Annotated in this window: 120 protein-coding genes, 3 tRNA genes and 1 pseudogene (2 of these 124 cut by a window edge); 93 read left to right on the forward strand and 31 right to left on the reverse strand. The window is 66.7% G+C overall.

Going from position 1 to position 111,388, the window contains the following annotated elements:
- Positions 1-786, forward strand: the 3' portion of a protein-coding gene (locus H9634_RS00840; RefSeq protein ID WP_318244956.1) for an adenosine deaminase. The gene continues 327 nt to the left of window position 1, outside the view; 786 of the gene's 1,113 nt are visible here — the last part of the coding sequence; its start codon lies beyond the left edge, outside the window; the stop codon is at positions 784-786.
- A gap of 4 nt (positions 787-790) precedes the next feature.
- Complete coding sequence (locus tag H9634_RS00845) at positions 791-1,345, forward strand: hypothetical protein (RefSeq protein WP_191724939.1); 555 nt, start codon at positions 791-793, stop codon at positions 1,343-1,345.
- A gap of 20 nt (positions 1,346-1,365) precedes the next feature.
- On the opposite strand, the gene H9634_RS00850 is transcribed toward H9634_RS00845, so the two are convergent.
- Genes H9634_RS00850 through H9634_RS00860 form a run of 3 tightly spaced genes read right to left on the reverse strand, consistent with a single transcriptional unit; the run spans position 1,366 to position 3,481 of the window.
- Positions 1,366-2,199, reverse strand: coding sequence for a hypothetical protein (locus H9634_RS00850; RefSeq protein WP_191724940.1), 834 nt, complete (start codon positions 2,197-2,199; stop codon positions 1,366-1,368).
- Between the two features lie 17 nt (positions 2,200-2,216).
- Positions 2,217-2,966 carry a tyrosine-protein phosphatase gene (locus H9634_RS00855; RefSeq protein ID WP_191724941.1) on the reverse strand — a complete coding sequence of 250 codons (750 nt, stop codon included), beginning with the start codon at positions 2,964-2,966 and terminating at the stop codon, positions 2,217-2,219.
- On the reverse strand, positions 2,963-3,481 hold the full coding sequence (locus tag H9634_RS00860; RefSeq protein ID WP_191724942.1) for a MarR family winged helix-turn-helix transcriptional regulator: 519 nt from the start codon (positions 3,479-3,481) through the stop codon (positions 2,963-2,965). The genes H9634_RS00855 and H9634_RS00860 overlap by 4 nt, the downstream gene beginning before the upstream one ends.
- A 330-nt stretch (positions 3,482-3,811) precedes the next feature.
- Between H9634_RS00860 and sucC the strand changes: the two genes are divergently transcribed.
- From sucC to H9634_RS00875, 3 genes are all read left to right on the forward strand, one after another.
- Positions 3,812-4,981, forward strand: a complete 1,170-nt coding sequence (gene sucC / locus H9634_RS00865) for an ADP-forming succinate--CoA ligase subunit beta (protein ID WP_191724943.1) — start codon at positions 3,812-3,814, stop codon at positions 4,979-4,981.
- A gap of 24 nt (positions 4,982-5,005) precedes the next feature.
- Positions 5,006-5,902, forward strand: coding sequence for a succinate--CoA ligase subunit alpha (sucD, locus tag H9634_RS00870; RefSeq protein WP_191724944.1), 897 nt, complete (start codon positions 5,006-5,008; stop codon positions 5,900-5,902).
- Between the two features lie 716 nt (positions 5,903-6,618).
- On the forward strand, positions 6,619-7,416 hold the full coding sequence (locus tag H9634_RS00875; RefSeq protein ID WP_191724945.1) for a hypothetical protein: 798 nt from the start codon (positions 6,619-6,621) through the stop codon (positions 7,414-7,416).
- Here the strand turns inward: H9634_RS00875 and H9634_RS00880 are convergent.
- On the reverse strand, positions 7,382-7,798 hold the full coding sequence (locus tag H9634_RS00880; RefSeq protein ID WP_191724946.1) for a universal stress protein: 417 nt from the start codon (positions 7,796-7,798) through the stop codon (positions 7,382-7,384). The genes H9634_RS00875 and H9634_RS00880 overlap by 35 nt on opposite strands.
- 189 nt (positions 7,799-7,987) lie before the next feature.
- Here H9634_RS00880 and H9634_RS00885 point away from each other — a divergent pair, with 189 nt between their 5' ends.
- From H9634_RS00885 to H9634_RS00900, 4 genes are all read left to right on the forward strand, one after another.
- Positions 7,988-9,313 (forward strand): class I SAM-dependent methyltransferase, encoded by a 1,326-nt coding sequence (locus H9634_RS00885; RefSeq protein ID WP_191724947.1) that lies wholly within the window; start codon positions 7,988-7,990, stop codon positions 9,311-9,313.
- A gap of 76 nt (positions 9,314-9,389) precedes the next feature.
- Entirely contained in the window at positions 9,390-11,198 is a 1,809-nt protein-coding gene (locus H9634_RS00890; RefSeq protein WP_191724948.1) for an N-acetylglutaminylglutamine amidotransferase, read from the forward strand.
- A gap of 82 nt (positions 11,199-11,280) precedes the next feature.
- A complete protein-coding gene (gene ngg / locus H9634_RS00895) occupies positions 11,281-12,975 on the forward strand; it encodes an N-acetylglutaminylglutamine synthetase (RefSeq protein ID WP_191724949.1) in 1,695 nt (564 codons plus the stop codon).
- Between the two features lie 222 nt (positions 12,976-13,197).
- Positions 13,198-14,565 carry an osmoprotectant NAGGN system M42 family peptidase gene (locus H9634_RS00900; protein ID WP_318244957.1) on the forward strand — a complete coding sequence of 456 codons (1,368 nt, stop codon included), beginning with the start codon at positions 13,198-13,200 and terminating at the stop codon, positions 14,563-14,565.
- A gap of 40 nt (positions 14,566-14,605) precedes the next feature.
- Here H9634_RS00900 and H9634_RS00905 read toward each other — a convergent pair.
- Positions 14,606-14,687: transfer RNA gene (locus H9634_RS00905), tRNA-Leu, on the reverse strand.
- Between the two features lie 217 nt (positions 14,688-14,904).
- A complete protein-coding gene (gene bcp, locus H9634_RS00910) occupies positions 14,905-15,378 on the reverse strand; it encodes a thioredoxin-dependent thiol peroxidase (protein ID WP_191724950.1) in 474 nt (157 codons plus the stop codon).
- Positions 15,379-15,581: 203 nt separating this feature from the next.
- On the opposite strand from bcp, the gene H9634_RS00915 reads away from it, so the two are divergent.
- From H9634_RS00915 to H9634_RS00925, 3 genes are all read left to right on the forward strand, one after another.
- Entirely contained in the window at positions 15,582-15,866 is a 285-nt protein-coding gene (locus H9634_RS00915) for a DUF3618 domain-containing protein (RefSeq protein WP_102161613.1), read from the forward strand.
- 32 nt (positions 15,867-15,898) lie between these two features.
- On the forward strand, positions 15,899-16,192 hold the full coding sequence (locus H9634_RS00920) for a GroES family chaperonin (protein ID WP_165882415.1): 294 nt from the start codon (positions 15,899-15,901) through the stop codon (positions 16,190-16,192).
- A gap of 84 nt (positions 16,193-16,276) precedes the next feature.
- Positions 16,277-16,349, forward strand: a tRNA-Lys gene (locus H9634_RS00925).
- On the opposite strand, the gene H9634_RS00930 is transcribed toward H9634_RS00925, so the two are convergent.
- Complete coding sequence (locus H9634_RS00930) at positions 16,315-16,647, reverse strand: helix-turn-helix domain-containing protein (RefSeq protein WP_191724951.1); 333 nt, start codon at positions 16,645-16,647, stop codon at positions 16,315-16,317. The two genes, H9634_RS00925 and H9634_RS00930, sit on opposite strands and share 35 nt — an antisense overlap.
- A 134-nt stretch (positions 16,648-16,781) precedes the next feature.
- Here H9634_RS00930 and H9634_RS00935 point away from each other — a divergent pair, with 134 nt between their 5' ends.
- Positions 16,782-17,057: a helix-turn-helix domain-containing protein gene (locus H9634_RS00935; RefSeq protein ID WP_191724952.1), complete on the forward strand. Its 276-nt coding sequence runs from the start codon at positions 16,782-16,784 to the stop codon at positions 17,055-17,057.
- Positions 17,054-17,665 carry a hypothetical protein gene (locus H9634_RS00940; protein ID WP_191724953.1) on the forward strand — a complete coding sequence of 204 codons (612 nt, stop codon included), beginning with the start codon at positions 17,054-17,056 and terminating at the stop codon, positions 17,663-17,665. Before H9634_RS00935 ends, H9634_RS00940 begins: the two co-directional genes overlap by 4 nt.
- 47 nt (positions 17,666-17,712) lie before the next feature.
- On the opposite strand, the gene H9634_RS00945 is transcribed toward H9634_RS00940, so the two are convergent.
- A complete protein-coding gene (locus H9634_RS00945) occupies positions 17,713-18,039 on the reverse strand; it encodes a hypothetical protein (RefSeq protein ID WP_191724954.1) in 327 nt (108 codons plus the stop codon).
- A gap of 92 nt (positions 18,040-18,131) precedes the next feature.
- On the opposite strand from H9634_RS00945, the gene H9634_RS00950 reads away from it, so the two are divergent.
- From H9634_RS00950 to H9634_RS01200, 49 genes are all read left to right on the forward strand, one after another.
- Positions 18,132-18,674 carry a hypothetical protein gene (locus H9634_RS00950; protein WP_191724955.1) on the forward strand — a complete coding sequence of 181 codons (543 nt, stop codon included), beginning with the start codon at positions 18,132-18,134 and terminating at the stop codon, positions 18,672-18,674.
- The gene (locus tag H9634_RS00955; RefSeq protein WP_191724956.1) at positions 18,674-18,979 is read left to right on the forward strand and encodes a hypothetical protein; all 306 of its coding nucleotides are present in this window, start codon (positions 18,674-18,676) and stop codon (positions 18,977-18,979) included. Before H9634_RS00950 ends, H9634_RS00955 begins: the two co-directional genes overlap by 1 nt.
- A gap of 132 nt (positions 18,980-19,111) precedes the next feature.
- Positions 19,112-19,342: a hypothetical protein gene (locus H9634_RS00960; protein WP_191724957.1), complete on the forward strand. Its 231-nt coding sequence runs from the start codon at positions 19,112-19,114 to the stop codon at positions 19,340-19,342.
- Complete coding sequence (locus H9634_RS00965; protein ID WP_191724958.1) at positions 19,339-19,584, forward strand: hypothetical protein; 246 nt, start codon at positions 19,339-19,341, stop codon at positions 19,582-19,584. Before H9634_RS00960 ends, H9634_RS00965 begins: the two co-directional genes overlap by 4 nt.
- Positions 19,581-19,856 carry a hypothetical protein gene (locus H9634_RS00970; protein WP_191724959.1) on the forward strand — a complete coding sequence of 92 codons (276 nt, stop codon included), beginning with the start codon at positions 19,581-19,583 and terminating at the stop codon, positions 19,854-19,856. Before H9634_RS00965 ends, H9634_RS00970 begins: the two co-directional genes overlap by 4 nt.
- Positions 19,853-22,756, forward strand: coding sequence for a DEAD/DEAH box helicase (locus H9634_RS00975; RefSeq protein WP_225210442.1), 2,904 nt, complete (start codon positions 19,853-19,855; stop codon positions 22,754-22,756). Before H9634_RS00970 ends, H9634_RS00975 begins: the two co-directional genes overlap by 4 nt.
- Positions 22,753-23,079, forward strand: a complete 327-nt coding sequence (locus H9634_RS00980) for a hypothetical protein (protein ID WP_191724960.1) — start codon at positions 22,753-22,755, stop codon at positions 23,077-23,079. Before H9634_RS00975 ends, H9634_RS00980 begins: the two co-directional genes overlap by 4 nt.
- Before the next feature lie 26 nt (positions 23,080-23,105).
- Positions 23,106-23,258: a hypothetical protein gene (locus H9634_RS00985; protein ID WP_191724961.1), complete on the forward strand. Its 153-nt coding sequence runs from the start codon at positions 23,106-23,108 to the stop codon at positions 23,256-23,258.
- Positions 23,255-23,827, forward strand: coding sequence for a hypothetical protein (locus tag H9634_RS00990; RefSeq protein ID WP_191724962.1), 573 nt, complete (start codon positions 23,255-23,257; stop codon positions 23,825-23,827). The genes H9634_RS00985 and H9634_RS00990 overlap by 4 nt, the downstream gene beginning before the upstream one ends.
- On the forward strand, positions 23,824-24,651 hold the full coding sequence (locus tag H9634_RS00995) for a hypothetical protein (RefSeq protein ID WP_191724963.1): 828 nt from the start codon (positions 23,824-23,826) through the stop codon (positions 24,649-24,651). Before H9634_RS00990 ends, H9634_RS00995 begins: the two co-directional genes overlap by 4 nt.
- Positions 24,648-24,794 (forward strand): hypothetical protein, encoded by a 147-nt coding sequence (locus tag H9634_RS01000; RefSeq protein ID WP_191724964.1) that lies wholly within the window; start codon positions 24,648-24,650, stop codon positions 24,792-24,794. The genes H9634_RS00995 and H9634_RS01000 overlap by 4 nt, the downstream gene beginning before the upstream one ends.
- Positions 24,787-25,044, forward strand: a complete 258-nt coding sequence (locus H9634_RS01005) for a hypothetical protein (RefSeq protein ID WP_225210443.1) — start codon at positions 24,787-24,789, stop codon at positions 25,042-25,044. Before H9634_RS01000 ends, H9634_RS01005 begins: the two co-directional genes overlap by 8 nt.
- On the forward strand, positions 25,044-25,385 hold the full coding sequence (locus H9634_RS01010; RefSeq protein WP_191724966.1) for a hypothetical protein: 342 nt from the start codon (positions 25,044-25,046) through the stop codon (positions 25,383-25,385). The genes H9634_RS01005 and H9634_RS01010 overlap by 1 nt, the downstream gene beginning before the upstream one ends.
- 1 nt (position 25,386) lies before the next feature.
- Complete coding sequence (locus H9634_RS01015; protein WP_191724967.1) at positions 25,387-26,238, forward strand: hypothetical protein; 852 nt, start codon at positions 25,387-25,389, stop codon at positions 26,236-26,238.
- Positions 26,239-26,264: 26 nt separating this feature from the next.
- On the forward strand, positions 26,265-26,756 hold the full coding sequence (locus tag H9634_RS01020; protein WP_191724968.1) for a hypothetical protein: 492 nt from the start codon (positions 26,265-26,267) through the stop codon (positions 26,754-26,756).
- Entirely contained in the window at positions 26,749-27,267 is a 519-nt protein-coding gene (locus H9634_RS01025; RefSeq protein ID WP_191724969.1) for a hypothetical protein, read from the forward strand. Before H9634_RS01020 ends, H9634_RS01025 begins: the two co-directional genes overlap by 8 nt.
- A 176-nt stretch (positions 27,268-27,443) precedes the next feature.
- Complete coding sequence (locus H9634_RS01030) at positions 27,444-27,701, forward strand: hypothetical protein (protein WP_191724970.1); 258 nt, start codon at positions 27,444-27,446, stop codon at positions 27,699-27,701.
- 378 nt (positions 27,702-28,079) lie between these two features.
- Positions 28,080-28,376: a hypothetical protein gene (locus H9634_RS01035; protein WP_191724971.1), complete on the forward strand. Its 297-nt coding sequence runs from the start codon at positions 28,080-28,082 to the stop codon at positions 28,374-28,376.
- Entirely contained in the window at positions 28,373-28,618 is a 246-nt protein-coding gene (locus tag H9634_RS01040; protein WP_191724972.1) for a hypothetical protein, read from the forward strand. Before H9634_RS01035 ends, H9634_RS01040 begins: the two co-directional genes overlap by 4 nt.
- Entirely contained in the window at positions 28,611-28,850 is a 240-nt protein-coding gene (locus tag H9634_RS01045; RefSeq protein WP_191724973.1) for a hypothetical protein, read from the forward strand. The genes H9634_RS01040 and H9634_RS01045 overlap by 8 nt, the downstream gene beginning before the upstream one ends.
- Complete coding sequence (locus H9634_RS01050; protein WP_191724974.1) at positions 28,843-29,016, forward strand: hypothetical protein; 174 nt, start codon at positions 28,843-28,845, stop codon at positions 29,014-29,016. Before H9634_RS01045 ends, H9634_RS01050 begins: the two co-directional genes overlap by 8 nt.
- 36 nt (positions 29,017-29,052) lie before the next feature.
- The gene (locus H9634_RS01055) at positions 29,053-30,291 is read left to right on the forward strand and encodes a hypothetical protein (protein WP_191724975.1); all 1,239 of its coding nucleotides are present in this window, start codon (positions 29,053-29,055) and stop codon (positions 30,289-30,291) included.
- Positions 30,288-30,611 carry a VRR-NUC domain-containing protein gene (locus H9634_RS01060; protein WP_191724976.1) on the forward strand — a complete coding sequence of 108 codons (324 nt, stop codon included), beginning with the start codon at positions 30,288-30,290 and terminating at the stop codon, positions 30,609-30,611. Before H9634_RS01055 ends, H9634_RS01060 begins: the two co-directional genes overlap by 4 nt.
- Before the next feature lie 128 nt (positions 30,612-30,739).
- Complete coding sequence (locus H9634_RS01065; protein ID WP_191724977.1) at positions 30,740-31,363, forward strand: hypothetical protein; 624 nt, start codon at positions 30,740-30,742, stop codon at positions 31,361-31,363.
- A 1-nt stretch (position 31,364) separates the two neighbouring features.
- Entirely contained in the window at positions 31,365-31,580 is a 216-nt protein-coding gene (locus H9634_RS01070; protein ID WP_191724978.1) for a helix-turn-helix domain-containing protein, read from the forward strand.
- 646 nt (positions 31,581-32,226) lie between these two features.
- Positions 32,227-32,868: a hypothetical protein gene (locus tag H9634_RS01080; RefSeq protein WP_191724980.1), complete on the forward strand. Its 642-nt coding sequence runs from the start codon at positions 32,227-32,229 to the stop codon at positions 32,866-32,868.
- Positions 32,869-32,878: 10 nt separating this feature from the next.
- Complete coding sequence (locus tag H9634_RS01085; RefSeq protein ID WP_191724981.1) at positions 32,879-33,496, forward strand: P27 family phage terminase small subunit; 618 nt, start codon at positions 32,879-32,881, stop codon at positions 33,494-33,496.
- Positions 33,480-35,138 carry a terminase gene (locus H9634_RS01090; protein ID WP_191724982.1) on the forward strand — a complete coding sequence of 553 codons (1,659 nt, stop codon included), beginning with the start codon at positions 33,480-33,482 and terminating at the stop codon, positions 35,136-35,138. The genes H9634_RS01085 and H9634_RS01090 overlap by 17 nt, the downstream gene beginning before the upstream one ends.
- Positions 35,139-35,158: 20 nt before the next feature.
- On the forward strand, positions 35,159-36,445 hold the full coding sequence (locus H9634_RS01095) for a phage portal protein family protein (protein WP_191724983.1): 1,287 nt from the start codon (positions 35,159-35,161) through the stop codon (positions 36,443-36,445).
- Entirely contained in the window at positions 36,423-37,673 is a 1,251-nt protein-coding gene (locus tag H9634_RS01100) for a head maturation protease, ClpP-related (protein ID WP_191724984.1), read from the forward strand. The genes H9634_RS01095 and H9634_RS01100 overlap by 23 nt, the downstream gene beginning before the upstream one ends.
- Positions 37,674-37,675: 2 nt before the next feature.
- Positions 37,676-38,035, forward strand: coding sequence for a capsid cement protein (locus H9634_RS01105; protein WP_191724985.1), 360 nt, complete (start codon positions 37,676-37,678; stop codon positions 38,033-38,035).
- 15 nt (positions 38,036-38,050) lie between these two features.
- A complete protein-coding gene (locus H9634_RS01110) occupies positions 38,051-38,965 on the forward strand; it encodes a phage major capsid protein (protein WP_191724986.1) in 915 nt (304 codons plus the stop codon).
- A complete protein-coding gene (locus H9634_RS01115; protein ID WP_191724987.1) occupies positions 38,962-39,270 on the forward strand; it encodes a hypothetical protein in 309 nt (102 codons plus the stop codon). Before H9634_RS01110 ends, H9634_RS01115 begins: the two co-directional genes overlap by 4 nt.
- Before the next feature lie 35 nt (positions 39,271-39,305).
- On the forward strand, positions 39,306-39,713 hold the full coding sequence (locus tag H9634_RS01120; protein WP_191724988.1) for a hypothetical protein: 408 nt from the start codon (positions 39,306-39,308) through the stop codon (positions 39,711-39,713).
- A gap of 21 nt (positions 39,714-39,734) precedes the next feature.
- A complete protein-coding gene (locus H9634_RS01125) occupies positions 39,735-40,058 on the forward strand; it encodes a hypothetical protein (RefSeq protein ID WP_225210444.1) in 324 nt (107 codons plus the stop codon).
- On the forward strand, positions 40,055-40,363 hold the full coding sequence (locus tag H9634_RS01130; protein ID WP_191724990.1) for a hypothetical protein: 309 nt from the start codon (positions 40,055-40,057) through the stop codon (positions 40,361-40,363). The genes H9634_RS01125 and H9634_RS01130 overlap by 4 nt, the downstream gene beginning before the upstream one ends.
- Positions 40,360-40,734, forward strand: a complete 375-nt coding sequence (locus tag H9634_RS01135; RefSeq protein ID WP_191724991.1) for a hypothetical protein — start codon at positions 40,360-40,362, stop codon at positions 40,732-40,734. Before H9634_RS01130 ends, H9634_RS01135 begins: the two co-directional genes overlap by 4 nt.
- Positions 40,735-40,806: 72 nt before the next feature.
- Positions 40,807-41,481, forward strand: coding sequence for a hypothetical protein (locus H9634_RS01140; RefSeq protein ID WP_191724992.1), 675 nt, complete (start codon positions 40,807-40,809; stop codon positions 41,479-41,481).
- A 90-nt stretch (positions 41,482-41,571) separates the two neighbouring features.
- A complete protein-coding gene (locus H9634_RS01145; RefSeq protein ID WP_191724993.1) occupies positions 41,572-41,790 on the forward strand; it encodes a hypothetical protein in 219 nt (72 codons plus the stop codon).
- 26 nt (positions 41,791-41,816) lie between these two features.
- A complete protein-coding gene (locus tag H9634_RS01150; RefSeq protein ID WP_191724994.1) occupies positions 41,817-42,158 on the forward strand; it encodes a hypothetical protein in 342 nt (113 codons plus the stop codon).
- 71 nt (positions 42,159-42,229) lie between these two features.
- Positions 42,230-42,595, forward strand: coding sequence for a hypothetical protein (locus tag H9634_RS01155; protein WP_191724995.1), 366 nt, complete (start codon positions 42,230-42,232; stop codon positions 42,593-42,595).
- A complete protein-coding gene (locus tag H9634_RS01160; protein ID WP_191724996.1) occupies positions 42,595-46,983 on the forward strand; it encodes an aggregation-promoting factor C-terminal-like domain-containing protein in 4,389 nt (1,462 codons plus the stop codon). The genes H9634_RS01155 and H9634_RS01160 overlap by 1 nt, the downstream gene beginning before the upstream one ends.
- Before the next feature lie 2 nt (positions 46,984-46,985).
- The gene (locus H9634_RS01165) at positions 46,986-48,530 is read left to right on the forward strand and encodes a hypothetical protein (protein ID WP_191724997.1); all 1,545 of its coding nucleotides are present in this window, start codon (positions 46,986-46,988) and stop codon (positions 48,528-48,530) included.
- Between the two features lie 16 nt (positions 48,531-48,546).
- Positions 48,547-49,656: a Gp37-like protein gene (locus tag H9634_RS01170; RefSeq protein ID WP_191724998.1), complete on the forward strand. Its 1,110-nt coding sequence runs from the start codon at positions 48,547-48,549 to the stop codon at positions 49,654-49,656.
- A 16-nt stretch (positions 49,657-49,672) separates the two neighbouring features.
- On the forward strand, positions 49,673-50,719 hold the full coding sequence (locus tag H9634_RS01175) for a hypothetical protein (protein WP_191724999.1): 1,047 nt from the start codon (positions 49,673-49,675) through the stop codon (positions 50,717-50,719).
- A gap of 82 nt (positions 50,720-50,801) precedes the next feature.
- A complete protein-coding gene (locus H9634_RS01180; RefSeq protein ID WP_191725000.1) occupies positions 50,802-51,032 on the forward strand; it encodes a hypothetical protein in 231 nt (76 codons plus the stop codon).
- Between the two features lie 741 nt (positions 51,033-51,773).
- Complete coding sequence (locus H9634_RS01190; protein ID WP_191725002.1) at positions 51,774-52,700, forward strand: hypothetical protein; 927 nt, start codon at positions 51,774-51,776, stop codon at positions 52,698-52,700.
- A 12-nt stretch (positions 52,701-52,712) separates the two neighbouring features.
- Positions 52,713-53,090 carry a holin gene (locus H9634_RS01195; protein ID WP_191725003.1) on the forward strand — a complete coding sequence of 126 codons (378 nt, stop codon included), beginning with the start codon at positions 52,713-52,715 and terminating at the stop codon, positions 53,088-53,090.
- A 2-nt stretch (positions 53,091-53,092) separates the two neighbouring features.
- Complete coding sequence (locus H9634_RS01200) at positions 53,093-53,320, forward strand: hypothetical protein (protein WP_191725004.1); 228 nt, start codon at positions 53,093-53,095, stop codon at positions 53,318-53,320.
- Between the two features lie 77 nt (positions 53,321-53,397).
- Here H9634_RS01200 and H9634_RS01205 read toward each other — a convergent pair whose 3' ends face one another.
- The 9 genes from H9634_RS01205 to H9634_RS01245 all read right to left on the reverse strand — a co-directional run bounded on the left by H9634_RS01205 (position 53,398) and on the right by H9634_RS01245 (position 58,254).
- A complete protein-coding gene (locus H9634_RS01205) occupies positions 53,398-53,898 on the reverse strand; it encodes a hypothetical protein (protein ID WP_191725005.1) in 501 nt (166 codons plus the stop codon).
- A 132-nt stretch (positions 53,899-54,030) separates the two neighbouring features.
- Entirely contained in the window at positions 54,031-54,231 is a 201-nt protein-coding gene (locus H9634_RS01210) for a hypothetical protein (protein ID WP_191725006.1), read from the reverse strand.
- Positions 54,232-54,355: 124 nt separating this feature from the next.
- On the reverse strand, positions 54,356-55,153 hold the full coding sequence (locus H9634_RS01215) for a tyrosine-type recombinase/integrase (protein ID WP_191725007.1): 798 nt from the start codon (positions 55,151-55,153) through the stop codon (positions 54,356-54,358).
- Between the two features lie 68 nt (positions 55,154-55,221).
- The gene (locus H9634_RS01220; RefSeq protein WP_191725008.1) at positions 55,222-55,950 is read right to left on the reverse strand and encodes a hypothetical protein; all 729 of its coding nucleotides are present in this window, start codon (positions 55,948-55,950) and stop codon (positions 55,222-55,224) included.
- A complete protein-coding gene (locus tag H9634_RS01225; RefSeq protein ID WP_191725009.1) occupies positions 55,947-56,330 on the reverse strand; it encodes a helix-turn-helix domain-containing protein in 384 nt (127 codons plus the stop codon). The genes H9634_RS01220 and H9634_RS01225 overlap by 4 nt, the downstream gene beginning before the upstream one ends.
- Before the next feature lie 53 nt (positions 56,331-56,383).
- Positions 56,384-56,578: a hypothetical protein gene (locus H9634_RS01230; RefSeq protein ID WP_191725010.1), complete on the reverse strand. Its 195-nt coding sequence runs from the start codon at positions 56,576-56,578 to the stop codon at positions 56,384-56,386.
- A gap of 30 nt (positions 56,579-56,608) precedes the next feature.
- Complete coding sequence (locus tag H9634_RS01235; protein ID WP_191725011.1) at positions 56,609-56,935, reverse strand: GNAT family N-acetyltransferase; 327 nt, start codon at positions 56,933-56,935, stop codon at positions 56,609-56,611.
- A gap of 130 nt (positions 56,936-57,065) precedes the next feature.
- Positions 57,066-57,932, reverse strand: coding sequence for a tyrosine-type recombinase/integrase (locus tag H9634_RS01240; RefSeq protein ID WP_191725012.1), 867 nt, complete (start codon positions 57,930-57,932; stop codon positions 57,066-57,068).
- Between the two features lie 121 nt (positions 57,933-58,053).
- Positions 58,054-58,254: a hypothetical protein gene (locus tag H9634_RS01245; RefSeq protein WP_191725013.1), complete on the reverse strand. Its 201-nt coding sequence runs from the start codon at positions 58,252-58,254 to the stop codon at positions 58,054-58,056.
- Positions 58,255-58,470: 216 nt separating this feature from the next.
- Between H9634_RS01245 and H9634_RS01250 the strand changes: the two genes are divergently transcribed.
- Positions 58,471-58,740 carry a hypothetical protein gene (locus H9634_RS01250; protein WP_191725014.1) on the forward strand — a complete coding sequence of 90 codons (270 nt, stop codon included), beginning with the start codon at positions 58,471-58,473 and terminating at the stop codon, positions 58,738-58,740.
- A 299-nt stretch (positions 58,741-59,039) separates the two neighbouring features.
- Here the strand turns inward: H9634_RS01250 and H9634_RS01255 are convergent, their stop codons facing one another.
- Positions 59,040-60,077 carry a dihydrolipoyllysine-residue succinyltransferase component of 2-oxoglutarate dehydrogenase complex gene (locus tag H9634_RS01255; protein WP_225210445.1) on the reverse strand — a complete coding sequence of 346 codons (1,038 nt, stop codon included), beginning with the start codon at positions 60,075-60,077 and terminating at the stop codon, positions 59,040-59,042.
- 282 nt (positions 60,078-60,359) lie between these two features.
- The gene (locus H9634_RS01260) at positions 60,360-62,024 is read right to left on the reverse strand and encodes a hypothetical protein (RefSeq protein ID WP_191725016.1); all 1,665 of its coding nucleotides are present in this window, start codon (positions 62,022-62,024) and stop codon (positions 60,360-60,362) included.
- 202 nt (positions 62,025-62,226) lie between these two features.
- On the opposite strand from H9634_RS01260, the gene H9634_RS01265 reads away from it, so the two are divergent.
- Positions 62,227-62,302 (forward strand) — tRNA-His (locus H9634_RS01265).
- 314 nt (positions 62,303-62,616) lie between these two features.
- Positions 62,617-63,966, forward strand: a pseudogene (locus H9634_RS01270) (alanine/glycine:cation symporter family protein).
- 12 nt (positions 63,967-63,978) lie between these two features.
- Here the strand turns inward: H9634_RS01270 and H9634_RS01275 are convergent.
- The gene (locus tag H9634_RS01275) at positions 63,979-65,055 is read right to left on the reverse strand and encodes a GNAT family N-acetyltransferase (RefSeq protein ID WP_191725017.1); all 1,077 of its coding nucleotides are present in this window, start codon (positions 65,053-65,055) and stop codon (positions 63,979-63,981) included.
- Positions 65,056-65,416: 361 nt separating this feature from the next.
- Here H9634_RS01275 and H9634_RS01280 point away from each other — a divergent pair, with 361 nt between their 5' ends.
- The 8 genes from H9634_RS01280 to H9634_RS01315 all read left to right on the forward strand — a co-directional run bounded on the left by H9634_RS01280 (position 65,417) and on the right by H9634_RS01315 (position 76,112).
- A complete protein-coding gene (locus H9634_RS01280; RefSeq protein ID WP_191725018.1) occupies positions 65,417-67,906 on the forward strand; it encodes a choice-of-anchor M domain-containing protein in 2,490 nt (829 codons plus the stop codon).
- A gap of 5 nt (positions 67,907-67,911) precedes the next feature.
- Complete coding sequence (locus tag H9634_RS01285) at positions 67,912-69,453, forward strand: anchored repeat ABC transporter, substrate-binding protein (RefSeq protein ID WP_191725019.1); 1,542 nt, start codon at positions 67,912-67,914, stop codon at positions 69,451-69,453.
- Positions 69,450-70,415, forward strand: coding sequence for a choice-of-anchor M domain-containing protein (locus H9634_RS01290; protein ID WP_191725020.1), 966 nt, complete (start codon positions 69,450-69,452; stop codon positions 70,413-70,415). The genes H9634_RS01285 and H9634_RS01290 overlap by 4 nt, the downstream gene beginning before the upstream one ends.
- Positions 70,412-71,269 carry an anchored repeat-type ABC transporter ATP-binding subunit gene (locus H9634_RS01295; RefSeq protein WP_318244958.1) on the forward strand — a complete coding sequence of 286 codons (858 nt, stop codon included), beginning with the start codon at positions 70,412-70,414 and terminating at the stop codon, positions 71,267-71,269. Before H9634_RS01290 ends, H9634_RS01295 begins: the two co-directional genes overlap by 4 nt.
- Entirely contained in the window at positions 71,266-72,132 is an 867-nt protein-coding gene (locus tag H9634_RS01300) for an anchored repeat-type ABC transporter permease subunit (RefSeq protein ID WP_191725021.1), read from the forward strand. Before H9634_RS01295 ends, H9634_RS01300 begins: the two co-directional genes overlap by 4 nt.
- Positions 72,125-74,242 carry a hypothetical protein gene (locus H9634_RS01305; RefSeq protein ID WP_191725022.1) on the forward strand — a complete coding sequence of 706 codons (2,118 nt, stop codon included), beginning with the start codon at positions 72,125-72,127 and terminating at the stop codon, positions 74,240-74,242. The genes H9634_RS01300 and H9634_RS01305 overlap by 8 nt, the downstream gene beginning before the upstream one ends.
- Complete coding sequence (locus H9634_RS01310; RefSeq protein ID WP_191725023.1) at positions 74,239-75,096, forward strand: lytic transglycosylase domain-containing protein; 858 nt, start codon at positions 74,239-74,241, stop codon at positions 75,094-75,096. The genes H9634_RS01305 and H9634_RS01310 overlap by 4 nt, the downstream gene beginning before the upstream one ends.
- A gap of 101 nt (positions 75,097-75,197) precedes the next feature.
- On the forward strand, positions 75,198-76,112 hold the full coding sequence (locus tag H9634_RS01315; protein ID WP_191725024.1) for a CPBP family intramembrane glutamic endopeptidase: 915 nt from the start codon (positions 75,198-75,200) through the stop codon (positions 76,110-76,112).
- On the opposite strand, the gene H9634_RS01320 is transcribed toward H9634_RS01315, so the two are convergent.
- The 3 genes from H9634_RS01320 to H9634_RS01330 are packed head-to-tail and all read right to left on the reverse strand — an operon-like array spanning position 76,097 to position 79,307.
- Positions 76,097-77,665: a tripartite tricarboxylate transporter permease gene (locus H9634_RS01320; protein WP_191725025.1), complete on the reverse strand. Its 1,569-nt coding sequence runs from the start codon at positions 77,663-77,665 to the stop codon at positions 76,097-76,099. The two genes, H9634_RS01315 and H9634_RS01320, sit on opposite strands and share 16 nt — an antisense overlap.
- Entirely contained in the window at positions 77,665-78,276 is a 612-nt protein-coding gene (locus tag H9634_RS01325) for a tripartite tricarboxylate transporter TctB family protein (protein ID WP_318244959.1), read from the reverse strand. The genes H9634_RS01320 and H9634_RS01325 overlap by 1 nt, the downstream gene beginning before the upstream one ends.
- Positions 78,273-79,307, reverse strand: a complete 1,035-nt coding sequence (locus H9634_RS01330; RefSeq protein ID WP_318244960.1) for a Bug family tripartite tricarboxylate transporter substrate binding protein — start codon at positions 79,305-79,307, stop codon at positions 78,273-78,275. Before H9634_RS01330 ends, H9634_RS01325 begins: the two co-directional genes overlap by 4 nt.
- A gap of 233 nt (positions 79,308-79,540) precedes the next feature.
- Between H9634_RS01330 and H9634_RS01335 the strand changes: the two genes are divergently transcribed.
- Positions 79,541-80,803, forward strand: coding sequence for an MFS transporter (locus H9634_RS01335; RefSeq protein WP_225210446.1), 1,263 nt, complete (start codon positions 79,541-79,543; stop codon positions 80,801-80,803).
- Between the two features lie 14 nt (positions 80,804-80,817).
- Here the strand turns inward: H9634_RS01335 and mgtE are convergent, their stop codons facing one another.
- Entirely contained in the window at positions 80,818-82,170 is a 1,353-nt protein-coding gene (gene mgtE, locus H9634_RS01340) for a magnesium transporter (protein WP_191725026.1), read from the reverse strand.
- Positions 82,171-82,247: 77 nt separating this feature from the next.
- Between mgtE and H9634_RS01345 the strand changes: the two genes are divergently transcribed.
- Complete coding sequence (locus tag H9634_RS01345; protein ID WP_191725027.1) at positions 82,248-83,225, forward strand: SCO6745 family protein; 978 nt, start codon at positions 82,248-82,250, stop codon at positions 83,223-83,225.
- A gap of 28 nt (positions 83,226-83,253) precedes the next feature.
- Here H9634_RS01345 and orn read toward each other — a convergent pair whose 3' ends face one another.
- Positions 83,254-83,856, reverse strand: a complete 603-nt coding sequence (orn, locus tag H9634_RS01350) for an oligoribonuclease (RefSeq protein WP_225210489.1) — start codon at positions 83,854-83,856, stop codon at positions 83,254-83,256.
- A gap of 262 nt (positions 83,857-84,118) precedes the next feature.
- Here orn and H9634_RS01355 point away from each other — a divergent pair, with 262 nt between their 5' ends.
- From H9634_RS01355 to H9634_RS01365, 3 genes are all read left to right on the forward strand, one after another.
- Positions 84,119-85,753, forward strand: a complete 1,635-nt coding sequence (locus H9634_RS01355) for a hypothetical protein (protein ID WP_191725029.1) — start codon at positions 84,119-84,121, stop codon at positions 85,751-85,753.
- Positions 85,754-85,790: 37 nt separating this feature from the next.
- Entirely contained in the window at positions 85,791-86,765 is a 975-nt protein-coding gene (locus H9634_RS01360) for a tetratricopeptide repeat protein (RefSeq protein ID WP_191725030.1), read from the forward strand.
- A 95-nt stretch (positions 86,766-86,860) separates the two neighbouring features.
- Positions 86,861-88,687 (forward strand): hypothetical protein, encoded by a 1,827-nt coding sequence (locus H9634_RS01365; protein WP_191725031.1) that lies wholly within the window; start codon positions 86,861-86,863, stop codon positions 88,685-88,687.
- Between the two features lie 122 nt (positions 88,688-88,809).
- On the opposite strand, the gene H9634_RS01370 is transcribed toward H9634_RS01365, so the two are convergent.
- Both H9634_RS01370 and H9634_RS01375 read right to left on the reverse strand, forming a co-directional pair.
- Positions 88,810-89,208, reverse strand: coding sequence for a hypothetical protein (locus H9634_RS01370; RefSeq protein WP_175294138.1), 399 nt, complete (start codon positions 89,206-89,208; stop codon positions 88,810-88,812).
- 11 nt (positions 89,209-89,219) lie between these two features.
- Positions 89,220-89,570 carry a hypothetical protein gene (locus tag H9634_RS01375; protein WP_191725032.1) on the reverse strand — a complete coding sequence of 117 codons (351 nt, stop codon included), beginning with the start codon at positions 89,568-89,570 and terminating at the stop codon, positions 89,220-89,222.
- Positions 89,571-89,617: 47 nt separating this feature from the next.
- On the opposite strand from H9634_RS01375, the gene H9634_RS01380 reads away from it, so the two are divergent.
- The 5 genes from H9634_RS01380 to H9634_RS01400 all read left to right on the forward strand — a co-directional run bounded on the left by H9634_RS01380 (position 89,618) and on the right by H9634_RS01400 (position 95,835).
- Positions 89,618-90,925 carry a cysteine desulfurase family protein gene (locus H9634_RS01380; RefSeq protein ID WP_191725033.1) on the forward strand — a complete coding sequence of 436 codons (1,308 nt, stop codon included), beginning with the start codon at positions 89,618-89,620 and terminating at the stop codon, positions 90,923-90,925.
- Positions 90,922-92,076: a tRNA 2-thiouridine(34) synthase MnmA gene (gene mnmA / locus H9634_RS01385; RefSeq protein WP_191725034.1), complete on the forward strand. Its 1,155-nt coding sequence runs from the start codon at positions 90,922-90,924 to the stop codon at positions 92,074-92,076. Before H9634_RS01380 ends, mnmA begins: the two co-directional genes overlap by 4 nt.
- 102 nt (positions 92,077-92,178) lie before the next feature.
- Positions 92,179-93,201 carry a hypothetical protein gene (locus H9634_RS01390; RefSeq protein WP_225210448.1) on the forward strand — a complete coding sequence of 341 codons (1,023 nt, stop codon included), beginning with the start codon at positions 92,179-92,181 and terminating at the stop codon, positions 93,199-93,201.
- A gap of 23 nt (positions 93,202-93,224) precedes the next feature.
- A complete protein-coding gene (locus H9634_RS01395; RefSeq protein WP_191725036.1) occupies positions 93,225-93,623 on the forward strand; it encodes a hypothetical protein in 399 nt (132 codons plus the stop codon).
- 157 nt (positions 93,624-93,780) lie between these two features.
- The gene (locus H9634_RS01400; RefSeq protein WP_191725037.1) at positions 93,781-95,835 is read left to right on the forward strand and encodes a prolyl oligopeptidase family serine peptidase; all 2,055 of its coding nucleotides are present in this window, start codon (positions 93,781-93,783) and stop codon (positions 95,833-95,835) included.
- Between the two features lie 978 nt (positions 95,836-96,813).
- Here H9634_RS01400 and H9634_RS01405 read toward each other — a convergent pair.
- From H9634_RS01405 to H9634_RS01420, 4 genes are all read right to left on the reverse strand, one after another.
- Positions 96,814-97,902, reverse strand: coding sequence for a metal ABC transporter permease (locus H9634_RS01405; RefSeq protein ID WP_191725038.1), 1,089 nt, complete (start codon positions 97,900-97,902; stop codon positions 96,814-96,816).
- Positions 97,899-98,843, reverse strand: coding sequence for a metal ABC transporter permease (locus tag H9634_RS01410; RefSeq protein ID WP_191725039.1), 945 nt, complete (start codon positions 98,841-98,843; stop codon positions 97,899-97,901). Before H9634_RS01410 ends, H9634_RS01405 begins: the two co-directional genes overlap by 4 nt.
- Positions 98,840-99,556, reverse strand: a complete 717-nt coding sequence (locus H9634_RS01415; RefSeq protein WP_191725040.1) for a metal ABC transporter ATP-binding protein — start codon at positions 99,554-99,556, stop codon at positions 98,840-98,842. The genes H9634_RS01410 and H9634_RS01415 overlap by 4 nt, the downstream gene beginning before the upstream one ends.
- A 195-nt stretch (positions 99,557-99,751) precedes the next feature.
- Positions 99,752-100,702, reverse strand: coding sequence for a metal ABC transporter solute-binding protein, Zn/Mn family (locus H9634_RS01420; RefSeq protein ID WP_318244962.1), 951 nt, complete (start codon positions 100,700-100,702; stop codon positions 99,752-99,754).
- Positions 100,703-100,900: 198 nt separating this feature from the next.
- Here H9634_RS01420 and H9634_RS14830 point away from each other — a divergent pair, with 198 nt between their 5' ends.
- The 9 genes from H9634_RS14830 to codB form a co-directional block, all read left to right on the forward strand.
- On the forward strand, positions 100,901-101,005 hold the full coding sequence (locus H9634_RS14830; RefSeq protein WP_318244963.1) for a hypothetical protein: 105 nt from the start codon (positions 100,901-100,903) through the stop codon (positions 101,003-101,005).
- Between the two features lie 288 nt (positions 101,006-101,293).
- Entirely contained in the window at positions 101,294-101,842 is a 549-nt protein-coding gene (locus H9634_RS14395; protein WP_225210449.1) for a hypothetical protein, read from the forward strand.
- A 761-nt stretch (positions 101,843-102,603) separates the two neighbouring features.
- The gene (ligA, locus tag H9634_RS01430; protein ID WP_191725041.1) at positions 102,604-105,102 is read left to right on the forward strand and encodes an NAD-dependent DNA ligase LigA; all 2,499 of its coding nucleotides are present in this window, start codon (positions 102,604-102,606) and stop codon (positions 105,100-105,102) included.
- 27 nt (positions 105,103-105,129) lie between these two features.
- Positions 105,130-106,692 (forward strand): AAA family ATPase, encoded by a 1,563-nt coding sequence (locus H9634_RS01435; protein ID WP_225210450.1) that lies wholly within the window; start codon positions 105,130-105,132, stop codon positions 106,690-106,692.
- A gap of 102 nt (positions 106,693-106,794) precedes the next feature.
- On the forward strand, positions 106,795-107,265 hold the full coding sequence (locus H9634_RS01440) for a hypothetical protein (RefSeq protein WP_191725042.1): 471 nt from the start codon (positions 106,795-106,797) through the stop codon (positions 107,263-107,265).
- A gap of 128 nt (positions 107,266-107,393) precedes the next feature.
- Positions 107,394-107,699 (forward strand): Asp-tRNA(Asn)/Glu-tRNA(Gln) amidotransferase subunit GatC, encoded by a 306-nt coding sequence (gene gatC, locus H9634_RS01445; protein ID WP_175292958.1) that lies wholly within the window; start codon positions 107,394-107,396, stop codon positions 107,697-107,699.
- A complete protein-coding gene (gene gatA, locus H9634_RS01450; protein ID WP_191725043.1) occupies positions 107,699-109,204 on the forward strand; it encodes an Asp-tRNA(Asn)/Glu-tRNA(Gln) amidotransferase subunit GatA in 1,506 nt (501 codons plus the stop codon). Before gatC ends, gatA begins: the two co-directional genes overlap by 1 nt.
- Positions 109,205-109,213: 9 nt before the next feature.
- Positions 109,214-110,692, forward strand: coding sequence for an Asp-tRNA(Asn)/Glu-tRNA(Gln) amidotransferase subunit GatB (gene gatB / locus H9634_RS01455; protein WP_191725044.1), 1,479 nt, complete (start codon positions 109,214-109,216; stop codon positions 110,690-110,692).
- A 349-nt stretch (positions 110,693-111,041) separates the two neighbouring features.
- Positions 111,042-111,388, forward strand: the 5' end (the start) of a protein-coding gene (codB, locus tag H9634_RS01460) for a cytosine permease (RefSeq protein ID WP_191725045.1). 949 nt of this gene lie beyond the right edge of the window; only the first 347 of its 1,296 coding nucleotides appear in the window; the start codon lies at positions 111,042-111,044; its stop codon lies beyond the right edge, outside the window.

The raw sequence follows: 111,388 nt of genomic DNA on the forward strand, positions 1-111,388 counted from the left end.
GCTGAGGCCCGCTGGGCACCCGAACAGCATGTGCAGCAGGGACTGTCGATGGACGAGGCCGTCGAGGCTGTGCAGCGCGGGCTCGACGAAGCCGATGCGATCGCTGCTGAGAACGGCCGCTTCATCCGCACCGGCCAGATCATCACCGCCATGCGGCACGCCGACAACAGCCGTGCTGTCGCCGAACTCGCCCTGCGCCACCGCGACCGCGGCGTCGTCGGCTTCGACATCGCAGGCGCCGAAGACGGCTTCCCGCCGGCTGACCACCTCGCCGCCTTCGAGCTCTTGCACCGCGAGTGCTTCCCGGTCACCATCCACGCAGGCGAAGCCGCCGGGGTGGAGAGCATCCACGCCGCGGTGCAGATCTGCCACGCCCAGCGCATCGGCCACGGCGTCCGGCTCATCGAGGACATGCAGTTCACCGGTGAGAACGGCAGCGGCGGCCTCGGCCGGCTCTCAGCCTGGATCCTCGACCACCAGGTGCCCCTGGAACTGTGCCCGTCATCAAACCTGCAGACCGGGGCTGCGACCTCGATCGAGGGCCACCCGATCACCCGGTTCAAGGAGCTCGGCTACGCGATCACCGTCAACCCGGACAACCGGCTGATGTCGGCGACCTCGATGACCCGTGAGATGCGCCTGCTCGTCGACCGCGCCGGCTGGCAGCAGCCGGACCTCGAATGGGCGACCGTCAACGCCCTGGGTGCGGCATTCCTGCCCCACGATGCGCGCAACCGGTTCCTCGATGACCTCGTGATCCCAGGCTTCGAGCGTCTGGACCTGTGATTCCATGAGCGGCAAGCGACGCAAGCGCAGCGCCGGGGGAGACGACTCCGTTCACATCCACCCGTCCGATACCGCCCCGTCCCCGTCTGCCGACGAGACCGCAGGCACAGCCGGAAGCCCGCTGATCCCGGGCACGCCGATGGCCACCCGCCCCTGGACGCTGTGGCTGGCCATCGCGATGGTCGTCCTCGAAGCCGTCGTCCTCGTCGTGGCCGCGGTGTTCTTCGTGCGCACCGGAGGCGCAGCCAGCCCTGAGCTGCGCAGCTCTCTGTTCGGGCTGGCCGTCATGTTCGTCATCATGGCCACCGGCCTGATGCTCGTCGCCCGCGGACTGCACCGGATGCGCCGCTGGGCGCGCCCGGCGACCGTGGCCTGGCAGCTGCTCCAGGCGCTGTTCGGCCTGTCGATGTGGGGTGCCGGCATGGCGCTGCAGGTCGGGGCGATCCTGCCGGCGGTGCTGTGCCTCTTCGGGCTCTTCAGCCCCGCCAGCGTGCGCGCCTACGAACAGGCGCTCGGTGCCGGCGGCAGCGAACAGCACCTCGACCAGCAAAAGGACTGACGAGACCGGGCCGGCTGGAATCAGCCGCCGAGTTCGCTCTGCTCGGAGTCGTCATTCGACGTCGCGTCATCACCGGAGCCGCCACCTGAGCCGTCGCCAGCCCCGCTGCCGCCATCCCCGCTGCCGGAGTCGCCGCTGCCGGCGCCGTCGCGGTACGGGCCGCAGGCCTCGCCGAGGAAATCGCCGGCGAAGTCGCCACCGGAATCACGCAGGGCCAGCGCCGTCTGCTGAATGCCCCACCACACCTCGGGCGCGGCAGCCCAGCGCAGGCGCAGGTCCTCACGCTCAGCGGGATCCTCGGCCAGATCCGAGGCCGCCAGCTCGATGCGGTCCTGGGCGTCATCGGCCGTGCAGCGGGCCTGCGAATCCGGGCCCTGCGGATTGAGCTCGGCGATCTCATCGCCGCTGACCGTCGTGAGCGTGAACGCCGAATTGCCGAGCTGTTCGACCTCGAAGGTGCCCAGCACCTGGTAGAAGCTGCCCTCGTGCGCGCTCACCTGCGCAGCATCGACATTCACCGTCACGCTGTTGGGCATATCCGGGGTCAGCGACACCTCACCGGAATCGGCGACATCGCCGAAGGTGCGCAGGTAGACATTCAGGTAGGCCTCCTCGCCGTCAGCGGCGGCCTTCTCGAGGCCCTGCCACAGCGGGTCGTTGTCCTTCGCCCCACCCGGGGTGGTGTCGACGACGACGACCGGGGGAGCGGAGTCCGGAGTCTCGACCGGGGTGACCTCCTCCGGGGACAGAGAGGGGCGCTGCTCGGGACGTTCGGACTCGTTGACGGCACAGCCGCTCAGCAGCAGGCCGGAGGCGCACGCTGCGGCGGGGAAGATGAGGAGGCGTCGGCTCATATGCCGAGTCTAGAGAATCACGGCCGCAGAGTGGCCAAGGCGGACACGTGTGCCGGGGAGATTCTCAGCTGCTCCAGCGTCGCTTCTGCCGGGTGGCGGTCGAGGAACTTCAGCAGCGCAGCCTTCCGGGAACCGGACCAGGCGGCGAACTCGTCGGCCTCCATGAAGTACTCCACCGGGTGACCCGAGGTCCTGTGGTGCTCGTTGACGACAGCGAGCGAGCGGACGTACTCCGCGGCAATGACCGCAGGTTCGACACCGGCCAGCTGCAGCATCCACGCCGAGAACAGGCCCGTGCGATCCCGGCCGGCCGAGCAGTGCAGGTACACCGGGCCGGTCTCCAGCGCCTCGGCGAGACTCTCCAGGGCACCGGCGACCAGCCGCGGGAAGTGGGTGAGCAGCAGCGGGTACTGCTCGGGATGGTTGAGGAACGGATGGTCGATGGCCCTGACATAGGCCTCATCGCTGAAGTCCTCGACCGGGCAGGTGCGGATGGCGAACCGGTCCCACGCCGCCTCGGGAACCTGCGGATCAGTCGGTCGGCGGCCCGCCTCGGCGGGGGCGCGCAGATCGACGACCGAACGGATCCCCAGGTCAGCCAGCTGCTCGATGCCGCGGGCGGTGATGAGCTCGCGGCGCCCGCCGGCGAACACGCGCCCGAGGCGGGTCAGGCCCCCAGCGGCTGGCAGGCCGCCGAGGTCGCGCGGGCCGAGGGCGCCGTCGACGGTGGGGAAGCGGTCAGCGAACATCAGGCGGTCAGCAGTCATGTGGCAGTCTCCGGAGTCACGATGCGCGAACCGGTCTCGAAACCGGTCGACAGGGTGCGCAGCAGCTCGGTGAGCTTGCGCTTCTGGGCGTCGGTCAGCTCGGCGAGCAGGTCGGCCTCATGGACGAGGAGGTCGGACAGGGCGTTGTCGACCTTCTGCTTGCCGACCTCGGTCAGGGTCACGAGGATCGAACGGCGGTCCTTGGGATCCGGGCGGCGGGAGACCCAGCCGACCTTGACCAGACGGTCGATGCGGTTGGTCATCGTCCCCGAGGTCACCATCATCTCGCTGATGAGACGGGAGGGGGAGAGCTCATAGGGCTCGCCGGCGCGGCGCAGCGCGGAGAGCACGTCGAAGGCCCAGACCTCCAGCTCATGGTCGTGGAAGGTCGACTTGCGTGCCTTGTCCAGTTGCTTGGACAGCCGGGAGACCCGCGAGAGCACCTCCATCGGGGCGACATCGAGATCGGGGCGCTCGCGCCGCCATGCCGCTACGATCCGATCGACTTCATCCATGACCCCAGTCTACTGCGATAGGGCCAGCGTCAAGATACTTTCCCGCAAAGCATCTTGATATCAAGGAACCTGCGGACGGCCACAGGCCCGGCCAGACGTCAGCACAATCACACTCGGCGCGCGGGATTCACCCGCCCGACGATGTGGCCAAACCGCCGAAGGCTACTAAAGTGAGGAATGGTCGACATGCGCTGGAGCCATGCCAGCCCAGCGGTCCGCACTCAGGTGAGGACCGCCTCGGCGGCGGTGACCCCAGCCATCCGCAGAAGGAGCATCCGGCGCCCGGGCCGACCGCGCGCCGGGGCACCAACACTGACGTTAGGAACTCACGTGGATCTTTTTGAGTATCAGGCCCGTGACCTGTTCGAGAAGCACGGTGTGCCCGTGCTCGGCGGACGGGTCGCTCAGACGCCGGAGGAAGCACAGGCCGCAGCCCAGGAGCTCGGCGGCGGCACCGTCGTCGTCAAGGCCCAGGTCAAGACCGGCGGCCGCGGCAAGGCCGGCGGCGTCAAGCTCGCCAAGTCACCCGAGGACGCCCGCGCCAAGGCCGAGGAGATCCTCGGACTCGACATCAAGGGCCACACGACCGAGAAGGTCATGATCGCCGAAGGCGCTGACATCGCCGAGGAGTACTACTTCTCGATCCTGCTCGACCGCGCCAACCGCTCCTACCTCGCCATGTGCTCGAAGGAGGGCGGCGTCGAGATCGAGACGCTGGCCAAGGAGCGCCCCGAAGCACTCGCCAAGGTCGACGTCAGCCCGCTGACCGGCATCGACGATGCCAAGGCCGCCGAGATCGCCTCCGAAGCCGGCTTCGAAGGCGAGGACGCGAAGAAGGTCGCCGAGGTCTTCACGCAGCTGTGGACCGTCTACGCCGAAGAGGACGCCACCCTCGTCGAGGTCAACCCGCTGGTCAAGACCGGCGACGGGAAGATCATCGCGCTCGACGGCAAGATCACCCTCGACGACAACGCCGACTTCCGCCACGAAGACCACGGAGAGCTGCACGATATCAGCGCCGAGGACCCACTCGAGCTCAAGGCCAAGAAGCTCGGGCTCAACTACGTCAAGCTCGACGGCGAAGTCGGTGTCATCGGCAACGGCGCAGGACTCGTCATGTCGACCCTCGACGTCGTCGCCTACGCCGGTGAGGACCACGGCGGCGTCAAGCCGGCGAACTTCCTCGACATCGGCGGCGGCGCCTCGGCCGAGGTGATGGCCAACGGACTCGACGTCATCCTCGGCGACGAGCAGGTCAAGAGCGTCTTCGTCAACGTCTTCGGCGGCATCACCGCCTGCGACGCAGTCGCCAACGGCATCGTCAAGGCACTCGAGATCCTCGGCGACACCGCCTCGAAGCCGCTCGTCGTGCGACTCGACGGCAACAACGTTGACGAGGGCCGAAGGATCCTCGACGACGCCAACCACCCGCTGGTGACCCTGACCGACACGATGGACGGCGGCGCCGACAAGGCAGCCGAACTCGCCGCCAGCCGCTGATCCCATCCGAAAGGCTTAAGAACCATGTCGATTTTCCTCCACTCTGACTCCAAGATCATCGTGCAGGGCATCACCGGCGGTGAAGGCACCAAGCACACCGCCCGGATGCTCGCAGCCGGATCGCAGATCGTCGGCGGCGTCAACGCCCGCAAGGCCGGCACCACCGTGTCCCACAAGGACAAGGACGGCAACGAGGTCGAACTTCCTGTCTTCGAATCCGTCGCCGAGGCGATGGAGAAGACCAGCGCCGATGTCTCGGTGGCCTTCGTGCCGCCGGCGTTCTCGAAGGACGCCGCGTTCGAAGCCATCGACGCCGGCATCGGACTGCTCGTCATCATCACCGAGGGCATTCCGGCCCAGGACGCCGCCCAGATCTGGGCGCACGCCTGCGAGAAGGGCAACAAGACCCGCATCATCGGCCCGAACTGCCCGGGCATCATCAGCCCCGAGCAGTCGCTGGCCGGCATCACCCCGGCCAACATCACCAGCCGCGGCAAGCTGGGCCTGGTGTCGAAGTCGGGCACGCTGACCTACCAGATGATGTACGAGCTGCGCGACCTCGGCTTCACCACCTGCATCGGCATCGGCGGTGACCCGATCATCGGCACCACCCACATCGATGCGCTCGAAGCGTTCCAGAACGACGACGAGACCGAGGCGATTGTGATGATCGGCGAGATCGGCGGTGACGCTGAGGAGCGTGCTGCCGAGTACATCAAGGCCCACGTCACCAAGCCGGTCGTCGGCTACGTCGCCGGCTTCACCGCGCCCGAGGGCAAGACGATGGGCCACGCCGGCGCGATCGTCTCCGGCTCCTCCGGCACCGCCGAGGCGAAGAAGGAAGCGCTCGAAGCTGCCGGTGTCAAGGTCGGCAAGACTCCGTCGGAGACCGCTCGCCTCATGCGCGAGATCCTCGGCTGAGTGCGCTGAAGCACTGGGTGTGCTGAAGCGCTTAGAGCTGAAGGCTGCTGCGGGCGCAGTGAGCTGAGAGGTGCTGCGGGCGCAGTGAGCTGAGAGGTGCTGGCGCGAAGCGCTGAACGCCGCTCGCTGAAGCGCTCTGCACCCGCGTGCGGTTCAGCTGCTTCATTCTGCGGGCCCTGGTCATCACGACCAGGGCCCGCAGTGCTGTGCAGCCAAACGGAACGGATCTTCTGCCCCTCTCCGTCCTCTGTGCAGGTGGGGTTGTGAAAGTTAGAAAAGTTGTTCATGGTTTGGGAACCGGAAACCGTGAATAACTTTTCTAACTTTTCCGCCTGAGCCTCATGCTCGGCGTGAACTCGGGGCAGGGAGTGGTTCCAGCGGCGTGTGGAGCCGAGTGGCTCGCCGCGATTGGCCTCCGGCTGGGGAGCCGTTGAAAAGCGCTCGGTGTCCACAGCCTTTTCCAGCGGGCTGACAGTCTCGCTGCGATTGCCGACGCTGTCGTCATGACTGATGAATCCTCGCAATCGCCGACCGCACATGATGGTGTCAGGCCGGGTCTGATCCCAGTTCCAGCCTCCGAGCTGGTGGGCATCTCCCACTGGCGACGTTATGCCGCACGCCAGCCGTCAGCCACAGGCTGCCGCGGTGCGCATGTTCTCGCCTCGCAGCCGCCGCTGCCGAGCGGGCCAGCCTGGGCAGACGAAGAGTGGTATCAGGTGCGCTTCAAGCTTGCCTGCCTCAACGCTGTGCGCCCGGACGCGTTGGGAGCGCAGATCACCGCCGCGATCCTCCGGGGCTGGCCGGTCCCGCGGCGGCTCAAGGGCGGCGGCCTCACGGTGACGCTGCGGCCGGGCACTGGTCTGAGTCGACGCGGCGTGAAGGCGATCAAATCCAAGTGCTATGAACCCCACGCCATCTACAGCGTCCGGCTCAACCGCATGGACTACGTCCTGTACGAGCTCGCACGCGTCATGAACGTCAGCGAGCTCGTCCACGTCATCGACGCGATGTGCGGGACGTGGCGGACGAACCCGGTGGCGACTGTCGCGCGGATCAGGTCGGCAGCTGAAGAGGCGCGCAACGTGTTCGGCAAGAAGAACCTGCTCACCGCCCTCGACCTCGCCCGCGACAAGGTCGGCTCACCGCAGGAGACGTGGCTGCGGCTGCTCATCGTCGGAGCCGGGCTGCCGACACCGCTCGTGTGCACACCGATCCAGCTGCCGCACGCCGAACACCTCTATCACCCGGATCTGGCCTACCGGGGTGCGCGCATCGCCATCGAGTACGAAGGCGGGCACCACCGCACCGATGCGTGGCAGTGGGAGCATGACATCCAGCGTGAGCGCACCTTCCGCATCGCCGGGTGGGAGTACTTCCGGATCACGAAGCGCACCGACATCCCCGAGTTCCTGACAGACCTCACCGCTGCACTCGACGAGCGCGCACCGCAGTGGCGCCGCCGCTCGCCCGATCCGAGCCTCAGCTCTTCTTCGCCCTGCTCTTCTTCGCCTTGACGGACACGACCGGCACCTCGGCGCCGAGGATGATGCGCTGGGCGGTCGAGCCCATGATGAGCTTGCCCACCAGCGAGCGCTCCCGGGAGCCGATGACGATCATGCGGACCTCCGGCGTCGCCTCGGCCAGGGCGAGGATCTCCTCGACCGGGTCGTTGCCGCGCAGGAACTGCTTGAGCTCCTGCCGGATCCCGGCGGCCTGCAGCTTGTCACCGAGTTCCCTGAGGTCCTCGGCGGTGGCGATGCCCTTCTCCTCGTGCGCCTCACCGATCCCGGCGTTGAGCACGAGCAGTGCCTCGTCGAACGCCCGCGCCTGCTCGATCCCGAAGTCGACGGCTGCCATGCCTTCGGGGCTGGGGGTGTATCCGACAAGAATGGTCATGCGTCCTGGCTCCTCTGCCGTGGTTCTCGCTGTCGCGCGCGGGAAACGTCCTGCTCACAAGCCTATCGACCGAGCCTGGCGAACAGAAGATGCACCGAGGCGTTTCATCGGTCACATTCGCCTGCTCCCCAGACTGGTGGACTTCGCCTGCTCCTCAGACTCATTCGCCTGCTCCCTAGACTGGTGGGCATGGTCCAGTCTCTGCTGCCGGCTGCCGCCGTGCCCGATCACACCGCCCTGCGCTCCCGCCTCGGCCCCGCCGCCGAGGTGGTGGCCGGGCTGTGGCCGGACTGGCCGGCCGGGCATGGAACCTCCCGGCTGGTGTGCGAGTACCTGCTCGGCCGCAGCCGCGGCTGGCTCGACATCTCCGGCCGGCCGCCGAAAGCGGAGCAGGCGGGCACCGCGTGGACGGCGCGGCCGGTGGTCGTCATCGACGATGCCGACGGCGCCTTGCTGGCGGCGGCCACCGTCACAGGTGCTGAGATCACCGCCTACTGGGATGACCTGCGCGCTCAGCGCCGGGGGAGCACGGTGGCAGGTCTCCTCGCCGAGGCGGGGCTGCCGCAGCCGCGCATCACCTCGCCGGACCTGCACTGCGGAGCACCGGATGGCCCGGAGACCTTCCCGCCCGGCTGCCGGGTCGTGCTGGCGGCACCGAAGGCGACCGCTGCGCTGCGCGAGTACCTGCAGGCAGCTGCCGGAGCTGCCGGCGAGGTGATCGTCGTCGGCCGTGAGAAGCATATGAGCCCGGCGATCAACGAGGCGCTGGCCGAGGTGTTCGACCGGGTCGACGTCTCACCCGGCTTGGCCAAATGCCGGCTCATCATCGGCAGCAGCCCGCGAGCCTCCCACGCCGGCCCGGCAGATCAGTCTCCTGCCCCGGCGTTCCCGCGCCGCGACGCCCGGCCGCTGCGGGTGCCCGGTGGTCAGCCTGTCGAGGTCGCAGCCTACGGCGCCTGCTACGGCGGCACCCAGATCGACCACGGCACCGATGTGCTCGTCTCCAGCCTCATCGCCCACCGCGCCGACCTCGCGCCTGCAGACGGCAGCCACGATCCCGCCGGACTCACCGTCGCCGACCTCGGCTGCGGCAACGGCTGGCTGCTGGCCAACCTGCAGACGCTCCTCAACCCCGCCACGAGCATCGGGATCGACGTCTCGAAAGCCGCCCTCGCCTCGGCGGCGGCGACCCTGGGCGGCGGAAATCAGCCGGGCCTCCAGCTGATCCTCGCCGACGCCTCGGCAGCAGCCGACCCGGCACTCGACGCGCTCACCGGCAGCTGCGACCTCATCGTGCTCAACCCGCCGTTCCACACCGGCCACACCGTCGAGACCGGCACCGCACACGCGATGATCCGCACCGCCCACCGGCTGCTCACACTCGGCGGGAGGCTCGTCTGCGTCTACAACTCCCACCTCGGCTACCGAGGTGCGGTCGAGCGAACTTTCGGGGTCAGCCGCCAGTGGGCGCGGGACCGGAAATTCACCGTCGTCACCGCTGTGCGCCGAGTGTGACCGACGCTGCCCCGCAGCGGCGGCAGCCGTATAGGATGGTGAGCACTGCAACCGACCTTGAAGGATGTGAGCCGGCGTGAGCGGCATCTGCGGACAGCTCTCGACAGCCCAGGCACCACACGGGGACGCGAAAACCGCCGTCGAGGCGATGCTGACGGCGATGGCCGGCCGGGGGCCCGACGGCTCCGGCATCGTCGACGACGGGCGGGTCGCACTCGGTCACCAGCGCCTGGCCGTCATCGACCTCGGGGAGACCGGCGCGCAGCCGATGCACGACCCGGACGTGCGCATGACGATCGTGCTCAACGGCGCGATCTACAACTACCAGGAGCTGCGCGAGGAGCTCCACGGACTCGGCCACACCTTCCGCACCAGCTCCGACACCGAGGTCGTCCTCAAGGCCTTCGCCGAATGGCGCGAGAAGGCACTCGACCGGTTCCAAGGCATGTTCGCGCTCGCCATCTGGGAAGAGGATTCCGGGCGCGTGTTCATCGCCCGCGACCGGATGGGCGTGCGCCCGGTGTACTTCGCCGAGGCCGACGGCGCCTTCCGCTTCGCCTCCACCCTGCCGGCCCTGCTGGCCGCCGGCGGCATCGACACCCGCATCGACCCGGTGGCGCTCAACCACTACATGACCTTCCACGCCGTCGTGCCCTCGCCGTTCACCATGCTGCAGGGCGTGCGCAAGCTGCCGCCGGCGACCTACATGTGGGTCGAGACCGACGGCTCGCAGACCCAGACCCAGTATTGGCAGGCGCTCTACGGCGCCGCCGAGGACAAGGCCGACTGGTCTGAGATCGATTGGCAGGACGCGATCTACGACAGCCTGCGCGAAGCCGTGCGCCGGCGGCTGGCCGCCGATGTGCCTGTCGGGGTGCTGCTCTCCGGCGGCCTGGACTCCAGCCTCATCGTCGGGCTCATGGATGAGCTGGGGCAGAAGGACATCGAGACCTTCTCGATCGGCTTCGAGTCCTTCGGCGGCGAGGAGGGCGATGAGTTCAAGTACTCCGATGTCATCGCCGAGCACTTCAAGACCAACCACCACCAGCTGCGCATCTCGACCGAGCGGATGCTGCCAGCGCTCGACGAGGCGATCGGCGTCATGAGCGAGCCGATGGTCAGCCACGACGCGGTCGCCTTCTACCTGCTGAGCCAGGAGGTCGCCAAGCACGTCAAGGTCGTGCAGTCCGGGCAGGGTGCCGACGAGGTGTTCGCCGGCTACCACTGGTACCCGCCGATGTACGAGGCCGGCGACGATGTCGAGGCCGCGCTCGCCAGCTACCAGCAGTCGTTCTTCGACCGCAGCTACGAGGAGATGGGCCAGCTCGTCTCCCCGCAGTTCATGGCCGGCTCCGATGTCTCCACCGAGTACGTCGACGCGCACTTCCGCAGCCCGGGTGCCACCACCGGCATCGACCGGGCGCTGCGCATCGACACGACGATCATGGCCGTCGACGACCCGGTCAAGCGGGTGGACAACATGACGATGGCCGCAGGCCTTGAGGCGCGCATGCCGTTCCTCGACCACGACCTCGTCCAGCTCGCTGCCGAATGCCCGGCCGAGTACAAGACCGCTCAGGAGGGCAAGGGCATCCTCAAGGAGGTCGGCCGCCGGGTCATCCCGAGTGAGGTCATCGACCGGCCCAAGGGCTACTTCCCGGTGCCGGCGCTCAAGCACCTGCAGGGCCCGTATCTGGAGAAGGTCCGCGAGGCGATCTCCGGCCAGGTCGCCCGCGATCGCGGCCTGTTCCAGCCGGCCGCCGTCGAGGCGCTGCTCGAGGCCCCGAACGACAACCTCACTCCGCTGCGCGGCAACCGGCTGTGGCAGATCGCCCTGCTCGAACTCTGGCTGCAGAACCACGGCATCACCGGCCCGGCAGCCTGACCCACCGACTTCACGCCGAGACCACCGGGCTGGGCAGGGATCCCGGCCCGGTGGCTGAAGGCACATCCCGGCAGGAGGGACCATGAAGCACGACGTCATCCAGGAGCTCGGCTGGGGCCGGCTCGTCTTCGGCCAGACCTTCTCAGAGATCGAGGAGATCGGCCGGGTGCTGCGCGATGAAGCAGGCGGCACCCGCGACATCTGCATGTACCTTTCGGACCCGCATGTGCTCGTGGCGCTGCACCCGGAGGAGTACTTCATCGACCCGAGCCACACCTACCGCCTCGATCTGGAGAACCGGCTTCCCGACCCGGTCGAGGTGCCCGGCGTGAAGGTGCGCTCCATCGAGACTGAGGCCGACTGCGAGGCGATCAACCGCATCTACGTCACCCGCTCGATGGTCCCGGCCGATGTCAGCGTCATCTGGGACAACCATCGCAACGCCGAGTCGATGCACTACCTCGTCGCCGAGGACGAATCGACCGGCGAGATCATCGGCACCGTCACCGGTGTCGACCACTCCGAGCTGTTCGACGACCCTGAGCGCGGCTCCTCGCTGTGGACGCTGGCGGTCGACACGACCAGCGGCCACCGCGGCCTCGGCCGGTTCCTCGTTGTGGCGCTCGCCCGGCTGCTGGCGGAGCGCGGCGCGGCATTCATGGACCTGTCGGTGATGTGGAACAACGAAGCCGCCATCAGCCTGTATGAGCACATGGGCTTCGAGCGGGTGCCGACCTACGGCATCAAGCGCAAGAACGCGATCAACGAGCAGCTCTACGCCCAGCCGCGCATCGAGGGTCTCGACGAGCTCAACCCGTATGCCCGGATCATCGCCGATGAGGCCACGCGCCGCGGGATCCGGGTCAGCGTGCTCGACGCCGACACCGGCTACATCCAGCTCGAGTTCGGCGGCCGCACGGTCATCACCCGCGAGTCGCTGTCGCAGTACACCTCGGCGGTGGCGATGAGCCGCTGCGAGGACAAGCGGGTGACCCGCAAGATCGTCGAGGCCGCCGGCGTGCGCGTCCCGCAGGGCCGCAACGCCAGCTTCGACGAGGGTGACGTCGACTTCCTCGACGAGTACGGCCCGCTGGTCGTCAAGCCGGTGCGCGGCGAGCAGGGGGCCGGCATCACGATCGGCGTGCAGACGGAGAAGGAGCTCAAAGACGCCCTCGGCCGCGCCGGAGGTGAGGGTTCCGAAGTGCTGCTCGAGGAGTTCTGCGAGGGTGAGGACCTGCGCATCCTCGTCATCACCGGCCGTGTCATCGCTGCCGCGATCCGCCGCCCGGCCGCTGTCGTCGGCGACGGCAAGACCCCGGTCGCCGAACTCATCCGCAAGCAGTCCAAGCGCCGGGCGGCGGCAACCGGCGGGGAGTCGAAGATCCCGCTGGATGAGTCGACCGAGGCGACCGTGCGCGAGGAGGGTTACAGCCTCGACGACATCCTCGAACCCGGCAAGCGGCTGCAGGTCAGGCGCACCGCCAACCTCCACACCGGCGGCACCATCCACGACGTCACCGATCGGCTGCACCCGGAGCTGGCGAGGGCCGCGATCACCGCTGCGGCCGCCATCGACATCCCGGTCACCGGCATCGACCTGCTGGTGCCCGACGTCGAGGGCCCCGACTACGTCTTCATCGAAGCCAATGAGCGCCCCGGCCTGGCCAATCACGAGCCGCAGCCGGTGGCTGCCGAATTCGTCGACTACCTGTTCCCCAACTCCAAGCGCACCCCGTGGGCGTGGGAACCGGACAAACCCGCCGACCCGACGAACTGACATCGGCCGGTCTTGTGAGCTGATCCACCGGGCCCGAGGCGGGGGCTGGGAGCGTGCGGAGAGTCGGCTCGACAGCCCCTCCAGACTCTGACATGCGGCTGGCCACAGCGTGTGTCCGCGCTATGGTGGCCACTGTGCGGCATGCCCGGCATGCCGCATTCGTCCGCGCCGCCGCCCGGCTGTGCGGACGCCCCCTTGAGCACGACAGAAGGAGGAGTCAGAGTGCCCCACGACGACACCGCCGGCAGCGCCTACAACGTCGCCGAACTCGGCAAGGACAACGCCACCGGATTCACTGATCTCACACCCGGAGACATCGACCAGGGGTGGATGCTCGACATCCTCTTCCGCCTGCTGCGCACCCCCTCTCCCTCGGGTCGCACCGATGCCGTCATGCAGTTCATCGGCGACATCGTCGCCGACCTCGGGCTCAACGCCCAGCTCACCCGCCAGGGTGCGCTCATCGTCGAACTGCCCGCCGCCTCGGGCACGGATGACGGGGAGACCGACGACGCCGACCTGCATGAGGAGATCGAGGCCGAGCGCTGCATCGTCGTCCACGCCGACACGATCGGCTGCATGGTCTCGAAGCTCAAGGACAACGGCCGGCTGTCGGTCGTGCCGATCGGCACCTTCTCCTCCCGGTTCGCCGAAGGGGCGCGCGTGCAGATCATCACCGAGTTCCCCGATGTCGTCTACACCGGCACGATCCTGCCGCTCAAGACCTCCGGCCACGCCTACGGCGATGAGGTCGACGAGCAGCCGGTGAGCTGGGATGAGGTCGAGGTGCGCGTCGACGAGGCCGTCAGCGACAAGGCCGGCCTTGAGGAGCTCGGCATCGAGGTCGGCAACACGGTCGCGCTCATGACGCATTCGTCGATGTCGAAGTCCGGCTATATCAACTCCCGTCACCTCGACGGCAAGGCCGGTGTGGCGATCGCGCTCGCCGCTGCCAAGAGCGCGATCGACGGGAAGCTTAGGCTGCCGGTGAAGACGACGATTCTCGTGACGATCTTCGAGGAGGTCGGCCACGGCGCCTCGGCGGGTGTGTCGCAGAATGTCGCCGAGCTCGTCTCGATCGACAACGCGGTGTGTGCGCCGAACCAGAACTCGCTCGAGCGCGGGGTCACGATCCCGCTCAAGGACATGCACGGCCCCTTCGACTACCACCTGACCCGCAAGCTCATCCGGCTCGGGCAGCGTCACGGTCTCGACATGGCCCGCGACATCTTCACGTTCTACCGCTCCGATGTCGCCGCTGCGCTGGAGGCCGGCGCCGGTGCGCGTGCCGCGCTCATGGCCTTCGGGCTCGACGGTTCGCACGGCTGGGAGCGCACCCACGTCGATTCGCTCATCCAGTGCGCGAAGCTTGTGACTCTGTGGCTGCAGACGCCGCTGACGCTGGAGAAGTGGGATGAGCACCGCCTCGGCGGGCTGCGCGACTTCCCGTCCCAGCGCCAGCCGGCCATCGCCGAGCGGGTCGGCGACCGGCAGCATGAGGGTGCGATCTCGAATGTGCCGCGCTACCGCGGCGCCGATGAGTCGGTCGATGCCAATGGGGTCAGCCCGGAGGGCTGGGACGAGGAGTGAGTTCCGGTCCCGGCGGCCGATGCGGCCGAAGGGACCACGGTGCGCGAGGAGGGACTCGAACCCTCACGTCCGCAGACACTGGAACCTAAATCCAGCGCGTCTACCAATTCCGCCACTCGCGCGAAGCGCTCACCAGCTTAGACCAGCCGCCTGCCCGCCGGCGAACCGGCCCGGCACACGATGAGGGAGCAGATCCCTGCGTGTGCCGGGCCGGTTGCGTAGGGACGCGCCGGCCCCGATGTGTGGGCCCAGTCCCGATGCGTGGGACCGGTCCCGAGATGTGGGTCCGGCCCCGAGGTGTGAGTCGGGTCCCGAGGTATGGGTCCGGTGACCGTCCGGTCAGCCTTCGTCGATGCCGAGCTGCTTGCGCAGCCGGCCGACGTGGCCGGTGGCCTTGACGTTGTACTGGGCGTGCTCGACCGTGCCGTCGGCGTCGACGACGACAGTGGAGCGGATGACGCCCTGGACGATCTTGCCGTAGTTCTTCTTCTCCCCGAAGGCACCCCATTCGGTCATGACCGACTTGTCGGCATCGGAGAGCAGCGGGAAGTTCAGCGACTCCTTCTCAGCGAATTTCCCGAGCTTCTCCGGCTTGTCCGGGGAGATGCCGAAGACCTGCAGGCCGGCGCCCTGGAGGGCGGCGAGCGAATCGCGGAAGTCGCAGGCCTGGGTGGTGCAGCCGGGGGTCATGGCAGCAGGGTAGAAGTACACGACGACGCGCTGGCCGCGGAAATCCGACAGCGTCACCTCCGAGCCATCCGCTGCGGGCAGGGTGAAATCAGGGGCGGTGTCGCCGACCTCAAGACGGGGCATGCTCATTCCTTTCAGGTGCAAGGGGTGCTGCGTTCACAGCAGCGGCGCTCGACTCGTCGAACGCCGGTTCCACCATATCCGGCGCGAACCGGTAAGCTCTAGAAGCAGAGACAATGATGTGGGACGACGGCATCTGCCGCCACTGTCTGGGCACCTGCCGGTCTCCTGCACGCCAGCCCCTTCGTGAGTGAGGAAGCATCCTGATGAGCAGCAATGTCTACACCTCCGACGTCACCGTCGACAGCGCCAACAAGTCCCAGCTCGAAGAGTCGATCCGACTGCGCGAACAGCGGCTGGCTGCCAATATCGATGAGTTCGTCGGCCGGGTGCACCCGAAGGCGCTGACCCGCCGCGCCACCGACAACGCCAAGTCCGTCGTCATCAACGATGACGGTTCGGTCAAGGCCGACCGCGTCGCTCTCATCGGCGGTGCCGTGCTCGCCTCGGCCGCGCTGGTCACCCTGCTTGTCCTGCGGGCCAAGCGCTGAACGTGGGCCAGACATCGTCTCTTCCCATTCGCATGCTCCACGACCGGCTCCTCGTCGAGCCGGACGCGGAGCTCGGTGAGCGCACCTCGGCTGCCGGCATCGTCATCCCCGCCACCGCCGAGGTGGGCAAGCGGCTGGCATGGGGCAGCGTCGTGGCAGCCGGGCCGCATGTCCGACAGGTGCAGCTGGGAGACACCGTGCTCTTCGACCCTGAGGAGCGTGCTGAGGTCGAGCTCGAGGCCACCACGTACATGCTGCTGCGGGAGCGGGACGTCCATGCGATCTCCGAGCAGGGAGCCGCGGAATCGACCGGCCTGTACCTCTAGTGCGTGAACCTCACCACATTCGGCGCTGAGGCTCGAATCTGATTTTGCAAGCGGCCGCCGGATGTGTAGAGTTATTTCTCGTTCGCACCTCTAGCTCAATTGGTAGAGCAACTGACTCTTAATCAGTGGGTTCCGGGTTCGAGTCCCGGGGGGTGTACGACTCCCGAAGAGCCGCCGTCCGGTCCAACCGGACGGCGGCTTTCTTCATTCACGCCTGTCAGCAGGTAGGCGGCACTGATGCCAGTGGCATTCTCGATTGCTTGAAGCTCATCCGTGTCGAATGGGAGCTGACCTGCAGCCCGCCGGCCGATCCACGGATCCGACTTGCCGATTGCCCGGGCAACGTCCCGGCGAGTGATGTTTCGGCCGGCGAGCTGCTCACGGAACCGTCGCGCGGTCGCTTCGGTCAGCGTCTCAGTACGCTCGCCCTGTATCACTTTCAGTTCTGCGCTCATGCGTTCATTCTATACCGCTCAGCGGTAAAAGTCCAGCTAAAGACGTTACTCAGTGAACGCGAAACGACACGCGGACACGCTGATGGACTCTCGGATGCTTGCATTACCGCTGAGCGATAACTAATGTGCTCTACATGAACACGAATGAACTCGGGAAGCAGATCGGACGCAACGTCCGTGCAGAGCTAGCCCGGCGCGGTAAGACTCAGCAGGACCTCTGCGTACTGCTTCACAGATCCGCTAACGCGGTCTCGCGGCGCATCCGCGGTGAGATTCAGTTCGACGTGATCGAACTCGATCTGATCGCTCGGTACCTCGACGTTCCGATGATGACGCTCATCGGCGTATCCACGAATGATGTCGCCGGTGGCGCTCGCCCGGACGATGCCGACCGGGAGGTGGCGTCATGACATTGAAGTTCCCAAACTCAGACCTGCCGCTGAGGTATCGCGATATCGAAGCGCTGGAGGCGACGATCGCACACCTGTCGGCTCGGCTCATTGAGGAGACGCGAATGGGCGAGGCCGCGATCGAGCGGTCGAAGCTCGCAGGCCGTGAGCTAGAGCAAGCGCGGCAAACTATCCGCTCACTCGTCGCTAAGGACAAGCTCGTCCCCGGATACGTCGGCAACAGCGGTGCGGTCCTTGCGCCGAATATCGAGGAGGACATCTTCGATGAACCACCGCTGGTCCTGCGGGACGCGGGGTGGGACGCTCGGATCAGTCTCGACGGCAGTGAGGTCGTAGTCAACGTTGGGGCCGACCCAGAGACTGGCAACACCTCCCGCATCGGTCTCGCCGACGACGAGAACGCCGTCTCCGAAGCGTTCGTTCTCTCGAATGATGAAGTCGAGCTCAAAGTACGCCTCGATGTTCATCCGAATAGAAACGTCGCCGATGGTCAACAGCGCGAGTCCGGTCATGATTCTTCTCCCTCAGTCGGTGGGTGTGGTTGCAGTCACCAGCCTACCGAGGGAGGGGCCCGCAAGGGCCGCGATGACCGGGAGGTGGCGTCATGAGCCCGTTTATCGCGTGGCCGAAGGACGCTTTCGCCGATGCGAATCAGTCATCGCCCGTCGTCAACGAGCTTGTCCTCGTGGTCGAGTGTGACCCCGCCGTCTCGGTCAACAAGCTCGGCGACTCGGGCCATCACCGCATCGATCTCGCTGCCGTCGAGGTTCGTATAGCTGAACGAGACGTATGCAGACGGGGGAATGATCAATGTGGCTGCAGATCGGCCGCTAACCGGGGCGCCGACTGCGGAGAAGTAGACGGTGTCTCCAGCGGTGAGCCTGTAGCGAAACGCCCGGTCGATCGCGAATATGAGCATGTCGTCCTCAGACTGCCAATACCACTCGCGGTCTCCGTGACGAACGATCATTCGTGCGGTCATGATTCTTCTCCCTCGGTAGGTGGGTGTTGTTGCAGTCACAAGCCTACTGAGGGAGGGGCCCGCAAGGGCCGCGGTGGCCGGGAGGTGGCGTCATGAGTGCGCCGAGTATCAATCCGAACATCGGCACACTGAACGGTGATTCGAGCGTCGAGTTCAGCATCGACGACCGCGACGGGCATATCGGCGTGGTGATGACAGCATCAGCGACCGGTCAACAGCTGTTCGTGCCGGTAGGCGAGGTCTGGAACGTGAGCGCTGTCCTGAAGAGCATCGCGCGCGTGTGCAGTGATCTGGACACGCTCGGCCTGTCACTGGCGGTAGTCGAGCTCCCTGGCGATCTGAGCGATCGCGGTGGAGATCTGCGCCAGGGACGCGGCGATCTCGGAGACCGCACTCTGCAGGTCGTTCCGGTCGGCGAGCGTACCAGCTCGTTTAGCGGCAAGCTTGGCCGCGTCGGCGTTGTGGGCAGCGCTGCTGTAACTCATGATTCTTCTCCCTCGGTAGGTGAGTGTGTTGGTGACCCTCAGCCTACTGAGGGAGGGGCCCGCAAGGGCTTCACGGTGCTCAACGCTGACGAGTTCGAGCAGCTGCGAGAGTGGCTCAGGAAGCGTCGCCAGCAGGGCGGTGAGCAGTGATGACCACCACCGTCTATCTGCTCGACGGCTTCGGCAGCCGCGTGCCTGTCGAGTATCTCGGTCCGCACCGTTCACTGGCTGACCGTGGCCGTGCGATGAAGCCGTGCCGTGCGAACCGCGACGCGCCGCAAGGGTTTTCCCGCGTCCGCGACGAGCTCGGCGACGAGTTCCCCGTCCGTAACGACTACCTCATCGTCCCGTGCCGGGACGATCCACGAGGATCCCCGTCCGATGGGCGCGAGCTGCAGGGGAAGCGCTCGCCGTCGGGGTGGGGTGGCGCCGCGACTCCCCGGTCGCCGGGTTGAGTGTGGCGCGAGGTCCCGGCCGGCGCCGCGGTGGGTTCCGTCGTCGGCCGGGCACCTCAATCAGATGTGCAAGCAAATGGAAACGGCCCAGCTGTGGGGGCTGGGCCGCTGAGTAGATCGGATCAGGATCTGATGGACATTCTAGACGAACTTATGGGCGATGAGCCAGTACGCGATCGGGAGCGGTATGCGATGAGGCGGTTCTGGTGTCTGGTGATGCCGGTGGCCGTGCTCGGCTTGGTCGGCTACTTCCTGTCGTTTGCGCTGACGGCGACGCTGAACGGCCTCGGGCTCGTCTCGGCGGTCGTGGTGTTGACGGCGTTGGCGGTGTCGGCGTGGGACGTGAGTGAGGGGTCGCGATGACGGAGCGTGCGGAGCTGATGACCCGGATGGAGGAGTTGCTGGGGCCGCGCCGGGATGAGGCGCAGACCGCTGTAGCGGAGCTGCTGGCCGGAGTCGAGGACGGTGCTTGCGTGCAGAACCTGCATCTGCAGTTGACGGAGGCGCTGTATCGGGTGTCGCGGCTGATCGAGGTGCGTGCGGCGCGCTCGGCGCTGGCGGCGTCGGGTGAGGTGCCGGGTGATGTTGCGGAGGTGTCGTCATGACGGTGCGTGATCTGCATGAGCGTGCGATATCGGTGCGTGTGCTGGAAGCGCAGCACCGGTATGACGCGCAGACGCTGGGGCTGCGTGAGAAGGAGCTTGAGGAGCGGTTGGCGCGGTTGAAGAAGGCGATCGAGGCCGGCGTGCGGTTCCGGTATGAGCTCGGCGAGTTCAACGTCGTGGCGATGGATGTCGCGTTGTTGCGGGATCGTCTCGGGATGCTCGATGAGCTGATCGCCGAGGTGTCGAGCAAGGTCGGCGGTGACGGGGCATGAGTGTGCGTGGTCAGCGTGATGCGGTGATCGGCGCGGTGAACGTCTCGACGCACGTCCACGGTGAGGACCAGAAGCGTGTCGAAGCCGCGATGCGCTCGGTTGCTCGCGCTCATGACGGGGTGCTCGATCCGAATCTCGTGCGTGAGGAGCTGACAGGCCCGGACGGGCTGTTGGTGACTCCGCAGGTCGTGGGCGCCAGGTACGTGGCGCTGCGGCACGCGAAGGTCATCGAACGGCTAGATACGACGGTGAACCGTGACCGCGGTGGCCGGAATCAGGGCAAGCCGATGTGGCGCTACAGGGTCATCGATGAGAAGTGGTTGACGGCCGGGGATGAGCCGGAGGTCGACGTCGACCTCGAGGTCGAGCCGGGCGAGTCGGTGAGCTATGAGGAGTTCCTGCGGCGCAAGGTCGCGGTCTCGGCTCAGCATGGGTTCCGTGTCGAGCTCGATGACCTGCACCCGGCGCTCAAAGAGCATCAGCGGCTGATGGTGCAGTGGGCGCTGGCCGGTGGCCGGCGTGCGATTTTCGCGGCGTTCGGGATGGGCAAGTCGATCATGCAGCTCGAAGCCCTGCGGCAGATTCGCGAGCGGGAGGGCGGGCCGGTGCTCGTCGTGTGCCCGCTGGGCGTGCGGATCGAGTTCGCTGCCGATGCCGGCAAGGTCGACGTAGAGACGCGGTTCATCCGCAGGAGCGCCGAGGTCGACTCGGAGTTCGCCGGCGTGTATCTGACGAACTACGAGTCAGTGCGCGACGGGAAGCTCGATCCCGCACTGTTCACGGCCGTGTCGCTGGACGAGGCGAGCGTGCTGCGCAGCTTCGGGTCGAAGACCTACCAGGCGTTCCTGACCCTGTTCGATGACGTGCGGTTCCGGTTCGTTGCGACGGCGACGCCATCGCCGAACCGATACAAGGAGCTCATCCACTACGCCGGCTACCTCGGTGTGATGGACACCGGGCAGGCGCTCACGCGGTTTTTCCAGCGGGACTCGACGAAGGCGAACAACCTGACGTTGTATCCGCACAAGGAGCGCGAGTTCTATCTGTGGCTCAACACCTGGGCGTGTTTCGTGCAGTCACCGGCCGACCTCGGCTGCGATGTGACGGGCTATGACCTGCCGGAGCTGCGCATCGACTTCCGGGAGGTCGAGATCTCGCTGGCCGACGAGACGACGGACCGGGATGGGCAGGGCTTCATCTTCCGGTCGGCGGATCTTGGGCTCAAGGAGGCGGCGCGGGAGAAGCGGCTGTCGATCGACAAGCGGGTCTCCGAGGCGATGCGCATCGTCACGGCGGAGACGTCGCCGTTCGACTCGGGTGAGCAGGTGATCGTCTGGTGCGATCTCAATGACGAGCAGGATGCGATCGAAGCGGCGTTGCAGGCGGCTGGGATCTCGTTCTCGTCGATCAGGGGCTCGCTGTCGGCCGATGAGGTGGAGCGTCGGCTGATTGAGTGGAAAGCACGGGAGACGACCGTGCTGATCGGCAAGCCCGTGATGCTCGGGCAGGGCATGAACCTGCAGCAGTGCAACCGCGCCGTGTTTCTCGGCGTGACCTACAAATTCAACGACACGATCCAGGCGGTGCACCGGATCCATCGGTACGGGCAGACGCGGGCATGTCACGTGCATCTGATCCACGCGAACTCTGAGATTGGGGTGGTGCGTGAGCTGCGGGAGAAGTGGGCGAAGGACAGGGAGTTGAAGAGCAGGATGTCTGATGTGATCCGTGAGTATGGTCTGGATTCGGATGCGATCGCTGCGGAGCTGACCCGGGCGATGGGTGTCGAGAGGATCGTCGCTGCCGGTGAGGGCTGGGAGGTCGCGAACAACGACTGCGTGGACGAAGTGCGGCGAATCGGCGACGGCGAGGTCGATCTGATCGTGACCTCGATCCCGTTCAGCAATCACTACGAGTACACCCCGTCCTACAACGATTTCGGGCACACGGACGACAATGCGCACTTCTGGTCGCAGATGGACTATCTGACGCCGGAGCTGCTGCGGGTCCTGCAGCCGGGCCGGATCTACGCCTGCCACGTCAAGGACCGGATCTTGTTCGGCAACGTCACCGGGGCGGGTGTGCCGACGTCGTCGCCGTTCCATGCTGAGGCGATCATGCACGGGCTCAGGCATGGCTTCGACTACATGGGCATGATCACTGTCGTGACCGATGTGGTGCGGGAGAACAACCAGACGTACCGGCTGGGTTGGTCGGAGCAGTGCAAGGACGCGACGAAGATGGGCGCCGGGTCGCCGGAGTACATTCTGCTGTTCCATAAGCCGCAGACGGATCGGACGAAGGGCTACGCCGACGTACCGGTCACGAAAGCCAAGGCCGAGTATTCGCGGGCACGGTGGCAGGTCGATGCGCACGCGTTCTGGCGGTCCTCGGGACAGCGGAACCTCACCACCGACGAGCTCGCCTCCCTGCCGCCTGAGCAGCTGTCGCGCACGTTCACGGAGCAGACGCTGCGGCAGGTGTATGACTACGAGTCGCACATCACGATCGGTGAGGCCCTCGACGGGAAGGGCGCGCTGCCGGCGACGTTCATGTCGCTGGCTCCCGGGTCGTGGCACCCCGAGGTGTGGCACGACGTCAACCGGATGCGCACCCTCAATGGGGAGCAGGCGCGGCGCAGCTTGCAGATGCACGTGTGTCCGCTGCAGTTCGACATCGTGGATCGGCTTATCGAGCGGTTTTCGAATCCCGGCGATCTCGTGTTCGACCCGTTTGGTGGGCTGATGACCGTGCCAGTCAGGGCGTTGCGCGCCGGCCGGCGTGGCCGTGCCGCCGAGCTCAACACCGGCTATTTCCTCGACGGCGTGAAGTATCTCGAGGCCGAGGAGAGAAAGCACGACATGCCCGGCCTGTTCGATCTGGAAGGGATCGCATCATGAACCGAGACAAGATCAGGATCCGTCGCCGCGTCTGTGAGTGCCACGGCGTCGCAAGTTGGGTCGTCACGGATCCCGTGACGGGGTTCAAAGCGGAGTTCGCCACGCATGGGCTTGCGTACTATGCCGCGGAGGCCCGAGGCGTGGAGCTGGAACGCGGAGCGATCGCTGTGACGTCGTTTCTGATGTTCACGACGAGGCGGCGGGCGCGGCTGCTGGCCGCTGAGCGAGACCGGCACGCGCTGATCACCGAGCAGCTAATCGCCGCCGAGGTCGATCGCGCGGTCGACCACTTCGAGAACGCCGGGAGTGAACCGCCGTGCTGATGCGATGCAATCACTGCGGAGTCATCGTGGAACGCGAGAAGGTCGAGGTCTGCATCTACTGCACGAAGCTCAAGAACTCGTCGCGCCGCCGTGCCGCGTGGACCGCCGAGGAGCTCGCGTGGCTCACCACGGCTGAGGGACAGGCTGCGCTCGCTGAGATACGGGACGGTGCGGCATGACCAAGCTCACCTGCGCGCAGGACGATCAGGTCGATCTGCTCGACCTGATCGACGAGTCCTATGGCCTCGACACCACGCCGGGATGGTGGTGCCCGCACTGCGGTTCACGGTTCGAACGCAGTGAGGCCGAAACGCTACCGGCTCACCGGGAGCCCTACCCGCCATCGCCGATACCTGGCGCGTGCGCATCACAGAAGATCAGCCTCGAGCTGCTCCTCATCCGTCTGTCACCGGCGCACAAGACGGTCGCATGGACGAAATACCAAGATGTTTTGGCGGTGATCCTCGCCGCGAAACAAGACGGCGTATCCGACGCCCTGCTGGGCCGCGTCCTCGCAGACGAACAGCTGCAGGATTGGGTGCTCCTGCGGCAGCTGCTTATGGGCGCACCCGGCGCCGGAGACCTCCGAGACCCTGCTACACAGCGACAGCACGCCGAACGACGCCTCGGCGGCATCCGAGACGGCGTGTCCTACCAATGCACCAAGACCGGTGTCGAAATCCGCACCGGAGAGTCCATGCGACTGATCCGGTGGCGTGACCTACCAGCCCCAGGAGGAACCACATGACGAGCAACGGCAAACTCACGGCCGGCGCGATGGTCGACATGCTGCGCCGCCACTACATCCCTGAAAGCTCAAAACCCTACATACGGCCAGGCGGAGTGTTCGCAGCCGAAGTCGGGATGAACGGGTCATGGGGCGGACCAGGCAGCAGGCGCTGCGACGCGCTCTACGCCGGATTCACCAGCGCATCCGGGCGGATCCTCATCGGGCACGAGGTCAAGATCTCACGCTCCGACTGGCGCGCCGAACTCGCCCAGACCGACAAAGCCGACGCATGGGCAGACGCCTGTCACGCCTGGTACATCGTCGCACCATCAACCGACGTCGTGCCCGTCGAAGAGCTACCGGAGGGCTGGGGGCTCATGCTCCCACCCGCCCGGAAGAACGGCAAACGCATGACCATCAAGGTCAAGGCCCACGTGAAGTCCGACGAACACGCGCCAGCATGGTGGGCGGTGCGCTCACTCATGGCACGCCTCGACACCCTCGCATACGAAGAATTGATCGAACGCGTCGACCGCATCACCGACGCCCAGCGCAAGCGCCTCGAAGAGCACTACCGCCGCGACACCGAACATGACCGACTCACCTATCAAGAACGCAACCGACTAGCGGCGCTCGCCGAACTCGAAGAGCTGCTCGGATGCGAACTCACGGGATACGACTACAACCGCGGCGTCTCGGCCCGCACCGCGCGCGAAACCCTAGAGCGCATCAAAACCGAGCAACGAGCCCTGGACAAACTCCAATCCGTCAAACGTCAGCTCGAAATGTGCCGCACCGACATCGACAGAACACTCACCAACATCACCGAGGACACACCATGAACGCACTGAACCGCGTGCTCAACGAGATCGCCGCGATCCTCGAACGAGCCGCCACCGCAATCACCATCCGAGCCCTCTACCGCACCGAACGCCGCGAAGCCCGCCGCGCTCGCCGTCGTCGTGGGGGTGGTCGTGGTGTTTGAGTGGCAGCAGGTGCGGTATATGCGGCTGGCTGAGCTGGGCGCGGTGATCGACGTGGCATCGCCGGAGGGTGAGCCGATCGCGACTGGTGAGCTGACGGGGATCGCGCCGACGGGAGGGTTCGCGTTGTCGGGGGAGTGGCTGATCGAGGGCGCGTATCTGGAGCTCGGTGATGACCGTGAGGTGTGGGTGCCGGAGGATGCGCTGTGGCGGCGGGTGCCGCCGGCCGCAGCGGGGGCGGTGAGCGCGTGATGGGCGAGTTCATCGTGACGCTGGTCCTGGCCGCGATCTGGTTCGCGGCAGGGTTCGCTAATGGCCGATTGAGCGAGAGGAAGCGGCATGCGCGTGACCTCGCCGAGCTGGAGATGCTGGCGAATCTGGCGGCGTCGGCGTCCGATGCTGGCGCGCTGATCGCCGCGCGGAAGGGTGTCGAGCTCGAGTACGTGGTCCCTGACGAGATCGAGGTCGGCGATCGTCTGAGCTTCTGGGACCGGGAGACCGGTCAGGTCATTGAGTATGAGGCCGGGTTCAACGGGGACACCGGGCAGCAGGACGAACGCGAGGGGGAGTGGTTTCGGCATGTGGAGTGTTGATGTGGCGACCGATGAGCTGCGTAAAGCACTGGAATCGGTGATCCCGCACGTCGATAAGGCCGGCGCTGTGCCGGAGCTTGCGGCGGTGCGGCTGATGTTCACCGACTGCGAGGCGGTGGCGGTGGCGACGAACCGGTACACGGCCGCGCTGTCGTCGGCGTCGGTGCTCGATGCCGAGTGGCTGACCGGGGATCCGCGGGAGGATTCGATCACTCTGCCGTTGCAGGCGGTCAAGGAGGTTCTGGCGCTGTTCAAGGCGCGGAAGTCGGAGTCGGCTGAGGAGTCGGACGTGCTGAGGATCGAGGTGCGGGAGACCGCGAAGGGCAATGTGTCGATGGGCGCCGAGGACCTCAACGAATATCGGATGATCGCACCGAAGGAGGTGGACGAGGAGCTGCGGGAGCCACTTAAGGCCGCGGGTGTTGAGTTCACCGATGAGCACACGGACAAGCCTGCCGACGTCGAGGAGCCTGTCTCGCCGGCGACGGTGGCGTTTCTCGACGTGTCCGGGCTGTGGACGGGGAAGCGCTACGAGGTGCCGGCGCTGCCGCATTCGAAGCCGCTCGGCCGGCTGCCCGGCCTGTTCGCGCAGGCACTGGATACGAAACCGAAGGTGCCGGGCCGTCTCGACATGGCGGGTCACTTTGTCGGGCTGTTCTCGAAGTCTGCGGCGGCTCACGGTGGTCGGATCGTCCTTGAACCGACCGCCCGGTCGAACGTGCTGTTGCTGACCTGCGGGGAGCGGTTCCTGGGCTTGTTGATGCCGATCGTGATCGACCCGGACAGTGAGCAGGCTGTCGAGCTCAAGGACGTCCACAATCGGTGGGCCGATTCCATCGGCTTGCTGGCATGACAACGCAGTGAAAAGGGGAGATGACGATGAGTGAGGACGTCGATACCGAGTTCACGTTCGGTGACATTGTGCGGATCACGAGAGGTGAGCCGGGGACTCCGGGCTATGAGGAGATGGTGCGGGAGGTGGTGCGCTTATCCAGGCGCAACAGTGAGATTGAGCTGTTCCTTGTCCAGGTCTTCGCGAAGGAAAGCTGGAATGTGGAGCTGATCGAACGCCCCGCCCCGCCACTGCCCACGGATCCGAACACCCTCGGCTGGGCGACGTATCTGGGTAAGCGCCGCATCGTGCGGCGCGACGCATATGGGCTGTGGGACATCTACGACAGCGGGGGTGAAGACTCCGTCGCCGCCGACAGCGACCTGTCGGACTTCACCGAGGCTGTGCTGATCCCGAAGGAGCTGGCCGACGAGGTCACTGCATGGGCTGATGACGAGGACGGAGATTGGGCCGAGTGGTACTCCGACACCCTCCTGCAGAAGATCGCAGACCATCTGAAAGGACAAGACGATGAGTGAGTACACGTATACCGCCAAGGATTTCGAGCAGGCGGAGTTCGCAATTGACCCGAGCGCGTCGGGGTTCGGTCAGTGTTGGGTGCGCTCCGCGGACGGCAGACACCTGTGGTACAACCCAGACAAACACGAGTGGGCCAGCGCTAGGGGCATGGTCGAGAGGCGGCGCATCCCCGTCTACGCCGAGCCTTACAGCCCGGAGGCGCTGAAGCGCGCCTGCAAGCACGGCGATATGCCGGTGCCGGGCGAGGTTGCCACGGAGGGCATGGTGACAATCGCCTGCGCTGGGGCACCTCATCCGAGGCTGTATGTCAACAGCGACGGGAGGATGATCGGCATGCATCACCGGATTGTCTACCGTCCGCCCGCACCGGAGCCTGACCCGGTAGCCGACCTGGCACAAGCGCTAGAGGATGCACTGCCCGAGGAGGCCGGGTCGCCGGTAGCGCTACGCAGATACGCGGAGGCGCTGGCCGAGTACGGCGTGAGGGTGGTGACAGACGATGATGAGTGAGTGCTCGTATCCGTGCACGATCAGCGACTGTGACGGCACCGCCAGCCTGACTCTCGACCCAGCCCACTACGAGGGCGATCAGATCGTCGGTGACCGGCTCATCTACCGGTGCCAGGGCTGTGCCCACATCTGGGATGAGCACGGCAGACCAATGGGTCTAACAGAGGAGCAAGACGATGAGTGAGCAGAAGCTAACGGCTCAGTGCTGGCTGCATGTGCAGGCCCAGCGCAACGACTACGACCAGGTGGTCGGAGCGAAGGTTGTGCGCTTAACTCAGCAGCCACCGACGATCACCGACCCGGACGTGCGCCTCGTGAAGCTGCGGCTACAGCTGCCCGCCGAGGCGTTCGATGATCTGCGGGTGCTCGTGGACGTGCCTGCCGAGCTGGTGCAGGTGCCCGAGGTGGAGGGCGAGGTGATCGACGATGAGTGACCGGATTATGGAGTGGCTGAACGAGTCCCAGCGACTCGCAGACCAGGCCACCGAAGGGCCGTGGGAGGCTGACCGGGATCAAAGAGGCGAGACACGGGGCGTATGGCCTACCCGACCTGGGGTCGAGCAGATCATCGGAGCTTATGTCGCCGCTGACGGCTTCGACTCCCAGGGCTGGACAGGAGGGACTGACGAAAATCTGACGTTCATTGCCGAGTCCCGCACCCGGCTCCCGCAAGCTGTCACCGCGCTACGGGCAGTCATGGAGCTGCATCGCCCGGTGCGGGGCTACGGAGGCACCGTATGCGCAGAGTGCGAGCAGCCGTACACGTGTTTGACCGCGCTAGCTGTCGAGGCCGCCCTGGAAGGAGACGAACAATGAGCACTTGGGATGAGCTGGCGACGGCGGAGGCTGAGCGCAGAGACCGTCGCGACAGTGACTGGTACGCCCTCCACGCCGATGAGCTGCTCCGGCAGGGCGCGGCCTGGCAGCGGGAGGCCCTGCTGTCCGATGAGACTGTCGAGCGGGCGGCCAGAGTGCTCAACAGGGCCGGATGGACATGCATGGACGGGGCGCACGAGCCGGGGTACTACGACGACTGCCCCTACTGCCGGGGCTTCAGCCTTGCCCTAGCCCGCGCCGCACTCACAGCAGCGACAGGAGACCAAGAATGAAGACAGTCAGCAAACTTATCACCGAGCTTGAAGCCGTGCTCGCCAGTGCCGGCGACGTGCCGGTTCTCGTGTACGGGTACGAGGAAGACTACGACGCAGCTACCGGCACCAAGATAGTGCGAGTTGCCGACAAGGGGGAGCGCGAGAAGGAGCTCCACTGGTGGAGTGGGCGCTACGAGGACATCGAGACCGCCGACCCCGCCCTGCCACGGTTCGACGCGGTGGTGATCCAGAGTGAGTGAGCCGGAGGCTGTGCGTGCTGAGGTGCGCTTGGTGAGTGGGGAGATGCTGCGCTCGAAATGGCTGAAAGGCGATGAGGCGGCACCGATGATCGACTTCGCGAACAGGATCTCCGAGATCTCGTGGCTGGGCATCCCCGAGCTGGGCGGCGATGTCGTGGCGGTCAAGGGGGACCAGATCGCGTACATCCGGATCATCGAGCGTGTCAGGCAGGGAGACAACGGCGATGGATAGATCGATCACGCTGACGAGTGATGCCGTCGACAAACGGGAGGGCATGACTCTCGAAGAGCTCGCAGCATTCGTTGCCGAGGCCTACGCATTGCAGCTGCCGGACGGGACGCGGATACGTGTCGAAGCCGGCTTCCGGCAGCAGATCAAGCAGATCAAAACGCACTAGACGAAGAAACGTTCCGATGAAACGAGGACTACGAGAATGCCTTGGATCCGTAAAGGTGACACGTCGGCGCACCATCCTGCAGTGCTGGCTGTCCTGGAGGATCCGCGCTGTGACGACCGACTGCTCAACGAGGTGTACGGGTTCATCAACCGCTGCGCCGAGCAGTCCGCCGCCCACCTCACCGACTACGTCGTCTCGCGCGGCACCGCGCTCGCCTTGGCTGGCCCTACCCGGGTCGAGCTCATCGACATCGCCACGGCCGCCGGCTATTGGGTCGAGGTCGAGGTCGACGGCAAGGTCGCCTACAAGCTTCTCGAGGACGACGGCTTCATTCATATGAGATCGAAAGAGGAAATCGAATGGGAGCGGCAGCGCAAGGCCGACAATGCGAATCCCGAGCTCACGATCCCCGTGCGCCTCCGCGATGGCGATGCCTGCCGCTATTGCGGCCTGGTCGTGAACTTCCTGGCCCGCCGCGGTCAGAAGGGCGGCACTTACGACCATCTCGTCCGGGACGTGAAATCGCCCGACGACATGGTTGTCGCCTGCACCCGATGCAACAGTGCACTGCTCGACTCGCCGCGCGCGCACCGCGAGAAGCAGCTGATGCCACCACCCGCCAAGCCGTACTACAAGCCACGGACACGCGAATGGCTGGCAGAGCACGACTACGTCATCGCCCACAACATCACCCTGCCCGCATCCAGCGAGCCAGACGTGAAAGCTGGGCGAGTCCCACCAGGCCGGGACCGAGGGACGCCTGCCACCCGGGCAGAGCAGACCCCGCCGGCCACACACGCCCGGTCCGAGGGACTATCCGGCAGCCAGCCGGAGTGTGACCCCGCGGGCGCTACTGCCTCCGGTCCGCGGGACACTGCCGGCAGCCAGCCGGGCGAGGACCCCGCGGAGGCACCGCACTCGTCTGGTCCGCCGGGCATCACCCACGAGGTTGGCCCCGCAGACGAGTGCACGGATCCCGGTCCGCGGGACACTGCCGGTAGCCAGCCGGGCGAGGACCCCGCGGGATCCGCACCACCAGGTGGGAAGACGGAACACCAACGGGTTCCAGCAGAAACCAGCAGGTTCCAGCAGAAACCAGCAGATCGGGTGCCTACAGAATCTAGAAATGCCGGGACGGGACGGGACGGGTCGGGTCGGGCAGGGTCTGGCCGGGACGGCTTGGCGCGGGACGGGACGGGACGGCAGGCCGCGCCCGCAGGGCGCGTGCCGTCCCACCGTGCTGAGGGCAAGCATCGAAGGAGAAGACGGAGATGAAAGCTGAGGAGTATCGCCGGCTTCAAGCTGAGGCGATGTCAGAGAAGCAGTTTCAGAACCATGTCGTAGCGCTGGCTCACCGGCTGGGCTGGCTGGTGTATCACACGTTCGACTCCCGGCGTTCGGCTCCTGGGTTCCCGGACCTGGTGATGGTCCGTGACCGGGTCATCTTCCGGGAGCTCAAGGCGTCGAACGGTGTGGTGACTCCGGCGCAGCAGACGTGGTTGCGGGCGCTGCAGGTCGCCGGCATCGACGCTGGTGTGTGGAAGCCGGCGAACTTGCTGTCGGGTGTGATCGAGCGGGAGCTGAGGGGACCATGATCGAGTGTGAGTGGCCGGACTGTGTGCAGATGGGGCGGCACCGTGTCGAGTGTGAAGATCCGGGGTGCGGTGGGTGCCGTGGCCGTCCGGTCGAGCGGGGTCGGCTGTGTGGCAGGCACTGGTCGTGGTTGAACCGCGACTTAGCCGGGTGTGCCGAGCTGGTGTTGCAGGTGCGCTCGGCGATGATCCCGGGCCCGTCGGGTGATGACTCGAAGGTCTCGGGAGGGAAGCTGTACCCGCCGGCGCCGCTGGATCTTGCGGCGATCGATGCGGCTGATGAGCTGTTCGCGTTGCTGCTGTCGGCAGGCAGCGCTATGGCTGGGGTGCTGGATCGTCCAATGCCGCCGACGCCTGAGGTGGTGTGGCGTGCGGGCGCGGTTGTGCATGGTCTGCCGTCGCAGCTGTCACCAGATGAGGCCGGCGCCGCGGTCGCCAGGCTGGTGTCGTGGTGGCGTGACTATCTCGATGAGCTGGCTTCGCAGCCGGACATCGCCGAGGTCGCGCCGGAGTTGCATGAGCTCGTCGGCCGGATCCGGCGGCGGTGGCCTGAGGCTGAGCGGGCTCGGCATCTGCCGGGTACGCCGTGCCGGGACTGCGACCTGATGGATATGTGGTGGACGCCGCCGCCGGATGTCGGCTGGCCGGTCACCGTCGAATGTCACTCGTGCGGATATGTCGCACCCGAGTCAGACCTGCACCGCCTGACCAAGCTGGTGGAGTTCGAGCAGAAGCACAGGAAGCGGGTGAGCTGAGGTGAGGACGTACAACGCCGATGACCTGGCCGGCAGGTGGGTGACATACGGTGAGGCTGCAGAGCTGACGGGCCGGTCTGCTCGCACGATCCGACGGTGGGTCAAGGACGGCAGGCTGGTCACGTTCCAGCATCGGATCAACCGCAAGCAGCTGCTGCAGGTCGAGGCGAGGATGCGGCGGGCGCGCCGAGCTGGGATCAAAGCCGATGAGCTTTGACCACTTGTGTGTTACGCTTCGCGTAGCGGATCATTGCACCCTGTTCGGGTCTGGTCCGCTTTCGTGTCGGCATCTCGGGGGTGACTGTCATGTCTGACGGTCGATCGAATCCGCCGTGGGCTGGTCGCCGTGCAGCTGACGCGTTGAAGCGCGTGAAGGCGATCGGCCGGCATGAGTCCGCGCCGTGTGTTATCTGTGATCAGTCGATCGACTATGACCTGACCTATCCGCATCCGCAGTCGTGCTCGGTGCAGCACGTGCGGTCGCAGAAGATGTTCCCGGAGTTGCGGTGGGATCCGAGCAACTGGATGCCGGCCCACTTGGACTGCAACAAGTCTGAGGGTACGGGGCAGCGGTCGCTGGGTATCGGGTTGACATCGCAGGAGTGGTAGTGCCGGTGCCGGTGTGGGTGGTCTCGGTGGTGCCGATCGGTGGTACCGGGGTGCGAAAAAATCTGAGTCGGCATCGTCGGAAGGTCCGGGCTGCTTACCTTCCTCTCTCCCCCGAGGTTCCGACCGGGGGGTGGTTTTGAATCTCTGGTTTTCGCGCCAGATAAGCGGTCTGACCTGGTAAAATAGTGGGTACAAAGAGACTCCCGCGACGGCTGGCACCGCCCGGGAGCATGACCGACTATCTAGGAGTCGATATGGCACACACTACTGCCGAGTCCCACACCAGGAAAACCCGCCGCCGCCGGCCGCGGATCTCGAAGGTCACCAACGCTGCTACCGCGCTCGCCGACTTCGATCGCGGGCTTGAGACGTATGTGCTGACGTTCGGGCAGTTCTCGATGATGGACGCGATCATGGCGATCCTCGACAAGACCGGGCCGGCCGATGTCGCACTCGCGACGTGGACGGCCGCTTCTGCAGATCTTCGCCGTTCCGCCGAGCTGCTGCACGACAAGCGGTTCCGGTCGCTGCGGTTCATCGTGGACTGCTCGTTCCCGCAGCGGCAGCCCGGCTACGCCCAGCAGCTGTTGCAGCTGTTCGGTCCTGACGCGATCCGCACGACCCGCACGCACGCGAAGTTCGCGGTCATCACCAACGACGACTGGAACGTCGTGGTGCGCACGTCGATGAACCTGAACGAGAATCCGCGCCTGGAGTCGCTGGAAGTCACCGACGACGAGGACTTCGCGACCTGGATGCTTGAGCTCGTGGACACGATCTTTGAAGAGGAAACGCCGGACTTCGTGACGAAGTCGCGGCCTGAGCTAACGGGCATGCCGGGCATTCTGCCGGCATCCCAGGTGTCGATGGGGCACGGAGTGCAGATGGGCACATGACCGGCAGGAGGTGATCCGCGTGAGCGATTGGAGCGCACCGGATCACCTCCCCGAGTCGGTCGCCGAGGTCTGGAACGAGGTCATCGCCGCGCATCCGAAGCCGGCGAGGATCATCGGCCCGACCTTGGAAGCGTTCTGCTACCAGGTGTCGATTCTGCGTGATGCCCAGCGCCGCATCGGCGCCGAGGGGCTGGTCGTCGCTGACGAGAAGGGCCGGCCGGTGCCACACCCGGCGCTGGGCATCGCGAAGGACGCGCAGAACGAGGTGCGGAAGTGGGGCGCGAAGTTCCAGCCGCCGGTGCCTGCTCGCCGTCGCGCCGGGCCGATGTATGACGAGACGGTCAAGTCGGTCACGAGTGCCAAGCACCTGGTCGGCAAGGACGAATATGCGGGCCCGGTCGCAGCGGTGAAGACGCTGGCGTGGCTGATCGATGAGGCGCAGCGCGCCGGGATCGAGGAGCTGCAGAAGGCGTCGTTCGGCACGATCCCCACGTATCTGAAGGCGTGCGAGGCGCTGCAGATCACGCCGGCATCGGTGCCGGTGCCAGAGAAGTCCGATGACGAAGCGAAGAGCAAGAAGAGCAAGCTCGCCGCGCTGCAGGGTGGTCTGAGTGCGTCTGGGGCTTGAAGCTCCGCGCGTATACACGCCACCGTTACGGGAGCTGACACCGGAGACCTCGCTCGGTTACGACGTCATAGAGTTCGCTCGCGACATCCTCGAGGTCGAGCTGTTCCCGTGGCAGAAGTGGCTGCTGATCCACATGCTCGAACTGCGCACCGACGGCACGCTGCGTTTCGCAACGGTCGTGGTGCTCGTCGCCCGCCAGAACGGCAAGTCGACGCTGTCGCAGGTGCTGGCGTTGTGGTTCATGATGCGCTGGGGCTGGCCGCTCATCCTCGGCACCGCGCAAGATCTCGACCTCGCTGAAGAGGTGTGGGAGGGTGCGGTCGAGCTGCTCGAAGAGGATGACGAGCTCAAGGAGCTCGTCGGGCAGGTGTTCCGTGTCAACGGAAAGAAGTCGCTCAAGCTCGTCAACGGGTCCCGCTACAAGGTCAAGGCCGCGAACCGGAAAGCTGGCCGCGGGCTGTCCGGCAATCTGATCTTGCTCGATGAGCTGCGTGAGCATCAGTCGTGGGACGCGTGGGGCGCTATCACCAAGACGACCATGGCGCAGACCCTCTCCCTGGTGTTGGCGCTGTCGAACGCCGGCGACGTGACGTCGATCGTGCTGCGGTATCTGCGGCTCATGGCGCACAAGGCGATCGGCGACCCGGACGGCATCTGCCGTGACGCTGAGATCCAAGGCCCGGCGCAGGTAGATGTCGATGAGCTCCTCGAAGAGGACGACGATGTCGACCTCGACGTGGAGGACTTCGCGCAGGACGAGGACACTCTCGGACTGTTCGAGTGGTCAGCGAAGCCAGACTGCGATGTCCGAGACCGTGCCGGGTGGGCGCAGGCGAATCCGTCGATGAATCACCCGAACGGCATCCCCGAGCGCAACATCGCCTCCGCGTGCCGGACTGATCCTGAGTGGGTGTTCCGCACCGAGGTGCTCTGCCAATGGTCCGACGGCACGCTCGAAGGGCCGTTCCCTCCCGGATCCTGGGAGAAGGGCCTCAACGAGACCGTCGAGGACGAGGACGGAAACGTGCAGATCGCCCCCGGCAACTCAATCGTCGGGCCAGTCAGGGCATGCATCGACATGTCAGGCGACCGCTCCATGACCTACATCGCCTTCGCCGGCTACCGAGAAGACGGACAGCCGCAGGTCGAGATCGTCGCGAAGCGCCGCGGCATCGACTGGGTCAAACCCTGGATGATGGACGACAAACGCCGAGACCGCATCGACGAGGTCACCGGCCAGAAGAACGGCGCACCGATCTCCGACACGATCAAAGCGCTCGCCGACGATCCCGACTTCACGATCCCGGTCGTGGAATGGGCTGGTGGAGATCTCATGGCCGCGCACGGCATCACCTCGGATGCGGTGCGTGACGAGATTGTGCGCCACAACCCGCAGCCGGTGCTCGACATCGCCGCGGCGACCGCCGTGCTCAAGCAGCTGCAGGACGGCTTCGTCATCAACCGCACCAAGTCACCGGTCGACGCATCGCCGCTGGTCGCGTTCGAGGGCGCGCTGTGGCTGCTGCTGCGGCATCGACTCGAACCGAAGCCACCACCTCCACCGCCGAAAGCGCTCGCCGAGGCGTTGCCGTATGACATTGACGATTTCGTGACCGACGATCTGGGATCGATCGGGTTCTGAGCTGACCGGAGGGAGGTCGGATGGCGTCCCTCGAAGCAGAGGCCGGCTATGCAGTGCCGGGTTTCTCGTATTGGCAGCTTGATGACGATGAGACGACCCCGGAGCTGAAGTGGCCGCTGAACGTCGCGGTCTATGACACGATGCGCCGCCAGGATGCGCAGGTGATCTCGGTGCTGCGGGCGGTGACACTGCCGATCCGTCGCACGGAGTGGCGCATCGATCAGAACGGCGCCTCGGATGAGGTGGCGCAGTTCGTGGCCGAAAACCTGAACCTGCCGTTGGCCGGGGTCGCTAGGACGGCGCCGCCGGCGCGGACGCGGGACCGGTTCTCGTGGCAGGAGCATCTGCGGTTGGCGCTGCTGATGTTGCCGTTCGGGCACTCGTTCTTCGAACAGACCTACCGCTACCAGGGTGGCCGCTACCATCTGCGGAAGCTCGGATGGCGGCCACCGCGCACTATCAAGCACATCGAAGTCGCTGCCGATGGCGGCCTGGTCGCGATCGAGCAGGATGGTGTCGGTGCGAAACGCGCCCGGATGGGTGTAGACCGGCTCGTGGCCTATGTCAACGACCGTGAGGGCGGGAACTGGCTGGGCGCGTCATTGCTGCGGCCGGCGTACAAATATTGGATCCTCAAGGACCGGGTGCTGCGGCTGCAGGCTCAGACTCTGGACCGCAACGGAATGGGTGTGCCGGTCTATAAGTCACCGGAGCCCCCGGAGCGTCTGCACGGCGATGAGCTCGAAGCGTGGCAGCGCAAGGAGATCGACAGCGGGCTTAAGCTCGCGAGGTCGTTCCGGTCGGGCAATCAGGCGGGCGCATCGATCGCGAACACCGCGAGTGTTGAGCTGCTGGGTGTGAAGGGCACGCTACCCGACGCAGACAAGCCGATCCGCTACTACGACGAGCAGATCGCCCGCGCGGTGCTCGCGCACTTCCTGAACCTCGGCACAGAGACCGGGTCGTGGGCGCTGGGTTCCACGTTCGCGGAGTTTTTCACGCTTTCTCTGCAGACCGTCGCCAACCAGATTGCCGACGTCGCGACTCAGCACATCGTAGAAGACCTGGTCGACATCAACTTCGGCCCGGAGGTGCCGGCGCCGCGAGTCGTTTTCGATGAGATCGGCTCCAGGCACCCGGTCACCGCCGAAGCAATCCGGGCGCTGATCGACTGCGGTGCGCTCACCGCTGACGACGATCTCGAAACCTACATCCGCACCGTATACGGGCTGCCTGAGCTGGACCCGTCGACCGCTCGTGAACGAACGACGAAGGAGACCGAGAATGCATCGCAGACTGCCGGTTAACGCCGATGTCCCTGACTGGTATGCGCTCTCTGCGCAGACCTCGAAGGGCAAGAAACGTGCCGACGTGTACCTCTACGAGGCGATCGGCGGCTGGTTCGGCGTGGATGCGCGCTCGTTCGTGGACCAGCTGCGGAACCTCGACGTCGACACGATCAACCTCTACGTCAACTCGCCCGGCGGTGACGTCTTCGACGGGATCGCGATCTACAACGCGTTGCGCCGCCACAAGGCGAAGGTCCATGCCGTCGTTGACGGAATCGCCGCCTCTGCAGCGTCGTTCATCGTCCAAGCCGCCGACACTGTCGTGATGAACCGCGGCGCGACCATGATGATCCACGACGCGTGGGGCTTCTGCCTCGGCAACGCCTCGGACATGGCAGACACCGCGTCCATGCTGAACAAAGCATCAGACTCGATCGCCGACATCTACGCGGCGCGCACCGGAGTCGATGCCGCGCAGTGGCGGGATGCGATGCGCGAAGAGAACTGGTACACCGCCGACGAAGCGGTCACCGCGAAGCTCGCCGACCGGGTCGATGAGGATCACGACGAAGACGAAGCCGCCGCGAAGGCCAGCTTCGACCTGTCAATGTTCGCTCACGCCGGCCGCGACGCTGCGCCGGAGCCGTTCATCCCGACGAACTCACCGACAAAGGGCGCTCGCCCCGTGCCGGGTGAGACCTACAAGAACCACCTCGCCGCCGCGGTGATCGCGGCCAAACAGCCTCCGGCCGAACCGGTGGAAATCAACGAGAAAGGAGCAGACTCCATGTCGGACACACTGCTGCAGGAGATCGGCAACCGGCTCGGAATCCCGGCCGGCACCGACCTGACCGAAGAGACCGCGCTCGCCGCACTCGACGAAGCGCTCAAGGAGCGCGCCGACGACCAGCCGGCCGCATCGATCCCGGACGGAACCGTCCTGCTCGACTCCGCCGAGCATGACCGGTTGCGCCGCGAATCTGGAGAGCTCGCCGCGATCCGGCAGGCACGCGAGGTCGAAGCGCGCGAACAGCGCGTCGATGCCGCGATCGCGGACGGCAAGATCCCGCCAGCTCGCCGCGATCACTGGCTCGCCCAGCTCGCCGCCGATGCCGGCGCCGCCGATGTCCTCGACGCGCTCGCCCCAGGCACGATCCCGACGACCCCGGCAGGGTTCACCGGCGGGATCGACGAGTCAACGGATGAAGACCTGACCTACGCCAAGCTCTACACGAAGGAGGCCTGACCATGGCCGCGAACTATCTGCCCCTCTACCGGCCCGGCCACACGGTGACTTTCTCGGTCACCGAAGCGGTCAAGGCCGGGAACTTCTGCGAGCTCGGCGGCACCGACTGGTCCGTCAAGCCCGCAACCGGCACCGGAGCTGTCATCGGACAGGCCGGCCATGACGCCGAGATCGGTGACCGTGTCACCGTCGAAATCGGCAAGCCCATCCATGAAGCGAAGGCGTCCGGAGCTGTCACCCGCGGTGACAGCCTCAAGGTCGCTGGCGCCGATACCGTCGCGAAAAACGACACCGGAACCGTCCACGGCATCGCGCTCGCCTCTGCCGATGCGGGCGAGCTGGTGCCGTTTATCCAGGTCTGAGAAAGGACATCTGCCATGACGAGAACGTATCCGCTGACTCCGAATCAGCTTTCGGAGGCGACAGCGAATGAGGTGCTGACGTTCATCAAGTCGCCGACGCTGCTGGCGCGGCGGCTGGGTGAGATCCTGACCGCGCAGCAGTTCCTCGGGCTGTTCCTGCTGCAGGGTCGGTACACGCTGCAGGGCGGCGCGATCGCGGTGCCGAAGAACGAGAAGATCCGCACGGACCGACGGGCCGCGACGGTTGCGCCGGGTGCTGAGTATCAGCTGACGACACTCTCGCGCGAAGAGTACGAGATCTACACCGCCTCGAAGGAGGGCATCGCGACTGAGATCACCGATGAGGAGGTCGGCCGGTCAGCCAGGCAGCCGCTCGATGATGCGATGCAGTTCTTCCAGACGGAGCTGACTTTCGAGTCCGATGAGATGGCGATTGGTGTCATCCAGTCGTCTGTGTCGCAAACGATGGCCGCGGGTGCTACGTGGTCGAACGGCAAGCAGGTGCTGCGTGACGCGCTGCGGGTGCGGGCGAAGATCCGGGCGCTCAAGCTCGGTTACTCGATCGACACCGTGGTGCTCAACGGTGAACAGTACGCCGAGGTCATCCCGGACCTGCTCGACGTGCTGCCGGACTCTGACCGGACTGCGCTCACCGGCGACTTCCCGACCATCGGCGGCTTCACCTGGGTGGCGGCTGACGATGACGGCTTCACCGATCCGCTGTTCGCGGACCGGAAGCGCCTCGGCGGTATCGCCCGGGAGAAGATCCCGTCGCCGGAGTACCGGCCGGTCGGCGGCGACACCGGTGTCGAGATCGCCTCGATCCGTGACGTGAAGGCGGACAAGACCCGCATTCAGGCGCGCAACGCCCATGTGCCGATCGTGACGAACCCGCTGGCCGGGATCACGGTGACCGGAACGGGGGCGTGATCATCGTGGCTGATGTGCATGTGGTGCTCGCGAAGTTCGCGAAGGTCTCCGTCGGTCCTGCCAGCGGCAATCAGGTGGCTCGGATCCTCCGGGCTGGTGAAGTTGTGCCGCAGGGTGTGCCCGAGGGTGACCTCGACCGCCTGGTCAAGCGCAAGATCATCCGCAAGCTGACTGCAGCGCAGGCGAAGAAGCTTGTCGGTGAGAAGCAGGAGCCCGCGACCGAGCCGGAGTCGGCTGGTGAGCAGTCGTCCGGCGAGTCGTCCGGCGAGTCGGACGGTGACGGCAAGGCCGATCGCAAGAAGTGACTGAGGGGGCGGGCGCTATGGAGCATCTGGCGACTGTGGAGCAGATCGCCGCGGCGTGGCGTCCGCTCTCCGAGGTCGAGAAGAATCGCGCCGACTACTACCTCGGCCGGGCGTCCCGGCTGGTGCGTCGCACCTACCCGGACGTTGATGAGCGGATCGCCGATCCTGGCGACCGTCTGACTGCGGATGACGTCGCCGATGTGGTGGTCGCGCTCGTGATGTCGATCGTGCCGAAGCCCGTGGCTGGTGCGCGGTCGTGGCAGCAGCAGGCCGGCCCGTTCTCGGAGTCGGTGACGCTGCCGGCGTCGTCGGCGGATCTGCCGATGACGTTCGAACAGTGGATGCGTGATGTGTTCGCCGTCGATGCGCATGCGAAGCACGGTCCGGCGTTCGCGTTCCCGCCGGCGCCGGCGTTCGACCGTCTGTTCGGCTGGGAGGGCTGAACCGTGCGTTTCGGTGATCCAGTGTCTGTGGTGCGGGTGCGTGCTGGTGGTGTCGATCGGTGGGGTGACCGGCTGCCGGAAACGACGACGAGGATCGATGGCTGCTCGATCGCGCCGACGCAGTCCGATGAGGATTCCGAGTTTCGGCATTCGGTAACGACCGGATTCTCGATCAGTGTGCCGGCCGGCACCGATGTGCGGCATACCGACGAGTTCCGGCTCCCGGCCCCGTATTCCGACGGGGTGGAGAACTGGCACGTCGTTGGCGAGATCGCTGATTGGCGGAACCCTTTCACCGGGTGGTCGCCAGGCGCGATCGTCACCGTGAAACGGAGGTCGGGATGAGGTACGTGCCGGATCGGCGTGGGCTGCGTGAGCTCGGCAACTCGAAGGAGATGTCGAAGCTCTGCCAGCGAGCTGCCGAGCATGGTCGGCAGTGGGCGCTGCGCGTTCCTCTTGACGGGCCTTCACGGCTAGTTGGCGAGTATCGGGCCGGCTTCCGCGTCGAACCAGACACGGTCACGGTCCGCGGCGAACCGCGTGCCGGTGCGCTGCTGATCAACGACTCCGCCGTCGAGCGGATCTTCGGCACCCGCAACCGCACTCTGTATCGGGCGATCGCCCAGATCGAAGGAGCGAAGATCACATGATCCACCCTGACGTTGAGCGGGCGCTCGCCGAGCTCACGGAGCAGCTCGTGCCGACTGAGCAGGTGGTCACGCGGTTGCAGCCCGGCTTCGAGCAGGGTGCGATGCCGGTGGTGCTGATCACCGCTGAGATCCCGGGTCCGGACGTGTTGTCGACCGTGCAGGCCGAGTTTGAGGTCTACCACTCCAGACGTTCGGATGCCCGCGATCTCACGACCGTGCTGATCTCGCATCTGTGCGACCAAGCTCACTCCACGTCGCATGGGCTGCTGGACATGGTGAGGATCCGGCAGAAGCCGCGGGAGCTGCCCTACCAGCTGTCCGGTGTCGAGCGGTTCATTTTCACCGTTGACGTCGACACTCGCCCTGTCTGATATCCGCTCACTGATCTCTGACGCACCCGAAGGGTTCGGGTGCGTTTCTTGTTCCCGAGAAAGGAATGACCGATGACCACGATGCAGGAGCTCAAGGCCAAGGCCGATAACTCCGATCTGATCCGCAAGGTACAAAACATCTCGATCTGGCTCGCAGCTGAGGATGCGCCCGAGGTCGAAAAGCTCGTCGGCGCCGACGGGCAGCTGATTCCGCTGCCTGAGGAGTATCAGCCGCTGGGCATGATCACCAAGGATGACGGGGTGACGTTCTCGTCCGAGTTCGACTCCGAGGGTGTCGAGGCGCACGGCTATCTGTCTGAGGTGCGCGAGGATCCTACCAGTCAGGAGCGGACGTTCCAGGTCAACGCGCTGGAGTCGAACCGCATCACGTTGCAGGAAGCGCACGGCATCGACCTGTCGACCGTTTCGCTCGATGCCGACGGCAACCTCGTGTTCGATGAGCCCGAGATCCCGATCCGGCAGTTCGGGCGGATCGTGGCGATCGGTTCTGACGGTGCTGGCGTCGGGGAGTACTTCATGGGTCGGTGGTATCCGCGCGTGAAGGTCAACTCGATCGATGATCTCGTGTGGTCGATGACCGATCCGCTGTCTTACAACCTCACCTACAAGGCGTTCCCGGACCCGCAGCTGGGTATCTCGGTGCGTCACCTGTGGGCCGGCGCCGGCTTCAAGGCCTCTGCTGAGCGCGCCGGCTTCAAGCTCGCCGCCTCAAGCCCTGGCGAGTGACCCCTCTGACCGGGGGCCGGCGTGGCGCGGGGTGCGCGCCGGTCTCCGCTGCTCTCACTCACACTCCGCGCCACGAAGGAGGTCAGCACGATGGCTGAGAAGAAGAACGAGCCGAAGAACGACAGCGCAGAGAAGAAGACCGAGCAGCCGGAACCGGCTCCTGCAGTTCAGCCGGCCGCGCCGGCCGTGGCGAAGCAGCCGGAGCCGGTCAAGGCGACGACGCTCGTGCTCGGCGACTACGAGATCACCACGACTCACCCGGGCGAGATCGCATCTCTGCGCGCCCAGGGCTACCAGGTCAAGAAGTAACCCGACTCAAGGAAGGACACCCCGCAATGGCTGCTAAGAAAACCGACAAGCCGAAGACTCACGCTGTTCTCGAAACACTGGCCAACGAGGTCGCCGGTGACGATCTCGAACAGTATTCGTTCTCGTTCGGCGGGAAGCGGTTCGTCTGCCGGAACCCGTTCGACGCCGACTTCGACGAGATGATGTCGATCTCCGAGGAGGACCTGGAAGGGCAGGTCAAGCAGCTGCTCGGCGACGAGCAGTATGAGGCGTTCATGGAGAAGAAGCCGAAGCTGCGTCACGTCGCTGCGCTGGCCACGGCCGCGCAGCAGTTCTACCAGGATTCGTTCGGTAATCCGGGGGAATCCGGTGGCTCGCAGACGTCCTGAGGCGTTTCCGCGGGCCAATCCGTGCTGACCTCGCCGAGGTCTACCACGTTGACCTCGCCGAGTTCGTAGCGGTGCGGCGATACCGGGCACTCATCGACCTGATCCGTCAGCTGCCCGAGGGGTCCCGGTATCGCGAAGCGCTGCTCAACGACGACGAGACCGCCGAGCTCATCGTCGCAAACGAAGACCCGAACAAGCGCGGCGAGCAGTGGAAGATGCGGATCTCCGACACGTCTGCACAAACGATCCTGCAAACGCGGCTCATCGACTCCGTCGAACGGCTCACCGCCGTCACAGTCGCTGCCCAGGGCAAGAAATACAAGCCGAAACCTGTGCCGAGGGCTGAAACCGCCATCGACCGGGCGCGTGAGCGGCGCCGGCTCAGAGAAGTCAACCGGCTCTTCGACCTGTTCACCACTCCGCGGAAGGGGGCATAGTGGCGTCTGCAATCGGCGGTGCATTCATCCGCGTAGCCCCCGTTTTCCCGGGATTCCAGTCCAAAGCCAAATCCGAGGCTGGAAAGCTGCAGAAGACGTTCGACCGGTCCGGCTCATCGTCGGGCCGGTCGTTCGCATCTGCGCTGGGAAAGACGGTCAAGACCGGGGCGCTCGCCGTCGGTGCCGCCGCCGCGGCCGGACTCGGATACTCCCTCAAGAAGGGCTTCGAGCGGCTGGTCGACATCGAAAACGCCACCGCCTCCCTGAAGGGCCTCGGCCACTCCGCACAGTCCGTGCAGCAGATCATGGACAACGCGCTCGCCGCCGTGAAGGGCACATCTTTCGGGATGGGTGAGGCCGCGAAGGTCGCCGCCTCAGCTGTCGCCTCGGGAATCAAGCCCGGCCAAGATCTGGAGCGCACCCTCCGACTTGTCGGTGACGCCGCCACCATCGGCCAGGTGTCGATGAGCGAGATGGGGCAGATCTTCAACAAGGTCGCCGCCAAGGGCAAGATGCAGGCGACCGAGGCGAACATGCTGCTTGAACGCGGCATCCCGATCTGGGAGATGCTCGCCGACTCGATGGGCCTGACCACTGAAGAGGTGCAGAAGCTCGCGACCAAGGGTCAGATCAGCTTCACCGACTTCCAGACCGCGATGGAAGAGGGTCTCGGCGGATCCGCCCTCGAGGTCGGCAACACGACCACCGGCGCGCTGCGCAACATCGGTGCAGCCGCATCCCGGCTCGGAGCAGTCCTGCTCGCCGGGGCATTCCCACAGATCAAGCCGCTGTTCATCTCCATCATCGGCGTCATCGACCGGCTGACCGACTCGGCTAAACCCCTCGGCGAGGCGATCGGCCGGATCCTCAGTCCCGCGATCGCCGGACTCACCAAGTGGCTCGACGGCCTCAAGTTCGACTCGTTCCAGTCGTTCCTCGCCTCCGCCGCCCCGAACCTCGGCACCGTCGCCAGCAAGACCGGTGGACTCAACAACATCATGGCCGCGCTCGCCCCGACCGGGCGTGCTGTCGGGTTCGTCATGAACACCGTCGGCTCGGTGCTGGGATTCCTCGGCCGGCACATGGACACGGTCGTCAAGCTGCTGCCGGTCATCGCCGCCGGGTTCATCGCGTGGAAGATCGCGACGTTCGCGGTGAACTCGGCCACTGAGCGACTGCGCTGGGCTGAGGTCGCGATGGCGCCGGTCTACCTGGCCAACAACGCGCTGCGCCTGACGAACATCCTGCTCGAAAACCGTGGAGCCGCGGCGAAGAACCGTGCCGCGCTCGCCACTGCGCGTGAGACAGCGGCGACGTCGACGAACACGGCCGCGCACTCGGGGAACCGGGTAGCGGTGATGCTGTCTGCCGCGGCGACGAAGTGGCACGCCTCGGTGACCAATGGCATGATCCGCCGGTTCGCCGCGCAGCGCCTGTCGGTCGTGGGGTCGACGGCATCGCTGGTCGGGCACAAGGTCGCGATGATCGCCTCGTCGGTGGCAACGCGTGCCGCAGCAGTCGCGACGCGTGCGCTCAATCTCGCGATGAAGGCCGGGCCGTGGATGCTCGTGATCGGTGCGATCGCCGCCGTCGCATTCGGGCTGCAGCAGTTCTTCACGAAGACCGACGAGGGCCGCGCGCTGTGGGCGCAGTTCACCAGCGACATCGTCACGGCGTTCGCGCCGGTCAAGGCCGAGTTCGAGCGCCTCAAGCCAGTTTTCGCGCAGCTGGTGGGCACGTTTTCGGCGCTCGCCTCGCAGATCTCGGGCGCGTTCGCGTCGGTGATGTCGCAGGTGGTGCCGGTCGTCGCTGGGTTGGTGTCGACGCTGGTGTCGTCGTTCGTGCCGGTGGTGGCCTCGATCGTGTCCTCGCTCATGCCGGCGGTCGTCTCGGTGTTCGGTGTGGTCGCGCAGGTCATCGCGTCGGTGGTTCGTGCCGTGGTGCCGCTGGTGACTGCGCTGATCTCGCTGCTCGTTCCGGTGATCCGGGTGGCGCTGAAGATCGTCGCCTGGCTGGTGCAGGTGCTCGCCGCCGTGCTTGTGCCGGTGATCCGCGGCGTCGCCACAGCGGTCACCTGGCTGGCTGAGTCGGTGTTCAAGCCGGCTTGGGAGGGCATCAAGGCCGCAGCCGCCGTGGTCGTGACGTGGTTCCAGAACACTCTCGCACCGGGGATCGAGTCCGGCACCTCCGCCGTCGGCGGGGTGTTCTCGTGGCTGTACTCGAACGTGATTCAGCCGGTGTGGAACGGGATCCGGACTGCGATCTCGATATCGTGGGCGGTCATCCAAACCGTCTTCAGCGCCATCGTCTCCGTCATCCAGACCTACGTCGTGCCGGTCTTCCGGTTCTTCGCCGGCGTCGCCTCTGTCGTGTGGCAGATCATCCGCGCTGCGATCCAGATCGCGTGGGTGTCGATCAAGATCGTTTTCGCCGCGATCAATATGTTCATTCGAAACGTCCTCGCGCCGGTGTTCTCGTGGCTGTATAACAACGTGGTCAAGCCGGTCTTCGCCGGCATCAAGTGGGTGATCACCACGTGGTGGACCGGTGCGAAGATCATCTTCAGCTTCGCCGTGTCGTTCATTCGCATGGTCATGGCTATGACGTTCTCGTGGCTGTATAACAACGTGGTGAAGCCGGTCTTCGCCGGTATCAAGTGGGTGATCACCACGTGGTGGACCGGTGCGAAGATCATCTTCAGCTTCGTCGTGTCGTTCATCCGCCATACTCTCGGCCCGGTCTTCACCTGGCTGCGCGATAGCGTCATCACACCGGTCTGGAACGGCATCAAGAACGCGATCTCCACCGCCTGGAATTTCATCCGCGACAAGGTCTTCTCTCCGCTGACTAACGCGATCAAGAACACGGTCCCGGCTGCATTCCGGGCGGGTAAAGACGCGATCGGAAAAGCCTGGGACAAGATCAAGGAAGTCGCGAAGAAGCCGGTCCGATTCGTCATTGAAACGGTGATCAACAAGGGAATCATCGACAAATTCAATGACATCGCGAAGTTCTTCAACGTCGCCGAGAAAGACCGTCCGAAGCGCGTGCAGCTGCCGCAGGGCTTCCGCGCCGGCGGCAAGGTCTGGGGACCCGGCACCGAGACCTCCGACAGCGTGCCCGCATGGCTCTCACGCAACGAGCACGTCTGGACCGCCAGAGAAGTCCGCGGCGCCGGCGGACACGACGCCGTCCGAGCGATGCGCGACCGCGCTCGCCGGGGTCAGATGGGGCCGTGGCATCACGGGCATGACTTCGCGCCGGGGCTCGCTAAGGGCGGCACGCTCATCGATGCGGCGAACTGGTGGGTGCGTAAGGGCGCCCGCGGTAGCCGGCATCCGGCGTTCGGTGGTGCGGTCCGCTCCGGCCATTCACGGAACTCGCTGCACTATGTCGACCGTGCGGTCGATCTGAACTACGGTCCCGGCGGGCAGAACGCCACGGAGATGGCGTTTTTCGACCGACACGTTGCAGAGTTCAAACGTCTGTTCCCGAAGATCCGCGTGATCTGGCGGGCACCGGGCCACTACAACCACATGCACATCGATACCGCCAATGGGGCGGACATCGGGAACTTTTCCGGTGCCGCATCCGGCGGTGGGGTCGATATTGGGTCGTTCCTGAATCCGTTCACGAAGATCAAAGACGCGATCGCTGGGCAGATGGCGAAGTTCGGTCCGGTCGGGAAGATCGTCGGCGATGCCGGCCGGTGGCTGGTCGATAAGCCGATCCAGTGGATCAAGGATAACGCGCACAAGGTCGCTGACCTCATCGAGGACGCGGCGGAGGGCGTCGGAAACTTTGTCGGCTCTGGAATTGCGCGGGGTCAGGGGCTCGCGTGGGCGGCAGCGAAGGGCTGGCCAGTCACAGGAGCTCGGTGGCGTGCTCTGGATTTCATCGTGACCAAGGAATCGAGCTGGAATCCTCGGGCGAAGAACCCGCGATCGACGGCCAGTGGTCTCGGGCAGTTCATCAACGACAACGCCAGGTTCTATCTGGGGTCGGCGCCGATGTCGAAGCATCCGGTGAACGCTCAGCTCGATGCCGTGGTGCGGTACACGCAGGACCGTTACAAGGGTCTGGTTCCTGCGATGAATTTCTGGAAGAAGCACCGGCACTACCGCGACGGTGGGCCGGTGCTGTACGACAACGGCGGTTGGCTGCCGCCGGGACTGACAGCGACGCTGAACGCGACTGGCAGGCCAGAAGCGGTGTTCACCGAGCGGCAGTTTGCTGACATTCGGGCGGCGGCGCTGGGTGCTCGCGAAGGTGGCACGCGGATCGGTACGAAGATCGATGCGCTATACGCGATGGACATGGATGATGCGCTGCGCCGGCTGGATATGCACGAGCAGAAGCGGCGGGTGCTGCACCCGGAGGGAGTGTGAGCATGGTCTATAGGCGTCCGATCATCACGCTTCACGGCGCGAACGGCGACAAGATCACGTTCGACGGCGTTGGAGATGCGTTCACGCTCAAGCCCGGAATGACGGGCACGGGGCTGCCGCCGCGGGAGCTCTCGTATCTTGATCTGCCCGGTGGTGGGTCGGTGGTGCAGCATAAGAGGTGGGAGCGCCGGCCGCTGCTGTTCCCGCTCGATGTGCATACCGGTGATTATGGTGAGCTGGAGTTGCTGCGCCGGCGCGTGGAACGGCTCGTCGCGTCAGGGCCGACGGAGATCGAGATCTACTCCGAGGTCACCGGGTCGCGGTCGATCGTCGCCGACTATAAGTCGGGGCTGGAGGGTGACTTCAGCTGGGCGCGCCGGATCACCTCGCAGCCGATGGTCCTCGAGTTCGAGGCCGCTGATCCGATGTTCTACGGCAGTGAGGTCGAGCATACGTTCGCGGTGACCGGACAACGGAAACCTTTCATCACCGGCATCACCCCAGACGCGGTACGGCACAACCTTGCGCTCAATCCAGGCGGCGAGTACGCCTCACCGCGCTACGGCTCATTCACCGGTGCTGATGCGCAGTCCATCGCCTTTGACGTCAGCATGAAGGCATCCGGATCCCGGTCGCTGCGAGTCACCGCAGGCGAGGGTACCGGCACCCCACACATCCTGACTCCAGCCACGAGTCCACTACCTGCCGCGCAGGAGCCTGACCTCTCCGGCGGTGCCGTCGACGGTGCTGGCCCACAGCCTGCTCCAGAGCCGGCGATGCCGCAGTTTTTCACTGTCACGATGGCCGCACAGGTCGCGGTCACCGACGCCGTCACCCACGTGCGAGTTTCCTGCTGGCAGCTCGACACCTATTGGAAGCCGGTAGGTGACTCATCGACACATCGTGCCGGCACCGATTGGCGACGCATCACTCACACCACGACCGGTCTCACCGATGCGCCTATCCTGTTTCAGATCCAGCTGTTGCGATCCGTCGGTGGGCAGCTGCGTGACGTCCCGCCCGGGGAGTCGATGTGGCTTGACGAAGTGCTCATCGAGCCGGGCCCGGAGGCCGGACCGTACTTTGACGGCGACACCACCGCTTCAGGCCGGGCTTACGAATGGGTCGCCGGCCCGGGATCTGCCTCGATCGAACAGGCTGTCGCCACGACTGGTGCACTGCCGTTCTTCCCGATCCGCCTCTCGTCCTCCACGGTCGCCGGAGAGCACGTCATCACCATCGACGCAGACGAGCCCGTGCAGGCAATCGCCACAATCGCAGGCCCCGGCCGCGACGTGCAGATCAGCCGCGGCGACGAGCACATCGCCATCACAGGGGAGATCCGTGAGCCGATCACCATCGACTCACGTGAGCACCACTACGACGTCTTCGACGCATCCGGTGACCTCTGGGACCGTGTCGACGGTGAGCCCTCCGTCCTCCACCTCGCCCCCGGCACTCACCGCCTGAAGCTCTCCATGGTCGCAGCGACACCGCAGTCAGCGATCCACCTGACGTACCGACCGCCCTACCACGCCGGCCACTGACAAGGAAGGATCCCTGGTGTTCACAGCAACGCTCTACGACCGGCAGCTGCGCCGCCGCGGCCGCATCGTCACCGCCTCAGGCACCGTGCTCCTCCGCAACAACGGCGTCGCCACATTCACAATCGACGTGCCCGACACCCGCACCTGGCGACGCTTCGAACCCGGCTGGCACATCACCCTCCACACCGACACCGGCGAACAGATCATCTCCGGACAACCCGACCAGATCACCGCCGAATCCAAAGCCGGCGTTACCACCACTCGGATCTCCGGCCGCTCCCACCTCGCATGGCTCGCAGACACCATCACCCTCCCAAACCCGGCCCGGCCAGCCGACCAACAATCCGACGCCGCCAGCTGGACCGCCAACGGCCGCGCCGACACCATCGCCGCACAGCTCATCACCACGCACCTCGGACCCACCGCCCACCACACTCGACGACGACCCATCGCGCTCGCCGGGTTGCCGGGTGTCGGACGGCAGGTGCAGGTGGCGTCGAGGTTTCAGCCCCTGATTGAGGAGCTGCGGTCGATCCTCGGTGCCGAGCTGGGGATCGTGTCGTGGTTGGAGGACGGGCAGGTTCGCGTCGAGATCAGGCCGGTAGCCGATCGGTCGCGGAGAGTGCGGTTCTCCGAGGCCTCGGGTGGGCTGACGGGCTGGAAACTGGAGCGGAAGGCGCCGAGCGTGACCGACGTTCTTGTTGCTGGGCAAGGCCAGGGTGCGCAGCGCACGCTCAGACTGGTCTCGGGCAACGCTTCCGAGTGGGGAGTGTCTGCGCTGCAGTTCCAGGACCGTCGTGACACCGATGAGCTCGCCGAGCTGGTCAAGGCCGGTGAGGAGACGCTCGCTGAAGGGCAGGAGCAGGCTGCGATCAGCCTGGAGGTCACGGACACGCAGGCTCGGCGCTTCCTCCGAGATTTCACCGTCGGTGACACGGTCACCGTGTCTCTCCGGTCTGGTGTCGAGATCGTCGACGTAGTCCAGTCTGGGCAGATCGACTGGTCGACTGGCGGCGTCGAGGTGAAGCTGCAGGTCGGCCCGGTCGCCGAGGAGTTGGATGCCCCGGGTTGGGTGAAGCGGACTACGAAGCTGACGAAGCAGCTGCGGCGGATCGCGGCAGTGTGAGACGAAGGAGATCAAGATGGCAGATCCGACAGCTTATGACCTGGTGCAGGATGCGCGGTTGGATGCGCATGAGGCGCTGATCACTCCGCAGCCGCGTCAGCGGCCGGCAGCTCAGTATTCGTTCCCGATCGTCGGGCAGGACATCAGCGATGACGAGTTCATGCAGATGATGATCGCGACGCCGTCGGGTATTGCAGACGAGGGAGGGCAGCCGTTCTGGCTGCGGCAGCTCGATGATGCGACGCGCACCGCGCAGCTGACCGTGTCGAAGACCACCGGCGATGGGAAGGCCGCGATCGCCGGGTTCTTCTACCGGCTCCTGCAGGACGTGACGATCTCACTGCCGATGCCGGCGACGTCGACGCGTTACCACGTGTGCCTGACCTACGATCCGCTTGGACACTCACGGCCTGAGGGGCCGATCAGTGTGCAGACCTATGCGGGTGAGCCGCCGACGTCGGGCGGTCGCCGGCATATCGTGCTGTGGATCGTGCCGTGTGAGCCTTCTCAGCTGCTCTCGGATGTGAAGCTGGTCCAGGTGCGGCCGAAGGCCGCGCCGCAGCTGACGGTCGACACCGCCGAGCAGCTGCCGTCACCTCAGTCTGTCCTGTGGGGTACGACATGCATCATCACCTACGGTCACGAGGCGGGAGCGATCTATCAGGCTGATGGTGACGACCCGGATGGGCGTCCGCAGCGCTGGGACAATATCACCAACCCTCCATGGAAGAACATCGGCTTGCGCTCCGAGTACACGAGTAGCGGGGGGAACACTCCGCAGTACCGGGTGAAGGACGGCTACGTCGAACTCAGAGGGAGCATCGAACGGAAAGACAAGGGCGACCTCACCCGGAACACCACTAAGCAATTCGGTTGGATTCCTGGCCTCGACATGTCACCGTTCCGGGCGTTCCCAGTCGCTACCACGGGTGGGCGGCCCTGCCGCGTGGACACGATGGATGGCACCCCGACGTACAACGACCTCGGCTACTACACCGAGTCGACCATCAAGTGGTTCTGCCTCGACGGAATCCGGTTCCCGGTCAAGGGCTATGTGTCATGACCACTCCAGGAGTCGGTCATGCCTGACCGGATCATCCACACACTCGACGGGAAACGCGGCATGCCGGAGGTGAGACACGCGTGTGGATGACTTCATGCAGATGCTCAAAGACCTCGCAGGCCCCACATTCGGCATCGGCGGCATCGCCGGCATGTTCGTCTACTTCCGCCGCTCGGAACGCGAACTGCGTGACGAGCTGCGCGCAGACAACGAACGTCTACGCGTCGAGGTCACGGCACTCAGAGCCGAACTCGCCCGCGTCGAGGCAGAGAACGACGCCCTTCATGCACGTCTCAGAGGTGAAGCACCATGAACACCCCTAGACACCGCCGTGCCGAGTTCCCTCCCCGCTGGGTGCTCTTCATCTGCATCCTGGCGATCGCGGCTAGCCTGGCGCTCATGTGGGTGTCAGAGCAGCAGGCGAAACAAGACGCCGATGATGCTCGGGCGAATGCGGAGACTCTTGCTGCCGAAGTGCAGCAGGCGTGCCGTCAGGGCGACGTGAAGATCGACGGCAGGTCAATCTGCCACCAAGCCGATGCTGTCAAACAGCAAGCCACCGACCCCAACACGACAGGCCGGGTTGGTCCGGCCGGTCCACCGGGTCCTCCCGGCCCGGTCGGGCCTGCCGGCCGTGGTGTCCAGGGCGTGCCGGGCCCGGCGGGTAAGGACTCGAGTGTGCCCGGCCCTGCTGGTCGCCCCGGCTCCGACGGTCAGGATTCGACGGTGCCCGGCCCGGCGGGTCGTGCCGGTGCTGCAGGCGCGGACGGCAAGGACGGTGCTGCTGGCCCGCCTGGCCCGAAGGGTGATCCCGGCCCTGCTGGACCTCCCGGCCCGCGTGGTGACCGTGGTGCCGCTGGTGAGAGTGGTCGCGGCATCGCCTCTATCGCCTGCGGTAGCGACGGCGCTTGGAAGGTCACCTACAGCGACGGTGCGACGGAGGAAGTGCCTGGGCCGTGCCGTGTAACTCCCGAGGCTCCAGTCCCTGCCGACTGACCGCTCTCAACTACCCAACCCCGCCTCGTGCGGGGTTTCGTCATTCAAGGAGAAGACTATGGCTCGCTCATGGAGAGTGGCACGCAGCCTCGACAAGCTGCTCGCCCAGATCAACGCCTACGCCCCGCGCCGGTCGAAACGCTCGGACGGATCGATCGGTGACGCCGCGCACTCGGCTCGCAAATCCGATCACAACCCCGACAGTCGCGGCATCGTCCATGCCCGCGACTTCACGCACGACCCGAAGGGCGGGTTCGACGCGCACGCCTACATGCGCAGGCTCGCCAAGGCCGGCGATCGGCGCATCAAATACCTGATCTCGAACCGGCAGATCTTCAACCCGTCGATCGCCCGGCGGTGGCGACCCTACGCCGGCGCGAACCCACACACCGCACACGCGCACGTGTCGTGCGTGTACTCCCGTCTGGAGGACGACACGAGCGCATGGCCGGGTCTCGGCGGCACCACGACCGTCCCGGCCCCGACACCACCAACCACAGAGACGACTGAGAAGGGATTCTTCGGCATGTCCGGATACGAACAGAGGTCGCGAGTCAGCGACCAGACCATCAAACCGCGCACCCGCACCCGCGTCAGGTTGCACCCGGCGACAAAGACAAGCGCGGGACCGCACTACATCGCCCGGCCTCGCCGGCGCGGGCAGAAGTTCATGCTGCAGGCAGACGCGACCCTCGCATCGGTGCCGGCTGGCGCAGACGTGAAGGCCCAGATCATCATCGTCTACTACTTCAAGGGCGGCGGCTCGGAGATCACACGCCCGTTCGAGGAGCACTCGTTCCCGGCGGGCACGGGCGGCTGGTCGTCGGTCCATGTCCCGCAGGTCGAGCAGTTTGGCGGCACCCAGCCTGGCGGTAAGCGCGGCTCTAAGACCGTCAGCTCGGTCGAGTACCAGCTGGAAATCGCCAACCATTCCGTCAGCCCTGTCACGGTCAAGCGCGTCCGCTCGGCCGCGTTCTACGAGTAAGGAGCACACATCATGAACATCTACACTAGCGAATTCTGGGCCGCGACAGGTGAGCGCGCCCTTCGCACCTTCGCACAGGCCTCGGCCGCGCTGCTCGCCGGCGACGGCCTGGGCATCCTCGACATCGACTGGACCTCCGTCCTGTCCGTCGCCTCTCTGGCCACGATCGTCTCTGTGCTCATGTCGGTGGCGTCGTCGCCGATCGGTACGCCTGGCCCCGCCCTGGTGGCGACTGAGGCGATTGGTGTGCGCTCGGCTGAGGCTGAGGTGTGGGAGGCGCACCAGGAGGTTACCGGTGAGCCGGGCGAGGTGGGGCCGGAGCTGCCGGCCCCGGTTGAGATGAGCGATGACGAGGCGTCTGAGCCGATCATCTACCGTCCGGAGCATTGATCATGGACGAGATGACGGATGAAGAGATCGCTGCTGAGATTGAGCGGCTGCGTAAGCTGTTGGCCCGCCGCCAGGTTCGCTCGGCGATAGAGCGGGATCTGTCGGAGAGAGTCGATGAGATCGCCGAGGCGAATCCTGATGTGATGACTGAGGCTTTCTCAACTGGCCGGCTCACAGTCGACGACACTGGGGACGTTACGATACGGCCCGCAGACCAGGAGACAGTCTGATCCGGGAACGGTTGAGCGCCCCCGCACCGTTACGGTGCGGGGGCGCTTTTTGTGTTCTCCGTGTGAGGCGGTGGAGGTTATGCGCTCACGGCTGCTTTGGGGCGGCCGGGGCGGGTGTTGCGGTTTTCGATCCAGCGCTCGACAGCGGCTTTGGTCATCAGCGGTCCCTGTGCGGTGGTGATCACCGGTGCCGGGAATCCGTCGATTGTGGCGAACTGGCGTGCTCTCTGCCGAGAGACACCGGCGAGTTCGGCGATTTCTGCGAAGCCAATGACTTCGGGGAAGACCGGCTCTGCCAGGCGTTTGTCGAGTTCTGTTTCGGTCGTGATCTCGATTGCATCGATGGTCGGGCGGCTAGCGATCGAGGTCACGGTGTTGGTGATGGTGGTGATGGCGGTGTTGATGGCTGCGGTAATGGTGGCAGCTTCGATGGTGAAGCTGATGTCGCCGCCGGTTGCGTCAACGCGGGGCGCGACGGCTGCGGCGTGCTCGGAGAGTTTGTCGAGCACGTCGAACGCTGCGTCGTGGGTGAACGTGGAATCCGTGGTGAACGCCACGTTCGCGTGCCAGGTGGTCATTGTTCGCTCCTTGGTCGGTGGCTTCCGTTGGTTGCTTTGGGTTGATTCGTTGGTTGCTTTGGGTTGATTCGGAGTCGATAGCGAGCGTATGGTGGAGGAACTCAGTTTCCCGACGTGAGTTCCTCCACCGCCTCACTCGATGAAGCCGCTGCGTCTCAGCAGTGCGATGGTATTGGCGTACCAGCGGTGGTCTGAGTTGGTCAGGTGGATCGTGACCGGGCTTTTGGTCTTATCCGGCGGGAAGGCCATGATGCCTTTCTTCCGGGTTTCGATCCTCCATCCCTGCGCTTCGAGCGACTTGACGAGCTTCTTGACTCGCTTATCGATTCTCATCACCTCCTCTATGTTGTTGTGCTCTCAGTCTATCACGAACAGTTGTCAATGACAACAATTTAGGGGGGCTGGAAGAATGTGGAATCCGGTCACCTGGCTGTTCTTGGTCTCAGGGCGACTTCCGTCATTCTCGGAGGTAGTCGTTGAGGCGGTGGGGTGCTGTTGTTCTGGTGGAGCGCCAGAGCGTGTCGTAGTAGTGGGTGGAGCCTCTCGATGAATGGCCGGCTGCGACCATGACGTCGCGTAGGGGCACGCCGGCGTCGAGGGCGAGGGTGATGAATGTGGCTCGTAGCTGGTGGGCGGTGACTTCCTCGATGCCGGCGCGGGCGCACACCTGGCTGAGGTCACGTTCGAACGTCTCCTTGGATAGGGGCGCGTTGCGGCGGGCGTACCGGGGATTGGCCTGCATGACGTACCCGGTGCGCCGGGCGCCGACGTAGGCGGTGAGTGCTTCCGCGACGGTCCGGGCGGCTACGATCCTCTGTTGGGTGCCGAACTTCCGGTGGCGCAGGTGCAGAACCATCTGGCCGTCCCGGTGCTCGATGTCGGTGGCCCGCAGCGTCCTCACGTCGTTCATGCGCAAGCCGTTGAGGAGGAACAGGGCGATGACTGCGAAAGCTCGCGGACTGTGCGCCTGGGCTGCAGCGAGCACCGCGGCCGCTTCGTCGCGTGTGAGGCTAATGAGGTTCGAGCGGCGCTCCCGCCGGGGACGTTTGATCCGCTCGAACGGGGACTCGGCGACGATGTTGTGGTCGGTCAGCCACCGGTAGAAGGCGTGCACGGTGTCGACGTAGGTGCCGACGGTGCGCTCTCGCAGGCCGCGCCGACGCCACGCCGCGACCGTCATCTCCGCGAACGCGAGATCGACGTCGCGCACCGGTATGCCGGCCTGGTCGCAGCGTTGCAGCCATTCGCGCAGCACGATCCTGCGGTTGTGAGTGGTCTTCGCCGAGTAAGTGGCGAGATGCCGTTCGATCAGCTGAGTGTCGGTTAGCGCTGCCAGATGTGCACGCGGCTTGTCTGCCGGATCGGCGCCCCCTCGGGTCCTTTGATGTAGGGCGGCACGAAGGTGGGCTTTCGCTCGGCTCGTTTGGGGCCACAGGCCTGTGCCCTCCAGTGGCCACGGACGAGGTGCCGGTGGGTCAGCTGCCATTTCCTGTCCTCTCCGCCGCCCCGTTCCGGCTGTACACCGGTGTCGAGCGCTTCGCGCAGCAGCACGGTCGTGATCTCGTGGACGTGTGGTGGCCGACCGGTGCCGGTCGGATGGTAGGCAGGCTGCCGCCGCTGCCGAGCAACCGTCGGCGTCTCCGCAAGCACAAGCGTAGTCGCAAGCAGCCGCCACAGCCCCGATGCCCTCAGCTGGTCGAGACCCATCGCCTGGGTCGCGCCGGTCAGCGGGAACGCGCTGCGTTCAGGCGGATCCGCAAGAGCCTTGAACGTCATCCCCACCACCGCGTCATCCGACCAGGCGACACCACGCACGATCTGCGCTCGCCCATCGGCGCCGACGCACTCTTGGCCGGTGCCGCCTTCCCAGACGACGATGCCGTGTCGGGCGGGCTGGATTGCCGTCCAGTCGCAGTCTGGGATTGAGTCGGCGTACTCGACGGCGAGGCGGGACATGGCCTTGGTCACCCACATCAGGTGCGCCTCGTCTGGTAGCGAGAATCGGACTGCGAGCTCCGGTAGCTGGGCGGCGCGGAGCACGTAGCGTCTCATGCCCACTCCAGGGTGAGCCCCGGGACGCGTTCGCAGACGCGGATGCCGACGAGTTTCCACCAGTCGACGGTGACGGGGCCGGGCATGATGATCTGGGGTCGCATGTCGTCGATCTGCTCGGCGGTGCGGGGGATCTCCATGGGCCACTCGATGCGGTTGCGGCTGTAGTGGTCGGACAGGTAGGTGACGGCTAGCTCGGTCGCTGCTTGCAGCTTGCCGAGCTCGGCGATGACACCGGCCGGTGGGGAGTACGCGCCCTTGTCCCAGGCGCGGGCTGAGTTGATGGACACGCCGAGGTAGTCGGCGATGTCGGCAACCGAGTAGCCGAGGTAGGTGCGCAGCGCCCGGAAGTGCGCGCCGGTCATGCGGTCGTCGCTCATTGGCGTCCTTTCAGAAGGTGAGTGCGCCCCGGCGGGGCCGGGGCGCATTGAGGTCACTTGGCGTTGTCGGCGATGATCTGCCAGAACTCGTCGTGCTCGACCTGGCAGGCGTAGCCGTCTTCGTAGCTGCCGAGCACCTGGTCGGCGATCGCGTCGATGTCGAACTCGGCGGCGGTCGCCTGGCCGGCTTCGATGGGTTCGATGATCTCGCGGGCAATGGCCTCATCGCGGGTGGTGTAGCGTGTCATGGCTGATGTCCTTTCAGATGACGGGGCGGGTCAGGCTGCGATGTCGGTGCAGGCGCAGTGGGTGATGTGGCATTCGGTGACCTGCTCGCCGCCGACGGCTTCGAAGAATGCCTGACCCTCGGGGGTCATGTGGGCGTCGAGGGTGTGGTAGATGCCGATCTGTGCGTCAGCGGCTTCGAAGAGTTCGCGGGCCAGTCCCTCGCCGCGGCGGTCGGCGCGGACCTCGATGCTCATGATTTCGTGGTGGTCGAGGCTGACATAGAGTTCGGCGGCGATGCCGTGCTCGTCGGTGATCTCCCAGATGTGCATCTGCTCGGTCTCGCCGTAGTAGGTGCCGGTGCGGTAGGTGGCGGTCATGTCGATCTCCTTGTGATCGGTAGCCGGGAGCTGGTCTCCCTTGCTTTCTATACCTCTAGTATACACCCAAAATGGGTATAGTGCAACTTGGTGAGGGTGAAGCCGAGAACTTTTCGCCCGGGGCCGCGGGTCATGACGCCCGTTTGAGCGCCTCGGGTGTCGCGCATCCGACGGCCGCTGCGAGCACCGCGGCGCGCTTGGAGTCGGTGTCGACGGCGGTGTAGACCTGGGTGGTTGCAACGGAGGCGTGGCCGAGGAGCTCTTGGACGACGCGCAGGTCCTTGGTCGCCCGCAGTGTGACCGTGGCGAATCGATGCCGCAACGTGTGACCCGTCCACTTGCCGGGCAGCGCGTCGGCGAGCAGCTCGATGACGCGCTTGTTCGACAGGTGCCCGCCGATCTGGCCATCGAAGACGTACCCGCCGTTGCGCCGGGCCCGGGCTTCGAGGTCGAGGTACAGGCCATCAGCCAGCGGCACGGTCCGCTCTTTCGCGCCCTTGCCGTGGACGATGATCGCCCGGTCGCCGTGCTCGCCGACAAGATCGCGCAGGTGCACGCGACAGATCTCGCATGAGCGCAGCCCGGCTTCAGCTCCGAGGCGGATCATGAGCCGCTCGCGCTCGCCGGCGGTTGCGAGTGCTTGGGCGATGATCGGTTCGGGGCAGGGCCTGGGTAGGCCGGCGGCGGCGGTGATCTTGGGGAGCAGGGCGGCGGGGTCGTGGTCGATCCGGCCGGCGGCGTAGGCCCAGCCGTAGAAGCTGCGCAGTGTGGCGCGGTTGGAGTTCTTGGTGCTGGCTTTCCAGTCGTGGGCTGAGAGCCATTCGAGGAGGTCGGCCGTGGTGACGTCCCAGGGCGCGAGCTCGGTGCTAGTGGCGAAGCGTCGCAGATGGTATAGGCGGAGGTATTGGGTGCTGGCCGGGTAGTGGCCGGCGCGCATCCAGGTGGTGAAGTCGTTAAGCGGTGAGGTCCATGCCTCGGGGGTGGGAAGAACAGGCATGCTTCTATGCCTATACGACGTGAGGTGAATCACATTAGGGGAGACCATTTTGAGACCTATCTGAGACGCGGCGGTGACCTGCTGGTAACTCTGCGGCTAACTGAGGAGGTCGGTGCGGGATCTAACTCGTGGTGAAGCGGTGTGTGAGCTCGGTGGTGAACGCGCGGTAATCGGCGACATGCCACGGCTTGGGATCCTGGCCGGCGGCGACTGCCTCGGCAATCAGATGGGCGTACTCGTCGCTCAGCACCTGGAGGCGCGCCGTGTCGTAGTTGGCGATGACCGTGCGGGTGATCTCGACATCGTGTGCGTCGATGCTCATGCTGTGCCTTCCTGTCGTGCCGGGCGCGGGCGCTTCGGCAGCTCGATCACGGTCGCCGGCATCGCCCTATCCAGTGCTGGTCGGCCGCGCTTCGGCAGCTCAGTCACGGTCGCGGCTGGCGCGTCAACGACTCTTAAACAGTGGGTTCCGGGTTCGAGTCCCGGGGGGTGTACGACTCCCGAAGAGCCGCCGTCCGGTCCGACCAGACGGCGGCTCTTGTCGTACTCGGCGGAGAAGTCGGTCAAGCTGGAGAAGCACGCCGAGGGCCCGAAGGACACCAACGGCAGCGGCAAGGCCGACGGCACACGCGCCGATCACGATAAGCCCAAGCCGCCGCCGACCGAGGATGACGACTCCAAGAAGATCGAGACGGACAAGCTGCCGTGCACCGGCACGAAGCTCGCCGCGATGGCGATTCTGGCCGCCCTGCTGATCGGGGCCGGTGTCACCGCCGTGCTCGTGCTCCACAGGCGCCGGCGCAGCTGACCAGCTGCAGGGAGAGGCAACCGCGCCCGAGGCGGTGGTTGCCTCTCCGGCACCGGTCAGGTCGGCAGGACGACCCGGTGTCGGAAGGCGGGAGCGACCCGGTCTCGGAAGGCGGGAGCGCAGTCTGACAGCGCCTACGGGCGGTGAGTCGTGAGGACTCACCGCCCGTGGCGCGTGTGCGGAATCCTCAGGAGCGGGTCACCGGTCGTCAGTGCAGCGGTGCGGCCTTCCTGTCAGAGCAGCGAGGTCAGTGGCCACGTCAGCACAGCGAAATCTGTGCCCGCATCGGCGCAGCGAGATCAGTGTGCGCGGCGTCGGCGGCTGCGGCCGAGGATGAAGACGACGAGGCCGATGGCCACCGCGGCGATGCCGACGAGACCGCCGATCGCCCAGGCTGAACCGGTTGCGCTGGCCAGGTCAGCGGCATCGTCCTCTGCGCTGTCAGCGCTCGTCTCGGCCGACCCGTCAGACTGCCCACCAGGGGAGTTCTCGGCGCTGATGGCATCGTCAGCTGCGGACGCATCACCATCGGGAGCCCGTGGGACCGGATCAGCGTAGTTGTCGTGCGGATGCTGGCTGCTGCCATCACCGGTGGGAGCCCAGTCATCGCCGGCCTGACCGGGGACGCGGACGGACCGGCGGCCGTTGCCGCTGTTCGGGTCCTCCAGGCTGCTCGGCGGCGCCGTGGACTCTGGCCGGTCCTCCTCGCGCGGCTCGGACTCACGCCGTGGGGCGTCATCACCCGGCGGATCGCCCTCCGGCGGGGCATGCGTCGGTTCAGGCGACGGCTCATCCGTCGGATCATTCGTGGGACCCTGCGTCGGGACGTCAGTCGGAGAGGGCGATGGCTCATCGAACGGCGACGTCGAAACCTGCGCGGTCTCGTCGATCTTCGTGATCTTCGGTTTGCCGTCAGTGATCGTCATCTCGATCTGCGGGTCTTTGCTGAAGTAGTACCGATCGGCTCTTCCGGCTGCTGGCTGCGGGATGTCCTTCGAACCGAATCCGGGAGCGAGGATGCTGCCCTCCGCGATCCGGCACGTCCGTTCGCGCCCGCCGAGTGTGCAGTCAAACGGCCCGGTCGCGCGAATACCGATCGAACCGGGGCGGTCAGCGTCGACGAGCCGCACCCAGCCGCCTTCCTTCCCGCCGTGGTACTCCGACCTGGCGACCGTGCCCTCATCTGGAGTCGGTTCGTCCTCATGTGGAGTCGGATCGTCCGATTTCTCGTCTCTGCTCGGAGTCCCCGTCGACGTCGGCACTGCGCTGGGGGAGACGCCGTCAGCCACGGCCGGGGCATCGGTCGTGGTCTCTGCAGGCTCAGACGTGCCGGGCACAGCGCCTGTGAGCGGGACGATCAGAGCGGCACCGACGGCAGCCGCAGCGGCCGCGCGTGCTGGAGCGGTGTGGTGTCGTCCTGAACGTCGGATGTGCATCTGTCCTAATGAGATCGTCTGAGGAATTCTTCGCCGGTCACGTCTCTGAGTGCGAAGACGCACCACCGGCTGACAGTATGGTAACGGTCGGCCAGGGGCCGAACCAAAGCGAGACATCCGCGGCGGGGCACCGCTCCGGTGGTCCCGAAGCGTCCTGACAGGCCGCAGTATGCGACCGATCGGTCACTGCTCACTGCGATATCCCACCACTCGATCGGTGCCCTCGCGGGTGATGGCGTACCCGTCGGCGGCGGTGACGGCCAGCAGGTTCGTGCGCACCTGCCAGGCGGTGTCGGCGCTGACGAGAACCGGCGTGTTGTCGATGACCGCCGGCACCACATGGCCGCGCGGTTCGGAGAAGCGGGCATTGGACTCCGAGCCGTCGCGCACGAGCAGCCCGTCCTCCATCGAGAACAGGTACGGGCCGATGACGGCGAGCTGGTAGCCCTGCCCGCGCACCCAGTCGGCCTCGCCGACGGTGTCAGTCGTCGTCGACACCGTCGAGGCGATCGTGCCATCGGACAGCGAATGGACGACGAGCTGGATCCGGTGCCCGGAGTTCGTGCTCGCCCCCGGCTGACCCCACAGCGTCACGACCTTCCCGTGCCCGGCGGTCACCCAGCGGATGATCTGCAGATCATCGCGCGGGGCCTCCAGGTCGAGCGTGCGCTCCTCACCGGATTCGACATCGGTGACGGTGAGCGGGCCGGCGAATGTCGCGCTCACGAGCTCTGCGCCGTCAAGGGCCATCGGCGTCGACCCGGCAGCCGGGGTCGGCAGGCGAGTGAGCCCGTCCCGGGCGAAGGTCGAGAGCTCATCACCGTTCTTGATGAGCACATTCGTCCCCGCCGACGAGATCCGCGCACCACTCGGCAGCGCGTACTCATACGGCTGCTGACTGCCGTCGACGAGCGCGTAGGCGCGATCGCCGATCCGCCACACGAGCGCAGACCGGCCGTCGATGACGGTGTCGACGGCAAAGCTCGGCGGCTCGTCGATGTCGGTCTCGAAGCGCTGCTGGCCGGTGCGCGCATCGAGCACCTGCAGCTGGGAATTCGTGACGACGACGACCCCGCGGGCGGTGGCCGTGACCGAGGCGTCGGGCGGGATCGTCTCCTCCCACGCCGGGGTGGCCTCGAAGCCGGGCACCGCACTGCTGCCGGTGGCCATCGACAGGCTCTGCTGCGTCGCCGCACCATGCGCGGCGGGAATGCTCTCGGGCGCCTGGCTCTCCGGGGTGCCGATGATGCGCGGCATGATGTAGGCGGCCAAGGCGATGATGAGGAGGATCGCGAGTACCAGCGTGGGGACGGTGAGCCCGCGCATCTGCAGCCGGCTGCGTGCCCGCTTGGCCCGGCGCCGAGGTGTGCCGGCCTGTGCCTGGCGCTGCCTGTCCGCTTGCTGCCGGCTGGGATTGTGACGGGACTTCTGCTCGGGGATCGAGCCGGTCGGCGGGCCGGTCGGGTCGGCCGGACCGGAGAACCGGTCGCGCACCGGATAGTCGGACTGCGCCTCGGGGTCGGTGAGCGGATGCTGTAACACGTGCGCACCGCTGCCGATGCCCTCAGGATCCTCGCCGTCGTCACCCGGCCCTGCGTCTGCGGTGCCCTCAGCCGCGGAGGCGACCTCCGCCTCGGGCGCGGTGCGCAGCCGGCCGGAGGCGTCGATGTGGAGAGTCCGCTGGGCTCCGTGGTCGTCGAGCTTCACGGTCAGCTCGCTGCCCTGCTCGCGCGCCAGCGCCGTCAGGTGCGCGATCGCAGCGCCGACATCGGGGTGCTGCGACATCGTGCCGGCGGCCGTGACCTGCACGGTCCGGTCGGCGGCGACGCGCACGTGCGCAATGGGCATGGACAGTAACCTCGGAGGACGCGGTGGGGAAGGGTCGATCCCAGTGTAGGGACACGATTCGCTGAAAGCCCTGGCCGAGTCCGAATAGTTATCTGGCAGCGATCGGATCGTGTCCTGCGCGCCGGAGAGCGGACCAGCAGCCCGGTTTGCTCTTCGCCGGATGACGTCCTAAGATAGTCGATGCTGTCTGACGGCAGTGATGGTGGCTATAGCTCAGCTGGTAGAGCACCGCGTTGTGGTCGCGGGGGTCGCGGGTTCAAGTCCCGTTAGCCACCCCACTCGAAGCCCCGCTCTCCCACGCCCAACCTGGGTCGGCGGGGCTTTCGCATGCCCGCGGCTCTGGCCGCCGTCGCCGGGCAGCCTACCTCGGATCCTCCTGCGTGGTGAATCTCACCCGCGCTGCCGGTGTCAATACATGAGACTCTCAGGAGATACTTCAAGGAGGCTTGCCATGAGCGACGATTCGCCGATCATCGACGTCATCACGACGATCAACACCCCGCTGACCTACGTCCTCATTGCCGTGCTCGGCATCGCCGGACTGTATCTCTCGATCCGCACCGGCATCGTCCAGCTGCGGCTGCTGCCGGAGATGTTCCGGGTCATCGGCGAATCAGCCGGACGCGACTCAGCAGGGGAGAAGCAGATCTCCTCCTTCCGCGCCTTCTGCGTCTCCGCCGCCTCACGTGTGGGCACCGGCAACATCGCCGGCATCGCCCTGGCGATCTCCGTCGGCGGACCCGGCGCGGTGTTCTGGATGTGGCTGCTGGCACTCATCGGCTCCGCAACCGCGTTCACCGAGTCGACCCTGAGCTAGCTGTACAAAGTCAAGGACAACGCCGCCTACCGCGGCGGCCCGGCCCACTACATGAAGCTCGGTCTCCGGCAGCCGTGGATGGGCGCCTTCTTCGCCGTCATCATCGCCGTCACCTACGGACTCGTGTTCAACTCCGTGCAGTCGAACTCGATCGTCGACGCCACCAGCACCTCCTTCGGCGCGCAGGGCGAGGCCGGCCGCGAGATGATGGCGATCGTCATCGGCATCGGCCTGGCACTGCTCGTCGGCGTCATCATCCTCGGCGGTGTGCACCGCATCTCGATGCTCTCCTCGATCATCGTCCCGGTGATGGCGGTGCTCTACCTCATCCTCGGCATCATCGTCGTGTTCATGAACCTCGATGCCGTCCCGCACATGTTCGAGTTCATCGTCTTCAACGCCTTCGGGCTGCGCCCGGTGATGGGTGCCGGCGTCGGGCTCATCATCATGACCGGCATTCAGCGCGGCCTGTTCTCCAATGAGGCCGGCATGGGCTCGGTGCCCAACGCCGCAGCAACCTCCTCGGTGTCCCACCCGGTCAAGCAGGGACTCGTGCAGAGCCTGGGCGTGTACTTCGACACGATGGTCGTGTGTACGATCACGGCGTTCATCGTGCTGCTGTCGAACCCCGAATACGGCACCGCCGCCGGGGCCTCACTGACCCAGACCGCACTGTCGGACCAGCTCGGCCAGTGGGCCGTGCACTTCCTCACGATCGCGATCTTCCTCTTCGCCTTCTCCTCGATCCTCGGCAACTACTACTACGGCGAGACGAACATTCAGTTCCTCACCGACCGCCGCTGGGTGCTCAGCGTCTACCGTGCGATCGTGCTCATCGCCGTGTTCGTCGGCGCCGTGCTCGCCCTGCCAGTCGTGTGGGAGGCGGCGAACCTGTTCATGACGATCATGGCGCTGACGAACCTCGTGGCCGTCATCCTGCTCGGCCGCAAGGCCGTCTGGCTGCTGCGCGACTACCTGCGTCAGCGCAGGGAGAACCGCGAACCGGTCTTCAGCCGCGAGCAGCTCGACGACCAGCGCGGCATCGAAGCCTGGGACGGCGCCGATGAGGTGACCCGCCCGGAGTTCTGGGACGAACAGGCCCAGACGAAGCAGCAGAACCGCTGAGACGGCAGGCGATCAGAGTGCGAGCTCGAAGATCGCCTCGGAGAGGAACCCGGTGAAGCCGAGCTCCTCATTCACCCGCAGCATCGGCTGGTTCTCCTCGGCGTTCCAGGTGATGACATAGGGCGCCTCGGGGACCTCGACGCGCAGGCGCAGCAGGTTCGCCGCCTTGACGAGCTTCCCGAGGCGGTGGCCGCGGTGCGGGCCGGCGACGAGCGTGTCCCACTGCTCGACCGCGTTCGCCGGTGAAGCCGCCGGGCTGGCGAGCTCGTTGTAGGCGACGAGCTCTCCGCTGGGCAGATGCTCAGCGACAGCGAGGAACATCCGGTGCGTCACGGCGTATTCGGCGTAGGCGGCGCGGATCCGCTCGGCATCCCAGTTCTCGGCGACGATGTCGAGCCCGCCGTGGGGAATGTCGATCGACATGCGGCTGACGAGGGCCGCCATCGCCTCCAGGCGGTGCTCGGGAACTCCGCCCTCCCACAAGTGCACCCGATAATCGGACCCGGCAGACGCCTCGGCGTCGGCGAACGCGCGCTCGAGCAGCTCGGTGCTGCCGGTGAGCTCATACCGGGAGACCCGTTCGACCTGGCCGAGTGCCATCCCCAGGCCGCGTGCGAGGCGGACGCCGGGATGACCTGCAGGCACGACGCCGTGACCGGCGGGGGAGCGCAGCAGCTCCACGGCGCTCGGCTCGGTGAAGACCGGGGTTGTGACATAAGTGTGCACAAGCCGGGCGCCGGCCTGGCGGGCGGCAGTAAGTGCCGCCTCTGCGAGCCGGCGGCCGATGCCCTGACCGCGGTGGTCGGGGTGGACGAAGACGGTGAGCTCGGCGGCGGCTTCGGTGTCGCGCAGCTGCAGTCCCAGCCGGGCATGGCCGAGCGCGTCATCGCCGCGGCGGGCGAGCCACCGGCGGACGTGCATGTTCGTATTCGCGGCCTCGGAGCGGTAGTCCTCGGCCGGGTCGGTGTCCCATTCGCCGGAGCCGATGGTCTCGACGTTCCCGAGGTGGACGAGGCGGCGGTGGTCGAGCCAGTCCGGGTGGTCGGGTGAGGCGGGACGGGTGACCTCTGCAATGGTGCAGGCAGGCATGGAAGGGCCTTTCGAAAAGCGATGACAGTGATGATCAGGTGGGGTCGCTGAGACTGGCGCGGAGCGACGGTGCTCGACACGGAAGCCTCAGCGGGCAGGTCGGACTCAGACGTCCTGCAGCAGCGTGATGATCGTCATAATGCTCGACGCTACCACGGCCTGTGCCGGCGGGCAGTGTGCAGAATCCACCAATCCACCCGCGAGCACACTGGGGTCGCGCAGAATCGCCTTCACATCCGGGTATAGGCACGTAATTACGTGAGCGTACGTACATATGACCCCGCGGATTTCTGAGCGTACGCTGTGCACGACAACCCGACCTATTGATCCAAGGTTCATATAAACGAAAGCGGTTCCGGCCATGCATTCCATCCGGCGATTCCTCGTCGCAGCAGCCACCTCAGCAGCACTCATCGCCGCGCCCCTCTCCACCTCAGCGCTCGCCGCTCCGGCCCCGGGCGACACTGCCGTCGCCCCTGCCGCTGCAGACAGCAGCTGCGGTGAAGACGTCACCGACCTGTGGGACGACGTCCCCCAGGTCGGCAAGCGCAATGTCGTGACGACTGAGCATTCCGATTCAGTGGCGATGTGCCTGACCGGTGGTCAGATGCACATGTACAGCCTCGTCGACTGGGCACCGGAAGGGGGCAAGTACCGCCCGCACACCCGGCAGGCGGCGAGCTCGCTGTTCTTCAACGTCAATGACGCGCTGAAGATGACCCTGCCGGACGACCCGAAGTGGGAATTCACCGGAGCCGCCGGCAAGGAGGCATGGGTGGTTCCGCAGCAGCAAGACCACCAGGGCATCTGGGCCGGCTGGAACACCCAGGACATCAGGGACGCTGACGTCGACGGGCCGATCACCATGTCGATCGACCCGGCCAAGCCGAGTGTGCCCGAAGGTGCCCAGGTCGAGCTGTTCCAGTTCGGCACCTTCGGAGAAGCCAAGCGGATCCTGTCACTGTCCGACGATGCACACCGCACCTACCAGCAGATCCCCAACGCCCACGTCCACGCCAACTGGTCATTCACCCACCCGGGCATCTACAAGCTGCACTTCACCGCAACCGCCACCCCGAAGGGCGGGCAGCCGACGAGTGCCGGGCAAGACTACTACTTCGTCGTCGGTGACTACAGCGACTACGCCGACGAACTGACGGTGATTGACAACCCGCCGACTGAGGACCCGACCGAGGATCCCACCGGTGAACCGACGGACGATCCCAGCCAGACTCCTCCTGAGGACAGCGATCTGCCGCGGGTGAGCATCAAGGGCGACCGCACCCACTACCGCGTCGGCGATCCGGCGAACTTCTCAGCCGTGCTGCAGGACAGCGACCGCATCGGCGTGCTGTACTGGGAGACCGCCGCAGCCGGTGCGAAGCACTGGAACCGGCAGGGCAACAACGCCGACAACACGTACACGATCCGTGAGATCACCGACAAGCACGACGGTATGCGGGTGCGGGCGGTCTACCAGGTCGACGGCGGGGGAATCGCCGCCTCGAACGAGTTCGTCATCACGGTCCGCGGCTCCGCGAAGGATGACTCCGGAGACACAGGCGATGACGAGCCCGGCGGCGACGACACCACAGCACCTGACGAAACCGAATCGCCCGATGAGGGCGAGGGCTCTGATGGCGAGGGCTCTGAGTCCGAGGACAGGCAGGGCACAGACTCCAGCAGCAACGACTCGGGCAGCTCCGGCAGCGGTGCTGGCAGCTCCGGTTCCGGTGCCAGCGGAACCGGCGCCTCGGGAGCGGGACCCGGTGGCAAGACCTACGCCGTCTGCACCCCTGACTCGGCACCGAACGGACACGGCGGAACCGGGGCCTCCGGTGCCGGCGGAGCCGGAGGAGGTGCCGGCGGCGGTGCCGACGGTCAGGGCACCGAAGACGACGAAGCGCCCGCCGGTGAGCGCGTGCAGGTCTCCGATGGGCACTTCGACTTCGGCCCGCGGATGCGCGGCAACTCCGTCAAGGCACAGCTCAAGGACGACCGTGAGGCACCGCCGACCTGGCGGGATCCAGCAGACGTCGAGTTCCTCATCGGCGATGCGGCCAAGCAGCCGCTGCCGGAGAAGGGCTTCGACTTCGTCGGCAACCCCGGCGACGAGGTGTGGATGATCAGCCAGGTGCAGCAGGCAGGTGTGCCGTGGCTGGGCTGGAACACCCAGGATCCCGAGCTCGTCAACAACGCCTCGGCTGTCAACATGCGTCTCGACGCCCTCAACGGGCCCGGCAAGATGAATGTGTTCGTCGGCGGCGGCGGCTTCGGCGGCAGCGACGTCAAGCAGGTGTTCCAGAGCCCCGGTGACTCGTACGACATCCCGATGCGCACCCACGAGCACGGCTACTGGGTGTTCACCGCAGCCGGTCAGTACGCCGCTGACATCACCTTCACCGTCACGACCGCTGCCGGTGAGCAGCTGAGCGCCTCGGGCACCCTGCACTTCACCGTCGGCGGTGACGCCAACGCAGGCGGAGACGCCCACGCCGGCGGTGCTGTGGCGCAGGCCGCCGGCGCACAGCCGGGCCAGCCCGGCCAGCCGGGTCAGCCAGGTCAGCCGGGTCAGCCGGGAGATGCCGGCCAGCCGGGAGCCGATCCGAGCGCCTCAGCTGACCCGTCAGGTGCACCGGCCGGTTCCAGTACCTCGGGTGCGGCTGGCTCCGGGACGATGACCGACAAGGACGGCAACCCGGTCCCAGCCGGTGCCAAGATCCGCTACGTCGACTGCTCCAACCTGCCGCGCACCGGCACTGATGCGATCGGCTACTACGTCGCCGGCGGCGCGGTGCTCATCGCCCTGGGCGTGGTCCTCCTGTCCGCGCGCCGGAAGGAAGACAGCTGAGACGCATGCGTCAGCTGGCCGCACTGTGCACGACCCTGACCCTGACGCTCTCCGGGTGCGCGGCGAAGCCGCTGCTGAGCCCGCACCCGGAGGACGGCAGACTGCAGGTGGTGGCGACGACGAACGTCATCGCCGACATCGCCGCCCAGGTCGGGGGCGAGCACGTGCAGGTCGCCAGCCTCGTACCGCCGGGGGCGGACCCGCACTCCTATGAGCCGACGCTGCGCGATGTGCGCAACATCGTCTACGCCGACGTCGCGTTCTCCAACTATGTGCTGCTCGAAGAGCACAAGCTCATCAAGACCCTGGACTCCAACATCAGCCCGCAGGCGGCAAACGTCGCACTGGCCGAAGGTGCGGTGAAATACGCCGCCGAGGTGATCCCACTCGTCGAGGACGTCTCGCTCGACACCATCTGGCTGGGTCTGCGTGTTCACGGCGACGGCAGCCGGTTCGGCGCCGACCGCACCAGCGACATGCACCTGCGGCTGACCGGATTCTCCGGGCCGGGGACGATGCACGGCTTCCTCACCGAGGGCCTGGGCCAGACGTCGATGTACTTCGATACCAGTAACGGCGTCGATCCGAGTGAGGACGAGGCGGTGCTGCCGGCCAATGCGCACACGCATCTGAGCTGGGCGTTCTCCGCACCAGGCGTCTACACCGCGACCTTCGCCGGCAGCGTCCTGCCCAAGGCCGACGGGCCGCAGAAGCGGGTCGGGGAGGCGACGTTCACCTTCGTCGTCGGGCAGGATCCCGCCCAGATCCCCGAGCTGGCCGGCCGTCAGCGGCTCAACGGCGGGCATGCCGATGTCACGATGAACCTCGATGACAGGGCCATGGAGATCGTCTACGACGACACCAGAGGCGGGACGGTCGAGCACCGTCACATCCCCGCCTCCGATGCCGTCATCGAGGTGACGAACAAGGCCTGGCAGGAGATCCCGTCTGGTGCCGGGTTCCTCGGGCCGAAAGGGACCTCGGTGCACCTGCTGCCCCAGGCAGTGCTCGGCAAGCACGTGCACGGTGAGATCGACCCGCACCTGTGGCATTCGGTGACGAACGCGATCGCCTACGCCAAGCTCATCCGCGACACCTTCATCGCCGCAGACCCCGAGCACCGCGACGAGTACCACGCCACCGCCGAGGCCTACATCGACCGGCTCGATGCGCTCGATGACGAGGTGCGGCAGACGATCGCCGAGATCCCCGAGTCCCGCCGCCACTTGGTGACCACGCACGATGCGTTCGCCTACCTGGCCAAGGACTACGACATCCCGGTCGCCGGCTTCGTCACCCCGAACCCGTCGACCGAACCGTCGATCTCCGACATGGTGAGGCTCACCGACACGGTGCGCAACCTCAAAGTGCCTGCCGTGTTCCTCGAACCCCAGCTTGCCGCCCGCGCGCAGACGCTGCGCGAACTCGCCGCTGTCACCGGCATCGACGTCTGCCCGATCTACTCCGATGCCTTCGACGCAACCGTTACGACCTATGAAGAGCTCATGCGCTTCAACGCCCGATCACTCAAGAGGTGCCTGTCATGACCATCCGCTCCGTTTTCAGCTCCGCGTGCCTCGCCGCTGCCCTCGTCATCGGCCCGGCCGCCGTGCCGGCACTTGCCCAGCCTGCCGAGGACCCCAACCTCGAGCAGACCGTCACCGGTGAGGAGAAGCTCGTCGATGACGCGGCCGTCCTCGACGCCGGCCATGTCGACATCGGCCCCAAGGAGGTCGGCGAGGAATTCCAGCTCGTCATGCGCGATGACACCCAGGCCCCGCCGGTGTGGCGCAGCCTCGACAAGACCGTGCTCAAGGTCAACGACGCGGGCGCGAAGATGCCGATGCCCGAAGATGAGCAGTACTCCTTCATCGGTGCTGAGCCCGGCGAGGACGTGTGGCTGATCCCGCAGGTCGAGAAGCCCGGGCTCATCTGGGTCGGCTGGAACACCCAGGACCCGGCGTTCACGCAGACCGCCCAGCGCGGCATGAACCTCGAATACCACGGCATGCAGGGACCCGGTGACATGGTGCTGTACCTGCAGAACGGCAGCTTCGGCGCACCCGAACAGCTGTGGGACTCCCGGAAGGGTGCCGATCAGAAGATCTTCGTCGAGAACAACACCCACACCCACGCCAACTGGGTCTTCACCGAACCCGGCGTGTACCCCCTCGACATCGGCGTGTCCTTCACCGACGCCGCCGGCAACGAGGTCTCCTCCCGGCAGGTGCTGCGCCTGGCCGTCGGCGATGCAGCCAGCACCGATGAGGCGATGAGCGCCGAGTACACCGGTGATCAGGCTGGCGGCGCAGGCGACGCTGCCGGTGCGGATGAGGCCGATGCCGGCGCCGAGGCGGGGGCCGGCGGGGCGGCCGATCCGCTCATGTTCGTGCTGCTGGGTGTCGGTGCCGTGCTCATCGTCGTCGCCGCCATCGCCGTCATCGGCACTGCACGCGCCAAGAAGCGCGCCGCAGCAGCCCAGCGCTCCGGACCGGGGGCCGGCCAGTGAGACGGGCAGACGTCACCAGCCCGGCCACCGCCGCAGGCCCGGACCAGGCAGACACCCCCGCAGGCCCGGACCAGGCGCGAACCGGCCCGGGAACGGCGGCCACCGCCTCGGGCGCGGCACTGACGGTCACCGAGCTCACCGTCGACCTCGGCGGCAGGCCGGTGCTCACCGGCCTGAACCTCACCGTCGGCCACGGCCAGTTCCTCGGGCTGCTCGGCCCCAACGGTGCGGGCAAGACGACGCTGCTGCGCGCAATCCTCGGACTCCTCCCGCACCGCGGGGACATCCGCGTCGCCGGCAAGCCGGCTGCGGCACTGCGCGGGCGGATCGGGTATGTGCCTCAGCGCCACGAATTCACCTGGGACTTCCCGATCAGCGTCGAAGACGTCGTGCTCACCGGCCGGTCCTCACGCCTCGGCTGGCTGCGCCGGCCCCAGGTCGCCGACTACCAGGCCGTCAACACCGCACTCGCCCAGGTCGAACTCGACCACGTGCGCAAGCGCCCGGTCGCTGAACTCTCCGGCGGGCAGCGTCAGCGGGTGCTCGTCGCCCGCGCGCTGGCGATGGACTCCCAGCTGCTGCTCCTCGACGAACCGTTCACCGGCGTCGACATGCCGACCGCCGAACTGCTCACCGCGCTCTTCGGCCGGCTCGCAGCAGACGGCCGCACCGTCATCATGTCCACCCACGACCTGCCAGCGGCGATGGCGACGTGCACGCAGATCGCGCTGCTGCGCGGAACCATCCGCTGCCACGGCACCCCCGATGAGGTCCGCGACCCTCAGGCCTGGATGGACACCTTCAGCGTCTCAGCGACCTCACCGCTTCTCACCAGCATCGGACTGACCACATGAGCTTCTTCGACTTCCTCGCCGACCTCACCAACCCGATGCTCGCCTTCCTGCCCAAGGCGCTGCTCATGGCGGTTATGGCCTCGATCATCTGCGGCGTCGTCGGCACCTACGTCGTGCTGCGCGGCATGTCCTTCATCGGCGACGCCGTTGCCCACTCGGTGTTTCCCGGCCTGGCGATCGCCTTCGTGCTGCAGGGCTCGCTCGTCCTCGGCGGGGCAGTGGCCGGCGTGTGCACCGCGATCCTCGTGGCGATCTTCTCCCAGCACCGCCGGCTGAAGGAGGACAGCATCATCGGCGTGTTCTTCGTCGCCGCCTTCGCCGCCGGCATCGTCATCATCTCCCGGGCCCCCGGCTACGCCGGCTCCCTGACGGACTTCCTGTTCGGCTCCATCACCGGCATCCCCACCCGCGACGTCTACACCGTCGCGATCACCGGGGCGCTCATCATCACGCTGCTCGTCGTGCTGCACAAGGAACTCGTCGCCGTCAGCCTCGACCGCGACTTCGCCCGCGCCATGGGCCTGCCGGTGTTCTGGCTCGACATCGTCCTCTACGTGCTCGTCACCCTGGCGATCGTCGTGTCCGTGCAGACCATCGGCAACATCCTCGTCCTCGCCCTGCTCATCACCCCGGCCGCCGCCGCCCGCCTGCTGACCGACCGGCTCGTGACGATGATGATCCTTGCCCCCGTCATCGGCGCGCTCGGCGCATTCGCCGGCCTGTACCTGTCATGGGGCTTCGACCTGCCCGTCGGCGGCACCATCGTCCTCGTGCTCACCGCGGTGTTCCTGCTGCTGTGGATGTTCGCCCCACGCCACGGCCTGCTGCAGCGCAGCCGCCAGCGGGTGGTCGCCCATGCCTGAGACCCTCCGGCAGGCGGTATCGCTGCTGGTGATCATGCTGTTGGCCGCCGCTCATGTGCTGCTCGGCTCTGTGCCGGTGACCGCCACCGAGGCGCCGGGCACCGAACGTGCCGAGAGTCCGGTGTCGCTGACGGGCACCGGTGAGAGTGCCGGGCGCCTGCACGTCGACACACGCGGGTTCGCCGCTGCCGTCGGCCCGGTGACCGTCCTCCTCGACCGCTCGTCCGCGCCCGAGGCGGAACTCGCCGGCCGCAGGCTGCCGGCGGCAGTGCAGATGCGCCCGCAGACCACCGGCCACCTGCCGGTCACCGGGCTGAAGCCCGGCACCTGCTTGGGCGTGCGGGTTTCGGCTGTCGTCAGGAAGGGCGAGAAGACCCAGCGGGCCACGCTCGACACCGTCGTCACCACCAGCGGCACGGAGGCAGGCGACGCAACGGCCTGCCCGGGCTATGCCGCGCTGCCCCACATCGCACCGCAGCCGGTACCCACCCCGAAGGCGAAGGCCGGTCCAGGTGAGGGTTCCGTGCGCATCACCCCAGACGGCGCCTTCACCCGCGACGGCCGGGAGTGGGCGAAGGCCAGCGACCTCGACCGGAAGCTCAAGAAGCACGAGGACGGTGTGATCGCCGAGGACATCACCGTCGACATCGACCAGCTCACCGGCACCACCGCCTCGGGCGCGGACACCGCACATCAGCCGGGGCCCCGCGACTGGGTCGAGGTGCGCATCCGCAGCGCTGAGAAGGTGCAGCTGACGAACCCGGCCGACCCGAGCGGCACCCAGCAGCATCCAGGACGTGCGAAGTCCGTGACGATGCGCATGACCGACCCGACCCGGCTCGTCTTCGACGCCGCGTTCCCCACCACCGGCCCACACTGCCTGGGCATCGACATCGTCGCGGCAGGGAGGAAGGAACCGGCCGTTGCCACCACACTGCACTACGGGCTGCGCGGCGCTGATGCACGCGCCTGCCCGGACCCGCGCGCCCCCGACGCGGCCCCGGACGACGATGACCCCGAGGATTCCGACGATGCCGACGACAGCGACGACGACAGCGACGACAGCGACGGCGGGCCAGACGACGACACCGGCGACGGCGCGGACAGCGGCGATGGTGATCGCGACCCCGGCTCCGGTTCCGGCTCCGATCCTGAGGGTGGTCTGAGCCTAGAGGAGCGGCGCACGCTGGCCGACCAAGGGGCCGTGTTCGGCTCCGATATGGTCGCCTCTGCTCCGGTGCCCGGCCTGCCGCTCGTGCAGCGCATCAGCACCCCGGTGGTGCCGGCCTTCGGGCTCATGTGCACCCCGGCAGCCGCAGGCCAGCGCGTCCAGGTCCGCTCCGGGCTCACCCAGCTGGCCATCACCCACGACTTCACCGGCCCGTGCGCCGAACTCACCGACCTGCGCACCCACACCCCGATCACCCGCAAGCTCGCCGATGTCGACTACGTGCTCCCGGCCACCGCCACCCTCACCGTCGGCGGTGACGGACTCGGCGAAGTCGCAGAACCCGGTGACGAGCTGTGGGCCAGCTCCCAGGACGGGATGAGCGCACCGGCGATCGGCATCGCCGCCGTCGGCGGTCAGCTGCGCGGCACCGTCGAGGTCGGCATCGACACCGTCGCAGGGCCCGGTGATGCCGCCCTCATCGGCACCGATGAGTTCGGCGACACCTCGCTGCTGGCCGCCGCCGGATCGGCGATGAGCGTGCCGGCCGGCGGCACCGAGTTCCCCCGCTTCGCCTTCACCCAGCCGGGCACCTACACCGTCAACACCGTCATCCGCACCGGTAACAGCAGCACCTCTGCCCAGGAGATCGTCGTCCCGCTGCACTTCTCCGTCGGCGAGGTCGCCTCCCCAGTGGCGGCCAACACCGCGCTCGCCGCCCTGGTGGGAACCTGCACCGACGTGTCGATGGCCTCCACCCTCGCCCAGCCGGACCTGCCCGAACAGCAGCCCAGCCCCGACGCGGCACCACCCCCGGTCGTCACCGGTCCGGCTGCCTGGATGTGGCTGCTGGCAGGCCTCGGCATGGGCATCGCGCTCACCGCCGCCGGCTGGGGCACCCTGCTGCTCGTGCGCGACCTCAAACCCGGGAGGTCCACATGAAGCCGACCCGCCTGCGCGCCATCGGGCTCATCGCCTTCGGGCTGAGCCTGGCCGTGCTCACGATGCTCTTCCTCAGCGACCTCGTCGGCGCCCACCAGCGGGCGAGCGCCCAGTCACCGCACGACCCGCGCCCCACCGCCGAGGCGGTGCCCACCCCAGCACAGGACGCACCGGCCGGCCCGGACGCCGGTGGCGGAGCAGATGACGCCCAACTGCAGCGCACCCAGGTGTCCTCCCAGTGGATCGCCGACCAGTCCAGGCGCACCGGCATCCCCGCCCGGGTGCTGCAGAGCTATGTCGCAGCCGAGATCTGGGCGGCCCGCCAGTTCCCGCAGTGCGGGCTGCGCTGGAACACCCTGGCCGGCATCGGGTTCGTCGAATCCGCCCACGGCACCCTCGGCGGCACCTCGGTGACAGCCGCAGGAACTGCCGCCCAGCCGATCATCGGCCCACAGCTCAACGGCCGCGGACTGGCCCGCATCACCGACACCGACGGCGGCAGACTCGATCAGGACCGCGACTTCGACCGGGCAATCGGGCCGATGCAGTTCCTGCCGGCGACCTGGCAGGCTTTCGGCATCGACGGCAACGGCGACGGCACCGCGGACGCCCAGAACATCGACGACGCCACCGCCTCGGCGGCGAAGTACCTGTGCACCGGCCAGCGGAACCTCGCCACCCCGGAGGGCTGGACCCAGGCGATCCTCGCCTACAACCCATCCGATGCCTACGTGCGCGCGGTCTTCGACGCCGCCAACCGCACCGCCCACGCCAGCAGCGGCGCCCCGCTCACGCCACCGCCGGCAGCGGACAGCACCCAGCCGCCGGGCACCCGTGACCCGGGCACCGGCTGAGAGGCGGGGGAAATCCCCACCTGAGGCGGCGGGCACCTCCATCCCGGCAGCTCGTGGCAGCGACGAGAGTGGAAGCACAGCTTCGACCTTGAGGAGTCGCCATGACCATCCCGGCTGTCGCTGCCGCACCCGCCCGCACCCCGGACAGCTCAGCCCGCGATCGCGTGGAGGCTGCCGCAAGCATCCCCGCTGACGTCACCGCCATCGGCGCCGTCCTGCTGCTCATCAGCACCGCTGCGGTCGTGCCGTTCTGGCTCGGCGCCGATCCCGGGCTCCTGCCGGTCGTCATCCTCGCCGTCGCCTGGACCCCCGCCCTTGTGTGCTTCATCGCCCACCGCATCACCCGGCTGCGATCCGCGCCCGAGGCGGCGGTGCGCTTTCGCCGGCAGGCGGTGCTGACGAGCGGGCATCCATGGCGCGGCAGTCTCGCAGCGGTCCTGGTGCTGCTGTCGGTTGCGGCGGTGTCGACCGGCATCGGCGCGCTGGCCGGCTGGCAGCCGCTGGACATCGGCACGGACGCACCGGCAGTCCTCACGCTGCTGCCGCTGGCAGCAGGGCTGATGGCCATCCAGGTCACGGGTGAGGAGATCGCCTGGCGCGGCTACCTGCACACCCGGCTCGCAGGCCTCGGCACCGGCACCGCGGCAGGGGGGATCGCGGTGTTCTGGGTGCTCTGGCATGCCCCGCTCATGCTGACGTACCTGCACCTGGGCGAGATGAGCGAGCGGGCTGTGATCGTCACGCTCATGAACCTCGGGCTCGCCTCTCTGACGCTGTCCGCCCTGCGGGTGCTCAGCGGTTCGGTGGTCCCGGCGATCATCGCCCACACGGTGCTCAACACCGTCTTCGTCTTCATCGCCTCGAACCTCGTGGTTGCGCAGACGGGCCTGTCAGACACCGCCTTCTGGCTCACCGCGGCCACCGGCTGGGCGTGCTGGGCGATCGCAGCTCTTGGACTGGCGATCGCCCAGCAGCGCCGCACTCACCGGCAGGAGGCCGGTCAGCTCACCTTCTGATCCTCCGCGTGCTCGGCCTCAGCATCAGCCGAGGCCGAGGCCCCGCCGATGTCGCCGACCCGGCGGCCGCGCAGCCGGCCGATCATCGTGTAGACGAGTGCGGCGGCGAGCACGATGTAGAGGATGATCGACAGCGGCGAGGAGAAGAAGGTGGCGTAGCTGCCGCCGGAGCTCAGCAGCGCATCGCGGAAGTTCGTCTCCGCCAGCGGGCCGAGCACCATTCCGATCATGAGCGGGGCCAACGGCACTCCGTAGCGGCGCAGCACGAGACCGAGGACGGCGATGACGAGCAGCAGCGCCAGGTCGAACACCGACGAGGAGGTCGCGTAGACGCCCAGGCCGCAGAACACGGCGATGCCGGCGTACAGGTGCGGGGCCGGGATCTTCATGAGGCTCGCCCACACGCTGGCCAGCGGCAGGTTGAGGATGAGCAGCACGATCATCGCGATGAAGAACGACGCCAGCAGTGCCCACACGAGCTCAGGTGCCCGGTCGAACAGCAGCGGGCCGGGCTGCAGACCGAACTGGCGCAGTGCCGCCAGCATGATCGCTGCGGTCGCTGAGATCGGCAGGCCGAGGGCCAGCAGGGCGCCGATGGCCATCGCCGTCGTCGCGTTGCCCGCCGCCTCGGGGCCGGCGATGCCGCGGATGGCACCGCGCCCGAACTGCGGGTCCCTGCGGTTCCTGTCGAGGCGCTTCTCCAGCCCGTAGGACAGGAAGGTCGGCACATCGGCACCGCCGACCGGGATGACGCCGAAGGGCAGGCCGATCGCGGTGCCGCGCAGCCAGGCCGGCATCGACTCACGGAATTCCGATCGCGACAGGAACGGCCGGCCGGTCTCAGGGGTCTGCGTCAGGTGCTCGGTGCGCCGGATCCGGGAGGCGATGTGGAACACTTCGCCGAGGGCGAGGATCGCAACGGTGACGGTGACGAGTGAGATGCCGTCGAACAGTCCGGGCAGACCGAAGGTCATCCTCTCTGTGCCGGAGACCGAGTCGATGCCCACCAGTGAGATGCCCACGCCGAGCACGAGGGCCGAAAGCCCCTTGAGCACCGAGTCGGCCACGACCGAGGAGGTTGCGACGAAGGCGAAGAGGGCCAGGGCGGTGTATTCGGCGGGCCCGAAGTTCGTGGCGAAGTCCGCCAGCGCCGGAGCGAAGAACACGACGACGACTGCGGAGACGATGCCGCCGATGAACGCGCCGATCGCCGCGGCCGCCAGCGCCTGCGGGGCGCGGCCTGCCTTGGCCATCCGGTGTCCTTCGATCGAGGTGGCGATCGCTGATGGCTGGCCGGGGGTGCCGGCGAGGATGCCCATCGTCGAGTCGCCGAACAGCCCGCCGAAGTACACCCCGGACATGAGGATGAGCGCACCGGCCGGGTCGAGGGCAAAGGTCATCGGCAGCAGCAGCGCGACCGCCATCGACGAGCCGAGACCGGGCAGCACGCCGACCGCGGTGCCGAGCAGGCAGCCGACGAACACCCACAGGAGGTTCATCGGGGTGACGGCCTCGGCGAAGCCGCCGAAGAGGGACATGAGACTGTCAAGCATCACAGACCTCCGAGGATGCCCGAGGGCAGGTTGAGACCGAGCGAGACGTCGAGCGCCAGATAGATGATCGAGGACACGGTGAGCGCGACCGTCGCATCGAACAGCGGCTTCGTCGAGCCCATTGCGCGCGTGACGCACCAGTACAGGCCCGCGGCAGCGAGGATCCAGCCGAGCGGTTCGAGCAGGAGCACGAAGCCGGCGAACCCGCCGATCGCCCACGCCAAGGAGGCGTAGTCGCTGAAGGTGCGGTAGCGGCCCTGGGCTGCGGCGATGTCATCCGGGTCGGCCGACGTGCCGCCGGCGACCGCTCCGCCGGCCTCGACCGGGGCCTCGGGCGTGCGGATGTAGGCGATGGTCAGCAGCGCGGCGAGCAGGTAGCTGGCGATCGCGATGACCATCGGCACGAACTGCGGGCCGGGCTTGTCGGCGTCTTCGGCAACCTGCATCGTCAGCACGCCGTAGAGCATGTACGTGCCGAAGGCGGCCATGATGAGCGCGAGGACGAGCCCGGAACGGCCGGTCCACCAGGACCTGCTGCCGGCTGCGGCAGCAGCATCGGCGCTGGCAGTGCCCGGCGTGTGGGCGCCGGTGTGTGCGGGGGTCTCGTTCACAGTCCCAGCTCCTCAAGCAGCTCGGCGGTGTTCTTCTGGTCCTCGGCGAGGAAGTCCTCGAAGTCCTCACCGGTCATCCACGCATCAGTCCACGAGTTGCGCTGGAGCGCGTCTTTCCACTCTTCGCTGTTGCGGGTCTCCTCGAGCATGGCGAGGAGTTCGGTCTTCTCCTCATCGGTGATGCCGGGGGCGGCGAGCATGCCGCGCCAGTTTCCCATGACGACGTCGACGCCCTGGTCGACCATCGGCTCGACGTCGACCCCGTCGAGCGGTTCCGGCGCGGTCAGCCCGAGTGCTTTGACGCGGCCGGCCTCGACCTGGTCGGAGACCTCGTTGTAGCCGGTCGAGGCGACATCGGTGGTGTCGGAGAGCAGCGTCTGGATCGCCTCACCGCCGCCGGACTTCGGGATGTAGGTGATGTCCTTGCCGTCGATGTCGGCTTCCTGGGCGAGCCGGGCGACGACCTGGTGATCGAGCGAGCCGGCCGAACCGCCGGTCCAGCGGAAGCCGCTCGGGTCGTCCTTCCACGCCTCGAGCAGGCCGGGGATGTCATCGTAGGGGGCGTCGACTGGGGCGATGACGACGTCGTAGTCCTCGGCCATCCGGGCCAGCAGGGTGACGTCGTCGAAGCCGACCGGGGAGTCGTTGAGCTCGATGCCGCCGGTCATCGCCGAACCGGTGGCCATGATCGTCGATGCTTCCCCGTTCATGGTGGAGAACCGGGCCAGCCCGATCGTGCCGCCGGCGCCCGGGATGTTGACGACCTGGGCGTTGCGGGCGACACCGGACAGGCGCATCGCCTGCTGCTGTTCGCGTACGAACGAGTCCCAGCCGCCGCCGGCTCCGGCCGGGGCGATCATCGTCAGCCCGGCGCGCAGGTCACCGGCCTGGCTGGAGGAGGAGAAGGAGAAGAATGTCGCGGTGGCGATCGCGATGACGGCGATGATCGCGTAGATCGTCAGTGCGATCTTCTTCCCAGGCGAGGCGGAGCCGCGCGTCTGTGTGCTGCCTGAGGTCGGTGGACTGCCCACGTTCGGTTGTGTCCCTTCGGATCCGGCACGCGGCAATGCTGCACATCGCCCGCGCCACTGCGGTTGCGGTCGCTAAATTCTATGCACCTGCTCAGACTGTGTCGAGGATCATCTCAGCTGGCGCAACACAGCTCGCCGAGCGGGTCGAACGCCCCGGGCCCGAGGCGGTTGGGGCGGGTATACGATGACAGCACAACCGGCAGCACGTGAGAGAGGCGCAGGCAGACAGGCAGATGAACAGGGCACAGCAGTCCTCGCACATGTGGCTGTGGCTGCTCGTGGCAGCCGCCGTATGCACGCAGACCGGTGTGTACCTGCTGCGTCCGGTGACGACGTACAAGCTCATCGACCTCGGCGCCGGGGCGACCTCTGTCGGTCTCGTCACCGCGATCTACGCCCTCGTTCCGCTCGTGGCGGCACTCGCCCTCGGACGGCTGTCGGATCGCACCACCCGGCTGCGGCTCATGGTCCTTGTCGGCGCGCTCATTCTCGTCGCCGGCGGCGTGCTACTCGCGCTCGCCCAGTCACTCGTACTCGTGGCAGTGGCCAATGCGATCCTGGGCATCGGCCACCTCGTCTTCACGATCGCCGGACAGTCCTCGATCGCCCGCTACGCGCGGGCCGACCAGCTCGACTTCGGCTTCGGCTGGTTCACCGCCGCCTACTCCGCCGGGCAGATGATCGGTCCGCTCGGCGTCACCCTGCTGCTCGGCAGCCAGGCCGCCACCCGGACCGGCGAGGTGTCGCTGGCGCTGTGGCTCGGTGCGATCATCACCGCCGGTGCGGTGCCGCTCATGTTCTTCAGCTCCCGGGCCTTCCAGCCCCGCCAGCAGGGATCGACCGGTCCCGAGGCGGGGGAGCGGACTGCAGACCCGCAGCCGGAGACGGACGCACCGGACACGACGGAGCCGGAGAAGGCGCGCGTGCGTTCGATCCTGTCCAACGGCGACATCCGGGCGGCGATGCTGTCGTCGCTGGCGCTGCTGGCCGTCCTCGACATCCTCGTCGCCTTCCTCCCGCTCGTCGGCGAGGAGCATGGTGTCGCCCCGGCCTGGATCGGCGTGCTGCTGGCAGTCCGCGGTGTCTCCTCGATCATCTCGCGCGTGTTCCTGCCGTACTTCTCCCACCGCTTCGACCGCCGCCTGCTCGTCTTCGTCAGCGTGCTCGGTGCCGGGCTGTCACTGATCTTCCCGCCGATCGTGCTCGACTGGATGTGGCTGGCAGCGCTGCTGATGCTCATCAGCGGATTCTTCCTCGGTCTCGGGCAGCCGCTGACGATGGCGCTCATCACTTCATCGGTGCCCTCGGCCTGGCGCGGTTCGGCCCTGGCGATGCGGCTGATGGGCAACCGCATCGGCCAGGTCGCGATGCCGCTCATCGCCGGTGTCATCGCCGCGCCGGCTGGCCCGGCCGCGGCGATCTGGTGCGGTTCGGCGCTGCTGCTCGCGGCCGCCGGCCACCAGTACCACCGCAACCGCGTGGGCGGTGTGGACTGACACAGACCTGGCGCTCAGATCCCGAGCAGCAGTTTGGCGATGCCGAAGTAGATGAGCAGACCGGAGGCGTCGACGAAGGTGGTGATGAACGGGTTGGAGAACACGGCTGGGTCCGCCCGCAGCGCCTGCGCTGCCATCGGCATGACTCCGCCGACGGTGGCGGCCATGGTGCACACGCAGATGAGGGTGAGCCCGATGACGAGTCCGATGTGGAAGTCGTACACCGCAGTTGTGAGCAGGAACCCGAGCGTGCCGAGCGAGACGCCGAGCGTGAGCCCGACGAGGAACTCTCGGCCGATGACCTTGAACGAGTCCCGCGGCGACACATCGCCCAGCGCCAGGGCACGCGTGACCGTCGTTGCCGCCTGATTGCCGGTGTTGCCGCCGGTGCCGATGAGCAGTGGGACGAACACCGAAAGCACGAGCATCTGGCTCAGTGTGGCCTCGAAGACCTCCAGCACCTGCACCGTCAGCGTCGCCCCGATGGCGAGCACGAGCAGCCAGATGATGCGCGAGCGCATGAGCGTGATCACAGAGGTCGACATGTACGGCCGGCGCAGCGGCTCCGAACCGGACATGCGCGCCAGGTCCTCGGACTCCTCGTCCTCGAGCACCGTAAGCGCATCATCGATGGTGAAGATGCCGACGAGCCGCTGCTCGGAGTCGACGACCGGCATTGCGAGCACCTTCGCCTCCGCACACCGGCGGGCAGCGGTCTCGATCGGGGTGCGGGCGTGGACCATCTCGGGCTTGACCATGAAGTCGCGCACGAGCGTGTCCGGTGCGGCTTCGATGACATCGCGCAGGCTCACCACACCGGTGACGATCCGGTCGGCGGTGAGCACCGGGATCGTGTACAGCGTCTCCGAGTCCTTCGACCGCGCCCGCACATGCTCCATCACCTCGGCAGCGCTGGCGGTCTCGAGCACGTGGATGAGCTGCGGGCTCATCCGGCGTCCCACCGAACCGCGCGGATAACCGAGGACAATGCTCGTCAGCTCCCGCTGCGACCGATCAAGGGTGCGCAGCATCTTCGAGGCGACCCCGGCCGGCAGCTCATCGAGCAGTTCGACGGCGTCATCGGGATCGAGCTCGTCGAGGACGGCGGTGACCTCTTTGTCCGTCAGACCGATGACGAGCTCACCGCGCAGCTCCGCGTCGAGGGCGTCGAAGACCTGGGCGGCGCGGTCCTTCGACAGCAGCCGGTAGACCACCGCCCGGTCGCGCGGGTTCATCCGCTCGATGACCGCGGTGACATCGCTGACGGTCATCTCATCGAGGGTGTGGGTCATCGCATAGACGTCGTTGCGGTCGACTGCCTCCTGCAGCGACTGCTCATAACTGGCGCGCAGCTCCTCAATCCGCATGTTCCAACACCCTCCTTCTGTCTCATCGGCGCTCAGCGGCAGGCGCTGAGTTCATCCGCATCTTTTATGCTGGTTCCATGTATGACGCGCAGCACATCGAACGCATCCGCACGACGACGAAGCGCCTTGATGCCCTTCACTCCGCCAGCTACTTCTCCCCGGCGGTCGCCCGCGCGCTGGCCGAGATCGGGCTGACGCACCCCTCTGGCGGGTACTTCGCTGCGCGTTCGGCTGCGCTCGGCCGGGTGCAGGCCTCGGTCGTCGCTGCGACGTTCTACAGTTTCAACGCTGACTTTATCAGCGAGTTCGTCCCCGCCTGCTGGGATGTCGCCGCGCCCGAGGCGGTGCTCGCCGCCCGGCATCGCGGGGTCGAGGAGATGATGGCTGAGATCTTCACCGCCGAGGGTGTCGAAACCGATGCGCTCGCCGATGCCGCCGCCGAGGTGCTGACACTGCTGCAGCCGGTGCTCGAAGTGATGCTGCCCGATGGCCGGCCGCTCTTCGCCGCCCATGCCGAGGCGCTGTCGGAGGGGATCGCCACCAGCGACGGCGTGCTCGCGCCGCTGACCCAGCTGTGGGCGGCGGTGACGCTGCTGCGCGAATACCGCGGCGACGGCCATATCGCTGCGCTGCTGGCCCACGATCTCACCGGTTTGGAATCGGTCATCCTGCATGTGGCCAGCGGCACGAGCTTCACCGCGCGGGCCGCGCGCCGCTCACGCGGCTGGTCGCACGAGATCTGGGACACCTATGTCGAGGGGCTGATCGACAACGGCCTGCTGCAGCGCACCGGCCAGCATGCCGACGCCGAGGCGGCCGACCCGGAGCAGGCGGCGACCGGCGGGCTGGCGCTGACCGATGAGGCGATCGTGTTGCGTGAGGCGATCGAGGACGCCACCGACGACACCGTCGCCCACGCGTGGAGCATGCTCGATGAGCATGAGCATGCCCGGCTGGCGGAGCTGGCGACGCCGCTGGCGCGCACCGTTGTGAAGTCCGGGGTGTTCCCGGCGAAGGTGTTCGCGCCGGGGTCGGGAATGGTCAGGCGCCGCTGAGGCAGCACCCGGCAGGCGGCTCAGCGGCTCAGGACTCGGGCTGTGCTGGCGCAGATTCTGCTGCTTCGGACTCGCTGCCGCTGACCGCTTGGGCAGCCGCGGTCGCCTCATCGCCAGTCGGCTCCTCTGCGCGGAAGAGCAGTGTGCGGTAGTACTGCAGCTCGCGGATCGAATCCTGGATATCGCCCAGCGCCCGGTGCCCGCCGGTCTTGGCCGGGGCGCAGTAGTAGGCGCGCGGGTACCAGCGCTTGGCCAGCTCCTTGATCGAGGAGACATCGATGATCCGGTAGTGCAGCACCTCGACGAGGTGCGGCATCTGCGCCTGCAGGAACTGCTTGTCGGTGCCGACTGAGTTGCCGCCGAGCGGGGCGCGCACCGAGGCGGGCACATGCCGGCGGATGTAGTCGATGACCTGCTGTTCGGCAGAGGCGACATCCGTGCCGGAGTCGAGCTCGTCGATGAGCCCGGAGGCGGTGTGCATGTTCGTGACGAACTCACCCATCTGCGCACGCGCCGCATCCGAGGGCCGGATGATGATGTCGATGCCCTCGTCGACGGGGTTGAGGTCGAAGTCGGTGACGATGCACGCGATCTCCACCAGCTCGTCGGTGCCGACCTTCAGGCCGGTCATCTCACAGTCGATCCATACAATCTTGTCGGTAGCCACACGAGCAATCCTAGGACATGGCCGCCAGGCCACCGCCTCGGCACCGGTGCCCACCGCCTCGGTGCCGGAGTCCTGCGCCTGCGGACTGAGCGAACACTCAGACTGGGCCGGTAACCTGATCGGCTGTCCTCCGCCGCGCCGGGTCGCCCCGGGATCCCGCGGCTGGTCAACTACACTTGAAGCACGCGTGCGCACCCGCGCCTGAGCCGTTGAACGAAGGGACTCCATGCGCTATTTCCTTGCCGGACTGCTGGTGATCGCCGGCCTCATCCTCGGCGGAATCGGGATACTGCAGAAGACCGCCTGGGCGCCGGACACCCAGATCACCAGCTCGGCGACCTTCGATGATCCCGGCTCGGTCATCGTCGTTGAGCCCGGCGTGCTCAACCTCTACCAGACGCCGGCTGAGCTGGCCGTCGAGGGCGAAGGTGAGATCACGATCGCGCAGGCCAGCAAGGAGAACGTCGACGCGTGGGTCGGCACCAGCACCCACACCACCGTCACCGGTGTCGACGGTGAAGGAGGGCTCGTGACCGAGAAGGTCGACGGTGAGGAGAACACCACCCCGCCGGTCGCCGGCGCTGACCTGTGGAACGCAGAAACCACCGCCGTCTCCCCGGCGACGCTCGAATGGGACCAGGACGCCGGACGCACGAGCTTCGTCATCGGCACCGACGGTGAGGCCCCGGCGGCGTCGAAGGTGACGCTGGCCTGGCCGAACGACACCGCCACCCCGTGGGCGATCCCGCTCATGGTCATCGGTGCGATCCTCATCGGCCTCGGCATCCTCGCCGGCTGGTTCAACCGCAAGAAGGCCATCCGCGAGGCCCAGCGCCGGCAGGCGCGCCAGGAGCGGCGCAAGAAGCTCGCCCAGACCGGTGCGGCGTTTGCGATCGTGCCGGTCATCGCGCTCGCCGGCTGCGGTTCCGAAGAGGTGCCCAAGGCCAAGCCGTCCGATCCGCCGGAGACCCCGGTGGCCGTCATCGACGACGGGCAGGCCGAGAAGATCCTCAGCAAGGTCGCCGAGACTGTCGCCGCTGCGGACAAGGACACCGACGCCGAGGCGCTCAAGGCCCGTGCCGACGGCCCGGCCCTGCAGCAGCGCGAAGCCGCCTACAAGGTCAAGGGCAAGGCCAAGGACGCCAAGCTGCCCCCGCCGCTCGCTGCTGATGAGATCGTCCTGAACTTCACCGCCGCCTCCGACCAGTGGCCGCGTGTGACCGAACTGGTGACGAAGAGCGCTGAGGACGGCAGCCTGCAGGTGCTCGTGCTCTCCCAGGCCGACCCGCGGGCTGACTACAAGCTGTGGGCGCAGACCGTCATCCTCGGCGGCGCCCAGATTCCCGAGGTCGCCGACGCCCGGCAAGGCGCAGAACTGCTGCCGGCAGATGCCGAGGGGCTGCGCCAGACTCCGGCGGACACCGTCAAGAAGTACGCCGAGGTGCTGGCCAAGGGCAAGGACGCCGAGGACGCCGGCGCCTACACCGAGGATGCGCTGCGCAAGCACATCGCCGAGGCGCAGAAGAAGCAGAAAGACACTCTGTCCGAGGGCAAGGCGAAGGTCGACTTCTCATACGAAGGCGGTCCCGAGGTCGTCGCTCAGCGCACCGCTGACGGCGGCGCACTGGTGACCGGCTCGATCCGCGGCACCTCGACGATCACCCCGGACAAACAGGACGACCGCACCGGCGAGATCACTCTGCCGAAGACCCAGGCGGAGGTCACCGGCGAGAAGACGACGAAGAAGAAGCTGGAGACCGAGTTCCAGTACATGGTCACCTTCGTCGTCCCGCCCGGTGAGGACGGCCAGATCACCCTTGTCGGATTCAGTGAAGCACTCACCGGAGCCAAGCTGCTCTGAGCTGCAGCGGCCCTATGCGAAAGGAACTCACACGAGCATGACCGAACACCCCGCACACCCCAACACCGCCGGCAGTCAGGGACTCGACTTGTCCGCCGTGCGCAGCCGCAGCCAGGCCGAAACCGCACCCGCTGCCCCAGCCGGGGGCGCCCCAGCCGGTGGCGCGCCGGTCGGCGGCGCACCGGCCGGTGCGGACACCGTCAGCGTGCCGGCGCTGGTCTTCGATGTCACCGAGGAGACTTTCAACGACGTCGTCGAACTGTCGATGAGCGTTCCGGTCGTCGTCGACCTGTGGGCCGACTGGTGCGGGCCGTGCAAGCAGCTCTCCCCGGTGCTGGACAAGGTCGTCGGCGATTTCGGCGGCAAGGTCGTGCTCGCCAAGGTCGACGTGGATGCCAACCCGCGGCTGCAGCAGGTCTTCCAGGTGCAGTCGATCCCGACGGTCGTCGCGATCCTCAAGGGCCAGCCGGTGCCGCTGTTCCAGGGCGCCCAGCCCGAACCGCAGGTCCGCCAGGTCTTCGAACAGCTCGTCGCCGCTGCTGCGCAGAACGGCGTGACGAAGACGGCCGTGCCCGCCGGTGAGCAGACCCCGGCAGCTGCCGGCCCAGCCCACCCCGAAGCGATCGAGGCACTCGAACGCGACGACCTCGATGCAGCCGAGCGGATCTACCGCACGGCTCTCTCTGAGGCGCCAGCCGATGAGGAAGCGCGGCTCGGGCTCGCTCGCGTCGGCCTGCTCAAGCGCGTCAAGGACGCCGATCCCGAGGCCGTTCGCCAGGCAGCGGCATCCGACTCCACCGACGTCGATGCGGCCCTGGCCTGTGCTGACCTCGACGCTGCCGGCGGACACGTCGAGGACGCCTTCAACCGGCTGCTGACGATCCTGCCGAGTCTGTCCGGAGACGACAAGGAGCGCGTGCGCACCCGCCTCGTCGATCTCTTCGACGTCGTCGGTGCCGAGGACCAGCGCGTGACGAAGGCCCGCTCACGCCTCATGCGCGCCCTGTTCTGAACCGGCTCACCGGCTCGCTGCCGCCAGCCGGCCGGTGCCAGCTGACCGTTTTCGCCGTCCATCTGTTCCCGCACGAGAAAGGACCGCTCAACCGCGTGGTTCGCCTCATTCTGGCTGCCTTCTCCGCCATCGGCGGGCTCGTCTGCGCTGCCCTGTCGCTGTCAGCGCTGTCGGTTGTCGGCGCCGATGACATCGTCGACACCGCACCATCGCAGATCCACGACGGGGCCTACGCCTTCGTACTCAACCCGCAGCTGGTGCCGTTCGAGAACACCGAGGCGACCCTGCAGGTCAGCGGGGATGCGGAACTGTTCATGGGCACGGCCAGCGGAGTCGACGTCGACAGCTACCTGACCGGCATCGCCCATGAGGAAGTCACCGAGATCGATTTCCCGTTGGCGCTTAAGACCCGGTTCATCGACGGGGAGCCGGCACCGCTGAACGACGCGGCCGGCCGGGACTGGTGGACCGCCTCCCAGACCGGCAGCCAGCTGTCGCACACCTTCGACCTCGACGCCGAATCCGGTGAGGTCATCGTCGTCGCCCCAGCCGACCCGGAAGGCAACCTCGATGGAGTCGAGCTGCAGCTGAACATGGACACCGGGGGAGTGTTCCCCGCCAGCCTCATCGGCCTGGCTCTGGCGATCCTCGCCTTCGGCACGGCTGCCTACTTCCTGTTGCGCTGGCTTGACGCTCGCCCCGGACGCCGGCGCCGGCTGCGCCGCGAGTACGGCCGCGGCGGGTCCGGCCGCGGTGGATCGAGCTGCACCGGATCGGGCCGCGGTGGGTCAGGTCGCGGCGGCTCAGGTGGATCCCGCATGTCCGACCTCGGTGCCCGCGCAAAGGACCTGGCCGGCCGGACAGCCGCCTCAGCCACACGCGCGACCGCGCGGAAGAACCGCAGCCAGCGCACCACCCAGCTGGCACGGAAGGCCACCGCCCAGCGGGCACGGAAGGCCACCGCCATCGGGTCTGTCGTCACCCTCGGGGTGCTGGCCGGCTGCTCGCCGCTGCCGGTTGCCCAGCCCTCGAGTCCGAACCTCACCGAGTTCGAGCGCCCCGCCCTGCGCGCAGGGGAGGCCGGTGAGTTCCTCACCTCCTACACCGAGCGCCTCGACGCCAGCCTCAAGGGCGATGAGGATCAGCTCGACAAGATCCAGGCTCCGCCGCTGCTCGACCGCACCCGCGCCGAGATCCTCATCGCCAAGGCTGCCAAGACGGAGCTCTCAGCAGTGAACTTCGACCAGATCGTCGCCGGCGGCCCGTCCTTTGCCGAGTACCCGATGTGGTTCATCGCCTTCGGCAAGCCCTCTGACAGCGATGAGACCGTCCAGGCGATGCTCGTCACCCGCGAATCAGCAGGCGAGGACTGGCAGGTGACCCAGAGCCTCTTCGTTCCGCAGGAGAACGTGCCGACCCTCATGGCCGACGGCACCGGCGCGGTCGAGCAGTCGGGCACAGAGTTCACCGAGCTCGGCACCACCGCCAAAGAAACCCTCCAGCAGTACCTGGAGACCGGTGAGATCCCGGAGAACGACCAGAACATCGAATACGCCTCAGACGCCTTCACCGGATTCCGCGACTATGTCGATGAGATGGCCGGCAACGACGAGGCCTTCGAGGGCACCACAGTCACCTGCGACCCCTACGATGAGGCGACCGTGCCGCTGGCCGAACACGGGCTCAAGACCGAAACCGGGGACGTGTCCTTCGGCGAAGTGCGCTGCACGATCGAACTCACGGTTCGCTCCGGCGGGTCGATCGACGTCGGCGAAGAGCTCGAAGCGGTCATGACGAGCGACCTCGAGGGCGGCAAGCTGCTCATCAGCACCTCGATCCCCTACATGCTCCTCGGCTCAGAGCAGACCAACCTCATCGTCGGCTCCGACTGGTTCCTGCTCGAAGCCCAGACCACCGACTGACGAACCGCCGAGCCGGCTGCCTGCCCGACGCCTCGGGTGCGGTCACGTCAGCTGCGGCAAGCTCAGCCGCACCAATCCCAGGTGCGGCATGCCCAGCCGCGGCGTGCCCGGGCGCACCGGGCTCAGGCGCGGTCGGCTGCCACCCGCCTGCCGACCCGGCGCAGCCACAGCAGCCCGACGATCGGCAGCACCAGCGGGATGAAGCCGTAGCCGATCCCGAACAGCGACCACACGCTCGGCTTCTGGAACAGCTCCGGGTGGGTGAGGCTGAGGAACCCGACGACGATGACGCCGGCGAGCTCGAAGGTCGTCGCCGCGACCGCGATCCGGTGCGAGGTGCGCGAGCCGATGACGAGGCAGACGGTGGCGATGATGTAGACGACGGCTGCGAGAGCCGACAGCGAGTACGCCAGCGGCGCCTCGTGGTAGTCGCGGATGAGCTGCACACCGGCTCGTGCGGTGGCCGCCAGGGCGAAGATCCCGTACACCGCGGTCAGCCCCCGGCCGGGACCGGTGTGCATGGCCGAATAGCTCACAGCCAAATCTGGTCCATCCTCTCGATCATGATGCCCACGGTCGCAGCAGCGGCGGCCAGCACGCCGGGCCCCCAGCGGCTGAGTTCGGCGAATGCCCAGAACCCGGCCAGCGGCAGCAGCACGATCGCGGTGAACAGGTAGCCGAAGAACAGCACACCGTCGGTGTCGCCGGACTGGCCCCACATGACGATCGAGACGACGAGCTGAACGAGCAGCAGGAGCAGCAGCACGCCGGCCCCGCCGAGCATGAGGATGCCGGCTGGCCGATTGCGGATCGTCTGCACGAGCGCCCACAGGCACAGGGCGGCCGAGGCGGCGAAGAGGGTGTAGGTCAGTACGGTGAGCACGCCCAATATTTTAGACCCATGCGAGGCTGCCGCGTAGAATGGGGTCAGTGCGCGTCTATCTCGATCACGCCGCCACCTCGCCGATGCCCGCTGAGGTGCTGACGGCCTTCACCGAAGAACTCCACCGCGTCGGCAATCCCTCGTCGCTTCACGCGGACGGTCAGGTTGCCCGGATGCGCATCGAAGCCGCCCGCGAAACACTCGCCGACTGCCTCGGCGCCACGACTCCATCCGAGGTGATCTTCACCTCCGGCGGCACCGAAGCCGACAACCTCGCCCTCAAGGGCATCTTCTGGGCCCGCAACGCCGGCCGCACCGCCGCGCCCTTCGAGCGTCCGCGGCTGCTCGTCTCCGCGATCGAGCACCACGCGATCCTCGAGACCGCCGAATGGCTCGAATCCTGCGGTGCCGAACTCGTCTTCCTGCCTGTCGATGAGACCGGACGGCTCGATCTGGCCGCCGCCGAGGCGGAGATCGCCGCGGCACCCGAGCGCACCGCCCTCGTGTCGGTCATGCTGGCCAACAACGAGATCGGCACCCTGCAGCCGGTGGCCGAGCTTGCCCGGATCGCCGAACCGTACGGCATCCCGGTCCACACTGATGCGGTGCAGGCTTTTGGGCAGGTGCCGGTGAACTTCGCGGAACTCGGTGTTGCTGCGATGACGGTGACCGCCCACAAGCTCGGCGGGCCGGTGGGCATCGGTGCGCTCGTGCTCGCCCGCGACCTGACCCCGGTGCCGGTGGCCCACGGCGGAGGACAGGAGCGCAAGGTCCGCTCCGGCACCCTCGACGTCGCCGGTGCGACCGCCTTCGCGGCAGCCGCCGAACGCGCCTGCCGCACACTCGACTCCACAGAGACGGCCCGGCTGCGCGACCGGCTCATCACCGGCATCGAAGAGCGCATCCCCTCAGCCCGCCTGTCCGGACGGCGCGGGGACGAGCGCCTGCCGAACAACGTCCACATCGTCTTCCCCGGCTGCGAAGGCGACGCGCTGCTGTTCCTGCTCGATGCCGCCGGCTTCGCCACGAGCACCGGCTCGGCCTGCCAGGCCGGGGTGTCCCGGCCCTCCCATGTGCTCATGGCCTGCGGGGCCGATGAGGACACCGCCCGCTCCGTGCAGCGCTTCACCCTCGGCCCGGAGACCACCGAGACCGACATCGACGCACTGCTCGACGCGCTGCCGGGCATCGTCGAACGCGCTGCCAAGGCCGGGATGGTCTCTGCCGCCCCGTCATGGCAGGCGACCACCGCCTCGGGCGCGGCGACCACTGCCTCGGGCACGGCAACCACCGCCTCGGGCGCGGCGACCACTGCCTCGGGCACGTCCGCCACACCTGCAGGAGGCCAGTCATGAGGATCCTTGCCGCGATGTCCGGCGGCGTCGACTCCGCTGTCGCCGCCGCTCGCGCCGTCGACGCCGGCCACGAGGTGGTCGGCGTGCACCTGGCGCTGTCCCGCATGCCCGGCACGCTGCGCACCGGTTCGCGCGGCTGCTGCACGATCGAGGACTCCCGCGACGCCCACCGGGTCGCCGGGATGCTCGGCATCCCGTTCTACGTGTGGGACTTCTCCGAACGGTTCAAGGAGGACATCGTCGATGACTTCATCGCCGAATACTCCGCCGGCCGCACCCCGAACCCGTGTATGCGCTGCAATGAGCGCATCAAGTTCGCAGCCCTGCTCGACCGGGCGCTCGCACTCGGCTTCGACGCCGTGGCGACCGGCCACTACGCCGAGATCATCCCGGCAGCCGACGGCAGCCCGGAGCTGCACCGCGGGCTGGATCTGAACAAGGACCAGTCCTATGTGCTCGGCGTGCTCACCAGCGAACAGCTCGCACACTGCTATTTCCCCATCGGCGCCTCCGCCTCGAAGGCCGAGGTGCGTGCCGAGGCGGCCGAACGCGGCTTCCCGGTGGCGAACAAGCCGGACTCCTACGACATCTGCTTCATCCCCGACGGCAACACCAAGGCGTGGCTGGCCGACAAGATCCCGATGCGCCCGGGCCTCATCAAGGACGAATCCGGTGAGGTGCTCGGCGAGCACGACGGCGCGATGACGTACACCATCGGCCAGCGCAAGGGACTCGGAATCGAGAAGCCGGCCGCTGACGGCAAGCCGCGCTACGTCGTCGGCATCGATGTCGCCGACAACTCCGTGACCGTCGGGCCCAAGCAGGCGCTGCGCGTCGACCGGCTCGAAGGCATCCGCACCACCTGGTGCGGGCTGCCGCCATCGGACATCGGCGACAGCGAGACGACCGCGATCGACTGCGAGATCCAGATCCGGGCGCACGCCGATCCGGTGCCGGCCCGCGTGTGGCTCGGCGAGGTCGACGAAACCGTCCCAGCACACGAGGAGAACCTGCCGGCCCCGCGCCCGCGCGGACAGATCATGCACGTGGCCGTCGAGGAGCCGCTGTCCGGGGTGGCCGCCGGGCAGACGATGGTCATCTACCGCGGCACCCGCGTGCTCGGGCAGGCAACGATCGATCAGACCGCCTGAGCAGGGCGAACGCCATTGCCTGCTGGTAGCGACAGGTGATATGCTCAATGTACCCGATGAATTTCTTCCCGTCGGACTCCCCTCCAAAAGGCTTCCCGCGTCATGTTTACTCATGGAATCTTGACCGCTATTACTCGAACCGTTTCCCTCGGATTGATTGCGACTTCTTTCAGTCAGGCAGCGTTCGCTGTTCCCCAGGATCAAGGCGTAACCGAGGCGGACATCATCGCTTTGGATGGAGTTCTGCGGAGATCTACGATGGAAGAAGTGACGCCCTTCAGTCAAGGTGCCGATATGGATTCTGACGATGAAGTGAGTGCTCCGGATTTAAATTCGCTGTCAATGACTTTAGGTGAAGGGAATGTTGACGGCGCGGTGACAATCAGTCCGGTCGCCGACATTCAGCACGTTAGAAGAATGGATGAAATTTCGTCATTCGCGGGAGTCGATGAACGCGGCTATGGTCATGTGTTGTCTCCCAAGCAGGAAGATGAGGTTCAGTTTGGTGTAGTCCTCCCGCGAGGGGTGAAGGCTGCGGCGGTATCGTACCGTGTCAGTCATCCCGACGGCGTAGAAATTACTACCGATGGGTCGGTGGCGCTTGTGAGAAACCAGTCCGGCGAGTTCCTCGGAGGCTTTGAACCCGCTTGGGCTGTAGATTCAGAAGGGTTGCCGGTGCCAAGTTGGTATACGGTTGAGGGAGATGTTCTGACTCAACGTATTGATCTCAGTGGCGCGGGAGTTAACTATCCTGTTGTGGCGGATCCACTCTTTAAGCGTGGAATCATCAGGCGCGTCAATCACGAGCGCTGGAAAAAGGGTTCCTGGGAAGTTCAGGTTGAGGTGACGAAAGCTGCTCGCTTAATGAGAGTGCATGACTGGCGAAAGACTGCAAACCTTGGGTACGCGGATCTGGTCGATCATTATCCCAGGTCTATGAAAAAGGCCACTATGCGGCAGCAGTGGGACTGCCATATTCTCGGATTGTACGGAACTTTTAAGATTGATCTTGAGGGTTATCGTCGCAGTAAACCGAACTGGGCGCGCACGGAAATTGCGCGCGGAGTTAAGAGCGCTTTCAAGAAAAAGGATGCCAGGGCTGTCGCAAGGGCATGTAATTGGTGATGCGAATGTCAGAGCTGACGCCTGTGCTCGTCGGCTGCGCTGGTCTCGCGGTCGGTGTGGCGGCTCTGGGCGTGGGCCTGGCAGGTGCCGAGATGAGTCCGGGCCTGGTGGACGCTGGACTGTTCGCCTGCATGCTGTGGCTGGTCATTGCGAGCGGTGTGTGCGTGATTGTGCGTCTGGTGATGGATGCCGCGAGGGTCAGCATCTCTGCAGTGAGTCACGCCGCGGTTGGGGGACTGGTGTGCGCGCTGCTCTCGCCGCTGTTCACAGTTCCCTGGGTGCTGCTGCTTGCCGATGCCGGCTCTGACAGCAGCGTGGTGCAGTTCGTGTTCGGCGGGATATGGCTGTGCTCCCTTGCCATCGCAGTCCTCGGTGCTCTGCGCCTCATCGTGCGCCGGCGTGCGCACCGGCGCACCGGGTGAGCACCAGCCCTGAAGCTCTGGTGGCAGCCGGCAGAACGAGCGCCGGTGCGGGCGCGATCGAGCAGGCGGTAGCCGACAGAGCGAACGCTGGTGCAGGCACGATCGAGCCGGCGACAGCCGAGCCGGTGAGATGTCGGCTCAGAGTATTGTGGTGCGCATGACAGCCCGCACCACTGCGCCTTATGGTTCCTGGCCCTCTCCCATCACCGCCGCCGAGGTGGCCGCCAGTTCCCAGCCGGTCGGAACCGCCCGCTTCACACGGCAGGGCATCCTCTACACTGCCCGGATGAGCGAAGCTGACGGGCGCACCGGCCTGTTCCTCAATCCCACCGGCCGGCTCGGCGAGGCACGCCGACTGCTGCCGGCCGGCTTCTCGGTGCGCTCCAGCGTCCATGAGTACGGCGGCGGGGGCTTCGCCGTCGACGGCGACACCGTCGTCTTCGTCAACGCAGATGACCAACGCCTCTACAGACTGGAGCTGCCTGCCCCGCACACCGGTCAGCACATCAACACCCAGGCTGCCCCGCACGCCGGTCAGCACACCAACACCCAAGCTGCACAGCACCCAGGACCATCCGCTGGCGCACTGGCCGAACCCACCGCGCTGACTCCGGAGACCGGCGGGCGGGTCCGCTACGGCGATCTCACCGCCACCGGCGGGCAGATCCTGGCGATCGAGGAATCCCACACGGACACCGGACCCACCGGGGCCATCAGCCGGCACGTCGTGCGCGTCGATGACACAGGTGCGACCCGCCTCGGCGGCGGTGCCCATTTCCTCGCCTGGCCGAGGCTCAGCCCCGACGGCACCACGGTGGCCTGCATCGGCTGGGACCACCCGCACATGCCGTGGGATGAGACCGCGCTCATCCTCATCGACGTGGCCACCGGGCAGGCCGAACGGATCTGGCAGCGGGAGGGCATGTCGATCCTGCAGCCCGAATGGATCGGCGCGCACCGGCTCGCGGTCGCTGCCGACCCGGCCGGCATCTGGAACCTCTACGCCCTCGATGTGCCGGCCTTCCGGGCTGCCGCCCGCCGCGAGCCGGGGTTCCGACCGGCTGAGGAGGAGCTGCTGCTGGCAGCCGACGGGGAGATCGGCGGGCCGCTGTGGACGCTGGGCCAGCGGCATTATCTGCCCGCTGGCGGCGGACGCATCCTCGCACTCGCCCGCTTCGGCACCGACAGGCTCATCTGGGCCCATCCGCGCACCGGTGAGCAGCAGCATCTCGACCCGGGCCTGAGTACGATGAGCCTGCAGGACCGGACCGCGGACACCGTGCTGCTCACCGGCGGTTCGGCCAGCCGCGTGCACGGCCTGTACCTGCACCACCTGGCCACTGGAGAGACCGAACCGGTCGCCCTCAGCGCCGAGGTGTCGCATCCGGCCTACTATCCGCGCCCCGAGGTGCGCACCTTCGCCGGCATCCATGCGATCGTCTACCCGCCGCACCACCCTGAGCTCACCGGCCCGGAGGGCGAACGCCCGCCCTATGTCGCCTTCGTCCACGGCGGTCCGACCGGCCAGGAGGTGCCAGCGGTCAGCGCCCACCACGCCTTCTTCACCTCCCGGGGCATCGGCGTCATCGACGTCAACTACCGCGGCTCGACCGGCTACGGCCGGGCCTACCGGGATGCGCTGCGCGGGCAGTGGGGCGTCCTCGATGTCACCGACACGATCACCGCGGTGCGCGGCCTCGTCGATGCCGGTGAGGCCGATCCAGCCCGCCTGGCGATCTCCGGCGGCTCGGCCGGGGGCTGGACGGTGCTGCGCGCCCTCACCACCACCGAGGTGTTCGCCGCCGGTGCCAGCTACTACGGGGTCGGGGACCTGCGTGCCCTGGCCGAGGAGACCCACGACTTCGAATCCCGCTATCTCGACGGGCTCATCGGACCCTACCCGCAGGAGGCGCAGCGCTACGCCGCCCTCGCCCCGGTCAACCTGCTCGATGATCTGCGCGTACCGGTGGCGATCTTCCAGGGCGATGAGGATCCGATCGTCCCGCCGAGCCAGGCCCGGCTGCTCATCGCCGCGCTCGAAGCCCGCGGCCTGCCCTACAGCGCGACCTTCTACCCGGGTGAGGCCCACGGCTTCGTGCAGCCGGCCACCCGGCAGGACGCGCTGGAGCAGGAGCTCGCGTTCTACGGCCGCGTCATGGGCTTCACCACCCCCGGCCTGCCGGCCGCCCGCATGCAGGGCAGGGGCCGATGAACGGCCGCGTCTTCGCCTCCGGGCGCGGGGGCTGGCCGATCACCACCGCCGCCTGGACCGGCACCGGCCGGCCGGCCGACGGGCAGACTCGCACTGAGTCCGATGTCCGTGAGGCCGCCCGCATCACTGCAGGAATCCTCGTCGAGGAGGCCGTGCCGTTCCTGCCGGCGGTCACCACCGGGCCCGGCAGCGAAGGGGTCGCCCGGGCCGCCGCGCTCTGTGCGGACCTGAGCGTGGAGGCCAGCCCCGCCGGCTGGCGGCTGACGCACCTGCCCGGCCGCGACGCCCGCCGCGCGGCCTCCCGGCTCGGGGAGGATGCCGATGCCGCCGCCGAGGTGTTCGCCGACTTCGCAGGACCGGTCAAGATCAGCCTGCTGGGACCGGTGAGCCTGGCGGCCCTGCTGCTCGAACCCCGCGGCGAATCGACGCTGGCCGATCCCGGCGCCCGCCGCGACGTCATGGCCGGCTACGCCCACGGACTCAGCGAGCATGTCACGCACCTGCGCCGGCTGATGCCAGGCGCTGAGATCATCATCCAGCTCGACGAACCGCACGCCGCTGCCGCACTGTCCGGGCAGCTGGCCACCACCGCCGGGCGCACCCGGCTGCCGGCCCTGCCCGAGACCGAGGCGGTCACCGCCTGGCGGGGCGTGCGCGAGGCCATCGAGACTGCGGGCGGGTCGGTGCTGCTGTTTCTGCCAGGATCACATGGACGTGCATCGACCGGAGTGCAGCCGCTGACCTGGCACAGTCATGGCCAGGCCCGCAGCCTGAGCGAGGTGCTCACAGGCTCCGGCATCACGAGCATCGGCATCGACATCAGCTCCCGCATCTCTGCTGCGATATGGGAGCAGGCCTTCGCCTGGTGGGACGCCCACCAGGCGATCGACCCCGGCCACACGGTTCCGGCGCTGACGCTGGGAGTCGGGGACGCCTCGGGTGCGGGGCTCGACGTCACGACCTCGGTGCGCCGGCTCATCAGCGCTGCGGAGACTCTGGGTCTGCCGGATGCAGCACTTGCCGACCTCGGATTCGTCGCCGGGCCGCCTGTGCCGTTGACGCGTGAGCAGGCGCAGGCAGCTGCTGACGGGCAGCCGGCTCATCCACGCGGCTGGCTGACTGGAGTGCAGCAGATCGCCCAGGAGTGCGCGAGCCTCGGCTGAGCCCAGCATCGGCCCGGCTGCTGGAGCGGCCCGGCAGCCGAATCCAGCTGGCGATCCTCGACCGACCAGGGAAGACATCGAGGACGATGAAGACGACGAGGAAGACGAGCCCGTAGAAGGTGGCTGTCGCTGCCGCTGTTGCCGAATCGGTGACATAGGCCGTGAGCACTCCAGCCAGTGAGCAGACGACGGCGATGATGATCGTCAGCGGGATGATGACTCGCAGATTGCCCGAGAGCAGGCGTGCGGTGGCTGCCGGGACGACGAGGAAGGCGACGACGAGGATCGCCCCAGCGGCGTTGAAGGCAGCGGTGACGGTGAGGGCGAGGATGACGACGAACACACTGTCGACGATCCATGGACGGAAGCCGGACTGCGCAGCGAAGGCGCGATCGAAGCTCGTGAGCAGCAGCTCCTTGCGCAGCAGCCACAGCACAAGGCTCGACAGCGCTCCGACGCTGAGCATCACCCACAGCCAGCGCGGACCGAAGCTGTAGCCGCCGGCGATGATCTCATCCATCGCCACAAGGTTGAGGTCGCCGACGAGCACGGACTCGACGTGGAAGTGCACGCCGGAGTAATTCGCGGTGATGAGCAGCACGCCAGCGGCGAACATCGCTGGAAAGACGAGGCCGATCGGGGCGTCCCCGGCGAGCAGCCGGGTGTGGCGCAGGGCTTCGATGAGACCGACGACGGCCACTCCTGAGGCGGCGGCACCGAGAACGAGCCAGGGGCTGGTGATCGATCCGGTGAGCATCGCCATGACGACGATGCCCGGCAGCACCGAATGTGAGATCCCATCGGTGACCATCGACTGGCGGCGGATGACGACGAAAATGCCGGGTACTGCGCAGGCCACGGCGGTCGCGACTGTCAGCAGGGTGACGGAGAGGATGAGGCTCATGAGCGGCCGGCCTCCCACGGCGTGGCAGCCGGTGCCGTCTGCAGGGCGGCTCGGCCGCGCCGTGCACGCCGCCACCGAGCAGCCAGTGAGCGGCGAGGAGCGAAGAACAGCGAGATGAACACGAGCGCCGTCAGCACGAGCACGATGACCGGGCCAGTGGGCACCGAGCCGATTGACACCGAGATCCACGTGCCGGTCATCGCCCCGAGCGCGCCGAACGCTCCTGAGAGGCTGACCATCGGGCCGACTTTCCGGGTCCACTGACGCGCCGCGGCAGGCGGCGCGATAGCGAAAGCCACCATGAGGATGACCCCGACGGCCTTGATCCCGACAACGATCGCGATGACCATGGTGGCGAACATGACGGCGTCGACGAGTCCGACGCGGTAGCCCAGCTGCCGGGCGAAGGCGGCGTCGAAGGTGACGGCGACGAACGGCTTCCACAGCAGCAGCACGACGATGATCGCTCCGCCTGAGAATATCGCCGTGGTGATGAGGTCGGCTCGCGTGATGGTCGCGGCGCTGCCGAAGAGGTAGGCGCCCAGCCCGCCCTTGCCGGGCAGGGATGATTTCTGGATGAGGCGCAGCAGCACCATCCCGGCGCCGAAGCACAGCGCGAGGATGATCGCCATAGCTGCATCGATGCCGACCCGGCTGCGGCGGGCGATCGCATTGGCCAGCAGGGAGGCCCCGAGACCGACGAGTCCGGCGCCGAGGATGAGCACCGGCAGGGAACGGCCGTCGATGCCGAAGACGGTGACTGCGAGCGCGAAGCCGCCGACGATGCCCAGCAGCGAGGAGTGCGAGACGACGTCGGCCAGCAGCGACTGCCGCCGCAGATAGGTGAAGGCCCCCAGCGCTCCGGCACCCAGCCCGATGATCCCGGTGCCGAAGAGAACCATCCGGTAGGAATGCTCGGTGAGCAGACTCCAGAGCGTCACTGCAGCACCTCGTGAGTCCGCCCGAGGCCGTAGGCACGGTCGATGACAGCGGCGGTGAGCACCTCGTCGACGGGCCCGGTGACAGCCTGCCCCCCGCCGAGTACGATCGCCTCATGGCACAGCTCGGAGACTGCGCCGAGGTCGTGGTGGACGAGCACAATCGTGGATCCGGCCGCGTGCCGGCGGGCGAGCACGCTGCGGATGGCTGCCTCAGAGCGGGTGTCGACACCGGCGAAGGGCTCGTCCATGATGAGCAGATCTGAGTCTTGGGCCAGCAGCCGGGCGAGGAAGGTGCGCTTGCGCTGGCCTCCGGAGAGTTCGCCGATCGGGTGGCGAGCCAGCTCGCTGATACCAGCCTCCTCCAGCGCAGCTGCCGCTCGCTCCCTGTGCGCCGCACGGGGCCGGGCGAACCAGCCGAGTGAGCCGTAGGTGCCCATGAGCACGGTATCGGCGACGGTGATGGGGAAATCCCAGTCCACGCCGGCGGTCTGGGGCATGTAGCCGATCGCAGTGGTGCGGTGGGAGATCGTCACTGTGCCGGAACGAGCCGGCACGCTGCCGAGAACTGCGCCGAGGAGGGTGGACTTCCCGCATCCGTTGGGCCCGACGAGGCCGGTGATGCGTCCAGGTGCGATATCGGCGCTGAGACCGGAGAAGACGGGAATCTCACCGTAGGAGACTGTGAGGTCCCGAATGCTGATGGCTGGAGTCATGAGGCTGCCTTTCTCGGCTGCTGCCCTTCTGCGGAGTGAGATGCTGTGCTGGAGCGGGTCCGGATCCGTGGTGCCGTCGGGAATGAGCCCCGGGCGCACGTCGGAGGGATCCGATTGCCGACGTGCGCCCGAGCCGGTGGGGATCTGCGCAGTGAAACGTGGGCGCCGCTCGTGCCGACGCGGCACCTGTGGCGGCTACTGGCCCAATCCGGCGGAGATCGCGCTGATGTTGTGCTCGAACGCGCCGAGGTACGTGTCGGTCGGGGCGGAGTCTCCGAGGGTATCAGCGAATAGCTCGTCATCGGAGATCGCCGTCTTCCAGCCCTTCGAGTCGACCGCTTCCTGCAGGGCGGTGATCGCCTGCGGATTCTGCAGATTGTCAACGAAGATCGTCGGCACCTTCTTCTCTGAAATGAGGTTGGCGAGTTCGTTGATCTCAGCTGCCGACTTCTCGGCTTCGGATGAGACGAAATCGGTGGCATGGACTTCGAGATCGAAAGTGCGGCCGAAGTAGTTGAAGGCATCGTGGCCGGTCACGAGAATCCTCTTATCCTCGGGGATCGCGCCGAGCTTCTCCTTGCCTTCGGCGGTTGCATCTTCGATCGCCTTGGCGTAGTCCTCAGCGTTGGCGCGGTAGTCATCAGCGTTCTCGGTATCGATCTCGCCGATCTTCTCGGCTGCCGCGGTCACGGCCTCACCCCAGATCTGCGGGTCGTTCCAGATGTGGGGGTCGTGGAGGTCATTGCCGTCCTCGTCCTTCTCAGGCCAGGGCAGCAGCTTGTCCCGGCTGACGGCATCGCCGACGCTGATCTGCTTCTCACCGAGGCCGGAAAGCTGATCGATCATGTGCGCTTCAAGATGCAGGCCGTTCCACAGCACGACATCAGCCTGCTTCATCTTCTCCAGGTCCTGGGTGGAGGGCTGGTAGGTGTGCGGATCGCCGCCGGCCTTGACGAGGACTTCGACCTCAGCATTAGGGGCGATGTGCGTGGCTGCGTCGCCGAGGTAGCCGGTGGTTGCGAAGATCGAGAGCGGCTTGTCCTCGCCGGATCCGGTGCTGCTGCCGTCAGTCGCACAGCCGGACAGCGCCAGGACGCCGGCGCATGCTGCAGCGAGGACAGCAGTGGGAAATGATGCAAGCTTCACGGGAACTCCTTCGCGACGCAGCCGGGGACTCCGGCTGCACGGGATCTGACTCCAGCATCATAGGTAAGCCTTACCTGATGAACAACTCATCATTGGTGCAAATGAGCGAGTGGAGGCTGTCGAATCCGGAATCTGATAATCGCCAATGGCGTTGGGGCAAGGGATGCAGTGCGGAGGGTGTGTCCGCCCTCACGGCCTGTGTCATTTCCCACAGTCGACGGCGTGGTCGTCAAGGTCGATGATCTCGATGAGCAGTACGAGCTCGGCTTCATCTCCCGCGCCCCGCGCTGGGCGATGGCCTGACCCGGCCAGACATCGCGAATGAACTCTCCGCCGCTGCGTGGGATTCACCCCTGTCCATTCTGGACCGCTGTGCCAGTGCTTGACGGTTGCATCTGCTCGACTGAAAAATGCCACAAGTGTCTGAGACTGTTGGCGTGAAATCACTGAGCGCGACACCACACGGTGCTGGATCCGTCCATGAGGCGTGATGCCGACCGTTGCGCTCAGGAACGCACTGAGAACACAGGTACGTGATCACAATAAGGTAACGCCTTATGTGCGGTCGCAGATCCGCAGCTCTGATGCCGTATGATGAACACCGTTCACTTGCATCCCCAGAGCCGTGAAAAAGTCCCCAATGAAATATATATCCCGTACTATCGTTGCGGTTGTGTCATGCTTTTGCTGGCCGAAGTTTCCCTCGTCCCCGTGGCTGCGCACGCGCTACCCGAGGTGGCCGAACTGCGGAATACGGCTGAAGTAAGCGGGTGTCCAGTCATCGAAGAGTCGTTGGATGGATCACTTTGCATCTACAATCCGCAAGAGCCGGTTGATCGTATTACACAAGAGCAGGTTCCGGACGAGTGGATTTCTGCAGTTCCATCGGCGTCGGAAACGGCGAAGTATGTGGCGAGTGAGGTGGGTGGACCTCGTGGCGATGCGTCAGGTGTTCGCGATGCCATTGCAGGTTCAGGTGGTGTAGCGTCAGCAGGAAAATCGCCTTATCACTATCATTTTAACGTTGTGATCTGGAGAGATAGGTCAGGTTCCTCAGCTGAGGCTCGAGCTCACTTTCGAACTTTGAACAAGAATATGAAGAAGACGTTTCCCTTTAGGCGGTATGCCGCGCACGGTTAGAACTGGTGCCACGTACAAGCATCGGCCTGGCTCCAACCCAGTGAAGGTTACTGCTGTTGGGAAGGACTACTTTACTTTGCGATCGCTCCCGGGGCATGCCGAAGGGGCAGGTGAAAATGTTACGTTCAAAATCAAGTACACTAAGCCGAGCTATGTACTTTCAGCTAGTGCCAATGGTCCAGCTCGCGCTTGGCAGAAAAAGCCGATGCTCAAGTTCGGAAATAAACTATTTGCATACTCACTCTGGAGTAGCTTTGCTTGCAGAATTCGTAATGACGTGCCTAAGAGGCCATGTATCTAAATTATAGGTTTCGCCGTTAGAAAGAATTGGTGGTGGACATGAAGCATTTTTGCGTAATAATTGGTCTTGGTGCGCGGTGGCTGGCGGGGCCCTCTTGGGTGACTTGTTTGTTTACGGGAACCCGGTTTGGCCACTCATCGCTGTTGTGTCGACTCTGGTGCTGTATATTGTAATGCATCGTCGAGTCGATACTCCAGTCCTCACGCTACTCGTAGGTGCGGTTTTCTTCTTAGCGGTAAATATTTCAGCAATTCCCTTCTACTTTCGGCAGGTCATTTAGTCGTGTGAAATGGCTTGAGTGCACGGTTAGGGTGAGTCAGATAGTTGTCGCTCCTCTACCTGTTGTGAACAATAATTGAAAGGAGAAGTGAGCTTCGGTGGTGAAGCTGGGGTCGAGGCCATGTTCCTTGCCGCCGCACCGTGACTCGGATGTCCGTCGGTCGATGGGATAATGAACCCCATGACCACAGGTGCCGACACTTCTGCAGACGTTCCCTCTGATTCCGGCGACGACATCGTCGACAGTCCCGATTCAGCTGACATCGCCCAGGCGGCCGCCCACGGACGCGCATTCGACACCGCCCGGGCCCGTGCCAAGGAACTGGCGCTGGAGATCGAGGAGCACCGGGAGCGCTACTACGTCAAGGACGCCCCGACCGTCTCCGATGCCGAGTTCGACGCGCTCATGCGCGAACTCGAAGACATCGAAGACCGGTTCCCCGAACTCCGGGATCCCGACTCGCCGACCCAGCATGTCGGCGGCGGCGTCGACACTGAGCTGTTCGCCGAGGTCGTCCACGCCGAGCGCATGTACAGCCTCGACAACTCCTTCTCTCGCGAGGAGCTCGACGATTGGGCCGCCCGTGTGAACCGGGGACTGGGCCGCAAACCTGCCCGCTACCTGTGCGAGCTCAAGATCGACGGGCTGGCCGTCAACCTCACCTATGAGCACGGCCGGCTCGTCCGGGCCGCCACCCGCGGTGACGGGCACACCGGTGAGGACATCACCGCCAATGTGCGCACCATCGCCGATATCCCGGCCCGGCTCGCCGGCACCGGGCACCCGGCACGCGTCGACATCCGCGGAGAGGTGTTCATCCCCGTCGAAGCGTTCAGGCAGCTCAACGAATCCCTCGTCGAGGCCGGCAAGAACCCGTTCGCCAACCCACGCAACTCCGCAGCCGGTTCGCTGCGGCAGAAGGACCCGCAGGTCACTGCGCAGCGCCCGCTGCACATGCTCGTCCACGGCATCGCCGCCTGGCAGCCCGAAGACGGCGGTGAGGGCACCGAGGCCTCGAGCCAGTCGGAGGTCTACGCCCAGCTGGAGACGTGGGGCCTGCCGACCAGCGAGTACTTCCGGGTCGTGAAGACGATGGACGAGGTGCACGACTACATCGACTTCTATGGCGAGCACCGCCACGATGTGCTGCACGAGATCGACGGTGTCGTCGTCAAGGTCGACGAGCTCGACGAGCAGTACGAACTCGGCTTCACCTCCCGTGCCCCGCGCTGGGCGATGGCCTTCAAATACCCGCCGGAGGAGGTGACGACGACGCTGCTCGACATCCGCGTCAACGTCGGCCGCACCGGCCGGGTCACCCCGTACGCGGTGATGGAGCCGGTGCTCGTCGCCGGCTCAACGGTCGAGAAGGCCACCCTGCACAACGCCCACGAGGTCAGACGCAAGGGTGTGCTCATCGGCGACACCGTCGTGCTGCGCAAGGCCGGCGACGTCATCCCCGAGATCCTCGGACCGGTCACCGCCGCCCGCACCGGCGACGAGCACGCCTTCGTCATGCCCACCCACTGCCCGGACTGCGGCACTGAGCTCTATGAGCAGAAGGAGGGCGACAAGGACCTGCGCTGCCCCAACAGCCGTAGCTGTCCCTCGCAGGTCGCTAACCGTGTGGAGTTCGCAGGGTCCAGGTCAGCATTCGATATTGAAGCTCTGGGTGAAGAGAGCGCGATTGCATTGGCAGCTCCCGAAAAGAACCGCGAAGAAGCCCTCGCCGCTCTAGACGAAGGGCACGCGATTTTTATGCCTCTTACCGAGCCAGCTGATGGCGAGCGCCCGGAACTCGTGTACGTCAAACAAGATGAGGAACAGAAGGGCGGAGGAACTCCACAGCTTCGGGTCGAGTCACGGCAGAGCTCACTGATTCCAGATCCGCAGACGCCGGTTATCGACACAGGTGCAAATCTATTCGACCTGACCGCAGACCAGCTGCGCGATATTCACGTGTGGCAACCGGTTCGGCGACGCAATGAGGCCGGAGAGAGCGAGCCAACAGGTGACTGGCGGTACGAGTCGTACTTCTGGAACCGTCCGCAGCTTCATTTCTACAAGCGGGAACAGGAATGGCGGGTTAAGCCTAAGGGTGAACCTCGTCCGCGGAAAAACACCGAATCGCTCATGAGCGAGTTGGAGAAGGCGAAAGACCGCCCTTTGTGGAGTGTGCTCGTAGCGCTGTCTATTCGACATGTTGGCCCGATTGCGGCACGTGCTCTCGCAAATCACTTCCGGTCGATGGACAAGATCCGCGCCGCCTCGGTCGAGGAGCTCTCCGAGATCGACGGCGTCGGCCCGGTCATCGCCGAATCCTTACACGACTGGTTCGCCGTCGACTGGCATGCCGCGATCGTCGATCAGTGGGCAGCTGCCGGGGTGCGGATGGAGGACGAGGCGCCGGAGGACTCCGGGCGCCCGCAGACCCTGGCCGGGCTCACGATCGTCGCGACCGGCTCACTAGACAACTACACCCGCGATTCGATCAAGGAGACGATCATCGCCGCCGGCGGCAAAGCAGCCGGTTCGGTGTCGAAGAAGACCGACTACGTCATCGCCGGGGAGAACGCCGGTTCGAAGCTGACGAAGGCCGAGGATCTCGGCGTGCCGGTGCTCGATGAGGAGGCGTTCGAGAAGCTGCTGGCCGCCGGGCCCGAGGCGGTGGCCGACTGACCGGCCCAGCCGATCTAGACTGCGGACATGAACGATACCCCTCGAGCCCAGGCTCACGTGTCCGGCAGCTCCTCGTCCAGTGAGTCCGGCAGTCCTCAACGCAGCAACAGCGGCGGTCCGCGGTCCCACACAGCCCGCACCGAGCAGCCGAGCGAAACGCTGCCGCCGGCTGAGGCACGAGCCTTCGCCAGCCGGCTGAGCGCCTTCATGGAGACGGTGGAACGCGCCGCCGAGGCAGAGAAGACGAATGCTTCTTCCTTCCGGACGCTGCTGAGCGAGCACCTCGGCAGCCCGGCGGAGAACTTCGAAGCTGTGACGAAGCGCTTCCCCGTATGGCGCTATGCCGACTTGGACATCGCCGTTGAAGCGGTGCTCGGCTCGGAGCGGATCGTCCACGGCGTCAACAGCGATGAGAGCACCTATGACTTCACCGAGCTCATCGCCAACCGCTACGACAGCTTCCGGCCCGGGGCCGTCCAGTACGATTCGGAGCCGGTCGGGCCCCAGCAGCACCGGCGCGTCGCTGCCGAGGCGGTCTCCCTCTTCACCCGCGAGGGTGAGCCGATGGCGCTGCTCCAGCATCGCTCGGGCGACTACGGTGTGCCGGTGGCGCATGTCTCAGTGCTCGCCGGTGATCACCGCAGCGCCGATGCGCTGCTGCGCGAACTCGCTGAGACGATGAATGCCCGTTCGGCGCTGCGCGGGCAGGTCGTGACCTTCGGCGGGGGAGTCTTCGACGAAAGCGGCCAAGCGGTGCGCTTCCATTCGCGTCCGCACATCGCAGCCGACGAAGTGATCCTGCCAGCCGACTCGCTGGCGCGCATCCGCCGGCATGTGCTCGGCATATCCGAGATGTCGGCACAGCTGCAGGCGGCCGGCCAGCATCTCAAACGCGGCGTGCTGCTCTACGGCCCGCCGGGCACCGGAAAAACGCACACGGTGCGCTATCTCACAGGCTTGAGCACCGCCGCCACTGTCATCATGCTCGCCGGGGAGAGCCTGTCCTCGATCAGCCTCGCTGCTGAGACCGCCCGCGCCCTGCAGCCGGCGATCGTCGTACTCGAAGACTGCGATCTCGTAGCCGAATCCCGCGATTATTCCGAAGGCTCCCGTCCGCTGCTCTTCGACGTCCTCGATGCCCTCGACGGGCTCGCCGGTGACGCCGATGTCGCCTTCATCCTCACCACCAACCGCGCCGAAGCCCTCGAAGAGGCGCTCATCCAGCGCCCCGGGCGCATCGACCTGGCCGTCGAGATCCCGCTGCCGGACACCGCAGCACGCTGTGAGCTGTTCGCACTCTACGCACAGCATCTCGGCTTTCGGCCGGAGACTCTCACCGCGGCTGCGGAGCGCTCAGCCGGGGTGACCGCATCGTTCGTCAAGGAAGCCGTGCGTCGGGCAGTCGTGTTCGCCGCACAGGCCGGGCGCACCGTTGCCGATGCCGACCTGCTCGCCGCTGTCACCGAGCTGCGCTCAGACGCCGAACACCTGACGGCCTCGCTCTTGGCCTCCGCCGGTGAGGCAGGCGACGAGGAGGACGGCGGCATCGGCTTCATCGACGCGGATACACTGCCCGGTGCTGAGGACTGAGACCGCTGGCTCACAGGCCTGCCCGCTTCACGCGCCAGGCGACTCAGCATCGTCCCAGCGGAGATGTAGCCGGCAGCCAAACAGATCTGCCACACTGCCGCCATGTGGAACATCGCGCGCCTGGCCATCAGCACCTTCATCGTCTCCGGTCTCATCGTCGGCGCAGGTCACCTCACCCGTCTCATCGACAGCCACACCCTGCCCGAAGCCCCGGCGATCGCAGTCGAAGAGACGGCAGACGGTGTCGACGAGAGCGGCGGGATCCGCGGTTCCGCCGCTGCCGAGGCGGCGGGCACTGCCGCACCGGACGCCGCCTACCTGCCCACCGCCTCGGGCACGGAGAACCGGCCCAGCCGGCGCAATGAGGATGACGATGACACCCCGCCAGCTGATGGCCTGCGCCCGCCCGGCTCGGCGCACTCCGGCCCGGCTGCCGAATCCGCCGATGACCGCGTGCGAGCACTGGCGGCGGATCTCAGCCGTGCTGTGGCGAACGGCCATGCGACTCCGACAGCGGCCGAGCGCTTCCTCGCTGAGGTCTCCGGCTATATCCGCGCCGGCGCTCACACCTGAACCAGCCCGCTAGACTCGTCTGTGACACCCTCCGGCAGCTCTTCGCCTGCAGCGCAGAATGCCGGAGTCAGCGGCCGCATGCGCGGCTGCTGATACCGCCATCGACCGCATACACAGAAGGGGTGACGATGTCGCAGACATCCGCGATCACCGCCGCTGAGGTCAGCCACCTGGCCGACCTCGCCCGGATCGCCCTGACCGATGAGGAGCAGGCCGCACTCACCGGCGACCTCAACGCCATTCTCTCCAGCGTGGCCGCCGTCCAGGAGGTCGCCACCGACGAGGTGCCGGCCACCAGCCACCCGATTGCGCTGAGCAACGTCATGCGCCCGGATACCGTCGGTGAGACGCTCACCGCCGACGAGGCGCTCTCCGGCGCCCCGGCCAGCGAAGACGGCAAGTTCCTCGTCCCGCAGATCCTCGGGGAGGACTGATGGCCGATCTCACGCGTCTGAACGCGCTCGAACTCGCCGCCGGGATGCGCTCCGGTGAGTACACCTCGACCGAGGTCACCCAGGCCCACCTCGACCGGATCTCCGCCGTTGAGGACACCATCGGATCCTTCATCACCGTCACCGCCGATGCCGCCCTGGCCACCGCTGCCGACGTCGACCGGCGGCGCGCCGCCGGTGAGACCCTGCACCCGCTGGCCGGTGTGCCGGTTGCGCACAAGGACCTCATCGTCACCGAGGGGGTGGCCACGACGGCCGCCTCGAAGATGCTCGAAGGCTGGGTGCCGCCGTACTCGGGCACCGTCTACCGCCGCACCCAGGAAGCGGGCATGCCGCTGCTGGGCAAGACGAACCTCGATGAGTTCGCCATGGGCGCCACCACCGAGAACTCCGCCTTCGGCGCGACCGCCAACCCGTGGAACACCGCGAAGGTCCCCGGCGGCTCCTCCGGCGGCGCCGCAGCAGCGCTGGCCGCCTACCAGGCGCCGCTGTCCGTCGGCACCGACACCGGCGGTTCGGTCCGCCAGCCGGCCGCCTTCACCGGCACCGTCGGCGTCAAGCCGACCTACGGCTCGATCTCCCGCTACGGGGTCATCGCGATGGCCTCCAGCCTCGACCAGGTCGGCCCGATGGGCCGCACGGTGGCCGACGCTGCAGCCCTGCACGAGGTGCTCGCCGGCCACGACCCGCACGACTCGACCTCCCTGCGCGACCAGGCGGCCGGCTTCCTCGCCGCAGCCGAGGCCGGGGCTGTTTCCGGCAGCCTGGCCGGCAAGCGCCTGGGCGTCATCCGCCAGCTCACCGGCGAGGGCGTCGAGCCCGGCGTGCAGGCCGCCTTCGACGCCGCGCTCGCGATCGCCGAGGCCGCTGGTGCCGAGATCGTCGACATCGACTGCCCGAGCTTCTCGTACGCCGTTGAGGCCTACTACCTCATCATGCCCTCGGAGGTGTCCTCGAACCTCGCCCGCTACGACGGCATGCGCTACGGTCTGCGGGTCGAGCCCGAAGAGGGCCCGATCACCGCTGAGACCGTCATGGCCGCCACGCGGGCTGCCGGGTTCGGCGCGGAGGTCAAGCGCCGCGTCATCCTCGGCACCTACGCGCTCTCAGCCGGCTACTACGACGCCTACTACGGTTCGGCACAGAAGGTCCGCACGCTGGTCCAGCGCGACTTCGCCCAGGCCTTCGAGGCTGCCGATGTGCTCGTCTCGCCGACTGCCCCGACGACGGCCTTCGACCTGGGCGCGGCCCAGGAGATGGACCCGATGTCGCTGTACCTCGGCGATGTCGCGACGATCCCGGCCAACCTCGCCGGTGTGCCGGGCATGAGCGTGCCGGCCGGTGTGGCCGACGGGCTGCCGGTGGGCTTCCAGCTGCTCGCCCCGGCCCGTGAGGACGTGCGCCTGTATGAGATCGGCGCCGGCATCGAGGCTGCCGTCAACGAGACTCGCGGGGCTGGCGTGCTCGCCGCCGCGCCGGAACTGTGAGGACGTGAGATGAAGTACGAAGACGCGATCAGGAAGTACGACCCGGTGCTCGGCATCGAGGTCCACGTCGAGCTCGGCACCGCCACGAAGATGTTCGACGCCGCCCCCAACAGCTTCGGAGTCGGCGCGAACGAGAACGTCACCCCGGTGTCGCTCGGCCTGCCCGGTGCGCTGCCGGTGGTGAACGAGACCGCGGTCGAATACGCGATCAAGATCGGCCTGGCGCTCGGCTGCGACATCGCCGAATCCTGCCGGTTCGCCCGGAAGAACTACTTCTACCCGGACCTGGCGAAGAACTTCCAGACCTCCCAGTACGACGAGCCGATCGCCTTCGACGGCTCCCTGGAGGTCGAGCTCGAAGACGGTGAGCTCATCACCGTCGACATCGAGCGCGCCCACATGGAGGAGGACGCCGGCAAGAACACCCACGTCGGCGGTTCCGGCCGCATCCACGGCGCGGAGTACTCGCTGGTCGACTACAACCGTGCTGGTGTGCCGCTCGTCGAGATCGTCACCCGCCCGATCACCGGAACCGGGGAGCGCGCTCCCGAGGTAGCAGCCGCCTATGTGCGCACCCTGCGCGACATCTTCCGTGCCCTCGGCGTGTCGGAGGCCCGGATGGAGCAGGGCAATGTGCGTGCCGACATCAACGTCTCGCTGCGCGAATCGCCCGATGCACCGCTGGGCACCCGCACGGAGACGAAGAACGTCAACTCCTTCCGCTCGATCGAGCGGGCTGTGCGCTACGAGATCGCCCGCCAGGCCACTGTGCTCGAAGCCGGTGAGCAGGTGCTGCAGGAGACCCGCCACTTCCATGAGGAGACCGGCGAGACGTCCTCGGGCCGGGTGAAGTCCGATTCGGATGACTACCGCTACTTCCCGGAGCCGGACCTCGTGCCGGTCGAGCCGTCGCGCGAATGGGTCGAGCAGCTGCGCGCCGAGCTGCCGGAGCTGCCGGCCGCCAAGCGTCGCCGCCTGCTCGAAGCGTGGGGCTTCTCCGAACTGGAGATGCGCGATGTCATCAACGCAGGTCTGCTCGACGTCATCGAGCAGACGGTCGCTGCCGGTGCCGAACCGGCCGCGGCCCGCAAGTGGTGGACCGGTGAGATCGCCCGCGTGGCAAAGCAGGAGGACGCCGAGGTCACCACTCTCGTCACTCCGGCTCGCGTCGCTGAGCTGGCAGGCCTGGTCAAGGCCGGCAAGCTCAACGACAAGCTCGCCCGCAAGGTCCTTGCCGGCGTCATCGACGGCAAGGGCAGCCCGACCGAGGTCATGGAGGCTGAGGGACTGGAGATCGTCCAGGACGACGGCGCACTCGAAGCCGCCGTTGATGAGGCGATCGCCGCGAACCCGGATGTCGTCGAGAAGATCAAGGGCGGCAAGATGCAGGCGATCGGCGCCCTCATGGGCCCGATCATGAAGGCCACCCGCGGCCAGGCCGATGCCGGCAAGGCCCGCGAGATGATCATGGACAAGATCAACAGCTGACCCGCCCAGTCCTCAGGCTGATGCGGCTCATGCGCCCGCAGCGGACTTTGGTTCGCTGCGGGCGCAGTCGCATCCGCACCGCTTCGGAAACGGCGCTGGCCAGCCCCGGTTCGGGTCAGACCTGGTCCCGGCCAGCCTTGGTCCCGGCCGGCTCCGGTCTCGGCCAGCCCTGGTCCCGGTCAGCGATCTCCGGCAGGCTGCGCCGCCTCGGGAACGGCACTGGCCAGCCGGTGGGGTTCTCCACAGAATCTGCACTTCCACGACTGCGAATCCGCATACCCGCCGTGGGATACTGAACTCAATCGCAGACCCGCAGGCGCAATGCTCTGCCAGGTTCCAGGAGGCAGACATGGCCACGCACACCCCGGATCACCCTCCGCACGATGCGGACTTCTCGTTCGAAGCGGTGCCGCGTGAGAGCCGACGCGGATTCTGGCGCGTCGGGTTCATCATGCTCGGCTTCACCTTCTTCTCCGCCTCCATGACCGTCGGCGCCGGACTCGGCAACGGCCTGGACTTCTCCGGATTCATCTGGGCCGTCCTCATCGGCGGGCTCATCCTCGGCGCCTACACCGGTGCTCTCGGCTACATCGGCGCTCACACCGGCGAGGGACTCGACCTGCTCGCCCAGCGCGCGTTCGGACGCTACGGCTCCTACGTCCCGTCTGCGCTCATCGCCTTCACCCAGATGGGCTG

Origin of the sequence: Brevibacterium gallinarum, from assembly GCF_014836885.1 — a bacterium.
Lineage (GTDB): Bacteria > Actinomycetota > Actinomycetes > Actinomycetales > Brevibacteriaceae > Brevibacterium > Brevibacterium gallinarum.

Bases quoted from the DNA above. Each gene is read 5' to 3' on its own strand.
- H9634_RS00990 (WP_191724962.1), top strand. From the start codon at position 23,255: ATGACCAAGCTCACCTGCGCGCAGGACGATCAGGTCGATCTGCTCGAC.
- H9634_RS01105 (WP_191724985.1), top strand. From the start codon at position 37,676: ATGGCCGCGAACTATCTGCCCCTCTACCGGCCCGGCCACACGGTGACT.
- H9634_RS00995 (WP_191724963.1), top strand. From the start codon at position 23,824: ATGACGAGCAACGGCAAACTCACGGCCGGCGCGATGGTCGACATGCTG.
- H9634_RS01440 (WP_191725042.1), top strand. From the start codon at position 106,795: ATGTGGAACATCGCGCGCCTGGCCATCAGCACCTTCATCGTCTCCGGT.
- H9634_RS01050 (WP_191724974.1), top strand. From the start codon at position 28,843: ATGGATAGATCGATCACGCTGACGAGTGATGCCGTCGACAAACGGGAG.
- H9634_RS01305 (WP_191725022.1), top strand. From the start codon at position 72,125: ATGCCTGAGACCCTCCGGCAGGCGGTATCGCTGCTGGTGATCATGCTG.
- H9634_RS00960 (WP_191724957.1), top strand. From the start codon at position 19,112: ATGGACATTCTAGACGAACTTATGGGCGATGAGCCAGTACGCGATCGG.
- H9634_RS01360 (WP_191725030.1), top strand. From the start codon at position 85,791: ATGACCGAACACCCCGCACACCCCAACACCGCCGGCAGTCAGGGACTC.
- H9634_RS00915 (WP_102161613.1), top strand. From the start codon at position 15,582: ATGAGCAGCAATGTCTACACCTCCGACGTCACCGTCGACAGCGCCAAC.
- H9634_RS00850 (WP_191724940.1), bottom strand. From the start codon at position 2,199: ATGAGCCGACGCCTCCTCATCTTCCCCGCCGCAGCGTGCGCCTCCGGC.
- H9634_RS00970 (WP_191724959.1), top strand. From the start codon at position 19,581: ATGACGGTGCGTGATCTGCATGAGCGTGCGATATCGGTGCGTGTGCTG.
- H9634_RS00855 (WP_191724941.1), bottom strand. From the start codon at position 2,966: ATGACTGCTGACCGCCTGATGTTCGCTGACCGCTTCCCCACCGTCGAC.
- H9634_RS01165 (WP_191724997.1), top strand. From the start codon at position 46,986: ATGGTCTATAGGCGTCCGATCATCACGCTTCACGGCGCGAACGGCGAC.
- H9634_RS00845 (WP_191724939.1), top strand. From the start codon at position 791: ATGAGCGGCAAGCGACGCAAGCGCAGCGCCGGGGGAGACGACTCCGTT.
- ligA (WP_191725041.1), top strand. From the start codon at position 102,604: ATGACCACAGGTGCCGACACTTCTGCAGACGTTCCCTCTGATTCCGGC.
- H9634_RS01200 (WP_191725004.1), top strand. From the start codon at position 53,093: ATGGACGAGATGACGGATGAAGAGATCGCTGCTGAGATTGAGCGGCTG.
- bcp (WP_191724950.1), bottom strand. From the start codon at position 15,378: ATGCCCCGTCTTGAGGTCGGCGACACCGCCCCTGATTTCACCCTGCCC.
- H9634_RS01135 (WP_191724991.1), top strand. From the start codon at position 40,360: ATGATCCACCCTGACGTTGAGCGGGCGCTCGCCGAGCTCACGGAGCAG.
- H9634_RS01110 (WP_191724986.1), top strand. From the start codon at position 38,051: ATGACGAGAACGTATCCGCTGACTCCGAATCAGCTTTCGGAGGCGACA.
- H9634_RS01240 (WP_191725012.1), bottom strand. From the start codon at position 57,932: ATGCCTGTTCTTCCCACCCCCGAGGCATGGACCTCACCGCTTAACGAC.
- H9634_RS01035 (WP_191724971.1), top strand. From the start codon at position 28,080: ATGAGCACTTGGGATGAGCTGGCGACGGCGGAGGCTGAGCGCAGAGAC.
- gatC (WP_175292958.1), top strand. From the start codon at position 107,394: ATGTCGCAGACATCCGCGATCACCGCCGCTGAGGTCAGCCACCTGGCC.
- H9634_RS01060 (WP_191724976.1), top strand. From the start codon at position 30,288: ATGAAAGCTGAGGAGTATCGCCGGCTTCAAGCTGAGGCGATGTCAGAG.
- H9634_RS00860 (WP_191724942.1), bottom strand. From the start codon at position 3,481: ATGGATGAAGTCGATCGGATCGTAGCGGCATGGCGGCGCGAGCGCCCC.
- H9634_RS00965 (WP_191724958.1), top strand. From the start codon at position 19,339: ATGACGGAGCGTGCGGAGCTGATGACCCGGATGGAGGAGTTGCTGGGG.
- H9634_RS00980 (WP_191724960.1), top strand. From the start codon at position 22,753: ATGAACCGAGACAAGATCAGGATCCGTCGCCGCGTCTGTGAGTGCCAC.
- H9634_RS01405 (WP_191725038.1), bottom strand. From the start codon at position 97,902: ATGAGCCTCATCCTCTCCGTCACCCTGCTGACAGTCGCGACCGCCGTG.
- H9634_RS01095 (WP_191724983.1), top strand. From the start codon at position 35,159: ATGGCGTCCCTCGAAGCAGAGGCCGGCTATGCAGTGCCGGGTTTCTCG.
- H9634_RS01210 (WP_191725006.1), bottom strand. From the start codon at position 54,231: ATGAGAATCGATAAGCGAGTCAAGAAGCTCGTCAAGTCGCTCGAAGCG.
- H9634_RS01020 (WP_191724968.1), top strand. From the start codon at position 26,265: ATGAGTGAGGACGTCGATACCGAGTTCACGTTCGGTGACATTGTGCGG.
- H9634_RS01220 (WP_191725008.1), bottom strand. From the start codon at position 55,950: ATGAGACGCTACGTGCTCCGCGCCGCCCAGCTACCGGAGCTCGCAGTC.
- H9634_RS01130 (WP_191724990.1), top strand. From the start codon at position 40,055: ATGAGGTACGTGCCGGATCGGCGTGGGCTGCGTGAGCTCGGCAACTCG.
- H9634_RS00935 (WP_191724952.1), top strand. From the start codon at position 16,782: ATGAACACGAATGAACTCGGGAAGCAGATCGGACGCAACGTCCGTGCA.
- H9634_RS01175 (WP_191724999.1), top strand. From the start codon at position 49,673: ATGGCAGATCCGACAGCTTATGACCTGGTGCAGGATGCGCGGTTGGAT.
- H9634_RS01025 (WP_191724969.1), top strand. From the start codon at position 26,749: ATGAGTGAGTACACGTATACCGCCAAGGATTTCGAGCAGGCGGAGTTC.
- gatA (WP_191725043.1), top strand. From the start codon at position 107,699: ATGGCCGATCTCACGCGTCTGAACGCGCTCGAACTCGCCGCCGGGATG.
- mgtE (WP_191725026.1), bottom strand. From the start codon at position 82,170: ATGCGGATTGAGGAGCTGCGCGCCAGTTATGAGCAGTCGCTGCAGGAG.
- H9634_RS01285 (WP_191725019.1), top strand. From the start codon at position 67,912: ATGCGTCAGCTGGCCGCACTGTGCACGACCCTGACCCTGACGCTCTCC.
- H9634_RS00930 (WP_191724951.1), bottom strand. From the start codon at position 16,647: ATGAGCGCAGAACTGAAAGTGATACAGGGCGAGCGTACTGAGACGCTG.
- H9634_RS00950 (WP_191724955.1), top strand. From the start codon at position 18,132: ATGAGTGCGCCGAGTATCAATCCGAACATCGGCACACTGAACGGTGAT.
- H9634_RS01140 (WP_191724992.1), top strand. From the start codon at position 40,807: ATGACCACGATGCAGGAGCTCAAGGCCAAGGCCGATAACTCCGATCTG.
- H9634_RS01235 (WP_191725011.1), bottom strand. From the start codon at position 56,935: ATGACCGCCACCTACCGCACCGGCACCTACTACGGCGAGACCGAGCAG.
- H9634_RS01435 (WP_225210450.1), top strand. From the start codon at position 105,130: ATGAACGATACCCCTCGAGCCCAGGCTCACGTGTCCGGCAGCTCCTCG.
- H9634_RS00940 (WP_191724953.1), top strand. From the start codon at position 17,054: ATGACATTGAAGTTCCCAAACTCAGACCTGCCGCTGAGGTATCGCGAT.
- H9634_RS01040 (WP_191724972.1), top strand. From the start codon at position 28,373: ATGAAGACAGTCAGCAAACTTATCACCGAGCTTGAAGCCGTGCTCGCC.
- H9634_RS00885 (WP_191724947.1), top strand. From the start codon at position 7,988: ATGGTCCAGTCTCTGCTGCCGGCTGCCGCCGTGCCCGATCACACCGCC.
- H9634_RS00975 (WP_225210442.1), top strand. From the start codon at position 19,853: ATGAGTGTGCGTGGTCAGCGTGATGCGGTGATCGGCGCGGTGAACGTC.
- H9634_RS01145 (WP_191724993.1), top strand. From the start codon at position 41,572: ATGGCTGAGAAGAAGAACGAGCCGAAGAACGACAGCGCAGAGAAGAAG.
- H9634_RS01080 (WP_191724980.1), top strand. From the start codon at position 32,227: ATGGCACACACTACTGCCGAGTCCCACACCAGGAAAACCCGCCGCCGC.
- H9634_RS01400 (WP_191725037.1), top strand. From the start codon at position 93,781: ATGACAGCCCGCACCACTGCGCCTTATGGTTCCTGGCCCTCTCCCATC.
- H9634_RS01370 (WP_175294138.1), bottom strand. From the start codon at position 89,208: ATGCACACCGGTCCCGGCCGGGGGCTGACCGCGGTGTACGGGATCTTC.
- H9634_RS01300 (WP_191725021.1), top strand. From the start codon at position 71,266: ATGAGCTTCTTCGACTTCCTCGCCGACCTCACCAACCCGATGCTCGCC.
- H9634_RS01335 (WP_225210446.1), top strand. From the start codon at position 79,541: ATGAACAGGGCACAGCAGTCCTCGCACATGTGGCTGTGGCTGCTCGTG.
- H9634_RS01310 (WP_191725023.1), top strand. From the start codon at position 74,239: ATGAAGCCGACCCGCCTGCGCGCCATCGGGCTCATCGCCTTCGGGCTG.
- H9634_RS01150 (WP_191724994.1), top strand. From the start codon at position 41,817: ATGGCTGCTAAGAAAACCGACAAGCCGAAGACTCACGCTGTTCTCGAA.
- H9634_RS00880 (WP_191724946.1), bottom strand. From the start codon at position 7,798: ATGACCATTCTTGTCGGATACACCCCCAGCCCCGAAGGCATGGCAGCC.
- H9634_RS14395 (WP_225210449.1), top strand. From the start codon at position 101,294: ATGATGAACACCGTTCACTTGCATCCCCAGAGCCGTGAAAAAGTCCCC.
- H9634_RS01205 (WP_191725005.1), bottom strand. From the start codon at position 53,898: ATGACCACCTGGCACGCGAACGTGGCGTTCACCACGGATTCCACGTTC.
- H9634_RS01245 (WP_191725013.1), bottom strand. From the start codon at position 58,254: ATGAGCATCGACGCACACGATGTCGAGATCACCCGCACGGTCATCGCC.
- H9634_RS01290 (WP_191725020.1), top strand. From the start codon at position 69,450: ATGACCATCCGCTCCGTTTTCAGCTCCGCGTGCCTCGCCGCTGCCCTC.
- H9634_RS00955 (WP_191724956.1), top strand. From the start codon at position 18,674: ATGACCACCACCGTCTATCTGCTCGACGGCTTCGGCAGCCGCGTGCCT.
- H9634_RS01055 (WP_191724975.1), top strand. From the start codon at position 29,053: ATGCCTTGGATCCGTAAAGGTGACACGTCGGCGCACCATCCTGCAGTG.
- H9634_RS01030 (WP_191724970.1), top strand. From the start codon at position 27,444: ATGAGTGAGCAGAAGCTAACGGCTCAGTGCTGGCTGCATGTGCAGGCC.
- sucD (WP_191724944.1), top strand. From the start codon at position 5,006: ATGTCGATTTTCCTCCACTCTGACTCCAAGATCATCGTGCAGGGCATC.
- H9634_RS01275 (WP_191725017.1), bottom strand. From the start codon at position 65,055: ATGCCTGCCTGCACCATTGCAGAGGTCACCCGTCCCGCCTCACCCGAC.
- H9634_RS01100 (WP_191724984.1), top strand. From the start codon at position 36,423: ATGCATCGCAGACTGCCGGTTAACGCCGATGTCCCTGACTGGTATGCG.
- H9634_RS01345 (WP_191725027.1), top strand. From the start codon at position 82,248: ATGTATGACGCGCAGCACATCGAACGCATCCGCACGACGACGAAGCGC.
- H9634_RS00920 (WP_165882415.1), top strand. From the start codon at position 15,899: ATGCTCCACGACCGGCTCCTCGTCGAGCCGGACGCGGAGCTCGGTGAG.
- H9634_RS01010 (WP_191724966.1), top strand. From the start codon at position 25,044: ATGGGCGAGTTCATCGTGACGCTGGTCCTGGCCGCGATCTGGTTCGCG.
- H9634_RS01355 (WP_191725029.1), top strand. From the start codon at position 84,119: ATGCGCTATTTCCTTGCCGGACTGCTGGTGATCGCCGGCCTCATCCTC.
- orn (WP_225210489.1), bottom strand. From the start codon at position 83,856: ATGACCGGCCTGAAGGTCGGCACCGACGAGCTGGTGGAGATCGCGTGC.
- H9634_RS01000 (WP_191724964.1), top strand. From the start codon at position 24,648: ATGAACGCACTGAACCGCGTGCTCAACGAGATCGCCGCGATCCTCGAA.
- mnmA (WP_191725034.1), top strand. From the start codon at position 90,922: ATGAGGATCCTTGCCGCGATGTCCGGCGGCGTCGACTCCGCTGTCGCC.
- H9634_RS01415 (WP_191725040.1), bottom strand. From the start codon at position 99,556: ATGACTCCAGCCATCAGCATTCGGGACCTCACAGTCTCCTACGGTGAG.
- H9634_RS01225 (WP_191725009.1), bottom strand. From the start codon at position 56,330: ATGAGCGACGACCGCATGACCGGCGCGCACTTCCGGGCGCTGCGCACC.
- H9634_RS00945 (WP_191724954.1), bottom strand. From the start codon at position 18,039: ATGACCGCACGAATGATCGTTCGTCACGGAGACCGCGAGTGGTATTGG.
- gatB (WP_191725044.1), top strand. From the start codon at position 109,214: ATGAAGTACGAAGACGCGATCAGGAAGTACGACCCGGTGCTCGGCATC.
- H9634_RS01280 (WP_191725018.1), top strand. From the start codon at position 65,417: ATGCATTCCATCCGGCGATTCCTCGTCGCAGCAGCCACCTCAGCAGCA.
- ngg (WP_191724949.1), top strand. From the start codon at position 11,281: ATGAAGCACGACGTCATCCAGGAGCTCGGCTGGGGCCGGCTCGTCTTC.
- H9634_RS01390 (WP_225210448.1), top strand. From the start codon at position 92,179: ATGTTTACTCATGGAATCTTGACCGCTATTACTCGAACCGTTTCCCTC.
- H9634_RS01320 (WP_191725025.1), bottom strand. From the start codon at position 77,665: ATGCTTGACAGTCTCATGTCCCTCTTCGGCGGCTTCGCCGAGGCCGTC.
- H9634_RS01195 (WP_191725003.1), top strand. From the start codon at position 52,713: ATGAACATCTACACTAGCGAATTCTGGGCCGCGACAGGTGAGCGCGCC.
- H9634_RS01315 (WP_191725024.1), top strand. From the start codon at position 75,198: ATGACCATCCCGGCTGTCGCTGCCGCACCCGCCCGCACCCCGGACAGC.
- H9634_RS01260 (WP_191725016.1), bottom strand. From the start codon at position 62,024: ATGCCCATTGCGCACGTGCGCGTCGCCGCCGACCGGACCGTGCAGGTC.
- H9634_RS01230 (WP_191725010.1), bottom strand. From the start codon at position 56,578: ATGACACGCTACACCACCCGCGATGAGGCCATTGCCCGCGAGATCATC.
- H9634_RS01190 (WP_191725002.1), top strand. From the start codon at position 51,774: ATGGCTCGCTCATGGAGAGTGGCACGCAGCCTCGACAAGCTGCTCGCC.